Origin of the sequence: Ligilactobacillus agilis (assembly GCF_025311475.1) — a bacterium.
GTDB lineage: Bacteria > Bacillota > Bacilli > Lactobacillales > Lactobacillaceae > Ligilactobacillus > Ligilactobacillus agilis.
Window position 1 is genome coordinate 1,895,001 of record NZ_CP104397.1, and the last position, 115,343, is coordinate 2,010,343.

The 115,343-nt window shown below is 42.4% G+C and carries 98 protein-coding genes, 2 rRNA genes, 2 pseudogenes, 1 CRISPR repeat array and 1 riboswitch (2 of these 104 cut by a window edge); of the genes and pseudogenes, 32 read left to right on the top strand and 70 right to left on the bottom strand.

Annotation, left to right across the window (positions count from 1 at the left end; all coding sequences use genetic code 11):
• From N4597_RS09520 to N4597_RS09535, 4 genes are all read right to left on the bottom strand, one after another.
• Positions 1 to 1,061: ribosomal RNA gene (locus tag N4597_RS09520) — 23S ribosomal RNA — on the bottom strand (it extends 1,857 nt beyond the left edge of the window).
• Between the two features lie 199 nt (positions 1,062 to 1,260).
• A 16S ribosomal RNA gene (locus N4597_RS09525) occupies positions 1,261 to 2,823 on the bottom strand.
• Together the 16S and 23S rRNA genes form the textbook arrangement of a ribosomal RNA operon.
• 455 nt (positions 2,824 to 3,278) lie before the next feature.
• Positions 3,279 to 3,776: a MarR family winged helix-turn-helix transcriptional regulator gene (locus N4597_RS09530; RefSeq protein WP_172578730.1), complete on the bottom strand. Its 498-nt coding sequence runs from the start codon at positions 3,774 to 3,776 to the stop codon at positions 3,279 to 3,281.
• Between the two features lie 75 nt (positions 3,777 to 3,851).
• The gene (locus N4597_RS09535; RefSeq protein ID WP_204774073.1) at positions 3,852 to 5,450 is read right to left on the bottom strand and encodes an APC family permease; all 1,599 of its coding nucleotides are present in this window, start codon (positions 5,448 to 5,450) and stop codon (positions 3,852 to 3,854) included.
• A 146-nt stretch (positions 5,451 to 5,596) separates the two neighbouring features.
• Here N4597_RS09535 and N4597_RS09540 point away from each other — a divergent pair, with 146 nt between their 5' ends.
• From N4597_RS09540 to N4597_RS09555, 4 genes are all read left to right on the top strand, one after another.
• On the top strand, positions 5,597 to 6,241 hold the full coding sequence (locus N4597_RS09540; RefSeq protein WP_260903632.1) for a GntR family transcriptional regulator: 645 nt from the start codon (positions 5,597 to 5,599) through the stop codon (positions 6,239 to 6,241).
• Positions 6,242 to 6,426: 185 nt separating this feature from the next.
• A complete protein-coding gene (locus N4597_RS09545) occupies positions 6,427 to 7,614 on the top strand; it encodes a quaternary amine ABC transporter ATP-binding protein (RefSeq protein WP_260903634.1) in 1,188 nt (395 codons plus the stop codon).
• A 22-nt stretch (positions 7,615 to 7,636) separates the two neighbouring features.
• Complete coding sequence (locus N4597_RS09550; protein WP_260903637.1) at positions 7,637 to 9,361, top strand: ABC transporter permease/substrate binding protein; 1,725 nt, start codon at positions 7,637 to 7,639, stop codon at positions 9,359 to 9,361.
• 120 nt (positions 9,362 to 9,481) lie between these two features.
• Positions 9,482 to 9,832 (top strand): iron-sulfur cluster biosynthesis family protein, encoded by a 351-nt coding sequence (locus tag N4597_RS09555; RefSeq protein ID WP_056976767.1) that lies wholly within the window; start codon positions 9,482 to 9,484, stop codon positions 9,830 to 9,832.
• A gap of 41 nt (positions 9,833 to 9,873) precedes the next feature.
• Here N4597_RS09555 and N4597_RS09560 read toward each other — a convergent pair whose 3' ends face one another.
• The 4 genes and pseudogenes from N4597_RS09560 to N4597_RS09575 form a co-directional block, all read right to left on the bottom strand.
• Complete coding sequence (locus tag N4597_RS09560) at positions 9,874 to 9,996, bottom strand: hypothetical protein (RefSeq protein ID WP_260903641.1); 123 nt, start codon at positions 9,994 to 9,996, stop codon at positions 9,874 to 9,876.
• Between the two features lie 30 nt (positions 9,997 to 10,026).
• On the bottom strand, positions 10,027 to 11,865 hold the full coding sequence (gene glpO / locus N4597_RS09565; protein WP_260903644.1) for a type 1 glycerol-3-phosphate oxidase: 1,839 nt from the start codon (positions 11,863 to 11,865) through the stop codon (positions 10,027 to 10,029).
• A 16-nt stretch (positions 11,866 to 11,881) separates the two neighbouring features.
• Positions 11,882 to 12,109 carry a hypothetical protein gene (locus N4597_RS09570; RefSeq protein ID WP_172584628.1) on the bottom strand — a complete coding sequence of 76 codons (228 nt, stop codon included), beginning with the start codon at positions 12,107 to 12,109 and terminating at the stop codon, positions 11,882 to 11,884.
• A gap of 14 nt (positions 12,110 to 12,123) precedes the next feature.
• Positions 12,124 to 12,330 (bottom strand): annotated as a pseudogene (locus N4597_RS09575) (FGGY family carbohydrate kinase); the annotation flags it as partial.
• Positions 12,331 to 12,799: 469 nt separating this feature from the next.
• On the opposite strand from N4597_RS09575, the pseudogene N4597_RS10765 reads away from it, so the two are divergent.
• Positions 12,800 to 13,222: pseudogene (locus tag N4597_RS10765) on the top strand (transposase); the annotation flags it as partial.
• Positions 13,223 to 13,539: 317 nt separating this feature from the next.
• Here the strand turns inward: N4597_RS10765 and N4597_RS09585 are convergent.
• The 3 genes from N4597_RS09585 to glpK are packed head-to-tail and all read right to left on the bottom strand — an operon-like array spanning position 13,540 to position 17,638.
• Entirely contained in the window at positions 13,540 to 14,247 is a 708-nt protein-coding gene (locus N4597_RS09585) for an MIP/aquaporin family protein (protein ID WP_172573216.1), read from the bottom strand.
• A 35-nt stretch (positions 14,248 to 14,282) separates the two neighbouring features.
• Positions 14,283 to 16,112, bottom strand: a complete 1,830-nt coding sequence (gene glpO / locus N4597_RS09590) for a type 1 glycerol-3-phosphate oxidase (RefSeq protein ID WP_260903648.1) — start codon at positions 16,110 to 16,112, stop codon at positions 14,283 to 14,285.
• Between the two features lie 11 nt (positions 16,113 to 16,123).
• Positions 16,124 to 17,638 (bottom strand): glycerol kinase GlpK, encoded by a 1,515-nt coding sequence (gene glpK, locus N4597_RS09595; RefSeq protein WP_089144208.1) that lies wholly within the window; start codon positions 17,636 to 17,638, stop codon positions 16,124 to 16,126.
• 647 nt (positions 17,639 to 18,285) lie between these two features.
• On the opposite strand from glpK, the gene N4597_RS09600 reads away from it, so the two are divergent.
• On the top strand, positions 18,286 to 19,968 hold the full coding sequence (locus N4597_RS09600) for an aryl-sulfate sulfotransferase (protein WP_260903652.1): 1,683 nt from the start codon (positions 18,286 to 18,288) through the stop codon (positions 19,966 to 19,968).
• Positions 19,969 to 20,011: 43 nt separating this feature from the next.
• On the opposite strand, the gene N4597_RS09605 is transcribed toward N4597_RS09600, so the two are convergent.
• The 11 genes from N4597_RS09605 to N4597_RS09655 all read right to left on the bottom strand — a co-directional run bounded on the left by N4597_RS09605 (position 20,012) and on the right by N4597_RS09655 (position 33,728).
• Positions 20,012 to 20,824: an SPFH domain-containing protein gene (locus tag N4597_RS09605; protein ID WP_050611567.1), complete on the bottom strand. Its 813-nt coding sequence runs from the start codon at positions 20,822 to 20,824 to the stop codon at positions 20,012 to 20,014.
• Between the two features lie 14 nt (positions 20,825 to 20,838).
• Positions 20,839 to 21,201, bottom strand: coding sequence for a hypothetical protein (locus N4597_RS09610; RefSeq protein ID WP_050611568.1), 363 nt, complete (start codon positions 21,199 to 21,201; stop codon positions 20,839 to 20,841).
• 114 nt (positions 21,202 to 21,315) lie between these two features.
• Complete coding sequence (locus tag N4597_RS09615) at positions 21,316 to 21,960, bottom strand: nitroreductase family protein (protein ID WP_050611812.1); 645 nt, start codon at positions 21,958 to 21,960, stop codon at positions 21,316 to 21,318.
• Positions 21,961 to 22,144: 184 nt separating this feature from the next.
• Positions 22,145 to 22,459 carry a heavy metal-binding domain-containing protein gene (locus N4597_RS09620; protein ID WP_056975701.1) on the bottom strand — a complete coding sequence of 105 codons (315 nt, stop codon included), beginning with the start codon at positions 22,457 to 22,459 and terminating at the stop codon, positions 22,145 to 22,147.
• 151 nt (positions 22,460 to 22,610) lie between these two features.
• Positions 22,611 to 23,168, bottom strand: a complete 558-nt coding sequence (gene efp / locus N4597_RS09625) for an elongation factor P (protein ID WP_050611570.1) — start codon at positions 23,166 to 23,168, stop codon at positions 22,611 to 22,613.
• 137 nt (positions 23,169 to 23,305) lie between these two features.
• Positions 23,306 to 24,133: an exodeoxyribonuclease III gene (locus tag N4597_RS09630; RefSeq protein WP_260903657.1), complete on the bottom strand. Its 828-nt coding sequence runs from the start codon at positions 24,131 to 24,133 to the stop codon at positions 23,306 to 23,308.
• Positions 24,134 to 24,209: 76 nt separating this feature from the next.
• Positions 24,210 to 26,491: direct repeats of the CRISPR family, unit length 36 nt; unit sequence GTACTAAACATCATTGATTTAACATACTTCTGAGAC.
• A gap of 27 nt (positions 26,492 to 26,518) precedes the next feature.
• The gene (gene csn2 / locus N4597_RS09635) at positions 26,519 to 27,190 is read right to left on the bottom strand and encodes a type II-A CRISPR-associated protein Csn2 (RefSeq protein WP_056975705.1); all 672 of its coding nucleotides are present in this window, start codon (positions 27,188 to 27,190) and stop codon (positions 26,519 to 26,521) included.
• Positions 27,187 to 27,492 (bottom strand): CRISPR-associated endonuclease Cas2, encoded by a 306-nt coding sequence (gene cas2, locus N4597_RS09640; RefSeq protein ID WP_056975707.1) that lies wholly within the window; start codon positions 27,490 to 27,492, stop codon positions 27,187 to 27,189. The genes csn2 and cas2 overlap by 4 nt, the downstream gene beginning before the upstream one ends.
• On the bottom strand, positions 27,470 to 28,375 hold the full coding sequence (cas1, locus tag N4597_RS09645) for a type II CRISPR-associated endonuclease Cas1 (protein ID WP_172584784.1): 906 nt from the start codon (positions 28,373 to 28,375) through the stop codon (positions 27,470 to 27,472). The genes cas2 and cas1 overlap by 23 nt, the downstream gene beginning before the upstream one ends.
• A gap of 197 nt (positions 28,376 to 28,572) precedes the next feature.
• Positions 28,573 to 32,631 (bottom strand): type II CRISPR RNA-guided endonuclease Cas9, encoded by a 4,059-nt coding sequence (cas9, locus tag N4597_RS09650; RefSeq protein ID WP_260903659.1) that lies wholly within the window; start codon positions 32,629 to 32,631, stop codon positions 28,573 to 28,575.
• Between the two features lie 221 nt (positions 32,632 to 32,852).
• Positions 32,853 to 33,728 carry an ROK family protein gene (locus N4597_RS09655; RefSeq protein WP_260903661.1) on the bottom strand — a complete coding sequence of 292 codons (876 nt, stop codon included), beginning with the start codon at positions 33,726 to 33,728 and terminating at the stop codon, positions 32,853 to 32,855.
• A gap of 163 nt (positions 33,729 to 33,891) precedes the next feature.
• On the opposite strand from N4597_RS09655, the gene N4597_RS09660 reads away from it, so the two are divergent.
• Positions 33,892 to 34,275, top strand: coding sequence for a VOC family protein (locus tag N4597_RS09660; RefSeq protein WP_089144212.1), 384 nt, complete (start codon positions 33,892 to 33,894; stop codon positions 34,273 to 34,275).
• A 69-nt stretch (positions 34,276 to 34,344) separates the two neighbouring features.
• On the opposite strand, the gene icd is transcribed toward N4597_RS09660, so the two are convergent.
• The 9 genes from icd to N4597_RS09705 all read right to left on the bottom strand — a co-directional run bounded on the left by icd (position 34,345) and on the right by N4597_RS09705 (position 46,784).
• A complete protein-coding gene (icd, locus tag N4597_RS09665; RefSeq protein ID WP_260903663.1) occupies positions 34,345 to 35,619 on the bottom strand; it encodes an NADP-dependent isocitrate dehydrogenase in 1,275 nt (424 codons plus the stop codon).
• Positions 35,619 to 36,725, bottom strand: a complete 1,107-nt coding sequence (locus tag N4597_RS09670) for a citrate/2-methylcitrate synthase (RefSeq protein ID WP_260903666.1) — start codon at positions 36,723 to 36,725, stop codon at positions 35,619 to 35,621. The genes icd and N4597_RS09670 overlap by 1 nt, the downstream gene beginning before the upstream one ends.
• 5 nt (positions 36,726 to 36,730) lie before the next feature.
• Positions 36,731 to 39,331 carry an aconitate hydratase AcnA gene (gene acnA / locus N4597_RS09675; protein ID WP_260903668.1) on the bottom strand — a complete coding sequence of 867 codons (2,601 nt, stop codon included), beginning with the start codon at positions 39,329 to 39,331 and terminating at the stop codon, positions 36,731 to 36,733.
• 361 nt (positions 39,332 to 39,692) lie between these two features.
• Positions 39,693 to 41,471 carry an oleate hydratase gene (locus N4597_RS09680; protein ID WP_172576288.1) on the bottom strand — a complete coding sequence of 593 codons (1,779 nt, stop codon included), beginning with the start codon at positions 41,469 to 41,471 and terminating at the stop codon, positions 39,693 to 39,695.
• Between the two features lie 175 nt (positions 41,472 to 41,646).
• A complete protein-coding gene (locus tag N4597_RS09685) occupies positions 41,647 to 42,477 on the bottom strand; it encodes an energy-coupling factor transporter transmembrane component T family protein (RefSeq protein ID WP_089144216.1) in 831 nt (276 codons plus the stop codon).
• Positions 42,470 to 44,182 carry an ABC transporter ATP-binding protein gene (locus N4597_RS09690; RefSeq protein WP_260903673.1) on the bottom strand — a complete coding sequence of 571 codons (1,713 nt, stop codon included), beginning with the start codon at positions 44,180 to 44,182 and terminating at the stop codon, positions 42,470 to 42,472. Before N4597_RS09690 ends, N4597_RS09685 begins: the two co-directional genes overlap by 8 nt.
• Positions 44,183 to 44,185: 3 nt before the next feature.
• Complete coding sequence (locus tag N4597_RS09695) at positions 44,186 to 44,740, bottom strand: ECF-type riboflavin transporter substrate-binding protein (protein ID WP_050611580.1); 555 nt, start codon at positions 44,738 to 44,740, stop codon at positions 44,186 to 44,188.
• A 96-nt stretch (positions 44,741 to 44,836) separates the two neighbouring features.
• Positions 44,837 to 45,325: a hypothetical protein gene (locus tag N4597_RS09700; protein WP_101811872.1), complete on the bottom strand. Its 489-nt coding sequence runs from the start codon at positions 45,323 to 45,325 to the stop codon at positions 44,837 to 44,839.
• A 37-nt stretch (positions 45,326 to 45,362) separates the two neighbouring features.
• A complete protein-coding gene (locus N4597_RS09705; protein WP_260903675.1) occupies positions 45,363 to 46,784 on the bottom strand; it encodes a C69 family dipeptidase in 1,422 nt (473 codons plus the stop codon).
• A gap of 160 nt (positions 46,785 to 46,944) precedes the next feature.
• Here N4597_RS09705 and N4597_RS09710 point away from each other — a divergent pair, with 160 nt between their 5' ends.
• Positions 46,945 to 47,565, top strand: a complete 621-nt coding sequence (locus tag N4597_RS09710; RefSeq protein ID WP_260903676.1) for a L,D-transpeptidase — start codon at positions 46,945 to 46,947, stop codon at positions 47,563 to 47,565.
• Between the two features lie 58 nt (positions 47,566 to 47,623).
• On the opposite strand, the gene N4597_RS09715 is transcribed toward N4597_RS09710, so the two are convergent.
• The 5 genes from N4597_RS09715 to N4597_RS09735 form a co-directional block, all read right to left on the bottom strand.
• Positions 47,624 to 48,361 carry a L,D-transpeptidase gene (locus N4597_RS09715; RefSeq protein ID WP_260903677.1) on the bottom strand — a complete coding sequence of 246 codons (738 nt, stop codon included), beginning with the start codon at positions 48,359 to 48,361 and terminating at the stop codon, positions 47,624 to 47,626.
• Between the two features lie 12 nt (positions 48,362 to 48,373).
• Positions 48,374 to 49,435, bottom strand: coding sequence for a DNA/RNA non-specific endonuclease (locus tag N4597_RS09720; RefSeq protein ID WP_260903679.1), 1,062 nt, complete (start codon positions 49,433 to 49,435; stop codon positions 48,374 to 48,376).
• A 14-nt stretch (positions 49,436 to 49,449) separates the two neighbouring features.
• Positions 49,450 to 50,130, bottom strand: coding sequence for a type 1 glutamine amidotransferase (locus N4597_RS09725; RefSeq protein WP_260903681.1), 681 nt, complete (start codon positions 50,128 to 50,130; stop codon positions 49,450 to 49,452).
• 235 nt (positions 50,131 to 50,365) lie between these two features.
• Positions 50,366 to 50,506: a hypothetical protein gene (locus tag N4597_RS09730; protein WP_167589121.1), complete on the bottom strand. Its 141-nt coding sequence runs from the start codon at positions 50,504 to 50,506 to the stop codon at positions 50,366 to 50,368.
• A gap of 346 nt (positions 50,507 to 50,852) precedes the next feature.
• Positions 50,853 to 51,584 carry a TerC family protein gene (locus N4597_RS09735; protein WP_056975737.1) on the bottom strand — a complete coding sequence of 244 codons (732 nt, stop codon included), beginning with the start codon at positions 51,582 to 51,584 and terminating at the stop codon, positions 50,853 to 50,855.
• Positions 51,585 to 51,778: 194 nt separating this feature from the next.
• Here N4597_RS09735 and N4597_RS09740 point away from each other — a divergent pair, with 194 nt between their 5' ends.
• Positions 51,779 to 52,747 (top strand): LCP family glycopolymer transferase, encoded by a 969-nt coding sequence (locus tag N4597_RS09740; RefSeq protein ID WP_260903685.1) that lies wholly within the window; start codon positions 51,779 to 51,781, stop codon positions 52,745 to 52,747.
• 49 nt (positions 52,748 to 52,796) lie between these two features.
• Here N4597_RS09740 and N4597_RS09745 read toward each other — a convergent pair whose 3' ends face one another.
• The 6 genes from N4597_RS09745 to N4597_RS09770 all read right to left on the bottom strand — a co-directional run bounded on the left by N4597_RS09745 (position 52,797) and on the right by N4597_RS09770 (position 58,385).
• The gene (locus N4597_RS09745; RefSeq protein WP_094051222.1) at positions 52,797 to 53,468 is read right to left on the bottom strand and encodes a hypothetical protein; all 672 of its coding nucleotides are present in this window, start codon (positions 53,466 to 53,468) and stop codon (positions 52,797 to 52,799) included.
• A gap of 1 nt (position 53,469) precedes the next feature.
• Positions 53,470 to 53,913 (bottom strand): LytTR family DNA-binding domain-containing protein, encoded by a 444-nt coding sequence (locus N4597_RS09750; protein WP_094051221.1) that lies wholly within the window; start codon positions 53,911 to 53,913, stop codon positions 53,470 to 53,472.
• Positions 53,914 to 54,058: 145 nt separating this feature from the next.
• Positions 54,059 to 54,463 carry a helix-turn-helix domain-containing protein gene (locus N4597_RS09755; RefSeq protein WP_089144668.1) on the bottom strand — a complete coding sequence of 135 codons (405 nt, stop codon included), beginning with the start codon at positions 54,461 to 54,463 and terminating at the stop codon, positions 54,059 to 54,061.
• A 156-nt stretch (positions 54,464 to 54,619) separates the two neighbouring features.
• A complete protein-coding gene (locus tag N4597_RS09760; RefSeq protein WP_260903686.1) occupies positions 54,620 to 55,888 on the bottom strand; it encodes an oligosaccharide MFS transporter in 1,269 nt (422 codons plus the stop codon).
• A gap of 17 nt (positions 55,889 to 55,905) precedes the next feature.
• Entirely contained in the window at positions 55,906 to 57,258 is a 1,353-nt protein-coding gene (locus N4597_RS09765) for a glycoside hydrolase family 32 protein (RefSeq protein WP_260903687.1), read from the bottom strand.
• A 137-nt stretch (positions 57,259 to 57,395) separates the two neighbouring features.
• On the bottom strand, positions 57,396 to 58,385 hold the full coding sequence (locus N4597_RS09770) for a LacI family DNA-binding transcriptional regulator (RefSeq protein ID WP_089144665.1): 990 nt from the start codon (positions 58,383 to 58,385) through the stop codon (positions 57,396 to 57,398).
• 134 nt (positions 58,386 to 58,519) lie between these two features.
• On the opposite strand from N4597_RS09770, the gene N4597_RS09775 reads away from it, so the two are divergent.
• Positions 58,520 to 59,617: a DUF4767 domain-containing protein gene (locus tag N4597_RS09775; RefSeq protein ID WP_260903688.1), complete on the top strand. Its 1,098-nt coding sequence runs from the start codon at positions 58,520 to 58,522 to the stop codon at positions 59,615 to 59,617.
• A 53-nt stretch (positions 59,618 to 59,670) separates the two neighbouring features.
• Here N4597_RS09775 and N4597_RS09780 read toward each other — a convergent pair whose 3' ends face one another.
• From N4597_RS09780 to N4597_RS09795, 4 genes are all read right to left on the bottom strand, one after another.
• On the bottom strand, positions 59,671 to 60,663 hold the full coding sequence (locus N4597_RS09780; protein WP_089144663.1) for a nucleoid-associated protein: 993 nt from the start codon (positions 60,661 to 60,663) through the stop codon (positions 59,671 to 59,673).
• 90 nt (positions 60,664 to 60,753) lie between these two features.
• A complete protein-coding gene (gene argH / locus N4597_RS09785; RefSeq protein ID WP_260903691.1) occupies positions 60,754 to 62,136 on the bottom strand; it encodes an argininosuccinate lyase in 1,383 nt (460 codons plus the stop codon).
• The gene (locus N4597_RS09790) at positions 62,136 to 63,344 is read right to left on the bottom strand and encodes an argininosuccinate synthase (protein ID WP_260903694.1); all 1,209 of its coding nucleotides are present in this window, start codon (positions 63,342 to 63,344) and stop codon (positions 62,136 to 62,138) included. The genes argH and N4597_RS09790 overlap by 1 nt, the downstream gene beginning before the upstream one ends.
• A gap of 256 nt (positions 63,345 to 63,600) precedes the next feature.
• Positions 63,601 to 64,854 (bottom strand): hypothetical protein, encoded by a 1,254-nt coding sequence (locus N4597_RS09795; protein ID WP_242073062.1) that lies wholly within the window; start codon positions 64,852 to 64,854, stop codon positions 63,601 to 63,603.
• A 240-nt stretch (positions 64,855 to 65,094) separates the two neighbouring features.
• On the opposite strand from N4597_RS09795, the gene N4597_RS09800 reads away from it, so the two are divergent.
• Genes N4597_RS09800 through N4597_RS09815 form a run of 4 tightly spaced genes read left to right on the top strand, consistent with a single transcriptional unit; the run spans position 65,095 to position 68,509 of the window.
• Positions 65,095 to 65,949: an NEAT domain-containing protein gene (locus tag N4597_RS09800; RefSeq protein WP_260903701.1), complete on the top strand. Its 855-nt coding sequence runs from the start codon at positions 65,095 to 65,097 to the stop codon at positions 65,947 to 65,949.
• Positions 65,949 to 66,842, top strand: a complete 894-nt coding sequence (gene isdE, locus N4597_RS09805) for a heme ABC transporter substrate-binding protein IsdE (protein ID WP_260903703.1) — start codon at positions 65,949 to 65,951, stop codon at positions 66,840 to 66,842. The genes N4597_RS09800 and isdE overlap by 1 nt, the downstream gene beginning before the upstream one ends.
• 7 nt (positions 66,843 to 66,849) lie before the next feature.
• Entirely contained in the window at positions 66,850 to 67,764 is a 915-nt protein-coding gene (locus N4597_RS09810; RefSeq protein ID WP_170091025.1) for a FecCD family ABC transporter permease, read from the top strand.
• Positions 67,751 to 68,509, top strand: a complete 759-nt coding sequence (locus tag N4597_RS09815; RefSeq protein WP_170091024.1) for an ABC transporter ATP-binding protein — start codon at positions 67,751 to 67,753, stop codon at positions 68,507 to 68,509. Before N4597_RS09810 ends, N4597_RS09815 begins: the two co-directional genes overlap by 14 nt.
• 45 nt (positions 68,510 to 68,554) lie before the next feature.
• Here N4597_RS09815 and N4597_RS09820 read toward each other — a convergent pair whose 3' ends face one another.
• Positions 68,555 to 69,514 (bottom strand): ribose-phosphate diphosphokinase, encoded by a 960-nt coding sequence (locus N4597_RS09820; protein ID WP_050611601.1) that lies wholly within the window; start codon positions 69,512 to 69,514, stop codon positions 68,555 to 68,557.
• A 338-nt stretch (positions 69,515 to 69,852) separates the two neighbouring features.
• Between N4597_RS09820 and N4597_RS09825 the strand changes: the two genes are divergently transcribed.
• Both N4597_RS09825 and N4597_RS09830 read left to right on the top strand, forming a co-directional pair.
• A complete protein-coding gene (locus N4597_RS09825) occupies positions 69,853 to 71,478 on the top strand; it encodes a malolactic enzyme (RefSeq protein ID WP_260903707.1) in 1,626 nt (541 codons plus the stop codon).
• A gap of 21 nt (positions 71,479 to 71,499) precedes the next feature.
• Entirely contained in the window at positions 71,500 to 72,471 is a 972-nt protein-coding gene (locus tag N4597_RS09830) for an AEC family transporter (protein ID WP_056976739.1), read from the top strand.
• Positions 72,472 to 72,551: 80 nt separating this feature from the next.
• Here the strand turns inward: N4597_RS09830 and N4597_RS09835 are convergent, their stop codons facing one another.
• Together N4597_RS09835 and N4597_RS09840 are read right to left on the bottom strand one after the other, a co-directional pair.
• On the bottom strand, positions 72,552 to 72,833 hold the full coding sequence (locus N4597_RS09835; protein WP_172585717.1) for a HigA family addiction module antitoxin: 282 nt from the start codon (positions 72,831 to 72,833) through the stop codon (positions 72,552 to 72,554).
• A 437-nt stretch (positions 72,834 to 73,270) separates the two neighbouring features.
• The gene (locus N4597_RS09840) at positions 73,271 to 73,624 is read right to left on the bottom strand and encodes a bacteriocin immunity protein (RefSeq protein WP_003692147.1); all 354 of its coding nucleotides are present in this window, start codon (positions 73,622 to 73,624) and stop codon (positions 73,271 to 73,273) included.
• A 725-nt stretch (positions 73,625 to 74,349) separates the two neighbouring features.
• Between N4597_RS09840 and N4597_RS09845 the strand changes: the two genes are divergently transcribed.
• The 5 genes from N4597_RS09845 (at position 74,350) to N4597_RS09865 (ending at position 77,639) form a co-directional block, all read left to right on the top strand.
• Complete coding sequence (locus N4597_RS09845; RefSeq protein ID WP_260903715.1) at positions 74,350 to 75,195, top strand: hypothetical protein; 846 nt, start codon at positions 74,350 to 74,352, stop codon at positions 75,193 to 75,195.
• Positions 75,093 to 75,329: a GHKL domain-containing protein gene (locus tag N4597_RS09850; protein ID WP_260905303.1), complete on the top strand. Its 237-nt coding sequence runs from the start codon at positions 75,093 to 75,095 to the stop codon at positions 75,327 to 75,329. Before N4597_RS09845 ends, N4597_RS09850 begins: the two co-directional genes overlap by 103 nt.
• 190 nt (positions 75,330 to 75,519) lie before the next feature.
• On the top strand, positions 75,520 to 76,665 hold the full coding sequence (locus N4597_RS09855; RefSeq protein WP_260903718.1) for a sensor histidine kinase: 1,146 nt from the start codon (positions 75,520 to 75,522) through the stop codon (positions 76,663 to 76,665).
• Between the two features lies 1 nt (position 76,666).
• A complete protein-coding gene (locus tag N4597_RS09860) occupies positions 76,667 to 77,431 on the top strand; it encodes a LytR/AlgR family response regulator transcription factor (protein ID WP_056976743.1) in 765 nt (254 codons plus the stop codon).
• Positions 77,432 to 77,465: 34 nt separating this feature from the next.
• On the top strand, positions 77,466 to 77,639 hold the full coding sequence (locus N4597_RS09865; RefSeq protein ID WP_156655745.1) for a hypothetical protein: 174 nt from the start codon (positions 77,466 to 77,468) through the stop codon (positions 77,637 to 77,639).
• A 73-nt stretch (positions 77,640 to 77,712) separates the two neighbouring features.
• Here the strand turns inward: N4597_RS09865 and N4597_RS09870 are convergent, their stop codons facing one another.
• The 5 genes from N4597_RS09870 to N4597_RS09890 all read right to left on the bottom strand — a co-directional run bounded on the left by N4597_RS09870 (position 77,713) and on the right by N4597_RS09890 (position 86,671).
• Positions 77,713 to 78,966 carry a glutamate-5-semialdehyde dehydrogenase gene (locus N4597_RS09870; RefSeq protein ID WP_260903723.1) on the bottom strand — a complete coding sequence of 418 codons (1,254 nt, stop codon included), beginning with the start codon at positions 78,964 to 78,966 and terminating at the stop codon, positions 77,713 to 77,715.
• Positions 78,967 to 78,970: 4 nt separating this feature from the next.
• Positions 78,971 to 79,777 (bottom strand): glutamate 5-kinase, encoded by an 807-nt coding sequence (gene proB / locus N4597_RS09875; protein ID WP_260903726.1) that lies wholly within the window; start codon positions 79,775 to 79,777, stop codon positions 78,971 to 78,973.
• Positions 79,778 to 79,958: 181 nt separating this feature from the next.
• Positions 79,959 to 80,867 carry a sensor domain-containing diguanylate cyclase gene (locus N4597_RS09880; protein ID WP_260903728.1) on the bottom strand — a complete coding sequence of 303 codons (909 nt, stop codon included), beginning with the start codon at positions 80,865 to 80,867 and terminating at the stop codon, positions 79,959 to 79,961.
• Positions 80,868 to 80,894: 27 nt separating this feature from the next.
• Entirely contained in the window at positions 80,895 to 83,936 is a 3,042-nt protein-coding gene (locus tag N4597_RS09885) for an EAL domain-containing protein (protein WP_260903730.1), read from the bottom strand.
• A 617-nt stretch (positions 83,937 to 84,553) separates the two neighbouring features.
• Positions 84,554 to 86,671, bottom strand: a complete 2,118-nt coding sequence (locus N4597_RS09890; protein ID WP_260903731.1) for a putative ornithine decarboxylase — start codon at positions 86,669 to 86,671, stop codon at positions 84,554 to 84,556.
• A gap of 222 nt (positions 86,672 to 86,893) precedes the next feature.
• On the opposite strand from N4597_RS09890, the gene N4597_RS09895 reads away from it, so the two are divergent.
• Positions 86,894 to 88,351: an APC family permease gene (locus N4597_RS09895; RefSeq protein WP_094130720.1), complete on the top strand. Its 1,458-nt coding sequence runs from the start codon at positions 86,894 to 86,896 to the stop codon at positions 88,349 to 88,351.
• Between the two features lie 91 nt (positions 88,352 to 88,442).
• Here the strand turns inward: N4597_RS09895 and N4597_RS09900 are convergent, their stop codons facing one another.
• The 9 genes from N4597_RS09900 to N4597_RS09940 form a co-directional block, all read right to left on the bottom strand.
• The gene (locus N4597_RS09900; RefSeq protein WP_260903734.1) at positions 88,443 to 89,156 is read right to left on the bottom strand and encodes a GGDEF domain-containing protein; all 714 of its coding nucleotides are present in this window, start codon (positions 89,154 to 89,156) and stop codon (positions 88,443 to 88,445) included.
• Between the two features lie 927 nt (positions 89,157 to 90,083).
• Complete coding sequence (locus N4597_RS09905; protein ID WP_204783840.1) at positions 90,084 to 90,818, bottom strand: DUF1129 domain-containing protein; 735 nt, start codon at positions 90,816 to 90,818, stop codon at positions 90,084 to 90,086.
• Positions 90,819 to 90,836: 18 nt separating this feature from the next.
• A complete protein-coding gene (gene ychF / locus N4597_RS09910; RefSeq protein ID WP_089144425.1) occupies positions 90,837 to 91,937 on the bottom strand; it encodes a redox-regulated ATPase YchF in 1,101 nt (366 codons plus the stop codon).
• Between the two features lie 18 nt (positions 91,938 to 91,955).
• A complete protein-coding gene (locus N4597_RS09915) occupies positions 91,956 to 92,144 on the bottom strand; it encodes a DUF951 domain-containing protein (RefSeq protein ID WP_050611616.1) in 189 nt (62 codons plus the stop codon).
• Positions 92,145 to 92,156: 12 nt separating this feature from the next.
• Entirely contained in the window at positions 92,157 to 93,020 is an 864-nt protein-coding gene (locus tag N4597_RS09920; RefSeq protein ID WP_260903737.1) for a ParB/RepB/Spo0J family partition protein, read from the bottom strand.
• A gap of 9 nt (positions 93,021 to 93,029) precedes the next feature.
• A complete protein-coding gene (noc, locus tag N4597_RS09925) occupies positions 93,030 to 93,881 on the bottom strand; it encodes a nucleoid occlusion protein (protein ID WP_056976695.1) in 852 nt (283 codons plus the stop codon).
• 12 nt (positions 93,882 to 93,893) lie between these two features.
• Complete coding sequence (rsmG, locus tag N4597_RS09930; RefSeq protein ID WP_170091011.1) at positions 93,894 to 94,625, bottom strand: 16S rRNA (guanine(527)-N(7))-methyltransferase RsmG; 732 nt, start codon at positions 94,623 to 94,625, stop codon at positions 93,894 to 93,896.
• 149 nt (positions 94,626 to 94,774) lie between these two features.
• On the bottom strand, positions 94,775 to 96,208 hold the full coding sequence (locus N4597_RS09935) for a nicotinate phosphoribosyltransferase (RefSeq protein ID WP_260903740.1): 1,434 nt from the start codon (positions 96,206 to 96,208) through the stop codon (positions 94,775 to 94,777).
• Positions 96,209 to 96,325: 117 nt separating this feature from the next.
• On the bottom strand, positions 96,326 to 97,084 hold the full coding sequence (locus tag N4597_RS09940; protein ID WP_172586109.1) for an NUDIX domain-containing protein: 759 nt from the start codon (positions 97,082 to 97,084) through the stop codon (positions 96,326 to 96,328).
• A gap of 113 nt (positions 97,085 to 97,197) precedes the next feature.
• Here N4597_RS09940 and N4597_RS09945 point away from each other — a divergent pair, with 113 nt between their 5' ends.
• From N4597_RS09945 to N4597_RS09970, 6 genes are all read left to right on the top strand, one after another.
• Positions 97,198 to 97,965 (top strand): alpha/beta hydrolase family protein, encoded by a 768-nt coding sequence (locus N4597_RS09945; RefSeq protein ID WP_204773645.1) that lies wholly within the window; start codon positions 97,198 to 97,200, stop codon positions 97,963 to 97,965.
• Between the two features lie 250 nt (positions 97,966 to 98,215).
• Positions 98,216 to 98,875 carry an HD domain-containing protein gene (locus N4597_RS09950; RefSeq protein ID WP_192944921.1) on the top strand — a complete coding sequence of 220 codons (660 nt, stop codon included), beginning with the start codon at positions 98,216 to 98,218 and terminating at the stop codon, positions 98,873 to 98,875.
• 74 nt (positions 98,876 to 98,949) lie between these two features.
• Positions 98,950 to 99,888, top strand: a complete 939-nt coding sequence (locus N4597_RS09955; protein WP_260903748.1) for a LysR family transcriptional regulator — start codon at positions 98,950 to 98,952, stop codon at positions 99,886 to 99,888.
• 161 nt (positions 99,889 to 100,049) lie between these two features.
• Positions 100,050 to 100,928, top strand: coding sequence for a metal ABC transporter solute-binding protein, Zn/Mn family (locus N4597_RS09960; RefSeq protein ID WP_260903750.1), 879 nt, complete (start codon positions 100,050 to 100,052; stop codon positions 100,926 to 100,928).
• Positions 100,929 to 101,041: 113 nt separating this feature from the next.
• On the top strand, positions 101,042 to 101,698 hold the full coding sequence (locus tag N4597_RS09965) for a metal ABC transporter ATP-binding protein (RefSeq protein ID WP_056976703.1): 657 nt from the start codon (positions 101,042 to 101,044) through the stop codon (positions 101,696 to 101,698).
• The gene (locus tag N4597_RS09970; protein ID WP_050611627.1) at positions 101,698 to 102,498 is read left to right on the top strand and encodes a metal ABC transporter permease; all 801 of its coding nucleotides are present in this window, start codon (positions 101,698 to 101,700) and stop codon (positions 102,496 to 102,498) included. Before N4597_RS09965 ends, N4597_RS09970 begins: the two co-directional genes overlap by 1 nt.
• A 54-nt stretch (positions 102,499 to 102,552) precedes the next feature.
• On the opposite strand, the gene N4597_RS09975 is transcribed toward N4597_RS09970, so the two are convergent.
• Positions 102,553 to 104,184 carry a peptide ABC transporter substrate-binding protein gene (locus N4597_RS09975; protein ID WP_390892639.1) on the bottom strand — a complete coding sequence of 544 codons (1,632 nt, stop codon included), beginning with the start codon at positions 104,182 to 104,184 and terminating at the stop codon, positions 102,553 to 102,555.
• Positions 104,185 to 104,857: 673 nt separating this feature from the next.
• A riboswitch (THF riboswitch) is annotated at positions 104,858 to 104,952 on the top strand.
• Positions 104,953 to 104,995: 43 nt separating this feature from the next.
• Here N4597_RS09975 and N4597_RS09980 point away from each other — a divergent pair.
• Positions 104,996 to 105,526, top strand: coding sequence for a folate family ECF transporter S component (locus N4597_RS09980; RefSeq protein ID WP_050611629.1), 531 nt, complete (start codon positions 104,996 to 104,998; stop codon positions 105,524 to 105,526).
• 54 nt (positions 105,527 to 105,580) lie between these two features.
• Here the strand turns inward: N4597_RS09980 and N4597_RS09985 are convergent, their stop codons facing one another.
• From N4597_RS09985 to serC, 3 genes are all read right to left on the bottom strand, one after another.
• Complete coding sequence (locus tag N4597_RS09985; protein ID WP_260903759.1) at positions 105,581 to 106,165, bottom strand: uracil-DNA glycosylase family protein; 585 nt, start codon at positions 106,163 to 106,165, stop codon at positions 105,581 to 105,583.
• Between the two features lie 134 nt (positions 106,166 to 106,299).
• Entirely contained in the window at positions 106,300 to 107,478 is a 1,179-nt protein-coding gene (locus N4597_RS09990) for a phosphoglycerate dehydrogenase (RefSeq protein ID WP_260903761.1), read from the bottom strand.
• 3 nt (positions 107,479 to 107,481) lie between these two features.
• Positions 107,482 to 108,567 (bottom strand): 3-phosphoserine/phosphohydroxythreonine transaminase, encoded by a 1,086-nt coding sequence (serC, locus tag N4597_RS09995; RefSeq protein ID WP_260903763.1) that lies wholly within the window; start codon positions 108,565 to 108,567, stop codon positions 107,482 to 107,484.
• Between the two features lie 555 nt (positions 108,568 to 109,122).
• On the opposite strand from serC, the gene N4597_RS10000 reads away from it, so the two are divergent.
• The gene (locus N4597_RS10000) at positions 109,123 to 110,490 is read left to right on the top strand and encodes a LysM peptidoglycan-binding domain-containing protein (RefSeq protein WP_313958049.1); all 1,368 of its coding nucleotides are present in this window, start codon (positions 109,123 to 109,125) and stop codon (positions 110,488 to 110,490) included.
• Between the two features lie 59 nt (positions 110,491 to 110,549).
• Here the strand turns inward: N4597_RS10000 and N4597_RS10005 are convergent, their stop codons facing one another.
• The 3 genes from N4597_RS10005 to N4597_RS10015 form a co-directional block, all read right to left on the bottom strand.
• Positions 110,550 to 111,053 (bottom strand): hypothetical protein, encoded by a 504-nt coding sequence (locus tag N4597_RS10005; protein ID WP_260903768.1) that lies wholly within the window; start codon positions 111,051 to 111,053, stop codon positions 110,550 to 110,552.
• A 319-nt stretch (positions 111,054 to 111,372) separates the two neighbouring features.
• Positions 111,373 to 111,765 carry a hypothetical protein gene (locus N4597_RS10010; RefSeq protein ID WP_089144442.1) on the bottom strand — a complete coding sequence of 131 codons (393 nt, stop codon included), beginning with the start codon at positions 111,763 to 111,765 and terminating at the stop codon, positions 111,373 to 111,375.
• Between the two features lie 18 nt (positions 111,766 to 111,783).
• Positions 111,784 to 113,562, bottom strand: a complete 1,779-nt coding sequence (locus tag N4597_RS10015) for a glycoside hydrolase family 13 protein (protein WP_260903771.1) — start codon at positions 113,560 to 113,562, stop codon at positions 111,784 to 111,786.
• A 207-nt stretch (positions 113,563 to 113,769) separates the two neighbouring features.
• On the opposite strand from N4597_RS10015, the gene N4597_RS10020 reads away from it, so the two are divergent.
• Positions 113,770 to 115,149, top strand: coding sequence for an NAD-dependent succinate-semialdehyde dehydrogenase (locus N4597_RS10020; RefSeq protein ID WP_260903773.1), 1,380 nt, complete (start codon positions 113,770 to 113,772; stop codon positions 115,147 to 115,149).
• A 134-nt stretch (positions 115,150 to 115,283) separates the two neighbouring features.
• A protein-coding gene (locus tag N4597_RS10025) for a cation-translocating P-type ATPase (protein ID WP_260903775.1) crosses the window boundary here: on the top strand, positions 115,284 to 115,343 show its beginning. It continues 2,565 nt past the right edge of the window; only the first 60 of its 2,625 coding nucleotides appear in the window; the start codon lies at positions 115,284 to 115,286; the stop codon falls past the right edge of the window.

A 115,343-nucleotide genomic window follows, 5' to 3' on the forward strand; every position in this document is an offset into this window, starting at 1 on the left:
ACATATTTAGGGACCTTAATTGGTGGTCTGGGCTGTTTCCCTTTCGACTACGGATCTTATCACTCGCAGTCTGACTCCCGGATATAGATATGTGGCATTCGGAGTTTATCTGAATTCAGTAACCCAAGACGGGCCCCTAGTCCAAACAGTGCTCTACCTCCACTATCCTTTACTCCGAGGCTAGCCCTAAAGCTATTTCGGAGAGAACCAGCTATCTCCAAGTTCGTTTGGAATTTCACCTCTACCCACACCTCATCCCAGCATTTTTCAACATACACGGGTTCGGTCCTCCAGTGCGTTTTACCGCACCTTCAACCTGGACATGGGTAGGTCACCTGGTTTCGGGTTTACGTCAACATACTAAAGCGCCCTATTCAGACTCGCTTTCGCTTCGGCTCCGGGCTTTCCCCCTTAACCTCGCATGCTAACGTAACTCGCCGGTTCATTCTACAAAAGGCACGCTATCACCCATTAACGGGCTCTAACTACTTGTAGGCACATGGTTTCAGGAACTCTTTCACTCCCCTCCCGGGGTGCTTTTCACCTTTCCCTCACGGTACTGGTTCACTATCGGTCACTAGGTAGTATTTAGCCTTGGGAGATGGTCCTCCCGGATTCCGACGGAGTTTCACGTGTTCCGCCGTACTCAGGATCCTGGACAGAGGAGATTTAATTTCGTTTACAGGGCTCTCACCTTCTCTGGCTGATTTTCCCAAATCATTCAACTATCAAATCTCTTGGTAACTCTAAAGTCCAGTCCTACAACCCCGAGAAGCAAGCTTCTCGGTTTGGGCTCTTCCCTCTTCGCTCGCCGCTACTGGGGGAATCGAATTTCTTTCTCTTCCTATGGGTACTTAGATGTTTCAGTTCCCCACGTCTACCTTCAACTAAGCTATGAATTCACTTAGCGATAACAGGCCGTTAGGCCTGCTGGGTTGCCCCATTCGGAAATCTCCGGTTCACAGTTTACTTACAACTCCCCGAAGCATATCGCAGTTAGTCACGTCCTTCATCGGCTCCTAGTGCCAAGGCATCCACCATGCGCCCTTAATAACTTAACCTCGCTTAATAATTTAAGCTATGAGTTTGCGATTAAGAACTAATTCTTGTTTTAACTCTTTAAAACGCGGTGTTTTCTCGGTTTTTCATTAAATAAGAAATAGAATAAATATCTAGTTTTCAAAGAACAAGTTTGAGAGTAGAACTCTCAAAACTAAACAAAGTTTTAAACCCCGTGTAGGTTTCCGTAATTTTCCTTAGAAAGGAGGTGATCCAGCCGCAGGTTCTCCTACGGCTACCTTGTTACGACTTCACCCCAATCATCTGTCCCACCTTAGACGGCTAGCTCCTAAAAGGTTACCCCACCGGCTTTGGGTGTTACAAACTCTCATGGTGTGACGGGCGGTGTGTACAAGGCCCGGGAACGTATTCACCGCGACATGCTGATTCGCGATTACTAGCGATTCCGACTTCATGTAGGCGAGTTGCAGCCTACAATCCGAACTGAGAACGGCTTTAAGAGATTAGCTTGCCCTCGCGAGTTTGCGACTCGTTGTACCGTCCATTGTAGCACGTGTGTAGCCCAGGTCATAAGGGGCATGATGACTTGACGTCGTCCCCACCTTCCTCCGGTTTGTCACCGGCAGTCTCGCCAGAGTGCCCAACTTAATGCTGGCAACTGACAACAAGGGTTGCGCTCGTTGCGGGACTTAACCCAACATCTCACGACACGAGCTGACGACAGCCATGCACCACCTGTCATTTTGTCCCCGAAGGGAAAATCTTATCTCTAAGATGGTCAAAAGATGTCAAGACCTGGTAAGGTTCTTCGCGTTGCTTCGAATTAAACCACATGCTCCACCGCTTGTGCGGGCCCCCGTCAATTCCTTTGAGTTTCAACCTTGCGGTCGTACTCCCCAGGCGGAATGCTTATTGCGTTAGCTGCAGCACTGAAGGGCGGAAACCCTCCAACACTTAGCATTCATCGTTTACGGTGTGGACTACCAGGGTATCTAATCCTGTTTGCTACCCACACTTTCGAACCTCAGCGTCAGTTACAGACCAGAGAGCCGCTTTCGCCACTGGTGTTCTTCCATATATCTACGCATTTCACCGCTACACATGGAGTTCCACTCTCCTCTTCTGCACTCAAGTCCTCCAGTTTCCAATGCAATTCTTCGGTTAAGCCGAAGGCTTTCACATCAGACTTAAAGGACCGCCTGCGTTCCCTTTACGCCCAATAAATCCGGACAACGCTTGCCACCTACGTATTACCGCGGCTGCTGGCACGTAGTTAGCCGTGGCTTTCTGGTTAGATACCGTCAATACAAGAACAGTTACTCTCCTGCATGTTCTTCTCTAACAACAGAGTTTTACGATCCGAAGACCTTCTTCACTCACGCGGCGTTGCTCCATCAGGCTTGCGCCCATTGTGGAAGATTCCCTACTGCTGCCTCCCGTAGGAGTTTGGGCCGTGTCTCAGTCCCAATGTGGCCGATCAACCTCTCAGTTCGGCTACGTATCATTACCTTGGTAGGCCGTTACCCCACCAACAAGTTAATACGCCGCGGGTCCATCCAAAAGTGATAGCCGAAACCATCTTTTACATAATGACCATGCGGTCAATATGGTTATGCGGTATTAGCACCTGTTTCCAAGTGTTATCCCCCTCTTTTGGGCAGGTTACCCACGTGTTACTCACCCGTTCGCCACTCAATTTTCAATCGGTGTAGCAAGCTACGATGATTGAAAAAAGCGTTCGACTTGCATGTATTAGGCACGCCGCCAGCGTTCGTCCTGAGCCAGGATCAAACTCTCATTTTAGAATTTGTGACTCATTTTTATACTAGCGAATTGACTTCGCAAATGTTTTTGCAGTTGTTTCCAACTGACCCTACACATTTGGTTTGTCTAAAACTTTGTTCAGTTTTCAAAGATCTACTCAGACATCATCGCCAATTAACAGTAGCGACAACTCTTAAAATTTTAACAGCTATCATTTTCACTGTCAAGAATTATTTTTAATGATTATTAAAAATAATTTCTAGCGACAACGTTTATATGTTATCAAAATTAAGTTTGTTCGTCAAGCTTAATTTTGATTTCTTTTTAGTTGTAAAAGCTTTGACGGCTTGAAACAACGATATTTATCTTACCGAAAAAACTTTAACCGGTCAAGTAGTTTTTTTATTTTTTTTAATTTAATTTTGGAAATCGTTATCAAGCCTAAAAAAGCCCGGCTATTCAAAACCGGACTTTTTGGTCTTTATGAAATTAAATTATCTCTTGAAAAATTGACTAGGATGGGTAGGTAACTCTCGCATTTTTTCCTTTAGCTGTGCTAACTCACTTTCACTAATGCCAGCTAGGTTAGCCTTAATCTTAGCTAGGTAAGTCAAAAATTGGTCGAGCTCTTCAGAATCGAAGTCTTTGAAGATTTGCTCGGAAATTTCATCATGAATAGCAGCCATCTTGGTAAAGACTTCCTGACCCTTAGCTGTCAATTCAAGCCGGCCTTCCTTTAAGGATAGCAGCCCACTGGCAACTAACTTATCCACCGCACTCTTAACTTCACTAGGAACTAAGTCAAGTACTTCTGCCAAGTGTAAGACATCATTGGCTAAGCCGGATTTGACTTGGCTCAAAATCCTGACCGCAATGTGCCTATGTTCCGTTAACCCTGCGTATAAGCTTTCATGTAATAGGGCCTTCTTTAATAAGTCCAAGTTGACCGTTTCGTTAAGTTTAGACAATACTTCCCGTTTTTTAGCTGACATGCTATCCCTACTTTCCTGTTAAAAAATTTACTTTATGATTAATTTAGCTTGTTTGAAATCGTTTGTCAAAGAAAACTAATCCTCTAATTTCACTTGGTGGTTAACCTTAGCGGCTGCAACCAAATCGGGGCCGTCAATCCGACTAGCTAAGGCCCAGTAATAGAAAACAAGCGAAACAATCACGATAATTAAAAAGTCAAATGGATACTTAAAGTAGTCTTGCCCACCAAAACCTGCGCTTCCAAGGTAAGACATTACGGAGATGAAAACTAAGTAGACTAGTAACCACCCCGCCCCTTTTAGCTGACCTTTTAGACTTAACTGTCCGTAGCGCCAGTCATAGTAACAATAGATAGGCAAGCCCAGCGCAATTACCAGGATAACTTCCACCGTTGTTGGCCACATTGCCCAGTAAATGGCTAAGCTGGTTAAAACAAATGAGAGGGGCGCTAAGACCTTTAACCATTTTGACTTAACCGGACGCTTAAAATCAGGGCGGAGCTTACGCAAGGAGACTGCGGTAACTGGTCCGGTTAAATAAGCAATCAAGGTGGAAGCCGAAATAACGGACGCTAAGGTTGACCAGTCCCTAAAAAGACAAACCAAAATCACTGCCAACCCTAAGTCCGCTAGCAAGGCAAAGCGTGGTACCATGTATCTTCGTTCTAAGCGTCCTAACCAAGCCGGAATGTGGCCACTTTTAGTCATGGACGCTAAGGTCCGAGCGGCAGTGGCGACAAAAGCAACCCCCGTTCCAAAAGGAGAAACAAAGGCGTCAATGTAAAGTAACACCGATAACCAATGTAGTCCCAATAAAATTGCTAAATCCGCAAAGGGGGAAGCAAAGTTAATCCCGGCCCAACCTTTAGCGAGGCTGCTTGGTGCAACCGCACCGATAAAGGCTACTTGTAACAAAATATAAATGACAGCGGTAATACTTAGCGAAATCACAATTCCCCGCAAAATGTTTTTCTGGGGCCGCTCTAGTTCGCCCCCCATATTAATAACCGTTTGAAAAGCATCGTATGAAAAAATGATTCCCGATACGGTCGTGGCTTCAAAAATTGCTCGGCTCCCATAAGGGGCAAAACTCTGCCAACTATGACCAAAGTTACCGGTATGAAAGCCACTAATGATTAGCATAATAATCGTTAAGGTTGGCATCCCAATTTTAAAGATTGAAATCAAGCTGGTAAAGTGGGTTAACACCTTGACCGACCAAAAATTTAGCATGGTAAAAAAGAGCATAAAAAAGAAGACGACCACTATCCCTAAACCCGTCACCTGACCGTGATCCATGAACTGATTAGTCCAGTTAGCCCATTTCCAAGGCCAAGTCGACATGTATTGGACCGACGCAACCGCCTCAATCGGAATCAGGGTAATTAGGGAGATCCAGTTAGCCCAGGCGGCAATAAAGCCTAACAAGGGCCCATGGCTATACTGGGCATAGCGGCTCATCCCCCCACTTTCAGGAAACATCGCTCCTAACTCAATGTAGTTAAAGGCAATCACCATAATAATAACCGCCCCTAAAATCCAGGAAATAATGGCAGCAGGTCCCGCCACCCGCGCGGCTTCCCCTGCACCAAAGAGCCAGCCGGAGCCAATCAGCGACCCCAAAGCTAGCATGACCGCAGAAAACAAGCCGATTTTTGTTGATTTATTCTGCATTTCTCTAACCTCTTATTCAAATTATTATTCAAGTTTAGCACAGATTAGCTTTTTTGTCGCAAGCTGCTTTGGGGTTGACTTTTCATTTCAAAAAAAACGTACTATAATGCGAGTGAATAAAATCTCTAAGAAAGTAGTCGTTAAATATGTCAGGTGATAATAAGAAAAAAATAACTTTTCCCCGCTACCAACAAATCGCGGTTGCATTAGCTGAACGCATCGTAGCCGGTAAGTACCCGGTCGGTAGCAAGCTCCATGCCCGTTCAACTTTAGCTAGCAACTTTAAAGTTTCACCCGAAACGGCACGCAAAGCTATCAATATGCTGGCTGACCTCGATATTATGGAAGTCAAGCATGGCAGTGGCGCTTATATCTCCTCTAAAGAAAAAGCCCAAGAATTTCTAGCTAATTACCAAGAAACAACCTCCCTCGCCAAAATGGAAGCCGGGATTAGCCAGTCTTTAAGCAAGCAAAAAGCCGACCTCGAAGAGTTAGCCCAAATGGTGACTAACCTGGTTGAACGAACTCAGTTAGTCCATAAGAAATTTCCCTTTTCTCCCTTTGAGTTAGTTTTACCAACCACGGCGACTAACCTTGAGCGTTCACTTAATGAATTGAATCTCTGGCATTCAACTGGGGCGACTCTGATTGCGATTAGGCATGCAGACGAGCTCGTGGTTTCACCCGGACCTTACGCTAAGTTAGCCGCTGGCGATACGATTTACTTTGTCGGCTCAGAGCTATCCTACGAACGGGTTTGCAATCTGTTCAATATTCAACTTAATAACTAAACAAGTGCCAACCTTTTTATAAAATTAGGTTGGCACTTTATTTTTTTTTAGATTTTTTTACCGCTACAACCACCTAGAAGTAACCGCTTTTAGAAAATTAAATTTCAAACAACTTATTTGACAAAGTGACCACATTATAGTTACGATAGTATTGTCACTTAAACGAATTTGAAAGGAGTTTTTCTGTGGAACAGTTAGAAGTTCACAACTTAACCAAAATTTTCGGGCGGAAAAGAAAAGCCGCTTTAAACCTAGTTAAACAACATGTAAGTAAAACAGAAATCTTAAAGAAAACCGGCGCCACCGTGGGTGTCTACGATGCCAACTTTAAAGTTAAAGCCGGGGAAATCTTTGTCATCATGGGGCTGTCTGGTTCGGGGAAATCAACTTTAATCCGGATGCTCAACCGCTTAATTAACCCCACCTCAGGTCAAATCTACATTGATGGTAAAGACGTAGCTAAGATGAATGAAGAAGAGCTACGCCAAGTCCGGCGAGAAAAGATTAATATGGTCTTCCAAAATTTCGGCCTCTTTCCTCATAAAACCATTTTAGAAAACACTGAATACGGCCTCGAAGTTAGGGGCGTAGCTAAAGAAAAACGCCGCCAATTGGCTGAAGCCGCCTTAGACAGTGCCAACCTTTTAGCCTTTAAGGACCAATACCCTAACCAATTATCTGGGGGGATGCAGCAGCGGGTTGGTTTAGCCCGGGCTTTAGCCAATGACCCAGATATCCTCTTAATGGACGAGGCCTTTTCTGCGCTTGACCCCTTGATTAGGCGGGACATGCAAGATGAATTGCTAAACTTGCAAGAAGAAAAGCAAAGAACAATTATCTTTATCACCCACGATTTAAACGAAGCCTTACGCATTGGCGATCGCATCGCCATTATGAACGACGGCCAAATTTTACAAATCGGGACTGGGGAAGAGATTTTAACCAACCCACAAAATGACTTCATTAAGGAATTCGTCGAAGACGTCGACCGCTCCAAGGTCTTGACGGCGCAAAATATTATGACGGCTCCGTTTACAACTAACATTGAAAACGATGGTCCTAACGTGGCCCTAAGTCGGATGCGGGTAGAAGAAGTCTCCATGCTGTTGGCTGTCGATAAAAGACGTCAGCTTAAGGGGAGCCTAACTGCCGAAGCCGCCCTTAAAGCTCGCAAAGAAAAGCTACCACTTACGGAAGTTATCGACAAAAACGTCAAAACTGTTAGCCCAGATACCCTAATCACGGATATCTTTGACTTAATTTATGATTCGCCTACCCCCCTTGCAGTGGTCAATGAAAACGGCCGCTTACTGGGAGTAATTATTAAGGGCCGGGTGCTTGAAGCCTTAGCCGTTAATAGTTCGGAAGCTTAATTATCTTGAAAGGATGGAATTTGTGGATATTTTTAGTTACAAACTACCTATTGCACACCTAATTGACCAATTAACTAATTGGTTGACCACCAACTGTGCTGGTTTCTTTAACCTAATCACTAAGGGAGGCTCAGCCTTGATGGACTTCATCACTAACGGGCTCTTGTTCCTACCGCCCTTACTGCTGATTGCCCTCTTAACTATCGCTGCGTACTTTGGCAGCAACCGGCACTTTAAATTGCCAGCTTTAACCTTGCTGGGACTCTTATTTGTCTATAACCAAGGGTTGTGGACTGGATTAATGAACACCTTCACCTTGGTCTTAATCGCCAGTTTAGTCTCCGTCATCATTGGAATTCCTTTGGGGATTTGGATGGCTAAAAATGATAAGGTCCAAGCTGTGGTTAAACCTATTCTGGACTTTATGCAGACAATGCCCGCCTTTGTTTACTTGATTCCGGCGGTAGCCTTCTTTGGCATCGGGATGGTTCCCGGGGTCTTTGCCTCAGTTATATTCGCCTTACCCCCAACAGTTCGTTTTACCAACTTGGCGATTAGACAGATTCCTAAGGAGTTGGTCGAAGCCACTGATGCCTTTGGTTCAACTCCTAAGCAAAAACTCTTCTCCCTGGAATTACCTATGGCTAAACCTACCATCTGGGCGGGGATTAACCAAACCATCATGCTAGCCCTCTCAATGGTAGTTACTTCTTCCATGATTGGGGCGCCTGGGTTAGGAAAAGACGTCCTCTCCGCCCTTCAACACGCTAACATCGGGACGGGGTTTGTGGCCGGATTGGCCTTGGTTATCCTAGCGATTATTATCGACCGCTTCACCCAAAAATTTAACCAACCAATCCAAGCTAAACCTAAATTGACCCCTAAACAAAAGCGCAATCACCGCTTAATCGTCGGGGGAATTTTAGCAGCCATCATCCTTGTTTTGGGGGCCGGTAACTTTAAGTCTTTGACCCAAAAAGCTAAACCCACCATTAATCTAGGCTACGTTGACTGGGATTCCGAAGTTGCTTCGACTAACGTTATCGCCCAAGTTTTACGTGACCAAGGTTTTAAAGTGGAACTCACTAGTTTAGATAACGCCGTCTTATGGAAATCGGTTGCCAACGGCTCAGTTGATGCCGAAGTCGGAGCTTGGTTACCTACAACTCACGGTAATTTATATAAGCAATACCACAATAACTTAGTCGATTTAGGACCTAACCTTAAGGGCGTTAAGCTTGGCTTAGCAGTCCCTGCCTATATGAACGTCAATTCAATCTCAGACTTAAGCAATCAAGCTAATAAAACTATCACTGGGATTGAACCAGGTGCTGGTGTTACCGCAGCCGCTAAGAAAACCCTCAAGGCCTACTCCAATTTAAATGACTGGCAACTTTCTACCTCCTCTTCCGGTGCGATGACTGTTGCCTTAGATAAGGCCATCAAGCAACACCAAGAAATTGTAATTACGGGTTGGTCTCCTCACTGGATGTTTGCCAAGTATAAACTCAAATACTTAGCGGATTCTAAGCATACAATGGGACGGAGCGAAAATATCCATACCATTGTTAAAAAGAATCTCAAGACAGATAACCCTAAAGCCTACCGGATTTTGAACAAGTTTACGTGGACAAAGGAAGATATGGAAAGCGTCATGCTTGATATCAATAATGGGATGAGCCCTCAAAAAGCTGCCCAAAAGTGGATTAAAGCTCACCCTAAGCAAGTCAAAGCTTGGGTAGACTAATCAAAAAAAGCAGGTCTAAATTATAGGCCTGCTTTTTAATTAATATTGTGAGCAATATATTTCTCTTTTAACAACTTATTAGTTATAATAGATACAGATAGAAAGAAAGAAGTGAGTGCTATGTATCTAACAGTTACAACTGAAGCTAAAGAAAAGCTAGCTCCCTTTGCAGATTTTGATCTCCTTTTAGACTATGACGACGGGGTTGGTCCTCTATCCAAGACCGGCTCATGTACCCTTGACGGTGGTTTTAGGATTATCGCCGTTAAGCCCGGTACCTACGCCAAGGATTACTCTGAAACTCTAGACTCCGATTTAGGTCCGGTACGCTACAAGGACTATACGGATATGTTCATGGATAACAACATGAAACTCCAGATTAATCCCGTTAACAAATTGCTCAAACTTAGCGGTAATAGTTCCGGTGAATTAACCGCTTCTGTTGCGATTGTTGACGCTACTAATAACTAGCTAAAAAGCCTTCCGCCCCAAAACTTGGGCGGAGGGCTTTTTTAATGCCAACCTGTTATTTGGTGTAACCAGGCTTCTAGTCCAGGACAGAAATTAAGTAACAAGCCTGCGATTAAGCCCAGTACTAACATTCCACCAAATAATGGTAAGATTTTCTTGCTCATTGGTAACCTCACTTATTTTATGATTCGTCGCTAACGTTTCTGCTTTAAATAAGTCAGCTGCGCCTGCTCAAGCGTTTGTTTTAACTCGGCTTGTTTAGCCACCGTCTCTTCTTTAGACCAGCCCAGCACCCGTGCCATTTCGTCAACAAAGGCCTCCTGCTTAAAACTAAGCTCATCGGCGTGGAAGAAGATATTATTGGTACGCCGAAGGAGGTAATCAACTGGACTTAAGACCATTTCTTCATCAATAGCGTAATGTAAACTGAGAGTATCTGCTAAGCTTAGGCCTGGGGCAGCTTTAACGAAATTAGCGTAGGAAATGACCCGGCCGGTGTTGGAACCATAAAGGTTGGCCAAGTAAACAGCGTCTGCAGCCGGAATCCCCTTGTCCATCGCAATTTTTTGGTAAAACTTCATCGTAGCTTCAATATTGGTTGGGTCAAAGTGACCGCCCGAAACCTGTAGACTCTTAGAGTCAATTTCCTTAGCCACAATTTTGAACTGCGTCCGTAACAGTTTTCTGATTAAAGTCAATGCCCCGGCTGCCATCTTACGATAATCGGTAATCTTCCCGCCTGAAAGGGTAATTAACCCATCGTCACCCAAATCGAGGGAAGAACCACGTGAAACTTGAGTCGGACTTAAAACTCGCTCTGAACGAGCTGTTTTTAAATTGCTAATCGCTTGCTCAACCTCCAAGCGCGAAGCTGCCTTTTTGGTATAATCAGTAACTGTTGTAACTAATTTTTCAAAGCTTTCTTCAGAAACCTTTCCCCTGTTGGCGCCACCTCCGTTATAATCGGAACTCCCATTAGCTTCAATCAAAGGCCGAATTCCAGCCCAACTGGACTCAATGTCATTCAGTGTCAATCCAGCCTGAGGGTAGCGGTTATTGACCGCAGCTAGGAGGTAATCAACGTCTGCTTGTTCTACCTGAGGACGACTGTAATCACCGTTAAAGTCTGTGTCAGTCGTTCCAAAGTAGGTTTTACCCTCCCGGGGAATCACAAAAATCATCCGACCATCGCCGGCGCCAGAGTCAAAGTAAGTTGGTTGGGGGACGCTTAACCGAGACTGGTCGACCACTAAGTGAACCCCTTTGGTTGGTCGCATTACCTGTCCTTGACCATTTTTAGGATCTAACTCTAAGAAGCGAGAAACCCATGGACCCGTAGTATTAATGACTAACTTGGCTTTAATCGGAAATTCTTCTCCGGTCAACTCGTCTCGTGCAATAATGCCACTTATCCGTTGCTTTTCGTTGTGGCTAACATCCACCGCCTTAACCCGATTAACCAGCAATCCCCCTAATTCAGCAGCTTCTTTAATATTTTCAATCACCAAGCGGGCGTCATTATTAACATAATCCAGGTAAACTCCTGCTCCCAGTAAACCATCTGCTTTTAAACCCGGTTCCCGTTGCAAGACTTCCTCCCGGTCGATGGTGTAATTAGCATACTGAGTCCCCTTTATTCCTGCTAATTTATCATAAAGGTCCATAGCAATTTTAATGCTAAACATATCAAAGGTTGAATTAGGGTCGTCATAAATTGGAAGCAACATCGGGAACGGCCGGGGAATGTGGGGGGCAATTCTTTGAATTACCGCCCGTTCCTGAACCGTGTCGGCTACTACTCCCACATCAAAGGTCTTGAGGTAGCGAATCCCTCCGTGCACTAACTTGGTAGACCGAGAGCTCGTTCCCTCAGCAAAATCTTGCATCTCAACTAACCCGGTCTTAATTCCCGATGCGACCGCCTGTAAAGCCACCCCAGCTCCAGTAATTCCACCCCCAACAATTAGGAGGTCTAGTTCCTCATTTTTTAACCTAGCTAACGTTTCTTTTCTAATCTGATATGAAAAAGTCATACTCATCCCTCCCCAACTAATCCTTTTGTGCAAAAATCCGGGTAGCCTTAACTGCTCGTTGCCACCCTGCATATAAGCGGCTACTTTCTACCGGCGCCATCTGCACTTCAAACCGCTGGCCCTTAGCAAAAAGTTGCTTTAGCTCCGCAGTATCTTGCCAGTAGCCAACCGCTAACCCAGCTAGAAAAGCCGCTCCCAATGCGGTCGTTTCTAAATTAGCCGCCCGCTCAAGTGGCTTTTGCAAAATCGCTGGTTAGTAATTCCAGAGGAAATAAATGAATTGGTAATCGTAGCTAGCACGGCATTCCAATTCTCGTTAGCATTATGTTCCACCCAACCGGGCTTAGGAAAATACTGGGGAAATTCTTGCTAGGCATCAGCTACCTTATTGCCGGCGTGATCAAAAATAATGGCCCGGGTGCTAGTCGTTCCTTCGTCAATCGCCATCACATAGGACTCCGCCATAGTAAACCTCCTAACAAACTTATGTAAACGCTTATATCAGTTTTATGTGATAAGTATAGCGCCTGAAGCTAATTTTAGCAATGTTCGTTGCGTGAAATCTATATTTTTAAAGGATTTTTCTCTTAATTTTTTAGCGTCCCAAGCCCTTTCACTAAATTGTCACTTTTCCTTGCTGACTTGTTCAAATTCTATTCACATTTAGCCTGCATACTAAACTTATCAATACATAAATTAAAGGATGATGAACTTGCAACTCAAAAGAAAACTTTTCCTACTAGTCTTTGGCTTGGCAGTAGTCACCTTGACTACTAGCTTAATTCTTCGTTAAGCAAAAGGCCAGTTCTAACACTACTTCTTCTGACACATTTTTACCAGTCGCAAATGGATAGACAGTCACCACCTTAGATTACTCCGACTTAAACATTAAAAGTGTTAGCGACATTTATCAAACTGCCACTCAAACTAAAACTTAGTTCTTGCAACTACTAAAGTATCTCTTCGTCCAGCTGAAATTATTCAACTGTATGGTAGAAGATGGCAGATAGAGACGTACTTCAAGGCTGCTAAACAGTATTTGCGCTTTGATAAGACTCAAGTTCAAAATTATGACGGTCTTTGTGGTCACTTAGCTATTGTGATGATGACCTATGATTTGTTAGCTTGGCAAGAACGCCAAGAAAAAGATGAACGTACTATCGGAGACCTGTTCTATATCATGGGTGAAGCAATGCCTGATTTGAGTCTGACTGATGTATTGGTATGATTTATAAAACTACTAAATCAGCTTGTAGAAAGTGAACCAGTGGCACCAATAAAACAACTTAATGAGACAGTTGATAAATTTATCAGCAGCCTACCACAAAGCATAGCTTTCCAGCTTCAAAAGGCGTGAAAAAAACTAATTTAATACAGTGATATCCCGCTTATATCAAGAGAATAGGGAATTTTTATGCTCTTTTTTTGCTTTCAAGTTTCAGTAACTTTTTGGAAAGTCTCACAAAGCCTTAGGTACAAGTGATTTTACATGCAATTGTGAAACTCTTTTTAAAAAAACGATCTATAGCAAAAATTCTCAGAACTCAAAGTTAATAACAAAGGATTCTAGGAAAGTAACGTTACTTTCTTAGAATCCTTTGAAAATATGCACCCAGAGACTCTTATTTTTAAGATTAGTTTGTCCTCAGTCTCTTCTGAAATATTATTTACTTATCACATCAAGAAATATTGAACACAAGTTGCGATTAAACCACCTGTTAATGGGCCAAACATCGGCACCCAAGCGTAACTCCAGTTTGAGTCACCTTTATTAGGTACTGGTAATACTGAGTAAGCAAATCTTGGAGCCCAGTCACGAGCTGGATTCAAAGCAAATCCTGTTGTTCCACCTAAAGCTTGGCCAACTACCATGATTAATAAGCCAACAATCAGTGGCTTCAACCCCTTTGTGAAGTCTCCTAAGTTCAATAATGTTAGGATGAATACAAAAGTTGCAATTGTTTCACTTAAAAAATTATATACACTATTGTTAATAGCAGGACCTGTTGCAAAAATCCCTACTACATTACCGTCACTAACATCCTTTGCATTCTTAAATTGTGCTCCGTATTGGATAATAACTAAAACTGCACCAACAAAAGCTCCTAAGAATTGGCCTAATAAGTATGGCAATACTTGATCCCATGGGAAGAATCCAAAGATTGCGAATGGGATTGTAACTGCAGGATTTAAATGTCCTTGAGAACCAAAGCTACCAGCTACATAAACACCAAATGTTACAGCCATACCCCAAGCAATTGTGATGAATAGCCAACCTGAATTACGTGCATATGATGTTTTGAGGTTGACACCAGCACCCGTGCCCACACCTAATACGATTAGGATCATCGTCCCAAAAAATTCTCCTAAAAATCCATTCACACAAATCACCTCTATTATCTAGTTTTATCAGCAGTTTACTTTAAATATGCTAAGCTTGATTCTGCAATAGTTTCATCTAATTGCTTAGCTGCAGCTACTTTTTCTTTTTCATCCCATTCCATAATGCGTGCCATTTCATCAACGAAAGCATCTTTTTTCATCATTAATTCATCTTTATGGAAGAGAACATAGTTTGTACGACGTAATAAGAAGTCTACCAAATTCAAAGTCATTTCTTCATTCACAGAGTAATGCAAACTTAATGTATCAGCTAAAGTTAAACCTGGAGCTGCTTCTACATCGTCTGCGTAAGAAATTACACGACTTGTGTTTGAACCAAAGCGATTTGCTAAGTCAGCAGCATCTGCAGCTGGCATACCTTTGTCCATCGCAATCTTTTGGTAGAATTTCATTGTTTCATCAACGTTTGTAGGATCGAAGTGTCCACCTGAAACTTGTAATTTTTTGGAATCAACTTCGCGTACATCTTTATTAAATAATTCTTTGAATAACTTACGGATTAATTCCATTGCTCCAGCTGCCATCTTACGATAGTCAGTAATCTTACCACCTGAAAGTGTGATTAAACCATCATCACCTACTTTAAGTGAGGAACCTCGAGATACTTGTGATGGGCTTAGAGTCTTTTCTGCTGAAGCTATCTTCAAGCTGCTGATTGATTTTTCAACTTCGCCACGACTTGCTTCATCTTTACTGTATGCTACAGCTGTCTTAATTAAGTTTTCGAAACTTTCATCTGATACTTTACCAGTGTTAGATCCACCACCGTTGTAGTCTGAACTTCCATTACCAGATAGAAGTGGTCTTAAACCTGCCCAGCTTGCTTCGATATCATTAATTGTAATTTCAGCTTCTGGGTATCTGTTGTTGATAGCTTTTAATAAGTAATCTACATCAGCTTGTTCAACTCTTGGATGCTTGTAATCACCAGTGTAGTCTGTGTCTGTTGTACCAAAGTATGTTTTGTTTTCACGTGGAACAACGAAAATCATACGACCGTCACCAATTCCGGAATCAAAGTATGTTGGTTGAGGAACTCTTAGACGTGAGCTATCTACAACTAAATGCACACCTTTAGTTGGACGAATTACTTCACCTTCGCCATTCTTGTCATCTAAGCCTAGTGTCTTAGTTACCCATGGACCTGTAGTATTAATTACCATCTTAGCTTTGATTTCAAATTCTTCATCTGTTAATAAATCTTTAGCTTTTACGCCATTGATACGGCCATTATCATCATGAAGAACACCTACAACCTTAACGTGACTAGCCATTAAGCCACCTAATTCATCAGCTTCTTTAATGTTTTCAATAACTAGACGAGCATCATTGTTTACATAATCAAGGTAAACACCTGCACCTAATAACTTATCGCTCTTCAAGTTTGGTTCGCGTTGTAATACTTCTTCACGAGAAATTGTGTAGTTAGCATATTGTGTGCCTGTTACTCCAGCTAAGCGGTCATATAAATCCATCGCAATCTTAACACTGAACATGTCGAATGTTGAACTTGGATCGTCATAAATAGGTAATAACATTGGGAAAGGTCTTGGAATATGTGGAGCAATTCCTTGAACAACTGCACGTTCTTGTACAGTATCTGCAACAACACCTACATCAAATGTCTTTAGGTATCTGATACCACCATGAACTAATTTTGTAGAACGAGAACTTGTTCCTTCAGCAAAGTCTTGCATTTCAACTAAACCAGTCTTCAAACCGGAAGCTGTAGCTTGGAGGGCAACACCTGCACCAGTAATTCCCCCACCAATTACTAACAAATCTAATTCTTCATTCTCTAATCTATCAACTGTATTTTTACGTGTTTTAATTGAAAATGTCATTGTATTTCCTCCTACAGATTTTCGTTTATTTTATGTTTGAATATACGTGTTGCTTCTACTGCATTCTTCCATCCAGCATATAGATATTCTCTAGCATCATCGGACATTTCTGGTTCAAATCTACGACCAACTGTAAATAATTCTTTCAATTCATCTGTGTCTTTCCAGAAACCAACTGCCAATCCAGCTAAGAAAGCTACACCTAGAGCTGTTGTTTCTAAGTTTCCAGCTCTTTCAACTGACTTATTAAGCAAATCAGATTGGAATTGTAACAAGTAGTTATTCATAGCAGCCCCACCATCAACACGAAGGACTGGAATCTTAATACCTGTATCTTTTTCCATCGTATCTAATACATCTCTTGTTTGGTAAGCAAGTGATTGTAAAGTAGCTTTAATAAAGTCATTCTTGGTTGTACCACGTGTTAATCCGAACACTGCCCCACGAGCATCACTATCCCAGTAAGGAGCACCTAAACCTGTAAAGGCTGGAACAACGTAAACTTCATTATGGTTAGTTGATTCATTAGCTGCTCTTTCTGATTCAGGAGCTGATTCAATAATTTCCATACTATCTCTTAGCCATTGAAGTGCTGAACCAGATACAAATACTGAACCTTCTAAAGCAAAATTAATCTTGCCATTAATAGAATATCCAATAGTCGTTAGTAAGTTGTTTTTAGAAAGAACTGGTTTATTACCAGTATTCATTACAATAAACGAACCTGTACCATAAGTATTTTTAACTGTTCCATCTTCTAAAGCTAGTTGACCGAATAAAGCAGATTGTTGGTCACCAGCCATACCAGAAATCGGAACTTGACTACCAAAGAAGTGGTATGCTGCAGTTTGACCATAAATTTCAGAATTTCCTTTAACTTCTGGTAATAAAGTTTCAGGAATATTCAATAATTCTAAGATTTCCTTGTCCCACTTCAAATCATGAATGTTGAACAACATTGTACGACTGGCATTAGAGTAATCTGTTACATGAACTTTACCACCTGTCAACTTCCATGTAAGCCATGTATCAATCGTACCGAATAACAATTCACCTTTTTCGGCACGTTCTTGGGCACCTTCTACATGATCTAAAATCCAACGAATCTTCGTTGCTGAAAAATAGGCATCAATGATTAAACCTGTTTTTTCATGAATAGTATCAGAATAACCTTCATCAATTAATTTTTGTGCAATGTCACTTGTTTGTCTTGATTGCCAAACAATGGCATTATAAATTGGTAATCCTGTTTCTTTATCCCAAATAATAGTTGTTTCACGTTGGTTAGTAATACCAATACCTGCAATTTGTTTTGGTTGTATCCCAGAACTAATGAAAGAATTAGCTAATGTTGCCAATACTGAATTCCAAATTTCATTAGCGTCATGCTCTACCCAACCTGGTTGAGGAAAATATTGACGAAATTCTTTTTGTCCTTCAGCAATTTTATTTCCCTTTTTGTCGAAGATTATCGCACGTGTACTTGTAGTACCTTCGTCGATAGCCATAATATATTTATCTGACATCATTAGACCTCCTTATGTACTTCTTTAATAATGAATATTAAATAACATTGTTCTCGAAGCATTTAAGTAATCTGTTACATAGACCTTTACTCCAGTCGGCTTCAAAATCAGTAATTATTCACGTTTTTGTGTGCCAAACAAAAGCATTATAAATAAGAGAATCCGTTTTTCTATCTCAAATAATCGTCGTTTCACAGTAATTTCAAAAAAGAACAAAATGGTAATAGTTGCTAAAGCTGCATACCAAATCTTATTAGCATTATGTTCCACCCTACCAAGTTGCGAAAAATATTAGATGAGTTCTTTTTGAACGTCTACACGCTCAAAAATAGTAACCCGTGTCCTAGTTATTCATTCACCAATCGCCATAATATAGGGCTTTATCATGATAAAAACTCCCAATGTCCTAAAGTATGTAAGCGCTTTAAAATAACACATTAAGTATAGTACTAATTATAGAAAATGTAAATATTTATTGTGCAAAATATTTTTTAAAACATTTTTAGCGATATCTAATTTATTAAGTTAGTAACATCATTAATTTATCACTTTTCCTTGCCAGCTTGTTCATAGTCTAGTCACATTTACTATGCATACTGGACTTATCAATATATAAATACCAATACATAAATTAAAGGATGATGAATTTGCAACTCAAAAGAAAACTTTTCCTACTAGCCCTTGGCTCGATAGTAGTCACCCTAACTGCTAGCTTAATCTTCGTTAAGCAAAAGGCTAGTTCTAACGCTACTTCTTCTGAGACAATTTTGCCAGTCGCAAACGGACAGACCATCACCACCTTAGATTACTCCGACTTAAACATTAAGAGTGTTAGCGACATTTATCAAACCGCCACTCAAACTAAAATTGCCCAAAAGATCAAGCAACTAGAGACTAACAAAACTTATTCTTTCGATAAAATGCTGGTGTTAGCTAACCCCTACCTAACTAACACCACCGGCCTGTACCTACACTTTTCAACCACGAAAGCAACTAAGATTTCCTATACGGTTAAAAGTAAAGGGACTAGCACCTTTAGCCAAACACTCTATAACCCCAACGGAACCTACGCTAAGAATCACACCTACCAGCTAATTGGTTTAATTGCCGGCCAGGAAAATACCATTACCATTACCGCCACGGACCAAACTGGCCAAAAAGAAACTAAGACCTTCACTTACACCCCTAACAAGCTACGGGGAAGTAAGCAAAACCAACTTAAGGTTACTAAGGGCACTAGCAAAACCAAGCTTTCCTCCGGCCTTTACGCCGTAATTGGTGATAAAAGTCTAAAGACCCGCAACACTTACTTGGTCGATAATGACGGCTACATCCGTGCCGAAATTCCAACCATCAACTACAATTCCTTGCGCCTAGTTCAAACTGATAACAAGCTTTACCTAGCAGTTGACGACGACCAGCTAGTTACGTTAGACCGGTTAGGTCAAGTGGTGCAGTCTTACTCGCTTAAAGACACTAACTTTAAACTCCACCATGACTTTGCCGTAGACAGTCAGGGGAATATCATCGCCCTCGCAACTGATACTAAGCTTAAAGCCAGTGAAAAACGAGTTGAAGACCAAATTATTAAGATTGATGGTACTTCCGGCCAAGTTAGTCGCCTCTTAGACTTCAAGGACTTGTTGGGTGACCTTTACAAAACCGCCACCGGGATTGAAACCTTAACTAATAATAAGGGCTACCGTGACGTTATCCACGCCAACAGCATCCAATTAACTAAAGACGACCAAGTCATCATTAGTTCCCGGGAAACTTCGACCATTATGAAGATTTCTAGCCTTACTAGTTATCCCAAGTTAGATTACTTTATTTCTGATCCGTCGGTTTGGCAAGGGGTCGGCACATACTCTAACTTGTTGTTGAATAAAGTTGGCAACTTTACTTCCCAAGCTGGGCAACACTCTGTAACCTATATTCCAACTGAGACAGCCGGGGTTTACTATTTGGAAATGTTTAACAACAACTCCGCAATTATGAACTCCCGAACTAACTTTAGTTGGGCTAATTATCCTAACAGCGGGGGCGCAACAGCTTCCAACGACTATCAATCTAGTTACTATAAGTACCTCGTCAACGAAAACACCGGTAGTTACCAACTAGTCAAAAAAATTAGTCTACCTTACTCGCCATTTATCTCTAGCGTTCAGACTAAAGATAATAACGTCGTAACTGATTCGGGAATGACCGCCACCTTTGCCGAATATGATGCGGATGGTAAATTAATCCAGTCCTTTGAAACCACTGGTAGCACTAAGTTTATCTACCGGGTCTATAAATACGACTTTAATAATTTTTACTTTGCTAACTAAAACAAGCCCCCTAACACCAAGGCCGTGTTAGGGGGCTGTTTAGCTATTTCTTCATATCCAACATTTTATCAATTACAGGAATATTACCTAAATCGGTAATTTCATCCTTGGACATTACCACCAAGTTAGTATCCGACTGAGCTAGCTTAGTAAAGGCGGCAATACTTTGGTCCCTAAAGTAATTGTCCGAAACTGACTCTAGGGCCGCACGAATCTTTTCAATCCGGTAACTTTCTGCGTCGGCCCGCATTCGGGTTGCTTCCGCTTCTGCTTGAGCCGTTTCCACCAAAGCTTGATTTTTGGCATCGGTGGTTAGCTTGATATTGCGAGCTTCCCCTTCAGCCTTAGCAATCACGGCCACCCTTTCACGGTCAGCCGTTAGCTGCTTATCCATCGCCTTTTGAATCTCAACGGATGGGGTTAACTCATCAATGTTCACCCGGTCGACGTTAATTCCATAAATATTAGTCAAATCACCGATGGCGGCTGCGAGTTCCGCGTTAATCTTAGAAGTTGAGCCTAAAGCCGCGTTTAAATCCATCCGGCCAATGATATCACGTAAGTGGCCCCGCACTAGCTGAGCCATGGATTCTACTGAATCGGTATTTTCATAGGTATACTTCTTAGCATCCGTTACGTGATAGTTTAAGGTCACACTAGCTTCGATGTCAGCATTATCTTGAGTAATGACTGAGTACTTTTGCAACTTCAACGGGTGCATGGCTAGTTCTACCGACTCAATTCTCTGGATGAAGGGAATGTAAAAATGCAAACCTGCTTCCACGCTGTGACTGTATTTTCCTAAGGTCTCTACTAACCCCTGACAATTCTGTCTAATAATTTTAATTCCTAACATGCTAAATTACCCCTTTACTCACCAACAAGCGGCCTTAACGTGATAATATTTCCTACGGCTTCAATTACAATATAATCTGCCTGCTTATCAACTGGCCGGTTGCCCTCGATTAGATAACGATAATAAATCCCCTTAACTTCGACTAAACCATTAGCTTGGTCGATTTTTTGCCCGGCTATTTTCTGGCCGAGAAAGTTTCTCTTCTCAAACGAACCTGCTTCCACCTGCTGAGGCGGATCTTTCAAGGTTAGGGAGACAATTTCTTGCAAAGTTGCATTTACACTCTTATTTTCAGATTGAGCTTTACTCTCTAACCGCCTTTTTAAGTTTTTAGGCAGGCGAAAGAGAAAAGAAGTCATCTCTTCATCTCTTGCCATCTCCGCCACCTTCTTTCTTGATATCATTATGATATCACATTTTATATCAACCAACAACTTTTAGGTAAATAAAAAAGCCACGACTAAGCGTGACTTACAATTAATATTTAGTTACTAAGCAAAATCCATTACATCTTTAACCGGATAGCGACTAGAAGTAACCTTGTCTACCCCTTCATCAACCGGCTTTCCAATCGCAATTGCCATCACCGGTACATAACGTTCTGGGTCCAAATCAAAAGCAGGAGCCGCTTTCTTAGCATCGTAACCTGCAATTGGGTTTGACTCGTAACCATGGGCCCGGGCCGTTAACATCAGCTGCATCGCCGCCAAGCTGCAGTCAACCATGCTATCATTAATTAACATTGACTTAGGCGCACTTTCATACAGTGGCAGGAAGGTTTTAAGAACTTCATCGCGCTTCGCAGCCGTAATCTGGCCATTTTCATAGGCCTTATTCCACAAATCCCGGTATGATTCAAAGGCTAGCGTATCCCCGAAAATCATGACCACCGCCGAAGCCGTTTCCAGTTGGGGCAGGTTAAAGCGCATGAAAAACGACCGTAACTTATCCTTGCCCGCAGGACTATCAACCACCACGAACCGCCAAGCTTGTAAGTTGCAAGCCGATGGGGCAGTGATTGCCTCTGCAATCATTTCTGTTAGCTCGGAACGTTCAATCTTTACCTGCTCATCAAATTTCCTAACCGAGTGCCGATTTAACATTACATCGCGAAAATCGTTATTTACAACTGCCATTTCACTCACTCCTTGCTCAATAATTAACATGACTATACATCTTTATTATAAAAGCTTTGCTATAAAATGTAAACGTTAACTTTGCTCCGTCACCATAGGAAATTAAAATCTCAATCTAATTTCTTAGCACCTAACAAAAAATCCCAAGAAAGCTTCTTTCTTAGGATTTATATCTCAAATTTTATTAATCGACAAAACGTACGGCGGTGCCGTAAGCTACCACTGACTGCATGTCGCCGCCAATTGAACCAGAATCAAAGCGCATCATGACAACCGCATCTGCGCCCTTGTCCTTAGCCTCAGCAATCATCCGACTTACAGCCTTTTCCCGTGAAGTTTGTAGCATCTTAGTATAACCTTTGATTTCCCCGCCAACAATATTCTTGATGCCGGCTCCAAAATCACTGACAACATTACGGGATTGAGTGGTTACTCCGAAGACTTCCCCTAATACTTCGTAATTTTTCCCTGGAATTTGTTCAGTTGTTGTTACTAACATTAAAATCTCCCCTTCGTTATAAATTCTACTCCTCTATCATAACAAATAATTTACCTACAGGAGTTAACTTTTTATAAACAATCATTAACTAAAAAGGTCCCTAAGAAAGTTTGCTTTCCTAGAAACCTTATCTTCTTAATTCCTAATCAATTTAGGCCCGTTGTTTATAGGTACCGTTAGCGGTATTAATCACTAACTTTTCACCGGTTTGGATGAAATCAGGCACCGTTACAACTAAGCCCGTTTCCATTGTGGCTGGCTTACCACCACTAGCGGCAGTTGCACCCTTAATGGTTGGTTCTGTTTCTGTAACCGTCAACTCAACCGTTCCTGGGAGTTGAATTCCAATTAGTTCCCCGTTACAGAAATCAAGTTGGACTTGGAGGTTTTCGATTAAGTAAGGCAACTCGTTTTCTAACAAGCTAGCTGCCAACTCGTATTGCTCGTAAGTTTCAAGGTCCATAAAACAAAGTAGGTCGTCTTGGCGGTAAAGGTATTGCGCCTGCTTTTTATCAACCATTGCCAATTCAACCTTTTCGGAAGGCCGCATCGTGGTTTGCACGATTGAGCCTGCCCGTACATCCGCTAACTTCATCTGCATCACCGTGTTACCTTTACCAGGCTTGTGATGATTAGCTTCTAAAACCTTAATCAACTTACCATCCTTTTCGAAAACCATACCACTTCTCAAATTAATTGCTTCAACCATTTTTCTTCTCCATTTCTATTTTTAGTCTGCTGTAACTAAAAAAGACTTGGTGGTGCAAGTGAGAGGGCAAATTCTCGATCAGTCAAGAATATCACCATCTTTCAGTTAGAATAACCCTATTCTAGCATGTTTCAAAATTAGAGGTCAATTTCTAGCATAATTGGCGTATGATCGCGCCGGTCACCCGAATCAAGCATTTCTGCCTTTACGATTTTATCTGCAATCCGGTTGCTGGTCAGCCAGTAATCAATTCTCCAACCCGAATTATTAATCTTGCTAGTCTTGCTTCGTTGCGCCCACCAAGAATAAACCCCTTCAACTTGACCGTGGACATGGCGGAAACTATCGGTAAACCCAGCCTTTAATAAGTTAGTAAAACCTGCCCGCTCTTCATCCGTAAACCCTGCTGATTGGTGATTATTCTTAGGGTGAGCCAAGTCGATTTCCTCGTGGGCCACATTATAGTCCCCCGAAGCCAAAACGGGTTTAGTTTTATCCAGCTCTACCAAGTAAGCTGCATACTTTTGATCCCAAACCTGCCGTTCGGCCAAGCGCTTAAGTCCATCCCCTGCATTCGGTGTATAAACCTGGCTAACATAAAATTTAGGAAACTCCAAGGTAATAATCCGGCCTTCTTGATCCATCGGACTAGGCGCCCCGATTTCAGGATAGGTTACCTTAGGGGTTAAACTCTTACGGTATAAAAAGAGCGTCCCCGCATAGCCTTTCCGAGCCGGTTCCACCGAACTGCGCCAAACAAAATCATAGTCCGCAAACCACTTAGCTAACGCTTCAACGTGCTTCTTGTTGGGACCACCAGCCGGCAACTTGGTTTCTTGAATGGCCACAATATCCGGTGCTTGGGCTTGAATGGTGTCAAGCACCGCCCGGCTTTGCTCTGCCCGCTCTGATTGACCGGTCAACGCCGCATTCAACGAATCAATATTCCAGGAAATAAGTTTCACAAGATCACAACCTTCACTTAGTCTTGCCCCCATTTTACCACAGGGCTAAGTTGGCAAGCTATTCAGATACTTTATACTACTAAACATTATTGATTTAACATACTTCTGAGACTCCATTTTCGTTGTAATCATCACTTAATTTGTACTAAACATCATTGATTTAACATACTTCTGAGACCATATTTTTATAAATTTGTTTTTTTATGGTAGTACTAAACATCATTGATTTAACATACTTCTGAGACTGTAGTTGGTATTATTTTAATAAAGAAAAAGTACTAAACATCATTGATTTAACATACTTCTGAGACTCATAGTTGAGCTTATCTTCACTCGTAAGCGTACTAAACATCATTGATTTAACATACTTCTGAGACTCCAGAGAGTGCGCCTCAGAATTGGCGTGAGTACTAAACATCATTGATTTAACATACTTCTGAGACCTTAGTTAAACAATTCTATGAAATGAGAGAGTACTAAACATCATTGATTTAACATACTTCTGAGACATTGCCCGTTGATAATACTGAGCGCGATAGGTACTAAACATCATTGATTTAACATACTTCTGAGACTGTCCCATGCTTGATTACCTCCAGAAGTCTGTACTAAACATCATTGATTTAACATACTTCTGAGACTTATAAAAATGGTATTACGAATGGTCTAAAGTACTAAACATCATTGATTTAACATACTTCTGAGACTGTTTGTCTGTCATTTTAGCTAGAGTGCCAGTACTAAACATCATTGATTTAACATACTTCTGAGACGCCTATTGTCCGTGTGATGCTCCGGGCTTTGGTACTAAACATCATTGATTTAACATACTTCTGAGACAGGCTGTGGCGAAGTTTTAGAATTTAAAAAGTACTAAACATCATTGATTTAACATACTTCTGAGACGATTAATTTCATTTTAGATTACCACCTTTAGTACTAAACATCATTGATTTAACATACTTCTGAGACCAAGTCGGCGACAGATTGTAAAAAAGACGTGTACTAAACATCATTGATTTAACATACTTCTGAGACTTCCATGGGTCGCTAGCAAATTCCAGCGGAGTACTAAACATCATTGATTTAACATACTTCTGAGACCTTTACAAGGTTTCACTGAAGGTTCATATAGTACTAAACATCATTGATTTAACATACTTCTGAGACACCCTTTCCGTCAGTATAATGCTTATTAACGTACTAAACATCATTGATTTAACATACTTCTGAGACGATAGCCGACATTAATTTCGGCAATGCTCAGTACTAAACATCATTGATTTAACATACTTCTGAGACGTGTAAAAATCAATCAGCATATCTGCTACTGTACTAAACATCATTGATTTAACATACTTCTGAGACCATCTAATCATCTCTCTTTCTAAAGTAATCGTACTAAACATCATTGATTTAACATACTTCTGAGACAGTGAACGCTCAAATATTGGCGCATAAAGGGTACTAAACATCATTGATTTAACATACTTCTGAGACGGTGGGACTTTATCAACTAAGAACCGCTTCGTACTAAACATCATTGATTTAACATACTTCTGAGACTGTCAACTTCTAGCGTTTGATAGTCTGTTGGTACTAAACATCATTGATTTAACATACTTCTGAGACGTGCTTTAGCCCCATGCCGAATCAACCAGTGTACTAAACATCATTGATTTAACATACTTCTGAGACTAATCTTCATTGCAATCTCTCCTTTTGATTGTACTAAACATCATTGATTTAACATACTTCTGAGACTGAGCCTAGCAGCTTGCTCATCAATTCAGTGTACTAAACATCATTGATTTAACATACTTCTGAGACGTTCATACGGTCGACGTATTCCAAATTTTCGTACTAAACATCATTGATTTAACATACTTCTGAGACATGATACTACCTTGACGGATTATCAGATTGGTACTAAACATCATTGATTTAACATACTTCTGAGACTCTAAGTCGTCCTTGATACCAGCAACATTCGTACTAAACATCATTGATTTAACATACTTCTGAGACTGTGGCAATTCATTAATATCATCATGGTTTGTACTAAACATCATTGATTTAACATACTTCTGAGACGATGTAGTTTGTCTTAAACGCGAAGCTTGTGTACTAAACATCATTGATTTAACATACTTCTGAGACCTTTTGTTTCCTCACTTGTGCGGAAAGTAGGTACTAAACATCATTGATTTAACATACTTCTGAGACCCAACACGGGCGCGCCAAGCCCCTTTAGCCGTACTAAACATCATTGATTTAACATACTTCTGAGACGGCGAGTGGGTATAAAAGACCCTGGAAAGAGTACTAAACATCATTGATTTAACATACTTCTGAGACCGATATTTATTAATCAATATCTAATCTTTAAAAGTACCAACCAACGAAGTCAGCATCAATATAGTAATAATTACAGTTTTTATAATAATCCTTCTTATCCAAATCTGAAAATTCAATTAGAAGGACTTTCGTTCCAATTTCATTATTAACATACTGAAGTTCACGAAATTGTTCTTGCGTCATATAACTAGCTAGGTTATTGAACACAATACACGATTTATCATCACACTCAATATGAAGTTTTAAATCACTTTCAATTATACCATAAGCATCATTAGATATAGAAGGATGTAAGTGAATGTTAGCGTATTTAAGTAGCCGTTTAACATCCCCATCAAAACTAACTTCTAAAGGAATATCTGTCATAAACAAACTTTCCTGCAAGAGTGTAAATAATTCGCGCGCCTTCTTTTCAATACTTGTCCTCACGTGCGGAGCCAAGCCCTCGGTAATCTTATTAACTAACTCTAGCTTGTAACGTTTATCTAAGTCATGATTAATCAAAGCGTCGCCGTCAAAATCAAAAGCTAAATTATTGTTAATAAGGCTAAAATCATCGCTGTACGCTTTTACCTTGTCATTGTAATCTTTTACACCTAAAATCAAATCTTTGTAAACTGTAGGATTATTAGTTGCTATTACCGTTATCTTACCTTCATCAATTTGTACTTCATCGTATCCTTGGTAGCTAAGTTTCATAAAATTATCGTCCTTTGTGCTGAATTTCTAATATCTTTTTTCTTTTCACCTAGCAAAAAGTGCATATCATTGTACTGCTTTTCAGTTAACATCAAGGTCTGAATTGTCCCATTTTCAGGTAAATAAACACTGACCCTTTTTTCTAAGAACTCTGCTGACTGCCTTGTTACGCAAACCCTGACATAAACAGAGTACTGTATCATAATAAAACCTTCTCTAATTAATGCCTTTCGAAATTTTCGATACTCTCTTCTATCTTTGCTAGTTTCCGTTGGTAAATCAAACATGATCATTAAGCGCATTGTACGATACCTCATTTGGTAGAGTCACCTCAATTTTTATATTGTCTTTCTTGCCGTTTAGATAATTTAAGCAATCGCTAACATATTTTGTTATCGCATTTCTCAATAGTGTATTTTTACCATTATATTTAATCTCTAAATTTAACATATCCACTAATCCGTACTTCACATCAGGTGTAAAATCAAGAAAATTTTGCCCATTTACCCAATAATCTACTATTGGTCTAAACGGTTCTATTAGGTCACACCCAAAATTAAATTGATTTTCATTACTATGATGATGAATTCCTAAATAAGTCAAAAAGCCATTTTGTACTATCTCTCTATTTATCTTTGATAGAATAACCGCATATCCATAGTCTAGAGCCTTATTTATTACTGACCCTGTCCTTCTTGAAAAATCTTTAGTAAATAATGTTTGAAAATATTTTTTTGCAACTACAGCTTCGCGGTTAGTAACATCATTTACCTCTAAAACATCCAACTCATCTTCTAGTTCTTTGGTTTGTTGTCCGTTTAATCTTAAAACTTGAATTTGATTTTCAATTTTACCAATTATAATATTGGTCCATAAAAGCTCCATTCTTTCTTGGGGCCAATTGTATTGTAGATTGATATTTTCTAACGCTAAATTATTAGGATAATATCCCACTGTTTCACAAACAGGCTCATGTTGTCTATCTGTAAAAATTACCTTAGTTCCGTTCTTAGTTAGAGCTCCAATTAAACTCGAAGTAATAACCGCCTGAGTTGTTTCAATCACCAATAACTCTATATCTTCGACGGGAATCTGATTTATTCCCTCGTTATTCTGCACCACCATCATCCGCGAACTATATGATAACTTTGAATGTTGCGTTATAATTACTGATCTCCATCCCATGAAAACACTTCCTCTTGACAAAAAAATTAAGTTTCTTGTATAATACAGACGTTGGGTAGCTCCCAACATCTAAACATTATTGATTTAACATACTGTGTTGAGATCAAACGGAGCTTTTTAGCGATGTTTATCCTTTTGAGCCATTATATGGCCGTACATATTATAAAAAGTGCCCCTAAAAGGGCACTTTTTCTTTACTATAAATCTCTCAAATAAACAACTCTTTCAAAAATACCAGTTGGTGATTGATAAATTAACTTAGCGTTCTCAGTCAACACTATTCCTGACGGACGTTGTAAAAATCCGAATGGACTCCCGCTGATAATTTTCAATTTTTTAACAACAGGATTAGCATGTAACCCATCCAAAATATCTAGCAATTCCGTTACTTTATCTGCTGTATTTAATTCTACAAATTTATCTTTGCTACTTGTTAATTTATTTCTAAACTGTCGTGCATCATACAACGTAAATTTATCATTCACTACGTTCAATATTTCCTCATAAACAGCTACTAACTCCCTATCACTAGCATCTTTATTAGCTAAAGATTCGATGCTTTTCACACTTAAAACTAATTGTTTTGCATTATATGGGTACGCAGCACTACCCAACATAAATTTACCGCTATCATCTTCTACAAGTTGCTTAAAATGAACCTTTGGAAGGATAATTCTAAAAGTCTTTTTCTTACCTGAACTATTTATCTGCTCGTCAATAATCTCATTTAATCGTTGCATATATCTATTGTGGTCCTCTTTGGCAAGATTATCTAACTCCAACTTGTTTCTCATCGGAATTCCTACCACCCTAAATTTGATACCTTTCTTATCTTCCAATCGTACTATGGAAAGGTAAGCATCGTAGTTATTAGAATATCCCCCATAAATATCAACCGGCTTATCGTTTTTCTTTTGAATTAATTTCTGTTTTGGATTTACTGGGTAGATGGTCTCCTTAAACATAGCTCCACTGTTTGTATAGGTTTCTTGCGATACTAGCATATATTTATATTCATATGCTTTTTTCAGTTGATTAATTGCGTCTTGACGATTCATGAATACCTTATGTTCGACATTATCAACTATTTGGTCGGTCTTCCCTTCTTCTAAATCATATAAGAAATTGTATGATTTTAGGTAATTACGGTCTTTTTTGGCATCAAATTTATTGTAATCGCCATAAACGAAATAACCACGTAACTTAGGATATCGTTGATATAAGTATCGTCCACTAAACGCCGTTAAATAAGCATCAAAAGCGTGGTGATAATCGTTGAGTTGTCTAATCTTCACAAAATTGAAATGTTCACGTAGTTCATGTGTATACTTTTGACGAACTTCTATGATTTTTGTATCTTGATACAATGTCTGCAGTATTTCAGCAGACAATTTAATAACTTGCGAAGTTTCCACTAATTGTCTCCGAATAAAGCCATTAGCCTTATATGGGCCAATCTCGTCCGGATCAGTAAGCAAGTTAGCCAGTTTTTGTTTACTAATTAGTCCGTTATCATATAAATCATTCCAGAAATCCTTCATTTTAGCACCATATTCACAAACAGGTACCGTATCTGATTTCTCATTATTAACCGCACGTTTTGTCAATACTCGGTTGTCTAAAGAATCATCCTTAATAAAAGACCGTGGTAAGATATGATCGCCATCACTATATAAACTCAACTGGTCAATATTAAGCGGTTCCCCCGTGTACATATCTCGACCTAATTGAGTGAAATATAGATAATACTTATTCGTTAGTTTCTTCTTACTTGCTTGAAAATCTTTAAACTCAGCTAGCAAAGCTTGGTCCGTCATTTCTTCAGAAAGACTCATCAAAGTTTTTTGAAGTTGTGTCATTCGTGAATTAGTCAATTCTGAGCGCCCATCGCTTCTTGTAAATTCGATGGAAATGGATGTAGGTTTAGCTCCCATAGCCTTCTCTACATCTTGGACAACCTTAATAACCTTACGAATTGCTTTTTTATTTTGTGGAGATGTATATGCTTCACCAAGAATCTGTTCAATATCTCCTTGCTCTAATTTATCACTATTATATTCGACGATGGCTTTTTGAAAATCTGGTTGAGACTGAATTTGCATAAAATTATTAGTAGTGTCCCACAACCAATCCATAATTCTTTGACCATTACTATCACAAATTCCAGTTAATAATCTTCTTGAAAGTCTTCCCCAACCATTATAATTAAGCCGGGTTAGTTGTGTAATATTTTCTTCCGTCAGCCACTCAATCTCTTTCAGTTTAATTCTTAAGATTTTCTTATCTTCAAAAATTGTAAGCCACTCTATAATCTGTTCAAAATCTTTTTGTCTGCCAGCATCATCTACTGCCTTACCAAATATCTTCTTTAAATCATGATAAGTGGATAAATTATTATCAAACTTAGTCCCATTACTTAGGCCCTCTAATTTAAGGGAATTCAAGTTTTTCAGTTTAACGTTCAACCAATTTTTAAAACATTTAGCTGAAACTGTTTTACTATCTCCGTTTTCAAATAAAGCAACATATGCTTCTCGTTTTAATTCAACTGGTAGTCGTCTTCCATTAACCTTGATATTATTAAGCTCGTTAAGAACTTTATATCGTTGATACAGTAAGCTATTAGCTGGTAAAACATCCTCACCAACCAGATAAGTATCCTTGGCGGTCATTCGCTTGATGAAGTCATTTGCAGATGCAATTGTATCAACCTTTTCTTCAAAGTTCCAAGGAGTTATCTCTCCCTCTTGTTTTCTAACCATCCAAGCAAAATTACTATTAGAGGTTTGTTGCTGTTTTTTACTAGTCACCATAGGCCCTACATAGTAAGGGACTCTAAAGGTTAACAGTTCATCTAATTTATACGGTGCCCGCTTCTGATGACTTTCCACTGGATTCTTCTCAGCTAACCAAGGGTAGTATTTGGACTGCATTTCAATAATCTTATCCAATTCCACTTGGTGTAATTGATTAGGAATAACCCCATTCATTGCTGTTCTTTGTTTAGGTAAGAATTGTCCCATTTCAATTAAACCAAGTAACTTTTCAGCCCGTGAATCGTCTAACTCAACTAAGACTTTCTTTAGCTCTTTATAAAAATCAGCCCTATTTTGGTGTGCACGCTTATCTACTTTCTTAGCTTTTGGATCCTTCCCATCAATATACAAACTATATGCTTTCTTTATAGCTTTGATTTGCTTAGCATCCATCTTTTCGTACAAAGCTTTTAATACTTGTAATTGCTCCCTATGCGCCTCATATTTATCTACCATTGATTGCGAAATACTCTTCCCGTCTGGAACAATTTCATTTAGAATAATTTGATCATGAATTGTCTTTATTGCATCAAACAATTCAGCTTGTTTTTCATTGACTAATTCTAACAATCCACTGACATTTTCTTCGGCATTAGTATCCAATAGCGAAAAGTTTTTCTTATTTTTGTCTATTTCTAAATCATCAGCTAACAATAAATTAGCAAACTGGGCTTTCATGCCTAAGATAGCATTACTTAATTCCTTAGCAAGTGAAGCATTCAGTTTATTAATTTCCTTACGATCACTTGAAACTGTTAGTAACTTTTTAAGTGCTCCAGCCTTATCGCGCCTACTTTTATTCTTATCAACTATAATATCTTGAATAGTTTCGACATCACTCACATTAATTTTGACATCCGTATTTAATTCGTCGTATAGCTCTGCCACTCGTTTTAATTGTCTATCTAGTTGTTCTTTTAATTCTAAGCCTTCTTGCTTAAAACTATCTACCGATAATGGGCTAAGAAAATTACCACGATACTTCATGATATGATGAATTGCCAAAAATATTGCCCTTACATCAAATTTCCTATCTTCTTCCATTAAAGCCTTTCGCAAATGATAAATTGTTGGATATTTTCTATAAAAATTAGCATCCTTTTCATTTGGAAAAAGTAAGGAGCCCCAAAAGCGTTTATTTTCATCCTTAGGCGAAATATCAGCTTCATGGAGACGTGCTAAGAAGTTCTCGTCTACTTCAAAAATGTGAGGATCAAAAAAAACTTCTAAAAGTTTTAACCTTCTCTTACGACGTTTTAAACGTCTTCGTGTCGTTCGATATCCTCTCCGCTCTGCTGCCGTGTTTCCCTCTCTAAATAAACTTGTACCAATTAATGTTTTACCCTTAGCTCTCATTAAATGATAATTGCAATCCATCACTGCATAACCTATACTGTTAGTCCCAATATCAAGACCTAAATGGTACTCTTTTTCAGACATACTCTCGTTCCCCGCTTCCTAAGTATTTTATAAAAATAATTATATAAGCGTTTTCTTTGATAGTAAATAGAATTTTAAAGCTACTCTGATTTTCCCTGTTGGTTCAAAAATAATTATCAAAATAATTTCACAAGCAAAAAATCGCTAGATACAATGCATTCAAACATTGTTTCTAGCGATTTTTGAATTCTGAGTTTTTTTCTTAACCTCTATTACTTTACTTAGTTCTTAGCGGCTTCTTCTTGGGCTAGTAAGAGGCAACCAGTAATACCGGCATCGTCGCCAAGGGCAACGTGGACGATGTAATCGTCTAAATCAGGTGTCTTGAGGTAGCCGTTCATTTGTTCTGCAAAGGACTTGCGAATCATTGGGAAGAGTTGATCTTGCTTGGAAACACCACCGCCAAAGATAATCTTTTCTGGCGAAAGGATGACCGTGTAATCTACGCAGGCTTGGGCCAAGTAGTAGGCTTCGATTTCCCAATCCTTAGCGTCCTTCGGAATATCGAAGGCTTTGCTTCCGCCGGCCCGACCTTCAACGGCTGGTCCAGCACAGAGCCCTTCTAGACAGTCATGGTGGTATGGGCAGTTACCTTGGTAGGTGTCTTCCGGATGACGACGCATGATGATGTGGCCCATTTCTGGGTGGCCAAAACCTTCAAGGAGTTGGCCGTTGACAACGCCACCTCCACCAACACCAGTCCCAACTGTGAGGTAAACACAGCTGTTCTTGCCTTGGGCGGATCCTTTCTTCAATTCCCCGTAAGCGGCAACGTTAACGTCAGTTGTCCAAACATAAGGAATGTCATAGTGGGCCTTCATATCGCCTAAGAAGTTGTAGTTAGCCCATCCCTTCTTAGGTGTCGTGGTGATATAGCCGTATGTATCTGATGAGCGGTTGACATCAATCGGGCCAAAGGAGCCAATTCCCATTGCTACCACGGGGTTTTCGTCAAAGAATTTGAAAACTTCAGCCATCGTTTCAGCTGGCACGGTAGTTGGAATCTTAACGCGTTTCAAAATGTTTAAATTTTCGTCACTGACTGCACAGACGAACTTTGTCCCGCCGGCTTCAATTGCTCCGTATAGTTTAGTCATGATAAATCCTCCTTTAGAGTAACCGTTTTCTTTATTTTACCTTATTCAAGTAGGAATTTAAAGTCCTTTTCTGAAATTTATGCTAAACGTTTGACATGTTTTTTAATTTACAAAAATTAGGTATAATAAAAGCAACTTTAAACTATAAAAGAGGGATTTATCTGTGAAAATCAAACGTATCGACCATATCGTTTTAACAGTTACTAACCTGGCTTCAGCTAGCCGCTTTTACCACGAAGTGTTTGACATGCCGGTCTTGGCTGAAACAGCTGAAAGCCACACTTTAAGGTGTGGTCACCAATTGATTGTCTTGCAAAAAGTCGACGCCAAAGCGGACTTAAAAGCAAGCCACCCAACTAGTGGCAGCGCCGATTTATGTATCGTTGCCGGCGACAAGATGGACGACATTGTTAACCACTTGAAGAGTTACTTCGTTAACATTGTGGCTGGCCCAAGCCAAACTAGCGGTTCCGAAGGTAAGATGACCTCCGTATTTGTCCGCGATTACGACAACAATTTAATCGAAGTAGCTACCTACAAGGGCTAACTTTTACACAAAGACCCCGAGCAAAAAAGCTCGGGGTCTTTCTTATTTTTATGGATATTGGCCTAGATGCTAGCTATTTTTTTGCAAAATTAACTCTGCTAAATACTGACCAAACTCGCTAGTGCTTAGCGTTGTGGCCTCTTTGAGCTTAGCAGCAAAATCAACTGTGACATGGTGACTAGCAATTGCTTCTGCTAGGGCCGATTCAATCAAGTCAGCTGCCTGGCTCCAACCTAGGTAGTCAAACATCAGCTTGCCGGACAAGATTAACGAAGTTGGATTTAGCTTGTTTTGGCCTGCAAATTGGGGGGCCGTCCCGTGAGTTGCTTCAAAGATAGCTTGACCCGTCTGGTAATTGATATTGGCTCCCGGGGCAATCCCGATGCCCCCAACTTGGGCAGCTAGGGCATCCGAAATGTAGTCCCCATTCAGGTTTAAGGTCGCAATGACATCAAAGTCGCTGGGCCTTAGTAAGGCTTGTTGGAAGAAGTTATCACAGATCAGGTCGTTAACAATTACCCTGCCAACTGCTTGAGCTTGATTTAGGGCTTGCTTAGCCTGGGCTAGTCCTTTAGCTTCCTTGATTTTGTTATATTCCATCTGACTAAAGATTTTATCCCCAAACTCCTCGGCGGCTTGGTAGCCCCAATTTCTAAAGGAGCCCTCCGTTTGCTTCATAATGTTGCCCTTATGGACCAAGGTTACTGTCTTTAAATTATGAGCTAAGGCGTAATTAATGGCCGCCTTAACCAAACGCTTGGTTCCCTGGCTAGAAACTGGTTTGATTGCAAACGAACTACTTTCAGGAAAGCGGACCTTAGCTAGTTGTCCCTGTTCCTTTAAAAAGGCCAATAATTTCTCAGTTCCTTTTGTATGGCTTGCAAACTCGATACCGGCATAGATGTCTTCCGTATTCTCCCGGAAAACCACCATGTTAACTTGTTCCGGAGCTACTACTGGACTAGGCGTGCCTTGGTAATATGTCACCGGCCGTAAACAGGTATATAAATCTAGTTCCTGGCGCAAGGTAACATTTAAAGACCGGTGTCCTTCTCCGACCGGAGTTTCTAGTGGCCCTTTAATTGCTACCAAGTGTTTTTTTAGCGCCGTGAGAGTTTCAGCAGGTAACCAACTACCGGTTTGCTGGTAGGCGCTCTTTCCCGCTAACAACTTGTGCCAACTAACTTTTCTTTGACCCCCGTAAGCCTTTAGCACGGCGGCATCAAAAACTGTTTGGGCGGCCGCAAAGATTTCTGGGCCAATCCCATCCCCACTAATATAGGGAATAGTAGGGTTAGCAGGTACCTCCAACTTCCCAGCTACCATTTTAATTGCTTCTGCCATTAAAACTCACTTCCAATCTGATAATGATCCTTAGCGTACTTGCGACCTTTAGGGCCAATATACTCAGACGAGGGCCGAATCAAGCGCCCCGTTCGTTTTTGCTCCATGATATGAGCCAACCACCCCGCCGTCCGGCAAGCCGCAAAGATAACGGTAAAGAGATCCTTTTCTAACCCCAGGCAGTGGTAAATCAACGCGGTATAGTAGTCAACGTTAGGATGTAATCCCTTAGTCTTTAGTAAATAATCGGCAAGCGTTACTTGCAAATCGTAGTAAGACTCATTGCCCGTCTTTTGTGCTAACTTCCTAGCTAGTCCCTGTAAAATCTTAGCCCGGGGATCCCCATCCTTATAGATGCGGTGCCCAAAGCCCATTACCTTCTTGCCAGCCGCCAACCGCTGTTTGACGTAGGTAATAGGATCTAAGTGCGAGCACTTAATTTCTTCTAGCATTGCAAAAACCTGCTCGTTAGCTCCACCATGAAGCGGTCCTTTCAAAGCACATACCGCCGCCGTCAGACAAGAATAATAGTCAGCCGCCGTTGAGGCTACCACCCGGGCACTAAAGGTCGAGGCGTTAAATTCGTGGTCGGCGTGCAAAACCATCACGGTGTTAAATAACCGGCTCAAAAATTCATCCGGTTTCTTGCCAGTTAGCATGTATAAGAAATTATCTGCCAACCCCAACTTAAAATCAGGTTCAATCAGTGGTTCGTCTTGCCGAATCCTGACAATCGAGGCAATCACCGTTAGCATCTTGGCAAGAATTTTCGGTGGTTCGTCAAAAATCACGTCGTTGGTAGTCCCTAGTAAGGAGGTAGCCGTCCGCAAGATGCTCATCGGATGTTGTGGTTCCTTAGCAATGTAAAGCAAAAGCCGGATTGATTCTGCCGGCAAGACCATCTCTGAAACTAACTGCTTGCTAAAAGCCGCAAGTTCGCCCTTTTGCGGTAGGCGCGTGTGCCATAACAAAAAGACTACCTCTTCATAAGAAGCCTGGGCCAACTCTTCAATTTCATAACCAGCGTAAACTAACTTGCCACCCGCAGTTGAACTAATTTCCGTTTGATCAACCACTACTCCAGCTAAACCTTTTGGTAAGTCCATTTCAATCACCCCTTTGCCATCTTAGTCGCCACTACCAATGGTAAGATTCCATCCGCGGCGTAATATTTCTTATCAATCGGCGCGTCAAAACGCACTTTCACCTCAAACTCGACCCGCTTTTGCTCACCAGTTGCCACTACGCGGGCCAGTTTGTCGGCTAGCTTAATTTCAAAGGTTTCGCTGCCATCTAACCCTAGTGTTGCTGCCGTTTGGCCAGGAAGATATTCCAGGGGTAAAATTCCCATCATCACTAAGTTAGCCCGGTGAATCCGCTCAAAACTTTCCGCAATGACGGCCTTGACCCCCAGTAACTTAACTCCTTTTGCAGCCCAATCCCTGGAAGAGCCCATTCCATAATCCTTGCCGGCCAAGATAATTGTCCCAATTTTCTTGGCTTGGTATGCCATCGCAGCTTGGTAAATGGTGGTCTCTTCTCCGGTCAACCAGGACTTGGTAAACCCTCCTTGCTTAGTTGCCAACTGATTTTGCAAGCGAATGTTAGCTAAGGTCCCACGAACCATCACCTCGTGATGCCCCCGTCTAGCCCCATAAGAATTAAAGTCAGCTGGGGCCACTCCGTTAGCTAACAAATACTGACCAGCCGGAGTCTGTTGACCAATGAAGCCCGCCGGAGAAATATGGTCGGTAGTTACCGTGTCTCCTAACTTAGCTAGAACCCGCAAGCCAGTTAGCTCTTTAGTTCCCGTCCCCGCAATCACAAACGGAGGTTGGGCAATGTAGGTTGAAGTCGCATCAAAATCATAGGTTTCACTAGCCTGTGCGTCTAATTCATTCCAAGCTTCATTTTGCTTGAAAATATCGCGGTAATTAGTAGAAAATAGGGCCGGTTTTACGTAGGCCTGGATTAAGGCAGTGATTTCGCTAGCAGCTGGCCACAAATCTTGCAAGTAGACCGCTTGACCATTAGGGGTAGTACCAACTGGCTCCTTAGTTAGGTCAATGTCCATCGTTCCCGCTAAGGCATAGGCCACCACTAAGGGTGGAGAGGCTAGGTAAACATCCTTAACTAAAGGATTAACCCGGCCTTCGAAATTACGATTCCCACTTTCAACCGCACTAACAGGGTAAGGTCTTGCTTCCAAAGCTGCCTGCAAATCTGCTTGCAACTTACCTGAGTTTCCAATGCAGGTTGTACACCCATAACCAACCACATTAAAGCCTAGTTGATCTAGATAAGTCTGAAGCCCGGTCGTCTTCAAATAAGCTGTCACTACCCGTGAACCAGGCGCTAGTGACGTTTTCACATAAGCTGGCACCTTCAAACCTAACTCACAAGCCCGTTTAGCTAGCAAGCCCGCTGCCACTAACACTTCGGGGTTAGAGGTGTTAGTACAGCTGGTAATCGCCGCTAAGGCTAAGGCACCAGGCCGTAATTTAACTGGATTTGCTTCTAGTTCCAGCTGATAATCTGCTAAGTCATCGTATTGGCGGAAATTAGTACTTACTTGGTCTAAGCCAACCAAATCTTGGGGACGTTTTGGTCCCGCTAGACTTGGCTTAACGGTCGCCAAATCTAGCTCAACTAGCTCCGAGTAAGTTGGGGTGGCATCCGCCTGATAAAAGAGGTGGTTAGCTTTAGCATAATCTTCCACTAACTTAACTTGAGTCGCAGTTCGGTCAGTGAGCTTAAGGTAGGCTAAAGTCTGATCGTCAATCGGGAAAAAGCCACAGGTTGCCCCGTATTCGGGCGCCATGTTAGCAATCGTTGCCCGGTTGGCTAACGGCAAGCTCGCTAGGCCGGGACCAAAAAATTCAACAAATTTTCCGACCACGTTATGGGTCCGCAACAACTTGGTAATGGTTAAGGCCAAATCGGTTGCCGTCGCAAATTCAGCCAGTTTTCCTGTGAGTTTTACTCCCACTACTTTAGGCATTGGGAAGTAAGATTCCTGCCCCAGCATACTTGCTTCGGCTTCAATCCCACCAACACCCCAGCCTAATACCCCTAAAGCGTTGACCATGGTCGTATGCGAGTCGGTTCCAACCAAGGTATCAGGAAAAGCCAGACCGGCGGTGTTAGTTCTAATGACATCGGCCAAATATTCAATGTTGACCTGGTGGATAATCCCGGTGTCAGGTGGAATGATGGTTAAATTTTCAAATGACTTTTGTGCCCACTTCAAAAAGTGATAGCGCTCTTGATTACGTTCAAACTCTTTTTTGATATTATAGGCTAAGGCTTGGTCGTTTCCTGCCATATCAACCTGAACGGAGTGGTCCACCACTAGGTGAACGGGGACATCTGGATTAATCAAGCTTGGATTACCTTTCTGGCGCTTGACCTCTGCCCGCATCGCTGCTAAATCCACTAAGGCTGGAACGCCCGTTAAGTCTTGGAGAATGACCCGTTCTGGCTTGTAAGCAATGTCTTGGTCGTGCTTTTGGTCCCAGTCACAAAAATACTTTAAAAACGGAGCTAATTCTGGCTTACGCGCACTCTGACGTAAAGTTAATTCTAATAAGACTCGCAGTGAGTAGGGAAGATTTGCAACAGTTTGCCCCTGCTCTTTTAAATACGCCCCAATGTCATAGTAACTATACTCCGCTTTGTTTGAGTTAAACCTGCGCAAATACTTCCCGCTCATAAAAACATCCTCCTTTGTGATTTCTTCTTATTTTTTAATCATTCTATCATGTTATAAAAAATTACACTAATCACATTTGTGAATTTAATCACGGCAAGCTAACATTATTCTTGTTACTTTGTCTCATTCTAAATCCCCGGCCAACCTCCCAATATATCAATAATTATCTAAGCTTTTTTCAATTTAATAAGTTAACATACCTGCGGAAATAAATTTCGCACAATTTAGTAACTCTTTTAGGCGTCAAGCTAATCGAATTATAATTTAAAGTCAAAAAATTGCTTGACACCCGGTGTTTTTTCAAAAAAAATTCCGCAAGCACGCGTCTTAACCGTGCTTGCGGAATTATTAGCCTCTCAACTTAAAGTAAATGTTCTTGGCGCATAAGCTCGCCTAACCAAGTCTTTTCTAATTTCTTTAGCAAGGCCTTCTTAACCGGCTTAGGCACCGGCAAGGCTAGGTCCATTTCTGCTAGGCCTTGCTTGTCGTTCATATAGTACATTGCCCGCATCAACTCACGAATATCATAGATTGAATTGAAGACTTCCGGCACACCCCGGTCAACATTTAGCAAGCTGTAAACTGCCTCCATCGCCGTTCTGACAGAATATTCAGTCGTAAAGACCGTATCCCGGCTTGGAGACTCAGCAAAGTTCCCAATAAAGGCCAGGTTAGCAGATCCTTCTGGAACAACTGCCGGCCGGTCGCCTTTCTTTCTAAGCATGAAGTAGCTGGTAATAAATGGCATGTAAACGGGAACGGTTTGGATTGACTCTTCCTTGGCGTAGCTAGCAATTAGACTTTCTGGTACCCCTAAATGATAGAGCCACTCTTCTGTAATCTCTTTTCCAGAACACTCGGTGATTTTCTTATTAATATAGTTTCCCTTAGTGTCTGAATACAACCCGTAAATCCAAACGACAATCTCATTTTCCTTTTGGCCCTTAAAATGTGGTTGGCGGTGGATTGTCCAAGACAGCATCCAGTTAGAGTCCGTGACCGTGATAATTCCCCCAGTGTTAACCTTATGGGCATGGAGGTCGCGTTTGGTTAGCCGTTCAATGTAAGGCTCAATTTGTGGATTCCTAATTGTAGCCGTGGCAGAAACAAACCAGCTTCTCTCTGGTAGGTTTTGACAGAAGACATCTGGATTACCAAAGTCAGGGGATTGCTTAGCTAAGTTTTGCCATAAGCGCCAGGAACCACCTAACTCATGGGTTGGTGGAGCAGGAGTCTCATGGCTCCCATAAGTTGAGCTTTCTGTAATTGACCCATTGGTTACAAAGACAATGTCATCGTCGGTTAAACTAATCGTTTCACTCTTCCCGGCCTTGGTTAGCTGCAGCTCCTTGGCGTGTTTTTGTCCTTCGGCTGTATCAACCACAACATTATCCACCTGGCAATCATAGTCAAACTGAACTTTATGGTCCTTAAGGTAGGCCAAAAGTGGCTTAGTCATTGATTCGTATTGGTTATACTTGTTGAACTTTAAGGCAGTAAAGTCTGGCAAACCATCGATATGGTGGATAAAACGCATCATATAGCGCCGCATTTCAATCAAGGAGTGCCACTTTTCAAAGGCAAACATGGTTGCCCAGTAAGTCCAAAAGTTAGTTTCAAAGAAGTCAGCAGAAAACCAGTCTTCAATAGTCTTTCCTTCTAAATCATCTTCCGGAGTCAAGACTAGCTTTACTAACTCATTGGATAGCTTACCTAATTGATACTGACCGTCACTTGGAACTTGGTTACCCCGGTTGTAAATTAAGCGACAGTTAGAACTGTTAGGGTCGTCTTTATCTAACCAATAATATTCATCTAAGTAGGAAGCACCAGGGATTTCTAGCGACGGAATGGAACTATACATATCCCACATACATTCAAAGTGATCTTCCATTTCACGACCACCTCGGACAACGTAACCTAAGCCCGGCTTCAAGGCCCCGTCTAAGGAGCCACCGGCCACCGGCAATTCTTCCAAAATGTGAATATTTTCTCCAGGCATCTGTGCATCCCGCACCAAAAAGACGGCTGCAGACAAACCGGCTAAGCCCCCGCCGACAATGTAGGCCCGCTTTTTCTCTACTCCTGCTGGTTTCTTAGGGCGTGCATGACCCTCGTAATTACCATTTGAATAATACATAAGAAAGTCCCCTTCCTAAACAACTATCTAATGCGACAGTCGTTTCATAATCTACCTCCATTCTAGTGTTAGCGCTTACGTTAGTCAATTTAAATTCACTAATTTACAACAGTCTTAAACTTTTGACCGATTTTAAAAAAGCTAGCCCGCAAAAAGCCAGGCTAGCTTATCATCATTATTTAAAGGGGTTATAAAAGCGCCCCCCGTTAATTTTAAAGAGAATCAAACTGATTATGAATAAAACTAGGCCACTAACTACTAATAAATAGTCCCGCGTCCTAAACGGTTCAGCCACATACCAGGTCCGTTTCTTTTTAGCCCCAAAACGCCTTAATTCCATGGCGGTACTAATTGTTTCGATGCGCTCTAAGCTTGAAAAGACTAGGGGCAAGACAATTTGTAAGGCCCCTTTCACCCTGTTAAAGAACTTACCCTTCTTAGACATTTCAAAGCCCCGGGCCTGTTGGGCTTGTGAGATGGCAAAGTAGTCCGCTTGAATATCAGGAATATAGCGCAAGGCTAGCGAAACGGCGTAGCTAACCTTATAGCTCACCTTTAACTTAGATAAGCTAGCTGCAAAGGCACTAGGATTAGTTGTCAAAATAAAGCCTAAGGTCAAGGGAATCGTGCAAAAGTACTTCAAGGCCACGTTAGCTAGGTAAAACAGCTCCTGGCTAGTCAAAGTAAAATAACCGGCTGAAATTAAAACCTGCTTAGCCCCATAAAGTTCTTGGCCATAGGTTGGCTGAAAAACAAAGACCGCTAAAATGTTTAGGACCGAAAAAAAGCAGACGAACTTAATCACAAAGGAAATCTGATTCCACTTAAGATCAGCTAACTTAAAGATAAAAGTTGAACAGATTCCCACTACCAATAAAAAGCGGGTATCATAAGTAGTCATACATGCAAAGGAAACGGCTAAGACAAAGAATAACTTGGCCGTCGCATTAAAACTATGAATAACGGTTTGCTTCGGAATGTATCCTAAAATTTGATGCTCATTCATCACGTCGCTTCCTTTCTTCATAGTTAATGAAATTAGCCACAAAATCAGTCTCAGCTGGTAACCCAGCTAGTTTAGCTAGTTGATACAAGCTCGTTTCCTTTAAGGCAGCCTGCTTAATCAAGGACTGGTTAGTCAAAAGTTCTGCCGGACTTAGATCCGCTAATAACTGCCCTTCGCTAAAGACTAGGGCCCGCTTGGCATACTCTAGCATCAAGTGCATGTCGTGAGTAATCATTACGATTGTTTGACCGGCTTGATTTAAGGCGGTAATAAACTTCATCATCTCAGTATAATTGCGAAAATCTTGGCCAGCCGTAGGTTCATCTAAAATTAACAGTTCGGGCTCTAAGACTAAGATGGAAGCAATCGACACCCGTTTTTTTTGCCCGAAGCTCAAAGCGGCTACCGGCCAGTTGCGAAATTCATATAGGCCGCAGACTTTCAAAACAGCCAGCACTCGCCTTTTAACCTCTGCTTCTTCCACCTGCCGTAACCGTAATCCTAAAGCCACTTCATCAAAAATCATCGTCTTAGAAATCATTTGGTTAGGACTTTGCATAACATAGCCAATCTTATCAGCCCGCTCCTTAATAGACTCAGCTTGCAGGTCCTGCCCCCGCCAACTAATGCGGCCGCTTGGGGTAATAAAGCCACACAAGGCCTTAAATAAGGTCGACTTGCCGGCTCCATTGCGACCCACCACCGCTAGCATTTCCCCCTGCTTAATTTGGGCGGAAATTTCCTTTAAGGCCGGTGGATTTTGGGGCAGATATTGATAAGAAAGGTCGGCCACTTCTAGTAGCGGTTGGGCTTGCTTTTGAGTAGTCTCAGCTGGCTGCTGGGCTTGCCAGTCAGCCAACTGTTGGGCTTGCTCATCCGTCAAGCAAAGACTAGCCATTGACTCTATGCCCTTAACCTCATTCAAATCAACGCCAGCGTATTTGAGCGCGGTCACGTAAAGAGGCTCCCTAATACCACTATTCATCAGCAAGTCAGACCGTAATAACTCTGCCGGCGGCAAATCAGCTACAATTTGCCCATCGTTAATCACAATTACCCGGTCAACTGGCTTAGTCAAAACTTCCTCTAAGCGGTGCTCTACGATTACAACCGTTACGTCTTCCTGACGGTGCAAGTCATCGATTAAATCAATCGTCGCTTGGCCACTGGCTGGATCCAAATTGGCGAGGGGTTCATCAAACAAAAGTAAGGGACTTTCATCAATTAACACCCCAGCTAAAGACACCCGTTGTTTTTGACCCCCTGACAATTCTTGGGGCCGGTAGTTAAGGTGACTAGCTAAGTTGACCCGCTTAGCCCACTTAGCTACTCGTTTTTGCATCTCGCTTTTAGCTACCCCATCATTTTCCAGAGCAAAAGCAATGTCTTCTGCCACGGTCAAGCCAATAAACTGACTGTCAGTATCTTGCAAAACCGTGCCCGTTTCAAAGGAGAGGTCAAACATGGTCGTCTTAGTAATATCCTTTCCCGCTACTAATGCCTGCCCCTTGATTTCACCTTCATACTGGTTGGGAATTAGACCGTTTAAGCATTGCAGTAGGGTTGACTTACCACTCCCAGACGGACCACAGATACAAATTTTTTCGCCAGGATAAATCTGCAAATTAATCTTTTTTAAAGTTGGGTTGGCTTGACTTTCATAGCGGAAAGAGAAGTCTTTAAAGTCAATAATTGCATCTGTCATAGCTTAGTCTTTTCTTAGTGATCCTTTCTTAGTCCGAGTGGCTGCATAAGCTTTGAGCAAGAGGGTTCCTAAAATCGCAACGGAAATAGCGTTGGCAGTCGCAGACACAATCCCTTGCAGATAAACTTTATTAGCTGGTTCAGAGTAAATCAAGATATCAAGCGATGGAGCAACTAGGGCCCATACTAGGTAGTTGGCCACTACTTGAACCAAGTTAAAACTTAAAATTTGCTTTAACTTAAATTCACCGTGCTTGAGGTCAAACCTTGAACCCACTAGCCCAAAGATTAAACCGATGATGCCAGAACAAATAACCCATGACCACCATGGACTCCCATACGCAGTCGCATCCTTAATCGTATGTCCGATTAACCCAATCAAAAAACCGGCAACCGGCCCATATAAGGAGGCCATCAAGGCTAAAAAGGGATAGGTTGTTTCGATACTTGTGTTAGCTACTCCGGTTGGAATCGACACGAACCGCCCTAAAATCACAAACACGGCCGCCCCAATTCCAATCGCAACTACTGTTTTCACAGAAAAACCATTCTTTTTCATAAAAAAACTCCTCTCTTAGCATTAGTCTTCCTTCATTTTGCAAAAAATCAACTAAAAAAGCAAGCGGGACTACTTAATAAATCCGCTTGCTTTTCACTAATTTTCATTTTCCGTTGTGTTTTCTTGCTCACTAGCAGCTAGCATTGCCAGGTAACTTTCAAACTGAGCCACCACTAGGTCTAAAAACTTAGCCGGTTTAGCTTGGGCGCTGGCCAAGTCCGTAATTTCATCAATCCGGTAACCAGACGCATTCAAGCCCGGCGCTTCAAAACTTAGATACACGTTGAGGGGAACTTCTGCCTCCTCATCACTAAAGAAATTATCCACCCGCTTAATATCTCTAAAAGCCAAGTTGATAATGCCGGTTTCTAAAAATAACTTGAAGTCACTATCACCCTTAATAGTTAAACTCACCTGGGCTAAGTTTTGGGGATGGTCAGCCACTTCTTCCAAAAAGGCCGTAACCACTTGCCCTAAGGCCTGTTTTAGGTCAGCTTGAACTTGCTTTAAGTCAGCACTAAATTCTTGGCTAGCAAAAGTCTGCGCCTCTCCAGCTGCTAAAAAATCTTTAACTCTTATCTTCAATATGTCCACATCCTTCTGTCAGCCATTTTACACGAAATTAAAGGTTGATGTCCATATTGAAAGTGAGCTTAGACAAGGTTAGCCCCTCAGTGATGCAACTAGCAATCTGTTCTTCCGTCCGTTTCCTCATATCCGCTACTAACTTATAGTTTTGCTTGGTCAAATAATCGGTCAAAGCTTGGCCCTCTAGTTTCTTAGCCGCCTTATCAGTTGCTTCTAGGTGAGCCAGTTGCGCTTGGCGGGCAGCCGTTAGGTAATCGCGGTTGGCTTGGATAAAGTTTGAGTAGTGCGATTCGGTTAACATCGAGAGAGCCCGGTACATCCAGTAAGCACTAGTCATATCGAATTTGAGTGGGGTGTTAGCCCAAGATGGGTCGGTATCATTAGCGTTGGTATAAAATGGCAGGTAAGGTGTAAACGTTGGTACCCCAAAGCAAATCCACATTAAAGCCGCTTGTTTTTCAGGCACATCGTTTCTAATTTGTAACACATGGGAGTTTTGCGTCCGGTTTAAAGAAATCGGCCGGTATCTCCGCTTATCCTCCTCGCTTCCATGACCTAACGGATCAAAGGGCGTTTCATTGTAATGTGAACTTAAAACCGCCTGCAGATCTGCAACGCTCAAAAGCCGGTTGGCCTTTCGCAAAAATGGTAGGTCACTTGACTCGGGCTCTTGGCTAACTTCCGGGTTAAATAACTTTTGCCCATACCACACGCGGGGCGTATTGTAATGCCGGTCCTTTTCGTTATCTGTTCCAAATATTTTCCTAAAGTTAAACTTACCATGAGGATTAGGATTTAGGTGGTACTTAGCAACAAATTCTTCTAGCCCATCTGACCACAAATAATTTTTAGAGTCCTTAAAATCAATGTAGTCTTGCGCAACCTGGTTAGCACAGATAGCGTAGGAATCGTCAGGAATCCTGGTAGCAGCCCAGTGGTGGCCGGTAACAATTTCCATGTACCACACTTCATCTTTATCGCTAAATAAGACCCCGTTACCTTCGGGAGAACCGTACTGCTTGATTAACTTTCCTAAATACTTAACCCCGTCTCGGGCCGAATCAATGTAGGGTGCAACCAAGTCTTGGATTGAGTCTTCTGCTAGTCCATTTTCTACCCACGGATCGTGAGCTAGCGCAGCCGGGTTACCATAAACAGATTCCGTCGCCGACATAGCCACGTTTTTTTCATTGATTGAGCTTTCACCAAAGACCCCGTTTTTAGCCACATCGGCATTAGGTGTCATCGTGGTCCGGTAGCCTTTAGCAGGCAAAGGTGCGCTAAAGCCATTTTTATTTGAAACCCAAGTTTCCTTACGGTTCTTCACAGCAGGTTGCATAATAAACCTTTGTGGTGTCAGGGGTAAAAAGGTATCGTCATTGCGCGCAATCATCGTTGAGCCATCAATCGTCGCCTTCTTGCCGACTAAAATTGTTGTACATGCTTGTTCCATCATCATGGACGCCCCCAATATCTTTTATAAATACAATTTTATTGTACTCTCATCTTTCAACAAGACAAGTTAATTAAGATTGTGTAAGACTTAAGTCGCAAAGCTTGCACCTACCAGGTTAACTTCCTATAATAAAGGCAAATCAAGCATTAGAGGGACTTTTATGCGTAAATTTTTTAAATTAATCTTACTAGTATTGCTCTTCATAGGAGGAGCTACTTACTACTACCATCATCAGGTCAAGCTAAATCAGGCAACTACCTTATCTAGCCGCGCCCAGTCTAAGGTTAACCCTAAAAAAACGGTTATGCGGACTCCGATTAACTGGCGCTTACCTTCTGAAACCGTGGCCTACCCCGATTTAAAGCAACTGAATGATTTTTGGATTAAGGTGGTTATTTCCAAAAACCGGGTCTACCTAATGGATGGCAAAAAGGTGGTCTACACCATGTATGCTTCCGCCGGTGAATACGAACGGCAAGCCGACGGCAAAAAGAAGTCTACCACCCCAGCCGGGACTTACTACATTCAAGCCGAACGCGGGGATAGCTTTTATAATCCCAACCTCAACGAGGGGGCTAACTACTGGACTTCCTGGTTAAACCACGGCGAGTACCTCTTCCACACGGTTCCCACCGATGCCAACGGAAACTACAAGGTGACAGAAGCCAAAAAGCTGGGTAAAAAACCGGCTTCCCACGGCTGCATTAGGCTCTCAGTTGCCGATGCTAAGTGGATTAATCAAAATGTCCCCCAGGGTACTAAGGTCGTTATTACCGATTAAAAAAGCTAAGCTATTGAAAGTACAAATTACCTTTCAATAGCTTAGCCTTTTTTATAGCCTACTCTTCGTAATCATCTGGAAAATGATTCTTAGGGTCTTGGTGGATAAAGATTGGCGTTTTGGCCGGCATGTTTTCGGCAAACCACTGGGCATCAGCTAACGACAAACGGATTGACCCGTAAGCCTTAACATTGTGCTTTTTAGTTACCTTTTGACCTAGTTGCTTAGCACTTGCTTTAATTACCTGGCCGTCCTTATTGACAGGTACTGACTCGAAGCGGTGCAAGCCCCCGTCATTAAAACTGACCCAACTCTTAGCTCCATAACCCCTGGTAGCGTCGAAGTAAGCTGGCCCCCGGTTCTTATCGAGCTTAAATAAACCTAACGGTGTTTTTTGATACTCTTTTTGACCCTTGTCATAGTTCTTCGCAGCCGAAGCATTCATTGTATAAAGTGTGTAGCGCCCAGACTTAATGTAGACACGTTGCTTAGCTAAGGAGACTTCAACCCATAACCTGTAAGGGTGTTTTTTAGTATTATGGTACTGCTTAGCCCTAACGTTAGGGTAAGGCATCGTCAGCGACGAGAGCTCGTAACTAAGCGGTTTGCGTTCGTGGCGCTTAATCTTTTTTAATAATTGTTTCTCCCGTTTAGCGGCCTTTTTATCCAGTTTGGCTTGCTTAGCCATTTTAATAGCATTCTTCTGGTTAGCATGGTGGACATGAACCGCGGTGTAAGCCGTCACTAACACTAGGCATACTGCCACCACCCACTGAATTAGGTTTCCTTTTTTCATCACTTACCTCACTTAATCTGCCGGAGTCATTGTCCCGGTAGCGTAGTTAATCTTAAAGCCTGGTTCAACGTTAGGCACGATGACATTTAGCTTAAATTTGCCATCCCGACTCCGGGCTTGAATATGGTAGCAACGCGGAATAACCTCCCCGCTACTATGGTAAAGGGGTTCTACTTGGTAGCGGACATTGTCATGGCTCTTGACTGCCTCTAAAACTTCCTTTTCAATCTCAGCTTGCAATACCCCGTTAGACCACTGGGTTTGAGGAGTTAGGTTTGTCCGCTTAGTATTTTTAGTCTTGAATACCCGGTCATCGAATAGACTCCGCGCAATCAAGTGTCCCCGGGTAAAGCCTTCAGCAAAGCCAACCGGATCAGTTTTAATTGCTTCTTTATTGCTTAACCTTGGCAAGTTAGCCTTAACAATCCACATGCTTGCCTTGGTAGGACGACCCCGGCCATCGACCCTTAACGTCGGAATCTTTTGCGTCCGTGGTTGCGTAAAGCCTAAGCGAGTCTTGTTATCATTAACTACAAAGACGTTTCGTTCCGTGTCAAATTCCAAGCTGGCCGTGGCTAGTTTATAGCTCTTTTGAATGCCCTCGGTTAAAGAATTCCGGGCCCGGTTAATATCATCGGTCGGAATATTTTCGTATAAAGCTTCGTCTAAGTTAGTGACCGTCCGCGCGTTAGGCGTAGGATTTTCCACCTTCTTAGGGGCATTTAAGCGTAATACCTGGTTGGAATTAGCTTGTTGGAAGCGATTCTTAGCCTTATTTTCGCGAATCACATAGTTGCCGGTTTGACCTTCTTGCCGCCGGTTGCTTTCTGCCTTCTTCTTAGTTGCTAGCAACTGACTCAATTTATCCGTAACTTTGGTGACATCGGCTGGTTGCTTTAAATCCGTTGGCTTAAAGCCTAACAAATTCAGCACTTCCTTACGTAATAAGGCATCTATCGCCGCTTGCTTTTGGCGTTCATTTTCGATTAATTGTTTTTGTAAGGCATCTATTTGTGCCTGTAATTTCTTTTCTTCTTCTAATAGCTGGTCAAAAGAATCATCCTTGATTCCCACATAAACCATCCTTTCTACTTATGCGTAATAAAATCCAACAGTTTAAATAACGTTTGCTTATTGGCAGGCGGAACCGGGTAGGCCATCACTTCGTCTGGATACTGCTTAAATTCTGAACCCCGAAGGTAATCCTTATCATTGATGACAATTTCTCTGACATTATCCGCCAAGGTTTCGAAGTGAAACTGCAAGCCAATCACATTATCCCCCACCAAAATCCCTTGGTTTTCAGTGTACTCACTGCTAAATAAGGTCGTTATTTCCCGGGCGATGTAAGGCGGAAAATGACATTGCTCAGCATGCCAGTGAAGCGCCGTCAGAGCCACGGGAATTTCTGGAATGACGTTGCTGGTCTTTTCCACCATCCCCCAACCAACTTCTTTAGGCCCACTGGACACTTCGCCCCCAATCGTAATGGCGATTTGTTGCATCCCAAAACAAACACCAAAGACCGGTTTATGAACTTCCATCATCTTAGCGATTAAGGCTCGTTCTTCTAAAATCCACTCATCCTTGTCGTTGACACTCATTGGTCCACCTAAAATAACCAAAAGGTCGGTTTCGGCCGCAGTGGGTAAGCCACAGTCAAAATGAACGGGGTGGTAAATATAGAGCTGATGCCCGTGTTCGTGGGCCCAATCAGCAATCGCTCCCGGTCCCTCGTTAGGAGTATGTTGAATTACATTAATCCGCATAATTAAATTACCTTCCTTTCAAGGCATTTTACTTAATTATACCCTAGAAAGGCTGGATAAGTTAGTGCTAGCCAACTTTTAAGCAAAAATAAATCCACATGTGCACCAAAGCGGGCCCATGTGGAGCTATTTAATCTTCAATTAATTGAACAAGTCCCTAGCTTTAACTACTTACTCGAGTTAAGCAGCTCACCTAAACTAGAGTCGAGCTCCACGTGGCTAGCACGCTTTGCCCTTATTTAGCTTCTTTTTCAGCTTCTTCGCGTTCCTTCAAGAAGTTTAAAACAGCTTGGTGTTGAGCGCGACGCTTCTTAATGTTCTTGGAGTTAACAGGACGACGATCGTTAGCTACCCCAACGTGTGTGTTTTGTGACATGTGTTAAACCTCCCTTCGTCTATCCATGCATCTTCTCATTTTATACAATTTTCCAAGCTTTTTCAAGGTTTTTCTGTAAATTAGCCTGTTTAAACAAAAAAGGCCCGTAATCAGAGCGGACCAACGTTAACTTTTTTCTAAAATAACCAGTATAATTGAACGACGCTAACAACTAACACCGTCCATGCTAGGGCTGAAAACAACAATCCCCAAACTAAACCCTTTAAAAATTCCATTTTCTTTACCTCGTTTACTTTCAAGTCCTCTAAATTATACCCAATTAATTGGCAATTAGTAGTCCTTTTAAGATAACTTGATAAAAAAACAAACTTTCTTTAAATTTCGTTTACTTTTGGTGTCTGAACTGGTGCACTACTACCGTTGCGACTAGAGAAATTAACACCAACGCCCCAAAGATAGCCGCCGGAATTTCAATCTCAATCATCGGAATTGTTAAGAAGAGTTTGATGGCAATTAAGGCAATTAAGAAGTAAGCCGTCACTTCTAATTCAGGCACAATATCCATCAACTTCATGATTACCTCCGCAATCCCCCGCATCGCTAAAATCCCAATTAGGCCCCCGATTAAAACAATCACCGGGTTAGTTGAAATTGCCAGGGAGGCTAAGATTGAATCGATTGAAAAGACAATGTCCATCGCCTCAATCGAAACAACTACCGACCAAAAGAGGGGTAAAATTCGCTTCTTTTCCTTCTTCTTTTTCTGCTTAGCGACTGGGTGCGCCATATGGTAGAAGTGACTTAGTGCCAGATACATCAAGTACCCTGCCCCAATCACCTTAATTTCCCAAAAGTGAATCAAATAGGTCCCTACCCCGATTAAAAGGAAGCGGAAGATATAGGCGCCCCACAAACCGTAAAACAAGGATTTTTCCTGTTGGACCTTGTCAGGTAGCTTTTGGGTTTGAGCGGCTAAGACAATCGCATTATCAACCGAAAGCAAGCACTCGATTAAAACTAAGGACAGGATAATCATCCAGTCTTGGCCCGAAGTAATAACCGTTTTCCAATTTTCCAATTCAAAAAATGGTCCGTATAAATTTTGTAAAAGTGACAATTAACTTATCTGCTCCTTCAAATTGAATTTTTCCCTCTTAATTCTAGCATACTCGCATTATAAAAATAAAATTTCTACTACTTAAAATTTTAGAAAAGATAGCCGATTCTTAATATGTAGCGCATACATTCCTACTGTGAATGTGCTATACTATTACTTGTGTTTACACGATTTAATTATAGGAGTTGTTTTTTATGAAACATGACACAGATGAGTTGCGGACGCATAAGCACCATCACCACCACAGAAACAAGAAGCGTCGCCGATTCATGAAATGGGTATTAGGGATTTTAGCTTTTGTCATCATCATTGGGGCAGCCGGTGCCATCAAGATTTACACCGATACTAAATCAGCCATTCAAAGTACATATAAACAAGTTAAACATAAAGATATCCGCAAGGGAGCAGCCGCTGATGTGACTGCCGGCGATCCTTTCTCCGTCTTAATCCTCGGGGTCGATACCGGTGAATACGGGCGGACTTACCAAGGACGTTCTGATACCATCATGGTAGCTGCCGTTTCTAAAGATAAGACCAGCTTGGTTTCCATTCCCCGTGATACCAAGGTTGCTATCTCCGGTCACGGTGAAAACAATAAGATTAACGCCGCTTACGCTTACGGTGGCGTCTCTGGGGCAATTAATACCTTGCAAAGTTACCTTGATGTCCCTATCGACCACTATATTAAACTTAACATGCGGGGCTTAGTTCAGTTATCAGAAGCCGTTGGTCCAATTACCGTTGACAACGACCTCGACTTCACCAACCTTGGTTACCACTTCAAGAAGGGTAAGGTTACGATTGATAAGAACAACATCTTGGCGTATACCCGGATGCGGTATGAAGATCCCCGGGGTGATTATGGTCGGCAATTACGGCAACGAATTGTTACCATCGCCTTGGTTCATAAGTTGGCCACTATAGGTAACTTATCTAAGTACAAGCAAATCTTAAATGCCGTCTCAGCTAACATGACAACTGATTTAACCTTTAGCGAAATTAAGTCATTAGTAACTGAATATAAAGGCGCTGATGATAACATCCAACAAGTCCAACTCCAAGGGACGGGCAAGATGATTGACGGTGTTTCTTACGAAGTGGTTTCCCAAGCTAGTCTAAACAAAGTTCAAACGGAACTTAAGGACGCTTTAAAAATCAAATAATAATTAAATAGGCAGTGACTTCTCACAATGAAAGTCACTGCCTTATTTGTTAGACTTGTTTAACGATAATTGAACCCATCACCACATCGCCTTTGATGATTAAGTCTGGCTGGGCAGCATAGTCGGTCATTTCCACCGGAATTTTCGTAGCCCCCATAATATTGGCTGTTTGCGTAGCCACCTGCCAGCTAGCAGGTACATAAACCGTTACGTTACCCATAATCACATCTAGGTTTAAGGTAATCGGCTTGTTGGCATTTTCATCCACATACAAATTGAGGTTGCCCATAACCACGTCTGCGTTAACATTTTTATCATTTTGATGAAGGTAATGGTTGCTAGAACTCATGATTACGTCAAAGTCAGTTACCGCTTGGTTTGAAGCATACCTTGTTTGCTTAGCAGACCATTCATAAACTGGCCGCTTAGCAAAAAGCAAGTGGCAGCCTAACCCCAAAAAGACTCCAACTAAAAACAAGCTCCCGTCTCCAAGGGGAATTAAGTCCAACCAACGGTTACTTGCCCCTGCTACTAACCCCAGGCCTGTAAAGGTGACCAAAATGCTGCGGTTAACCAATCCATATAACGCAACCACTAAGGCAAAAACTAAATAACAAATATCTGCCAGGTTCCAACTAACGGGGATAAAAGCCTTAAGAACCATTGCGGCTGCTAACAAAATTAGCACTATCCCCCAAAAAATCCGATTTTTATTAGCCATCTCAATCAATCCTTTCCTGTAAATAATCCCTAAGTGTTTGATAATAGTGGCGAGAAACATACACTTTCTTCTCGCTATCAGCAAATTTAATCTCACACCCAGCTAAGTTTTTCGTCAGCGCATAGATTTGCTTGGTATTAAGAATGACCCCTTTAGAACAGCGCTGAAAATCACGGGGTAAGCGTTCTTCTAGTTCCTTTAAACTAGCTTTAACCTGGTAAAGTTGGGTGCTGGTATGGGCCCAGGTCCTTCGGTCACTCACCTCAAAAAATAAAATTCTTTCTAAAGCTAGGTAATACTCCGTTTCCCCCTGGTAAAAAATTAACTGCCTGCTTTTTAGTTGTAAACTTTGAACTAGCTCATTCACTTCTGGGGTTAACTGCGGAGCTTTGATAATTATTTCAGGCTCTGTTAAGCTCGGATCTAACTCCAGTTTTACCTTCATTTTATTTGCCACCTTTCATTGTCATTGTAGCTACTTTTTAGCTGTAAAGACAGGTCTTTTAAGTAAGTGGTCAGTTTTTTTGCTTAAGTGGTCAATTCCGCTTCCTAAACTAAAAAAAGTGCCTGACATAATCAGACACTTTTCCTTACAAGTCTAAACTCAATTCTTCATCCACCCGGTCGACCTGTGTTTTTTTCTGCGGGTGCCGCCCATTAAGGTAACCCTTGATTAACTGGTACACTTCCGTTCGCTCTTCACTGCTTAAAATATGGCCCGCTAGCTTTAAGTCGGCCGTGGATACGAATAAATCATCCAGTTCAATCGACTCATAGCCCTGTGCTAATAAATAATCGAGGGACACCTGAAAGAAGGCGGCCAATTTTTTGACCTCTAGGTAAGAAGGCTTGGTCTTGCCCAGTTCCCACTTACCGATTTGCCCCGCAGTGTTAGGCCGCTCGCCCTCACTAAGGGTCTGATTTAACGCCTCTGCCAACTGCTTTTGGGATAACTTCCTACCTACTCGTAATGCCCGTAACCTTTGTGGAAACATCAGCCTCACCGTCCTTTTAACTTTATCACCTTACCTTAATTTTACCATAAGACGGTCTCACTAACTAAAATCAGAGCTGACAAAAAAGGCCTAGCCCCTATTAAAATTTCATAAAAAAAACACACCCCTAAAAATGGGATGTGCTGTGTAACATAGTTAATCTCCTAATGGCTGACCTAAAACATCTTCATCATCCTTTTTAAGGATAAAGAAAGCATAAATTGCGGAAACACAGACAATACCAGCAACCACTAGGAAAGTATTTTGATATCCTATCTTATCGTGTAAGGCCCCAAATGGTGTGGAGAAAATAATTTGTCCGACTTGTGCAGCAATTTGAAAGCCGACCATGTAAACTGTGGCAGAAATTCGTGTATCAAAGTGTAGCGTAAAATAACGAAACATTGCTAAAATAAAAATAGCTGTCTCAGGTGCGTGCAATAACTTAATTACTGAAACTCCTAGTGGATTTGTTACTAAGCCACAACCACCAATCCGGATAATCATGATGGCTAATCCAATCAATAGTGTTTTTCTTACCCCTGTTTTGCGCATCATCATTGGAATTAAGCCCATCATAATGGATTCCAAGAATACTTCTGCAGAGTTCAAAATACTGTAAGCTGCAGCTCCAGAGCTTGCTGTTCCAAAAAACTTAGTAAAGAATTCAGGAAACATTTGTTGATCAAAAACCGTATAAAAGGTCCAGCTCAAAATAATGAAAATAATAATTTTCCACAGCTCAACTAACTTGAAGACTCCGAGAATATCCTTGAAAGACGGTTTTTCTTCTTCCTTAGCTTCTTCCTCTTTTACTTCATATTTGTCCAAAGACACTTGCTTATTTTCTGGTTTAAAAAAGAGCATAATTAATAATAATAAGAGAGCGAAAAAGGAACCAACCCAAAAAATCAAATAAGGGTTAATATTAAATAAAAAACCGGCTGCTAAAGCAGCAATCGCATAACCGAAAGACCCCCAAGCCCGCGATTGTCCATATTCGAAGGAAAAGCGCCGACTCATTCTTTCTGCTAAAGCCTCAAAAGTTGGCGAAACGGCTAAATAAGCTACTGATAAGTAAATAGAACCGATAAAGGCTCCTAAATAGAAATTACTCTTTAACATTGGAACGTAGACCCAAGTAAAGAATGGCCCTAATAAAAGCTCCAAGAAAACACAGAGATTTAACAATGTCTTTTTTATACCCAATTTATCTTGAATAGATCCGTAAACAAACATTAAGACCAGTGTTAAGGCTGAATCAAAAGAGTAAATTGTACCGACTTGTGCACCGGAAAAACCTTGTTTAGTGGTGAGCCAGATTTGAAAGAAGGACCACCATATTCCCCACCCAAAGAAGAAGAGAATAAATGTTAATGAACTTTCTAAATAAAATGGATTCTGTAAACTTTTCTTTTTTTCCATAATCTTATCTCCCCAAATCAATATCGGTTAACATTTTCTTCGAGCCGATAAATTTCTAGTTGACTGCCAGCTTGTACGGTTAAAGTTGGAGCCTTTTGCCAGTACATACGTTCTGTAAAAGTCACTTGACCATCATTGACAAAAATTTCAACAGAAGATGCATCAACAAAAACCTGCAATTTTGTTACAGGGTCTGTAATATGAGCAGATCTTTGCCCATCCTTAGTATTTCTTTCTAGAACCAACTTTTCATCTTCCCTGGTAATTGTTAAAGTATGTTCACCATCACTTAATTTAAATAATTGTCCTAAAGCCATAGTTTCTAAACTAAATTCTGTAGCTCTACTTAATTGATAATTCCCACTTGCCTCTTCTTTTACAATTCTTTCTTGACGTAGACTCGCCATTTCTCCGACAGGTTGTTGGTAAAGCTTACCATCTTTAACAATTAATTCTCGTGGAATAGTTAAAGCTCCAGCCCAACCATCTTCTTTTTCATACATTGGTGAATCCCAAGCATTCATCCAGGCCACCATAACCCGGCGTCCATCAGGAGTCAAAGTAGTTTGCGTTGCATAAAAATCATGACCTTTGTCAATTTCTTCAAAACTACCGCGCTTTAACTCGTAAGTTTTACGATTTAATTGTCCCAACAAGTAACCCGTTTGATTCAAGTTACGATAAAGCTCACCACGAGCTTCCAAACCTTGAGGAGACATCAACAGGATATCTTGACCGTTAATCCTAAAGAAGTCTGGACATTCCCACATATAGCCTTCATCTTTTAAATTTTTTGCTTTGGCTAAAATTGATACACGCCGCCATTCCTTTAAATCTTGTGATTGGTACAATAAAGCCCTACCAAGTTCATCATCTCCTTGACTCCCTAAAACCATGTAGAATTCATCGTTTTCTTGCCAAACTTTTGGGTCACGAAAGTGTTTTGTATTATCAGTAGGTCCCTTTAAAACTGGGTTGCCAGCATACTTTTCAAAGTGTATCCCGTCTTTAGAAAAAGCTAAGTTTTGGTCCTCGTAAAAAAGGTCCTTTTTCTCGTCAATATAGTGATGACCAGTATAAATCAACCATAATTTATTATCGTAGACCACTGCACTCCCTGAGAAACAACCATCATCTTTTTCGTCTGGAAACAGGGCTATAGGTAGAGTTTCCCAATGAATCATATCTTTACTACGTGCATGTCCCCAATGCATCGGGCCCCATTCAGAATCATAAGGATAGTACTGATAGAACATATGATAATATCCCTTAAAGTAAGAAAATCCATTAGGGTCATTAATCCAACCAGCTTTAGCCATCAAATGATAATCAAGTCGGAAACGATTATTAGTAACTTTAATTTCTTCCATCTTCCTTTAAAACCTCACTTAAATTAATGTCAACCGGTTAACATATTTATTACACTATTAATATAACGCTTTCATTTTTGTGTGTCAACCGGTTGATATAAATTAATAAAAAAAAGAGCTAACAATTATGAAAGCTCTTACGAGGTCAATCCCCTGATAAATTTGACTTGCAGCGGCTTGGGACTGCTTGGCTTTTTACCAGAAATTTTTTCTTCCAGCAAATCTACCGCCACTTGCGCTAACCCATCAATTGGTTGTTGGATAGTAGAAAGGTGCGGTAACATCAACCGTGTCATATCTGCACCGTCATAGCCAATAATTTTTAAATCATGTGGAACTCTTTTATTATAAAGTGGTGCTAAAGAAAGAATCGTTGCTGCATCAGTATCATTAGAAGTTACAATCCCATCTACTTGGGGATAATCTTCAAAAATCTTCCGAAAAATCTTAATTTTTTCCGCGGTAGAAATATTAAAGTCCAAGTTATACGTTACCGGTTGACGTCCATTTTTGCGCATCACATCTTCATAAGCTTGTTGTCGCTTACTAGTATTACTCTCTAAATTTTCCGGTCCGTCAGTATGAATAATTGTCTGACAACCCGCAGCAATCAAGGCTTCCGTTGCCAGCTTCCCCCCTTGATAGTTGTCTGAGGAGACCACCGGAATATCATCATTCATAATTCGATCGATGGATACCACTGGTAAATTTGCATGCTGGTACTCCTTCAATCCTCGATTATGGGCACCGACAATTAGGCCATCAACTTGGTGGTTCAATAGTTGATTTAGATAATCTTCTTCTTTCTGAGGATTATTTTGCGAATTCCCAATTAAAACTTTGTAACCATGCTCATAAAGAATCTGCTCAAGTCTAGCCACTAATTGTCCAAAAAAAGGATTGTTAACCGTGGGAAAAATTAAGCCTACCATGTTAGTTTTTTGTTTAAAAAGTTGCCGCGCAATCGTATTGGGCTGATAATTTAACTCTTTCATAGCCGCATAAACTTTAGCAATAGTTGCTTCACTAAGGTAACCACGTTTATTTAAAACCCGTGAAACAGTCGTCTTTGATACCCCCGCTAGTTTAGCTACATCTTCAAGTTTTGTTCTTTTTGGCTTTTCCATCTACACCCTCCTTGCTAAATTCCTAACTTTTATTCTAGCATATCCAACTTAACTTTTTTACATAAAGGCCCTGACAAAAAAAGGCCTAGCCCCTATAATTAAACATGGATATTCAACTACGAAGGGAAATATTTATGAAAAAGTTTTATTTATTAGCCGCTGGGCTAACTCTTAGTCTAACCCTTAGCGCTTGCGCTAACCATCAGTCCAAAACCGCTACAAGTTCAACTACTAGCCAGAGCCAACGCAGTTCTCAAGGTAAGAAAGCCAACCAAGCTTCAGCTCCCAAAGCGCAAACTCAAGCTAAGGCCAGCCATACTCAAACTACTAAGGCTACTTGGAACGAGACTAAGTCTAAGCAACTAGCAACCTTTATGACTAATTGGGGCGCAAGCATGAACCAAAGCTACGATGCTTACACACCAGACAAGCCCGGTGATTTTTATGGTGCTAGCATCCCTAATGCCACCTACAACGGACAGATGCCACTAGCCATCGATTCTGTAGACAACCAGGTCAAGGTTGCCTGGGCTCCCAACGGAAATGGACCTAAGGACACCTACTTATTATTAGCCTGCTATTCAGACACTGCTCACGCTCGCTACTTAGGTAAACACGTCTACTTATTTGCTAGCTATAACAACCAGCCACAGGTACTCGTTTCCCAACAAAATCAAGGTAACGAGCGCAATAGTTTTGTGTTTAAACAAACAGCCAACCAAGATTTGGCTAAGGGGTTCGCCCAAATTTTTGCCGGCAAAAACATCCCAGCTAAGTTTGCCAAAAGTTCCGCCAACAACTCTAACAAGCAAGGTTTGGCGGTCTCAGATGAAGAGGCTTTAAAACTCTTCTACACCGTTCAAACTTCCGCCGGCGATAATGCTGAATTCAGTCAGCGATTGGCTAACGATGCAGATAGCTACTTATTCACAGATATTAGCGGCCAAAATGTTACTTTTGGTATGGGTAAAGACGTAACCCGCACCTTTCCAACTAACACCTACCAAGTCCTAGGTAGCCCTAGCTATCTTGGTAGCACAGTTTTCCAAAAAATCGGCCCCAACAAGTATTTGGTCTACCAGGTTCCAACCCACTTCGACCTCCAATTCCAAGAAGACGCTAGCTTTGCCAAGCAAAAATCTGATCAGTACATGGATCACCCACAAGAAGTAACGGTCGGTACCGTCGACGAACAGGTTTTAGCCCAAATGAAAGCTAAGCTGACCCACTAACTATTGCTAAATTCAAAAAGTCCTGAGTCAAAATCTGACCCAGGGCTTTTTACTTAGAAGTTATTCTTGATGCTTTCAATCTTTTTTAAGATAACAGATAGCGAACCATCATCGTTGGTGACAAATTCAATGTAGTCCTTATTTTTCAAGAGTTCGGCTGGCACCACAATTTCGATGCCGTTATCCAACTTTAACTTTTGCTTCTGGTACTTACGCTCAAAGACCGGGGTATTGGCCTCTAAAGCAATCTCCCTTTGGATACCCTTTTGGTCGAGCTCCTCTAGAAATTCCTGCTTAGCCTGGTGGTTATCACCAAAGACTTGCTCGGCCACCCGTTCACTACTTAGGCTGGCCTCTTCATCAATTGAATCATATAAAGCCTTTTGCGCCCCCATTACCGCCTCGTACTGCTCAATATCGTACTTTTTACTTACCGTCTTGAGCGCCTTTTTGACCTGGGCGACTTCTTCGGAAATTTTGGGCTTCTTTTCGGTCACTTCTAAGATGCGTTCTAAAAATGACCACTTCCCCTGAATTCCTTGGTAAACCTTGTTATGGATAAAGCAGGTTTGATCTTTAACAATAATTCCACAAGAAACGCCCTGGCCCGGGTTAGGGAGGATGGTTTTATTTTGACTAATCTTGTTGGTAACTAAGTTGTCATCGTCATAATCAATCAAGTGAATATACTTAGCACTAAAATCGAGCTTGACCATCCCCGTGTAGGTTTTGCCGTAGCCATCTTCAACCCGAAAGAAGAGTAAGTCCCCTTCCGGAATCTCTTCCCAGGTTTTGATAGCCTCAAAGTAAAATTGGGTTAACTTTTCGGCTACTTCGATAAAGTCCTCGCTTTGACCTACCAAATATTGAGCCGGCTCACTAGCTGCCAAATCCAGGGTCAAACACTCACTGTTTAGAAATTTTTTGACTAACTTTTCGATATATTCTTGAACGATTTGGTCACGCCCATCTAGTTCCTTTTGCGAAAAAACTGCACTATTGATTTCACGGTTCATTACGTTAATGACTGCATTTTTGATTTCCAAGCTGTTCACCTCACAGCTATTTTACCTAGGCCTAAGCAAAAAAGCAAAGCCCAAGCTGGACTTTGCTTTTACTCATTATGACAAAGAAACTTACTTGGCTAAATCCTGCTTGGCCAAGTAAATTTGGCGTTTAACCTGGTCAAAGCCAGTCCCGCCATAGGAGTGACGGCGTTTTACGGCCACATAAGCCTTTAAATCCTCGTAAACATCAGCCCCAATCTTAGGGTCGATTTCTTGATAACGGGCTAGCGGAATAGCCTGTAAACTCGTATTTGTCTTAAGCCCCTCTAAGACTAACTGACCAACGATTGCATGCGCCTGTCTAAAGGGAATCCCCTTAGTGGCCAAGTAATCTGCTAGCTCAGTTGCATTAGAAAAATCATTTTCCGTAGCAGCCAGCATCTTTTCCTTATTTACCTTGGCTGTTGCTAACATCCCACTAAAGACCTTTAGACTCGGAATAATCGTCTTAACCGCGTCAAAGACACCTTCCTTATCTTCTTGCATATCCTTATTGTAAGCCAGAGGCAAGCCCTTCATGGTCGTCAATAACCCCATTAAATCTCCAAAGACCCGGCCAGATTTGCCCCGAATCAATTCAGCCATATCGGGATTTTTCTTTTGGGGCATGATTGATGAGCCGGTTGCATATTGGTCGGCTAGTTCCAAGTAGCCGAATTCGTAAGAGCACCAGGAAATAATCTCTTCACAAAAACGAGAAAGGTGCATCATCAAGATTGAGGCGTTGCTTAAGAATTCTAAGACGAAGTCCCGGTCGGAAACGGCGTCCAAAGAATTTTCATAGACTGCGCTAAAGCCTAGTTCCTTGGCGCTAAAGTGACGGTCGATGGGAAAGGTTGTCCCCGCCAAAGCAGCCGCCCCTAAAGGGGAAATATCGGTGTGTAACTTATTGAACTCAAAACGTTCTAAGTCCCGCTTAAACATTTGGTAATAGGCCATCAAGTAGTGCCCGTAAGAAATCGGTTGGGCGTGTTGGAGGTGGGTATAACCCGGCATAATTGTCTCCACGTTTGCGCTCGCCTTGGCCACAATTACTTCCTGTAAATGCTTCAATTCGCTGATGACGGTTTCTAACCGGTATTTCAAATAGAGGTGTAAGTCGGTTGCGACCTGATCGTTTCTGCTCCGGGCCGTGTGTAATTTACCGGCTACCGGTCCAATTTCTTCGGTCAACAAGACTTCCATGTTCATATGAATATCTTCGTTAGCCACACTAAATTCAAGCTCCCCGGCGGCTAACTTTTGTTGGAGCGTTTCTAGGCCGGCAATGATTTGATCCGCCTCTTTAGCACTTAAAATTTGGGTATGCTTTAACATCTTGACGTGGGCTAAAGATCCTTCTAAATCTTCATAGGCCATCAGCTGGTCAAAGCCAATCGAGGCCCCGAATTCATCGACCCACTGCGCGCCAGCCGCCTCAAAGCGACCACCCCACATTTTTTTAATTGCCATTAGTCTTTCCCCGCAATCTTTTGGTGGACTTGTGCATAAACTTGTTGTGGTAAGCCGTAGAGTTTGATAAAACCAGCAGCTGCTTCTTGGTCAAATTCATCGGCGGAAGTATAGGTTGCTAATTTTTCATCGTAAAGTGAGTTAGGTGACTTTCTTCCTTCACAAATCACGTTCCCCTTAAATAATTTCACCCTAACGACCCCGTTAACATCCTTTTGGCTTTCCTTTAAGAATGCTTGCAAGGCCTTCATCAATGGTGAGAACCATAGGGCGTTATAAATCATGTCTGCAATTTGCTTTTCAATTAATGGCTTGAAGTGAGCCATTTCTCTTTCCAAGGTAATATCTTCAATATCCTTGTGGGCCTTCATTAAAACCGTTGCCGCTGGACATTCATACACTTCCCGTGACTTAATCCCAACTAACCGGTTTTCAACGTGGTCAATCCGCCCAATTCCATGCTTGCCGGCAATTTTATCTAGTTTCATGATTAATTGAGCTAGCGGTAATTCTTCACCATCCAACTTAGTTGGTACCCCTTGTTCAAAGGTGATTTCAATCACATCAGCTTCATTCGGAGTATCTTCTAAGGCGTTGGTTCTAGCGTAAGCATCCGCTGGTGCTGCTTGCCAAGGATCTTCCAAAATCCCACATTCGTTAGCCCGACCCCAAAGATTTTCGTCGATTGAGTAAGGGCTCTTCTTGTTGATAGGAACTGGAATCCCGTTTTTCTTAGCATAGTCAATCTCTTCTTCCCGTGACCAGTGAACCTCTCTGATTGGATCTTCAATCTTCATTTCCGGTGCTAAAGCGTGAATCCCTACTTCAAAGCGCACTTGGTCATTTCCCTTACCGGTACAGCCATGGGCGATTGCGGTCGCACCGTATTCCTTAGCGATTGCCACTAAGTGTTTTACGATTAAAGGCCGTGAAAGAGCTGAAACCACTGGGTACTTATTTTCATAGTAAGCGTGTCCTTGCAAAGCCGTTAAGCAGTATTCACTCGCAAATTCTTCCTTAGCATCAATCACGATTGATTCAACCGCTCCGACCGCCAAACCCTTTTGTTTAATGGCTTCTAGGTCCTTGCCTTCACCCACGTCAACGCAACAAGCAATTACGTCATAACCTTTGTTTTTTAACCACGCAATTTCAACGGAAGTATCCAATCCACCTGAATAAGCTAACACTACTTTTTCCTTTGTCATAATGAGTTCCTCCTATATATTCTTCTTTGTCAATGACTATATCCTAATACTTCATGCAATAAAATGCAAGAAAAATAATTAATATTCATAAAATAACTGAATATAGGTAGATTTTATACAAAATTGATGTATATGAACTTTGCATACTTGTATTTACTAAAAAAATAATTAAATATACACTTAAAGAGAATATCTATACAAAAAGGACCTACCCTTCTTTCGAAGAGTAGGTCCTTTAATCTATTTAAAGCTAGCTCTAATCTGCTTGCCGCTTCTTACCTAAAACGAAAGCCAAACCAGCAGCCACTACTGAGCCCAAGCCTGCTAAAGTCAAACCAGCCGTCTTAGCGGAGTTATCACCAGTTTGTGGTAAGACCGCTTGCTTAGTTTGGTTAGCTACGGGCACTTGACTTGCCCCATTGTTGCTTGAGGTTGGTAAAGTTGGAGCTTGAGTTGAGCCTGGGAGCTCACTTAAAGCCGGAGCAGGATTGTTAGACTTAGTGAACTTGGCTTGGCCCGCCTTTAAAGCACCTAAGACTACGTCCGCACTTGGAGAGTAAGGACCTTGGCCAAAATCGATGGTAAAGTTAATTACCCCTTTACCTTCCTTGTAAGCTGAACCAGCAAAGGTAGCTGTCCCTGAACCATCCTTATCAACAGCGACTGTTCCTTTGACCCCGTTTAAGCTGATTGCCTTAACCATGCTTGCGTTTTGGCTAATTCCAAGCACTAACTTAGTCACCTTGCCATTGGCGTCAACTTCGGCGTTAACGTTAGGGGCAAAGAAGTTAGCAGCCACTGACTTTTCAGTTGTGCCTGTCTTATAAAAGGCGATTGTAGCAGTTTCTTCTTGACTAGTTTTATCGGCACCAGTCTGTGTGCCACTTACGTTGTTATTATTAGTAGGCTGTGCAGCAGGTTTTGCATTTGAAGTTTGACTTGAACTTGAAGCTGAAGAACTAGTTGCTTGGCTTGCACTCGAAGATGCGGCACTAGTTGCCGGTTGGGCTGGCTTAGTCGGCGTAACCGGTTCAGTTGGAAGCTCGTTTGTGTGTAGGAACATGTCGGCTTCTTCATGCATTGAGCCTATTGGGGTAGCTAAATCAAAAGCAATTGTCCCCTGACCTTCCTTATAAGCGGCGGCCCCAAAGACGTAGTTTACCGAACCGTCGGCATTCTTTTGGACTTGGCCGGTTTGACCATTGACCGTAACTGTCTTAATCATGCCGGCAGTAGTTGCGTTTACGTTAGGAATTACCAACTGGCTTACCTGGCGGTTAGTAACTGTCACCGCAACATCGTTCCCTAAAAATTTGCCCGCTTCAGATGGTGTTTCTTCCCCAGTCTTCTTATATGTAACCCCAATCGTTTGTGTACCGTCTTTTAATTGTGTTTGCGTCACCTGAGTTGCGGTACTTTCCGCAGCTAATACAGGTGCAGCCAACGGTGCAAAGGTCGTCAAAGCGGTAGCCACCGATAAGGTAGCTAAAACTGTCTTAGTCTTTTTCATAGCTTGTGTTCCCCCACTTAGTTTAGAATAATTAAAAAAATTCAAATTTTGTAAAATGAATTCGCCACCATTATCCTACACATGTCAGTGAATTGCAAGCCCTAAGCCCTAAATAAGTGTCATTTTTCACTTACCACCTCGCTTGTATTCCTTGTTTTTTAGCATTATAATCGGTTTTGTACAAGGTAAATACAGATATTTTTCACATTAGTATCAATTTTTTTAGGGAGGAAATTTTTTATGAAGAAGTTATTACAAAGTCTTTTGGGTATCCTAGCCGTAAGTTGCTTTCTCCTGCTTGGCGTTAACAAAGCCCAGGCAGTCGCAGTTAACTATAACGCCCTGAAGTACGGTACGAGCGAAACCTCAATGGCCTCTGGCTACTATGCTCGGCCAGCCCAAGTTAACGTGGTTAACGGCGCTTACGTGGTGACCATGACAATCATGACCAACAAGTCACTGTCACCCTGGCCGGTAGTCGTCAATAGTATTGACGGGCAAGCCCCCCAAAATGTCAGCAAGACCCAGTCCGGCGACTACTACCTTTACAGTTATTCCTTTACCACGAATAATTTAAATCGGACTATCTCTAGTAACATCAACGTTAGCATCCCTAACGTGTACACGGCTAACCACAACATTAGCTTCACCTTCGACACCAGTAGCTTACCTAGCCTAACGCAAGCACAAGCAGCACCTGCTAGCCAGGCTAATAACCAAAATCAAAGCCAAGCTAGTGCAACTGCCGGCAGTCAGGCTAATAGCCAAAGTCAAAGTCAAAGTCAAGCCAATAGCCAAGCAAGTTCGGCCTCAAGCTCAACTTCAAGCAGCAGTAGTTTAGCTTCAAGCTCCCAGGCAAGTGCTAGTTCCTCTTCGGTAAAAGCTAAGGCAAACCACCAAAAAGCCAGCGCTAAAAAGGCAAACCATAAGAAGGCAAGTAAAAAGGCTTCCCACCAAGCTACTTCACACAAAGAAAAAGTTAACGTTCAATCTAGTCGCAAACACGCCTTGCGTAATGGCATCATTATCATCGTAGTTATCGCCGCCATCGCCGGCTATGTTTTATACCGGGCTAAACACAAAGAGGAAAAATAATGAAGACTAACAAACTACCGCTGGTCGCTTTATTACTCCTATTAGCCTTAATTTGCGGGCTAGCTTTAGGGGCCCGACACTTCGTCGAACAAAAACAAGCGGCTAGCCTTAAAAATCAGCGGATTGTGGTAACAACTACTGCCTTAGCCGAGATTTTCGATAAGCTAGAAATCCCCCTAGTCGGGGTTCCTAAAACTGCTAATAAACTGCCAGCCCGTTACCAAAAGGTGACCACGGTTGGCGGGGCCATGAGTCCTAGCGTCGAAAAAATCGCTTCTTTAAAGCCGACCGAGGTTTACGCAGTTTCAACCCTTAAAGATCAATATGACCAAGCTTTTAAGAAGCAAAAGTTTAACCTAACCTACCTAGACTTAGATTCGGTTTCCCAACTAAAGACCTCGCTAACTACTTTAGGGACCAAGTACCACCGCCAAAAGCAAGCGCAAGCAGCGGTAGCGGAAATTAACCGCGCAATCAGCCGGGCTAAAAAGAAGGCACACGGTAAAAAGCATCCTAAGGTCTTAATCTTGATGGGACTGCCTGGGGCCGGGTACATGATTTTAACTAATAAATCTTACCTGGGTAACCTCGTCCAACTGGCAGGGGGCAAGAACCTCTACCAGTCACGCAGTCAAATTTACCTTGACCCTAGTAACGAACAGCTAGCTAACCAAAACCCCGACGTGATTTTACGACTAGCCCATGCCTTACCTAACATTACCGTGCCCCAATTTGAAGCCGAATTTAAACAAAATCCCGTTTGGCAACACATGGATGCCGTTATAAATAAACGGGTCTACGACCTAGAACAACCAACTTTCAATGCCTCATCTAACCTTGAGGTTCCACAAGCTTTGGCTAAACTAGGTCAGTACTTCTATCCTGGAAACTAGGTGAGTTATGCTTACTAAAAAAACTACTGCTTATCTTATTTTAACGTTACTACTAGCCATAACCATTGCTTGGGCTCTGACTAGTGGGGCCAGTTCTAGGGGCTTAGCCGACTTGAACATTTTATTTAACATCCGCTTGCCCCGCATTATTTCCGCCCTCTTAGGGGGCGCGGCCCTAGCTGTTAGCGGCGCCTTCTTCCAAGCGGCGCTTAGAAATCCCATTGCCGAACCGGCTTTGCTGGGGATTTCTTCAGCGGCTAATCTGTTTGCCCTTATTGGGGGGGTGTTATTACCAGCCTTATTCAGCGCTAAAATTATCGCGGCCATCCTGGGAGGCTGCTTGGCCTTTTTGACCCTAGCTTCCCTTCAAAAAAATCTCGACCCCTACCGCCTAATTCTAGTTGGGGTAGCTTTAAATGCCGTCTTTACTGCTTTAGGTAACTTGCTGAACCCTAATCAAAACGCCTTTAGCCTGGCTACCAGTACCTGGACCACCACCCTGTTTTTGGCGGTCATCACCCTGTTAGGCCTGGCTGTGGCTTTGGTAATCAGCCCCTTTGCCAACTACTTGAAGGTTGGTGACCGCCAGTTACAAACCTTAGGCCTATCACCTAAGCAACTTAGGATTAGCCTCCTAAGTTTGGCTACCTTGTTAGCCGCTAGTAGCACCGCTTGTATCGGAATTTTAGCCTTTATCGGCATTATCGTTCCCCACCACGCCCGCTTTTTACTCGGGCATGATTACCGCCAGCTAGTTCCCTTTTGTGCTTTAGGGGGGGCAGAGTTACTTCTCTTGACCGATACCATTGGTCGCTTGGTGATTGCTCCCAATGAAATCAGCGCCAACATCATCTTGGCTATCATCGGGGGCCCATTTCTAATTTACATTTTGCTCGGGAGGAAAAAAGATGCTCACAGTTAAAAACCTAAGCTTCGCCTACCCTAAACAAAAACCCCTGCTAACAAATGTTAGCTTTGAACTTGCACCCCACAAAATTACGACCATTATGGGGGCAAATGGCTCGGGTAAGTCCACCTTGCTAAACCTTTTAACTAAGGGGCTTAGTCCTACCGCGGGCCATATTTACTACCAAGGCCAAGATATTAGCCGCCTTACTAAAAAAGACTACGCCCAAAGAGTAGCCCTGGTCCAACAACAACATCAACTCTACGACCACATCCAGGTTAGGGATTTGGTCAGCTTGGGGCGCCTGCCTTATCAAGGCCTGTTAGCGGATACCCCGACTGATGCTAAGGTCTTTGAGCTGCTGGACTACCTTGAATTAACCGCCTTAGCTGAACGCGATGTCCTTAGCCTTTCTGGCGGACAACAACAACGAGTCTGGCTAGCATTAGCCTTAGCCCAAAATCCCGCCTTACTCTTACTAGATGAACCCACGACCTACTTGGACCTTCACTTCCAGTACCAATTTCTAGAGTTGTTACAAAGGCTGAAACAGGACCAAAATTTAACCATCTGCATGGTTTTACACGATTTAAACCACGCTCTTCGTTTTAGTGATGAGTTGCTCTTGTTAAAAGACGGACAGCTTGTAGCCCAGGGAGGGCCTAAAGAAGTTCTAACTTCTGAGCGAATCAAGCAAGTTTTCGGTTTAGATAGTCAGTTAAGTCAAACTGTAGCCGGTGATTTTATTAACGTTTATTAGTGCAAAAAAATAAGCTCCTGGAAACAGGAGCTTATTTTCTACTTTCTAAAAGTCGCGGCGAAAGAGGCTGTCGACTGATTGGTTGTTGTAAATTAAGGAAATTGCCTTCGCGAAGACAGGTGCAATCGAAAGCACCTTCAAGTTAGCGAATTGCTTTTCTTCTGGAATCGTAATCGTATCCGTAACCACCACTTCTTTGTATGGTGAGTCTTTTAATTCTTCAACTGCATTACCAGAGAAGATGGGGTGGGTTGCGCAAGCATAGATGTCGGTTGCACCAGCTGCCTTTAAGGCTTCGGCAGCGTCGGCCATCTTCCCACCAGTATCGATCATATCGTCAAACACAATGCACTTGTGTCCCTTAACGTCGCCAATAACGGTTGCTTCTTCCGGACGTTCTAGCCGGTTAGCGTCCCGCTTGTCTACAATCGCAATTGGGGCCTTTAAGAATTGGGCCAAGTTGCGGGCCATCTTAACCCCGTTATGGTCGGGAGCAACAACCACTACATCTTCATCAATCTTGTTGTCGATGAAGTATTGCGCTTGGGTGAAAATGGCTTGTAAGTGGTCAACTGGAATGTTGAAAAAGCCTTGTAACTGACCTGCGTGTAAGTCCAAAGCCACTACCCGGTCAGCACCAGCTAATTGAATAAAGTTAGCGATTAACTTGGCGGTGATTGGTTCACGAGAACGGGCCTTGCGGTCAGAACGAGCATAACCATAGTAAGGGATAACTGCGTTAACTGAACCAGCTGATGACCGCCGTAAGGCATCCATCATGACCATTAATTCCATAAAGTTTTCGTTAACCGGATCAGAAATTGATTGAATGATGAAAACATCATCCCCCCGCACACTTTCATTAATGTTGATTTGGATTTCACCATCACTAAAGTGTTTTACCGAAGCATCACAAAGTTTTACGCCCATTTCTGCAGCAATTTTTTGCGCTAATTCTGGGTTGGAATTGAGTGCAAAAAGCTTGATTCCAGCATTTCCTTGCATTTTTTCTTCATCCTCCATGCATTGTTTGACTTGTAACTTCTTTTATTATAATAAATTCTTTTCTAAAATACTATGCCTTTGGCCCTGAAAATCGTTTAACTCTTTCAAAAAAAGTTACAAGCGCTTTTAAGTTCACCAGATTTTTTCTTTTCTTTTTAGACTTTAATAATCCAATTAGCTTAAATTCCATACTAGCAAAGCTTATTATATCAGCTCTAGAAAAAACAAGCATAATTAATAGTTATATCAAGTTCAACTTTTGACTATATCAATTTCTAGCTTTTATACTGACAGGGTAATGAGAGTTAGATTGATTAGAAGCTTAGGAGGACATATTCATGACAAAAGCTACTGATATTTTAAATAACCCCTTCTTAAATAAAGGGACAGCATTTACTAAAGAAGAAAGACAAGCACTAGGCTTAACCGGGACTTTACCAAGCAAGGTTCAAACCATCGAAGAACAAGCTACCCAAGCCTACGGTCAATACCAAAGCAAACCATCCCGGCTTGAAAAGCGGATTTTCTTAATGAACCTCTTCAACACTAACCGGACTTTATTCTACCACTTAATGGACCAACACTTGGTTGAATTCATGCCGGTAGTCTATGATCCAGTCGTAGCCGAATCTATCGAAAACTACAACGAACTCTTCTTAAAACCTCAAGACGCAGCCTTCATCTCGATTGACGATATGGATAACATCGAGGCGAGCCTTAAAAACGCCGCTGATGGCCGGGACATCAAGCTCTTGGTTATCACAGACGCTGAAGGAATCCTAGGTATCGGTGACTGGGGTGTTAACGGGGTAGATATTTCCATCGGAAAGCTGATGGTTTACACCGCCGCTGCGGGTATCAACCCTGCACAAGTTTTACCCGTTTCCATCGACGCCGGAACTAACAACGAAGCCCTACTCAACAACGACCTCTACCTTGGCAATAAGCACAAACGTGTCTACGGTGAAAAGTACCACCAATTAATCGATAAGTTTGTCGCAGCTGCTACTAAGCTGTTCCCAGAAAGTCTCTTACACTTTGAAGACTTTGGCCGTTCTAACGCCGACGTTATCTTAAAGAAGTACCAAGACAAGATTTTGACTTTCAACGACGACATCCAAGGAACAGGGATTATCGCTTTAGCCGGGGTCTTAGGGGCTATGAACATCTCTAAAGAAAAGATTACCGACCAAACCTTCTTAACCTTCGGGGCAGGAACTGCCGGGTGCGGAATTGCCAAGATGCTCTTTGACGAATTAGTTCGCCAAGGTTTAAGCCCACAAGAAGCTAAACAACACTTCTACTTAGTCGATAAGCAAGGCTTGCTCTTTGAAGACACTGAAGACTTAACTGACGGCCAAAAGCAATTCACCCGCTCACGCTCTGAATTTGCTAACGCGGACGAATTAACTAATTTAGAAGCCATTGTTAAGGCAGTGCACCCAACGGTAATGATTGGAACATCCACTCAGCCTGGAGCCTTCACTGAAAGCATCGTTAAGGAAATGGCTGCCCACACAAGCCGGCCAGTTATTTTCGCACTCTCTAACCCAACTAAGCTACTAGAAGCTAGTGCTGAAGACCTTATTAAGTGGACAGACGGTCGGGCCCTAGTCGCAACCGGAGTGCCTTCTGATGACGTTGTTTATAACGGGGTAACTTACACCATCGGTCAAGCTAACAACGCCTTAGTTTACCCTGGGGTTGGTTTTGGGGCAATTGCTGCTCGCGCTAAAATCATTAACGAAGAAATGCTTTCCGCTGCTAGCCACGCTTTAGGCGGAATCGTTGACCCAACTAAGCCAGGGGCAGCCGTGCTCCCACCAGTTGCTAAATTAACTGACTTCTCCCAAAAAGTGGCTGAAGTCGTAGCTCAATCAGCTATTGACCAAGGCTTAAGCAAAGAAAATATTACTGATGCCACCCAAGCGGTTGCCGCACTTAAGTGGGAACCAAAATACTAATAAAATAAAGGGGGACTTGCCGTGGCAGTCTTTTTAACTTCCGTTTCTAGCGTCTTAGTTATCGTGTTAATCATGGCCCTTGGTTACATCTTACGGGCTAATGGCTGGTTTGCCGATAGCTTCGCCGGTAACATTTCCAACTTAATTACTAAAATCGCCTTACCTGCTTCAATCTTTACGGCGGTAATGAAATTTCTAACCCGGGATAAGTTAGTTTCCCTATCCCAAGGGATTTTATTCCCAGCCCTAGGTGTCATTATTGGTTACCTAATCGCCTGGTTAGTCGTTAAGGTCTTAAAAATCAAGCCTGGTCGCCGGGGCATCTTCATGAATGCCATCGTTAACGCCAACACGATTTTTATCGGGATGCCGTTAAATAACGCCCTTTTTGGCGAAAAGGCTATGTCCTACTTCTTGATTTACTACATTATCAACACGGTTTCCACCTGGGCCTTCGGGATTTTCTTGATTTCAAACGACGATCCTACCGTTGATAAAAGTAAGCAAACTAACAAGCAAAAGATTAACTGGAAAAAAGTCTTACCAATGCCTTTAGTCGGCTTTATCGTCGCTATTATCTGGATGCTACTAGGAATTCCAGTTCCAACCTTCTTAGGTAACACCCTTAATTACGTTGGGGCTTTGGTAACGCCACTTTCTCTAATCTACATTGGGATTGTCCTTCGCGATGCTGGCTTGAACAACTTCAAGTTTGAGCGCGATTCAATCCTGGCCTTATTAGGCCGCTTCGTCTTATCACCAGTCATCCTCATCTTGCTCATCAAGTTTGGGTTGCACACTGGTTTTGATCTCCCCGCCCTAATGCGCCAAACATTAGTCGTCCAATCAGCTACCCCAATGTTAGCTGTGCTCCCCATCCTCGCAGATGAAGCCCACGGCGACGTTGAATACGCCACTAACGTAGTTGTAATGAGTACTGTTCTCTTCATCATCGTTGTGCCAGTCTTAATGGCTATCCTCCAATTTATTTAATTTAAAAGCATCAAAAAAGCCGTTGCGAACGCAACGGCTTTTTTGTACGTGCAACCTTTACAAAGATAACTGTGCTTGACTTAACGGCACGATACTATTGAAAATATTTTGTTTTTTTCTTCTTCTCTACGTAGCGAAATCTCAACTTGAATATTTAGGAAATATCTATCAGAGACTCCAAAATACCTTCCCAAACGAATAGAAGTATCTGGGGTTATCTGACGCCTACCGTGTAAAATATCTTGTACTCTTGAAGTAGGGACTTTTATTTCCTTGGCTAATTTATACGCACTTATTCCCATAGGTTCCATAAACTCTTCTTTTAGGATTTCACTAACTGTTGGTAATTCTATCACTTTAATCACCCCTAATCATGATACATGCTTTTCACGTATATCGAAATAATTTAGCCCGACTATACAAAAAAATTCAAACCATTGTACAACGGTTTGAATTACTGGTAACTAGCTAATTATACAAATGTCCCCTTATTTTTTCACAACCTTGACTAGCCGGTAAATTTTAAACAAATAAACGATTATACTAACTAAAAAGCTTATCTTTAAACATCACGAACAGTATGCAACCAAGTCCTAAGACTAAACATGCCTTACCTATTATTCCGTAGTAAGGGATGTTATTAAACATTGGAAACAATCTCGGCAAAAAATTAATAATTAAAAATCCTAACCCAATTTTCATCAGGGGATTACTTAACCACACAGACCGCAATATTACATCCTTCTTTCTTCTACAGTACGAAAAAAACGCCAGAGCTACCCCCTAGCGCTTTTACAAATTAATGACGTGGAATTTCTTCAAAAATGCTGTAAAATTGGGATTTATCGGAGAAGTCTGCCATGTAAACTCCGTTTAAACCGGCTCTTTGCCCTAGAACACCAAGATCAATGATAAGTGCTTCTTCCTTCTTAGGAAAGTGAATGCGCCCAGCCAAAGCGACGCTACGAATATAGTTCACTAAGCGGTTAAGCACTGCTTCAGGATTCTTAGCTTCTGGCAACTTCCGATAAACCTGTGCCAAAACATCAAGAATATCTAGCAGTTCAGTTGATTGATTTTCGAAATGATTGAGCAAGCCCAATAATTCCTTAATATCAGCTTGAGCTTGATTAATAAGTTTTGTTTTTTCCATAAATCTTCGCCTCGTTTTTAGTGACTTAGCAAGTACAGTAATAATTAATGCTAACCTCACTCTAGATTTTGGGGTAGTCTGTCACACATGTATATACATTAAATTAAACTTAATATCATGGTCGTCTATCTAGGCTACCTTTTTCTTTTCGAAGTTATTATACACCCAAATTTTAAGCCCGCATACTTTTTTCGTAAGTGGTTACTTTTTCTTCCTAAACGGTCACTTCTCCCAAAATTTTAATTAAATCCTACTATTTCCATCATCTATTCTGTAAAACGGAAAATAACCGCAGCTTCATAATTTACTGGTTCAGCCGTCATATTTAACCGGATTTGTCCCTAAAGCACCCGAATTGTTTGTGAAGACTAAGCTTAACTCACTTTTGTGGTATATTATTATCGTAATTTATTTTAAAAAGTCACTGGAGGAAAAGAGTGGGAACTCCCAGTCAACGTGATTAAAACATGTTAGATATTTTTATTGCTGTAGGAGTATTAATCAATTTGTTTTTTGATTTTTACGTTTCAGGAAAGTTAACCAATATTAATTTATGGTCTAAAAGAACTAAAGTATTACTCATTTTTCTTGTTAATTTAGTAATTCTTAGCATTACTAACAGTCAATTAATTGCTATAACAATTGAACTTTTCTCGCTATATTACTTATTAAAATCTAAAAACATTAAGTTTGACTATGCAGTTTTAGGTAGCATTCTTAGTACAATGACTGTTAGCTATGTAGGTTCTTTTATTTTTGACTTCTTTGATTTAAAATTAGTTACTCAGTATAAAAGTTACGTTTTACTCTTTTTGCCATTAGAAATAATTCTCTACTTCATTGGCTACAAACTATTAAAAAAAGTTAACCTCTATCGCCGGCTTAGCGGTCCAGATGGTTTTGTCATTTTTGTACTAATTTGTTATACCTACATAGTAATAATTACACTAGATAATATAACGTACCTAGTTTCACAATGGGTAAGCATCATTGTCCCAATCCTATTTATCATTCAACTTGTATTTGCAGGTTTGATTTTGGAAATTAGTCGGCAAATCAGAAAAGCCAGTGTTGATAAAAAGACTACCGAGACTTTGCTCTTTTACACCAAGCAACTGGAGGAAAGTCAGCGCAGCCTCCGCCAGTTTAAGCACGATTACCAAAATATACTAATTAGTATGGAAGCCGAGCTAAAAGATAACGATAATTTTAAGGGATTGCTGGCTTATTCGGCTTCGCACTTAGAGAAAAGTAAGGCCTGGCGCTTTAATGACCTGGATAACGTTAGTGATCCCGAAATCAAAAGCATTGTCATCTCTAAGCTAGATAATTGTTTTACTAACTCGCTACCAGTTAGCTTTGAGTGTCGCCAACCTTTGCGCGAAATACAAGGAATTAATAAGTTCGACTTGCTTCAATTGCCTTTGATAACGCAATTGAAGCAAGTGAAAACTTCACTGCGCCGGAAATTAAAGTCTTATTACTTAATACTGACGTTGGCTTTGAATTTGAAATCAGAAATAAAGTTGCTGGCACCTTTGATACCACCAAGCTTCAACAAGCGGGGGTAACTACTAAGGAGGGCCACGCTGGCCTGGGGCTAGCCAGCGCCCAAGCTATCATTAGCAACTACAACAACGTCTTTCTAGCCCACGCAATTAAGGATAATTGGTTTACCTTTACACTATCCGTTAATAAGGCATGATTAATTGCTAAACTAGTCGAAATATTTTAATAAAATTTCCTTTGAAAGGTAGGCGATAATCTATTTTATGTTCTTAGCCTGGACTACTTTACTAAGCTTTATATTCTTATGTTGTTGTAATGTATTTTTCGAATTCTATACACTTTCAAAATTACTTAATAAAAAAAGTATGTTACTTATATTTTGGGGAATGCTTGATGTAATTAATAACCTACTGTCTAGTTACTATAATCCCGTTATCTTTTTAATAACCGAGTTAGTCTTGCTCTATCTAGTATTTAAGCAAAAGAAAAGAGACTACCAGACTATGGGTGTGGTTATGGTGATTTCGTTGCTGAGCTATATTCCAACGGCAGTCTTAACAATTTTTACTACTTTTGTAGAAAAAAAGCATCTTTTTGATTATGAAATCCAAGTAATTCTTCCTGCTATCCTAGTGGTGACAACTGCATACATAATTTTTTATAAATTTCTTATGAAACATGACATCAAAAAATTTTTCTATCCACCTGATGGTTTAGTTAACCTCTTTTTGGTGACATATACTTACGGGGTAATTATCAGTTTTGACTATATTCATTTTGTATCGTATAAATCGGCTGTATTTATTATTCCTATCGTTTACTTAATTCAACTATTGTTTGCTTTTTTCATCTCCATGGTTAGTCATAGAATCAGAAAAGCCAGTGTTGATAAAAAGACCACCGAGACTTTGCTCTTTTACACCAAGCAACTGGAGGAAAGTCAGCGCAGTCTCCGCCAGTTTAAGCACGATTATCAAAATATTTTAATCAGTATGGAGGCTGAGCTAAAGGATAACGATAATTTTAAGGAATTGCTGGCTTATTCGGCTTCGCACTTAGAGAAAAGTAAGGCCTGGCGCTTTAATGACTTGGATAACGTTAGTGATCCCGAAATCAAAAGCATTGTCATCTCTAAGCTAGATAATTGTTTTACTAACTCGCTACCGGTTAGCTTTGAATGTCGCCAACCTTTGCGCGAAATACAAGGAATCAATAAGTTCGACTTGATTCGCCTACTTGGGATTGCCTTTGATAACGCAATTGAAGCGAGCGAAAACTTCACTGCGCCGGAAATTAAAGTTTTATTACTTAATACTGACGCTGGCTTTGAATTTGAAATCAGAAATAAGGTTGCTGGCACCTTTGATACCACCAAGCTTCAACAAGCGGGGGTAACTACCAAGGAGGGACATGATGGTTTGGGGCTAGCTAGCGCCCAAGCTATCATTAGTAATTACAACAACGTCTTTCTAGCCCACGCAATTAAGGATAATTGGTTTACCTTTACACTATCCGTTAATAAGGAGGAGTAGCATGTTACACCCAATTTTAGTTTGTGATGACAACGTTACACAAGCAAATAAACTAACAATGGCTGCTAGCCATGGAGCGATTATTACCAAGGAAGACAATAATGGTTTCGAACTAGCATTAACTGCTTACGGTTACAAGCAAGCACTTGACTGGGTTATTACCAACCAACCTAAAGCAGGAATTTACTTTTTAGACGTCGAATTAGAAGGGGGTACCAAAAAGCACACTGGACTTGACTTAGCGCTCAAGATAAAAGAAGTCGATCAAGAGGCCATGATTGTCTTTGTTACGACCCACGAAGAAATGGCGATTCTAACCTTTGAGCGCCAAATCGGTCCCCTCGACTATATCACTAAGTCAACAAATGACGAGCAGTTCCAGCAACGAGTTACTAACTGTATGTACACTGCTTTACAAAGATACGAAAATGAGCAAGCAACTAGCGGATTAAAGTTTCGTTACCGGGTTGGCAGCAGAGAACACATTGAAAATTTCAATAATATTATTTGCATCGAAACTACTAGCAGGCCCCACGTCTTAGAGCTGATTACCACTACCGGTATCATGCAGTTTCCTGGAACAATTAAGGAACTCGCTAAGGCTTACCCTCAGTTCTGTAAACTCTCGCAATCATGCTTGGCTAACCTTGATAACATCAAGAGCGCCGACTTTAAGTTACGCCAAGTAACCTTTATCAACAATTCAGTGGAACCATTTTCTAGACGGCAAACCAAGGCCATTAAGAAAGCTCTTAATATCCTTTAGGAGTTTAACTCTGACCAAAGAAAGGAAGTCTCAAATGGAATTTTTACAAACAGTTATTAACACTTTAAAAAATAAGCTAACTGCAACAGCTGCTATCTGCATCCTCGTTTTCTTATTAGTTGTTCACCCTTCTTTTTGGGATTTGTTATTCACGGCCATTATCATGGTGCCGATTACCTTGATTTTGAACAGCAAGAAGGAAAAATAAGACCTTCACCCGTAAGCAAAATAAAGCGTCTGATTATTTTGACGAGCTTCAAAATAATCAGACGCTTTGTTATTTATTTCCTAACCTGGCCGGTACCACGAATTACATACTTCGTGCTAGTGAGCTCCCGCAAGCCCATTGGCCCCCGCGCATGGAGCTTTTGGGTAGAGATTCCAATTTCGGCCCCAAAGCCAAATTCGCCCCCATCGGTAAAGCGGGTTGAGGCGTTAACGTAAACAGCTGCGGCATCAATCCTATCCAAAAAGGCCTGGCTGTTATTGTAATCGTTGGTGATAATCGCCTCGGAGTGCTTGGTGTTATGGGCATTAATATGGTCGATTGCTTGATCTAAGGAAGAAACGACCTTAATTGCCAAAATGTAGTCGTTGTACTCTGTATCCCAGTCTGCGGCTGTAGCAGCCTTACAACTTGACCCTAAAATTTGACAAGCTTGCTCATCGCCCCGAAGTTCGACCGAAGCTTGGGCTAACTTAGCCGCAAGCAAAGGTAAAAATTCGGCGGCTACGTTCTGGTGAACCAATAGCTTTTCGGTTGCGTTGCAAACTGATGGCCGCTGAACCTTGGCATTATAAACAATCGCAGCAGCCATCTCTAAATCGGCGGCAGCGTCAACGTAAATGTGGCAGTTGCCGGCCCCGGTTTCGATTACTGGCACCTTAGCATTGGCAACCACCGCCTTAATTAGGCGGGCAGAGCCACGGGGGATTAAAACATCCAAGTAACCGGTTAAGGCCATGAATTCGTTGGCCAATTCGTGCGAGGTCTCAGTCAAAATTTGAACTGCATCCGGGTTAATCCCCAGCTTAGTTAGGACACTGCGCAAAATTTCAACCAACTTAATGTTAGTCCGCAAGGCCTCTTTGCCCCCCCGTAACATGACGGCGTTACCGGCTTTAAAGCAGAGGCCAGTTGCATCTACGGTTACGTTAGGCCGGGCTTCATAAATAATACCAATTACCCCTAAAGGTACCCGCCGTTGACTAATTTCTAAGCCAGCGTAATTGACCCAGGCCCTATCAACCTGCCCGATTGGGTCTTCTAAACCAGCAATTTGCCGCAATCCAGCTGCCATCCCTTCAATCCGACCTTCGTCAAGGACCAGCCGGTCGACAAAACTAGCTTTTAAGTCAGCCTTTTTAGCCTGGTCTAAATCTAAGGCATTGGCTTCCATAATCTCTGCTGCCTTATCCTGCAAAGCCTCTGCCATCTTAAGTAAAGCCTGGTTCTTTTCGTTGGTGCTTAGTTGGCCTAATTCATAGGCAGCCTTCTTAGCAGCTTGCCCCATTTTAACTAAATCAACAGTCATGTTTTTACCCCTTTCTAAATAAGGTTCCGATTGCATCGCCATTTAAAATTCGAAAAACAATTGACGGGTTGGCCCCGTTGGCCAGAATGGTTAACTTGTCAGCCTTCATCATGCGTTGAGCCGCCTTTAGCTTAGTCGTCATCCCCCCGGTACCAAACTTGCTACCCTTACCACCAGCGTGTTGGTAGGTCTGCTCATTAATCTCGGTAATTTCGGGGATGAGCTTAGCGTCAGCGTATTTTTTAGGATTCTTATCAAAGAAACCATCGATATCCGAAAGCATAATCAAGAGGTCCGCGTTAATAATGGTTGCGACAATGGCGGATAATTGGTCATTATCACCAAACTTGGTCTTATGATCTAATTCGTCAGTCGCAACCGTATCGTTTTCGTTAACAATAGGAATAATGCCCCAAGCTAGCATCTTGTTGATGGCATTATTAACATTTTCCTTGCTTTGTGGATAATCCAGTACATCGTGCGTTAGCAGGACCTGGCTAATTTTTTGCCCATAGGTAGCAAACCGTTGTTGGTAAATCGTCATCAACATGCTTTGGCCTAAAGCTGCTAGCGCCTGCTGAGCGGGAATGTCTGTGGGTCGTTCTTGGAGGTTTAGCTGTCCCATCCCTACTCCAATCGCACCTGATGAAACCAAGACTACCTGTTTACCTTCATTCACTAACCCACTCAAGGTATAGCTCAATTGGTCAATTGCTTGTAAATTCATCTTGCCATTGGGGTGGGTCAAGCTACTGGTCCCCACCTTAACCACAATTCGTTTAATCTTGTCAAATTGGCGTTTATTAGCCATAAAAATTTCCTCCAGACATTCCCTAAGTTAATTACCATTTTACTATATTCTATTAGAATTCGGCTAGCTTTTTAAACGTAATTTAAGTAAGGGGCAGTTGTTTCGTGCCAGGCCATTGCCCTAACAAAAAAGGATTCCTAGAAACACTAAGTCCCTAAGAATCCTATAACAAGCTGTAAGCCTACCTACGTTTTTGTTTGTTAAGATACATCCGCTGGTCGGCAAACCTTAACAGTTCTTCCCGGTCGTTAACCTCGGAATAGACTGCCCGGCCCATTGCCAACTCCAACTTGCAGGAGCGCTTTTGAATAAATTCAATCTCGGCAACTGCCTGGTGTAACTTATTTTCAGCGTCCTTGATATAGTTTTGGTTCCGGTCTTGGTGGATAATGACAAACTCATCGCCCCCGATGCGACAAGCGACCCCGGTATTCCCAGTCACCCGTCTGATGCAGGCAGCCACGCGTCGTAAGACTTCGTCACCAAAGCTGTGGCCGTACGTATCGTTATACTTTTTAAAGCCGTTAATGTCGATAAATAGCAAGGAAAAGTCAATCCGGTTGCGCTCGTACTCATCCTCGTAACGAGCAATCGTCCTCACAAAGGCCCGACGATTATACAGCCCCGTCAACGAGTCCGTGTAAGCTAAAGTCTCTAGGTAATGTTGCTCGCGTCCTTCTTGGGTAATGTCCTTGAAGTAACCCAACAAACCTACGATTTTGTCTTCAACGTAGATTGGTTTTTCGTTAACCACAATCTTGCGCCACTGTCCCTTAGCGTAGATTGACTTTTTATAGTTATGAACCGCAATTCCATCTGTCAGTAAGGCATTTTCAACCGCGATTTCTTCGCCTGAGCCTAAGCGCCAGTCAAATTCTTGGTCGGCCTTCCCACAAATCTCCTCAACCTCAGTTAAACCAAAATAGTGGAGAAAAGCTTGATTACAGCCCAAATAACGTCGCTGTTTATTCTTCCAAAAAATACATAAATCGGCCATTTCAATCAAGTTATCTAGGAGAATCTCGTCAGAGATAACGGGATCAAGCCCGGTCTTTAATTCCCCAGGTTGTTCATTTTTTTGACACCGCATCTCGCCTTCCCCCTTTCTCACACCAACTTAAACTTCAAACATCTTGGTTAACCGACTGTGTCCATGCTTATCCATCTGCATCTTACGGTCGGCTTTTCTGAGCAATTGTTGGGTATTGTCCACTTCTGAGAAGAGGGCGGTCCCAACTGAAGCAGATACCTGGCAAGGTTTGTTACCAATTTGATGAATATCTGCCACCGTTGCCCGGATTAGTGCTTGTAACTGACTAGCATCGCCTAAATCCTTAACCCGCTTTAAGAGTACAAACTCATCGCTGCCAATTCGGCCAATAACACAGGACTTACCTAGGCGATTTCTAAGTACGTAGGCAACCTCTGATAGCAGGCGGTCACCATAGCTGCGCCCGTTCTTATCGTTGAAGTCAGTAAAGTTATCAACGTCTACGTAAGCAATCACAAAGTCGGCCTTACGCTTAAGGTACATTTGCTCATACTCTAAGAGGGCATCCATTAAGCCCCGCCGGTTTAAGATTCCGGTTAAAAGATCGGTGAAGGCTAGGTTTAATAAGCCCTTGCTATCCCGACTCTCCATGGTAATGTCGATAATGTAACCCATCAAGCCGATAATCTTGCCCTCGGTATCATAGATTGGACTCTTAGAGGTAGCAATATTTCGCAGACTCCCATCAACAATCATGGTGCCTTCGCGGTTAACGACTTGTTCACCTTCGGTTAACACCTTTTCGTCTTCATCAATTCTAAAGTCAGGGTTTAATTCCCAACCTAGTTCTTCTTCCCGCTTACCAATTAATTCCTGCTCAGACTTTAGTGAGTTATAACTGAGGTAGGTTTGGTTAGCCCCGATAAAGCGCCGGTCGGTATCCTTCCAGTAAACTCCAAATTGAGACATAGCTAGTAAGTTAGCCCATAAGATTGCGTGGGAAATCTTACCGTCACTATCGCTTAGGACGTCTTTTTTAATAGCCATTTGCCCAATTAACTTCAAACTCTTCTTAGCATCAACATCAAAGACACAGGACAAAAGCATCCGGTTATTGTTAAGCGGGAATGGCACTATACAGTAAAGTTTCCAACAGTAGTGACCATTTTCATCCTTAGTCCGCAAATACTCGGTGATATACTTCTTGCCCCCCTCTGCCTTAATCCGTTCTTCCATGGTATTTTCATCATAAAATTTTCTGAACTTGGCAATATCGTCAGGGTGAATGTTTTCTTGGGCGTAGTTGTCAACTACCTCTTTAACCGCACCGCCCCGTAAAATTGAGGAAGTGTGCATGTTATTGCGGTAGAGGTTTTCAACCGTTCCTTCGCTTAGGTTAATTAACTCAACCCGATCAAAGAGTGAGTAGATAAAGCGCATGGCCTCTTCGCGTTTCTTACTGCGAGCCAGGTTCCTATTTTGGGAGAGGTTAGCGACTTCCAATAAGAAGGCAGTCGAATTAGCATCTTGGTCGATGTAACGCACGCTGATATTAGCGTAGTTACCATTCATCACAAAGTCGATTTCAGAAACTTCCCCCGTCTGGGTGGAATTTTCCAGCAAGCGATTAATCTGCTTATTAATGTTTGAGTTAGTGTCGTTAAAGAGCTCTTCACATTCCTTAATAGATTTAACGCCTAAAGTCCGAATTAGTTTAACAAACCCAGGGGTTGCCTTTAAGAAGCGGTAGCTACCATTACGCAGCTCGGCGATAGCTAACGGCAAGCCTTGGTCTAACTGCTTTCTACGTTCGTAAGAGAATGGATTGCTCCCCTTTAGGTCAATTCTGTCAATCGCATCGTAATAACTCCTGTTAGTGAGTTCTTCGTTGCCCCGCCGCTTAGCGGTCATACTCTCCCAGATTTGTTCTAAAGGAGCCGGCCGGTTAAAGAAGTAACCTTGACCCATGTCACAGCCGATACTCTTCAAAAATTCCCACTGTTCTTTGGTTTCGACTCCTTCAGTGACAGTCCGAATCCCAAGTTTTTTAGCCATCGACACGATTGAGGCAATGATAATATGGGCATTTTCATTCTTTTCAAAATCAGCCAAGAATTTCACATCTAGTTTCAAGACGTCAAAATCATAATCCTTTAAGACGTTAAAGGAAGAATACCCACTCCCAAAGTCATCTATCCAGACTTGGTAGCCATTTTCTTGAAACTTAATAATTCCGTCCCGTAAGAAGTTGCCCTCTTCATTTAAACCTGTTTCAGTAACTTCGATATGCAACATATCCTTAGGAACGTCATACTTTTTAATTAAGCGTTCAACTTCTTCATAAATATCACATAAGCTAAAATCAAGCCGGGATAAGTTAACCGAAACCGGCACCGTTGCCAGGTTAGAATCTGCCAAGGAGTACTTGTAAGCCCGGCAAACTTCTTCAATCACAAAAATATCTAGCTTATGAACCAAGTGGGCTTGTTCTAAGACCGGAACAAATTGGCCCGGTGAAATAAAGCCATAGTCAGGGTCATTCCAACGCACTAACGCTTCTAGGCCACAAACATCATCAGTTAAGGCCCGAACGATTGGTTGGAAGTTCACCTTGATGTGCCCACTAGCTAAAGCGGTCGGGAATTGGTCGGTAATAAACCGGCGCAACCATAAATCCCGTCCCATCTCGTTAGTGTAAAAGCAGTAACTAGCATCATACTTATGCTTAATGCTGTCACAGGCAATCTTAGCTCGGTCACAGCAAACACTAATATCAATATCATCATCTGGTTGCAAGGTGTAAATGCCGGCTTTGACGTTGACACTCATCTGGCCAAACTTGGCATTTAAAGTTGCAACAATTGTTTTTGTTTTAACCAACGCTTCGCTATTACGCGCTAAAATTACAAAGTGATCGGAGCCAAAATAAGCCACATGGCGGTTATTAAACTCGTCGTCAATCGTTTTAGCCATGAACTGTAAAACTTCATCGCCAGCACTAAAACCCATGATTTCATTGTAATTTTTGAAATTTTCAATATCTAAGTAGATAAAAGAAACCCCTTGCGCCCGTAAATCAGTGTTCTCTAAGGTTTGGTGCGCCACTTCGCGAAAGCGTGAAATCGTTAATAATCCCGTTAACTCGTTAGTTTGATTATTCTTTGTCATATTAACACTTCCCATCAACACTTAAACTGTACACTTACAAAACAGTTTATCACTAAATTTATGATACTATACTTCTTTTCTCTTTTCAGCCTTAAGCCCTTGGTAAGGGATTTGCCTCATACCTAATAATTTCTGAAAAAGCATCTTTCCGAGAAATAACGTTCATTAAACTCAAAGCCAAATTGCGTCTAGAAGTAGTTCTTATCTTCCAGCGAGCGAATCAGGCTACGACCATGTTAGTCACAGCAACTGTTAATATTCTTCAATTTCGCGCTCAGAACCTAATTCGATAATTTCAAAAAACTCGTTCACCCCAATTCAGACTAGGATTCAGCCTAAATTGAGTAATCTTTAAGTACTAACTTTATTATAGCAAATTGAAAGCGATTTGCTAGCGAAAATCTTGCTTTCAGAAAAAATTATCCAACTAACAACATTAGAAACAAATAAAATAGTAGAGCTATTACTCTGCCCCTAATTTTAAACTTTGAGCTGGTAAATACAAGTTGCAAACAACTTTATTTTAAAAGCGTCATTTTATAAAAAAGGCTGTCTAGCTAGATTTTTCCTAACTAAACAGCCTCTTTTTTAAGACCAGTGCTAATTATTAAATTTTTCTAATCATCATCTAAAGCAAAGCCTTCAACTGCTAGGTGATTATCAGCCTGCTTGGTAATGTAAACACCTTGAATCTCTGGATCAAAACCGGCAAATTGCTCCATCGCTCCCACCAAAGCTTTGAAATAATCAATGTCTAACTGCTGCCAGCGTTCGCCCGGTGCGACAATAAAGACCCCTGGTGGATAAGGAAGGGCCCCTTCCAAGGCGACCTTTCCCTTCAAATCATCTAAGGAAAAGAGGCGCCCCTCATTTTTCATGAACAGGGCATCTGCTTTTTGGGGCTTAGCGACAAATCCTGTTAAATCAGGCTTTAAAAAGAGGGCTTGTTGCAGGCGGTTAATCTTTAACTTCGCGTAATATTCGTGCATCTCTTGGCAAAGCTGGCGCAACCCATAGCCTTGGTACCTACCATTAGTTTGTTCAACCAAACGGGGCAGCACTTTTTCCAAAGGCGCATCCTCCAGGTAGAATTTTTCAAATTGAAGGTAAGCTTCTAACAGGGTCTGCATATTCAAGCGGCTCTCCCCTGGGGTTAACAAGAAGAGGTTAGAGTATAAGTCAGATTTGCCCGCAATTATCCGCCGCTCAGTTAGGTAGGCCCCAACAACCGGTCCGGGAATACCACTAGCCTCGTATTCACCCGTAGCCAGGTTAACCCCCGGCGTTTGGATTGTTAACTTCAAGGGACTCAAAATTGCTTCACCTAACGCAGCCTTATTAAACCCGTGCCAACTTTCCTTAGGATCTAACTGCCAGTACTTGCGGTCGCTTGCCAATACTTCGGTGGGAATCTCACTCCACTTTTGCCCTGCTACCTGCTCAGGCACCAGTGGCTTAAAGAGCTTAGAGCGTTTAAGTAGCTGCTTTCTAAATTCAATGCCTAAGCGCAAGGTTTCTTCCCACCAGGCCTTATTTGCTTGGCCGTCAGCAAGGTAGGCATTCACCGTCAGGGAAGCATAAATTGGGTAAGAGTAACTAGTGGTTACATATTTAAGGTAAGCATTATTGAAATGTTTATGGTCCACATACCGCTTTTGTCCCCTAAGGTGGTGGTCCTTCTTTAAAATTTGGGAGGTCTGGGCTAGGCCGGCCTGTTGCTTATGAATTGACTGGGTGACCAAAATTCCCGGTGCGTCCGGGCCATATTCATAATTTAGGGGAGAGAGGTCCGCCATCAAGTCGACAAATTGTTCATAGCCACCCCAGGCACAGTCAAAGAGGACGTAATCACACAGCGACCCCAACTTTTCTAACAACCAGCGGGCATTATAAAAGACCCCGTCATAGGTTTCCAACTGCAAAACCGCCAAGCGAAATGGCCGGGGGTCCTTAGCTTTTTTGGGCGCCACCTTGGCAATTTGAGCGCGAATCTTGGCCTCATCCAAATCAGCCGCCACCAAGGGGCCAATCAAGCCTAAGGGGTTGCGGTCCGCGCGTAAGTAAACCGGGGTCGCACCCGTCATGACTAAGGCACTATTATAGAGGGACTTGTGGTTATTGCGATCAAATAAAACCAAGTCGTCTTCTGCTAATAAAGCACTGGCACAGATAGTGTTAGCACTTGTAGTACCGTTAGTACAAAAATAAACCTTGTCAGCGTGAAAAACTTGGGCGGCCTTTTGTTCCGCAGTTAGCGGAGTCCCCCCGTGAGTTAAGGTATCCCCCAGTTCAGGAACGGTGTCGCTAACATCGGCGGTTAACATCTTGTACCCAAAGAAACGTTTAAAGACCATGCCGGCCGGGTGGCGGTCATAGAATTGCCCGTTGTGGTGGCCTGGCGTGGTAAAACTGGTTGGCTTTTCGTCCGCAAAGTTAATTAAGTCGGTTAAGAAAGCTGGTACCATTTCATTTTCATAAGCCTGGGCTTGCCTTAAAACTTCCTTAGCTAAAGTTACTGCCGAAGTCTGCTTGTCTCCATAGATTACCGGGATATCCAAGTGTGCTTGTTGTTTAAGAAGTTTTGCTTGCGCCCGGGCCACCAAATCACTGGCCTCTACTACGATAGCGGCTAGGCCCGCCGGTGCCGTCACCGCTTCAAGCGCTACTCTTTTGTAAGGAGCCAAATCTAGCTGGCTAAAGTCGGCGCTAACTGCTATTTCTAAGTATTTTTCCATTGCCATCTACCTTTTTACATTTTTTCTTTATTCTAGCACACTTCTTTCTGAAAAAAATCCTAGTTTTTCACTAGCAATTTTCAGGCAAATCGTCTAAACTTAAAAAGTTGTTAACAATTTTAAGTTTTTCTTTAGGAGGGTCGGCCTTGTATTCGAATAAGCATCCTGGTCACATGGTTAACTACTAGCTTAAAAAGTTAACTATGAAAGGGATTTATTAAAGTGAATAATTTAAACGCAAACTCATTAGAGCCACAAAGAAAATATACACCTTGGCTCATCATTGCCCTCTTAGATTTTGTAACGATTATCAGTTTTGAAAACATCTTCTACCCGTTCCAAAATCAAGGGTTATCTGTTGTTGTTTCTTGGATCTTTATGTTCTTCGCCTACGTTATTCCCTACGAACTGATTACTAGTCAGTTAGGATTAACCTTCTCCAACCAAGAAGGGGGACTGGCCTCGTGGATTCGCCGGGGAACTAAAAGTGACCTCTTGGGTTACGTTACCTCATGGATGTACTGGGTGCAAACCATCCCCTACTTAGTGGACGTTTCTAACTCGGTCATCGTCTCCATCAGTTGGATTATCTTAGGGGATGCTTCCTTGGGCAAGCACATGTCAACTACAACTTTCGGCCTGTTAACCTTCGTCATTATTTTAGCCTTTATTCTGTTAGAAAATGCCTTTAGAAACTCACTTGAGATTCTGTCTCTTATCGGTGGGGGGGCAATGTTTATTATGTCCATGCTCTTTGTTTTAATGACGGGTTACGCCTTGACTCACGGTGCACACATCGCTACCCAACCGTTCAACCTTTCAGCTTTCAAGCCTAACTTTAGCTTGCACTACTTCTCTACCACCGGTTTATTGATTTTCGCCATGTCTGGAGCAGAGTTGGCAGCGCCATACATCATTCGCTTGAAGAATCCTAAGGTGGAATTTCCTAAGGCAATGTGGGCTTTAGCTATTATGACCGGGTGCATGACCATCTTCGGGACACTAGCTTTAGCGGTCTTCTTTGACGCTAACCACATTCCTCACGACTTTAAGATGAACGGTCCTTACTATGCCTTCAAGTTATTAGGCCAAGAACTAGGCTGGGGTAACGTCTTAATGTATGTCTTCGCCGTTGTTCAAGCCTTCTTCATGCTAGCTCAGTTGGCCATCTTAATCGATGCCGCTAGCCGGGTCTTTGCCGGAGATGTTCACGAAAAGTACATGCCAAGCTGGTTGCTTAAGAAAAACAAGCACGGCCGTCCAATTCACTCCTACACTTTGACAGCCGGAATTAGTTTGGTCCTCTTGCTTTTAAGTGGCACCTTGCCAAATATCAATTCCATTTACAACTGGTTATTAAACCTTAATGGGATTGTTTCTCCATATAAGACTTGTTGGGTCTTCGTTGCCTTCCTTGCTATCCGTTGGCAACAAAACTCCTTTAAGTCAGATTACATCTTCATTAAGAATAGAAGTTTTGCCTTGGCAGTTGGTTTCTGGTGCTTCCTCTTTACCTTTGTCTGCGCCACAATGGGCTTCATCCCTCAAGACTCAGCCGTAGGTTCAAAACAATTTGACCATGAATTGATGATGAACTTCTTCTTTGTCTTCTTACTCTTCGGAATGGGCTTTATCATGCCACTTCTTCGTAAGTTAGAAGATAAGAAAAAGCAAGCTTAATATAGCGTTAGCCCCTGCTTTGACGTAGGGGCTAATTTTTTAGCCAAAAATAGGCTGCGGCCTGAAGTCAACTAACTTCAAGTCACAGCCTTTAATTTTCATAACTAACTTCAATCCGGGCCCGGCCTAAGTTCTTAGCTTGGTAAAGGGCGTTATCAGCTTTTTTCATGGCACTGGAAATTCCAGCTAACTTACCTGTCGAGGCAATCCCACCAGAAAAGGTTAGCTCTACGGACCGTCCATCTTCTGTTTGATAGCGGGCCTTTTTTAATTCTGCTTGGAAGTTTAAAAAATACTCTTTAACTCGTTCCTGCTTCATCTTAGGCATAATCACACAGAACTCCTCACCACCAAAGCGGTAAACCAAGGCGCTATCATCAACCTTGGTGTGGGTATAGTCCTCTAGACAAGTACCAAAGTATTGCAACACTCCGTTACCTTCCAAGTGACCGTAGGTATCATTAATCTGCTTAAAGTGATCGATGTCAAACATGATTACGTTGTAGTCTTGGCTTGAACCACTTAAGCGTTTAATTTCTTTCCCATAAGCTTCGTAGTTGTATAAACCAGTTAAAGCGTCATGTTCTTCGTTGTAACGGGCCCGTTCAAAGTCCCGAGCTTGTTTTTCCTTAACCGACGAGTAGGTTGTCACCAAAAACTGCATCAGTAAGGAACCCATAGTCACAAATAAAATGTAGTTGTTTGTAATCGTTTGAATCATGAAGTAGCCGTAAAGCCAAATCCCCATCACGTTTACAATCACCGCAATAATGGTATAGCGGAGAAATTCATTGATTCTGCCCACTCTAACAAACTGTCAATCACAAATTGACCCACGGTGATTAGACAAGTTATAATCACCATTAAACTGAAGTTGGTTACCGCAAAATCTGCTAGCCCGTTCGCATAGTAGTACAAAAAGTACACTAACGGCGTGGCCACACTCGTCGCCAAACTTAGTTTCCGGTTAATATAATAGTTGGTCATCGGCATCGAAAAGATGTAAAAACACGCACTTCCAATCGCGCTCTGGCCAAGCATCACTAAAATATACTGGAAGATTAACGATAATAAAAACGATACGCTAAACCTTGTTACCGGTCGCGTTCGTAATCCCACAATGTCTGTTAAGATTACAAATTCCGTATACACGAAACTGATCACTGCAACAGGCAATAGGAACACGATAATCATAAAATCATGCACAACAAACCCTGCCCCTTCCTACTTTTATCGCAAAGCATCTCTATATATTGATTATGCTTAAAAAAGCACCCTAAACAAAACAAGACGGTTTTTTAAGGCTTATGGCTAGCTAAGCCACCTTAAAAACAGACTAAAAACCAATAATCAAGATTACTCTGGGGCCCTATCAATCCCTCGCTGCCTACAGCTTTTCCAAGTAATTTTTCTCATATTCCTATATATACATTTTAGCATAAAGTATAGTGCAAAACCAAAAATAACTAAACTATTTCTGAAAACAACCTATAAGTTCCATCAACTTATATATACAAGTGTATAATTATAAGAAACTTTATCTTAGTCGCATAGTTCTAACTATCTTTTGAACTTGTCTAACATGTATATACATTTTAAGCTAAAATATATTATACACTATTTTCATTATTTTACACAACCCTTTTTTGTTTTTTTAATCGCACTCCCATAAAAAAATCCGTTTTGCGGATAAATCATTACCCGCAAAACGGACGCTTAAGTTTGTTAATTATTACCGAAAGACGCGTTGGAAACCAAGCTTGCCCTTTAAGTAGTAACGAACCCCAAAACCAACTACCGCTAAGATAGCGTAGATAATTGGGCTCAAGACCACGTTAATTGAAGCTGGAATTAAGGCGACTAAGTAGAAGACAACCATCCAAACTGCGATTAAGGCTATTGTAGATAAAATCATATGCACCCACTTGTGCTTATGCTTGTTGAGGTTTTCCGGTAACATAGCCGTGTAGAAGTAGGCTAACCCCACCCCGGCAATTACTGAAGTGGTTAATAGGGTGATCCACCCGCCACTTGCTTGGGTTTGAGCGTTGCCCCCGAAGAAGCCCATGAGTGAGTACATTGCACAGAAGAGGATAAACATAATTAAGCCGTTATCCAAGGCCACCACCCAAAACTTTTGATTTTGCGCTGGGGCTGCTTCTTTCTTAGCCGGACCGTCGACTAATTCCTTAGCCTTTTCTTGAACCGGACCGTATAACTTGGTAGCCGTATACCCTTGTTTTTGAACCTTCTTTAATTCTTGATACATAGTCTCTAGGATGTCATTTTTCTTTTCGTAATCCATTCCCCGTTCATCCAAGGCCTTATCTAAATGAAAGAGGTAGTCTTCATTTCGCTTGGTCAAGCCATCGAACTTACCGCCCCTGACAGTTACTTCTTGTTCCCGCACTTGGGCTTGTTGTTGGCTGGCCGCTTGATTTTTTTCACGATTTGTTTGCTCTGCCACAATGGTTTCCTCCCTTACTTAGACGTTAAATCTAAATTCAATAATATCGCCATCTTGAACCTGGTATTCTTTTCCTTCAGACCGCAACCGACCGGCTTCACGGACCGCCTGCATACTACCGTATTTATCTAAGTCTTCAAAGGAAACTGTTTCTGCCCGGATAAAGCCTCGTTCAAAGTCTGAGTGAATTATCCCTGCCACTTGAGGAGCCTTCATCCCTTGCTTGAAGGTCCAAGCCCGGGTTTCTTTGCCACCGGCAGTAAAGAAGGTAGCTAACCCTAAGAGCTTGTATGAGGCCTTGATTAAGCGATCTAAACCTGATTCCTTAACCCCTAAGTCTTCCAAGAAGAATTGACGTTCATCTTCATCTAATTCGGCAATTTCTTCTTCCGTCCGGGCAGAAATAGCTAAGGCCTGTGCCCCTTCAGCTTCAGCAAATTGCTTTACTTCTTGGTAATACTTGCTTTCCTCTGGATTAGCAATATAGTCATCAGAGATGTTTGCCACGTATAAAACTGGCTTAGAAGTCAATAAGAAGAGACCCTTAACAATCTTTTTTTCTTCATCATTGAATTCGATTGACCGCACGGCTTTACCTGCTTCTAGGACGGGCTTAATCTTCTTAAGTACTTCAAACTCAGCCACAGCGGCCTTATCTTTAGTCCGCGCAACCTTTTCCACCCGCGCATACCGCTTGTTGATGGAATCAAGGTCGGCTAAAACCAATTCTAAGTTGATGGTGTCGATATCTTCTAGGGGCGCCACCTTATTAGCAACGTGGGTAATGTTATCATCATCAAAGGCCCGTACAACGTGCACGATAGCATCAACCTGCCGAATGTTTTCTAAGAACTTATTTCCTAGTCCTTCACCCTTACTTGCACCCTTAACAATCCCCGCAATATCGGTAAATTCAAAGGTGGTGTGAATAATCTTAGCGGCTGGAATTAATTCATCGATGCGTGCCAACCGTTCGTCAGGAACTTCCACCATCCCCACATTAGGTTCAATTGTCGCAAAGGGATAGTTAGCCATTTCGGCCCCTGCCTTAGTAATCGCGTTAAATAAAGTTGACTTACCCACGTTAGGTAAGCCGACAATTCCTGCAGTTAATGCCATCTTTTCTGTCACTCTTTCTTAATTATTTTCTGCTGTCTCTAGCACTTTCTTCATTTTCTTTTCAAATTCCCGCCGGGGCAGCATGATGAGGCGGCCACAACCTGTGCACTTAATCTTAATGTCGGCCCCTAATCTGATAATTTCCCAGCGATTAAGGCCACACGGATGTGGTTTCTTCATTTCAACGATATCATGTAAATTATACATTAAAAAGCCCCCTTAATCTAAACTTATCTGCAAAATCTCTAAAATTCGGTTAAAATCCTCGGTGGAATAATAGTCTATCTCAATTTTACCCTGAGCTTTTTTCCCCTGGGGCTTAACCTCTACCTTGGTCCCTAATTTCTCCGCTAACAGCTGAGCTGTTTCTTGATAATAAAGCGCGTATTGATTAGTTGCTTTAACTGGCTTAGGCTTTACCTTGTTAGTCCCGTTAAGCTTAGCCACTAGCTCCGTTAGCTGCCGGACCGTCAAGCCTTCACTCACCGTTTTTTGGGCCAGTTGCGCTAACTTGCTCTTATCGTTTAAAGATAAGAGGGTCCGGGCCTGGGCCATCGAGAGCTCACCGGCTCGCAGGGATTGTTTTACCTTGGGGGGTAAGCCTAACAAGCGGAGGTAATTAGCGATATAGGGTCTTGACTTTCCCAAACGCTTGGCTAGCTGGGTCTGGTTTAAGTGTAATTTTTCCATTAAAGTCGCGTATGCTTGTGCTTCTTCTAAAGGATTCAAATCTTCGCGTTGCAAGTTTTCCACGACCGCAATCTCCATCATTTCTTCATCACTGATGGTGCGGATAATAGCAGGAATCTGTTTTTGGCCGGCCATTATCGAGGCACGAAAACGTCGTTCACCCGCAATTAGCTCGTAGCCCTTTACCTTGGAGGGCCTAACAATCACCGGTTGAAAAACCCCCGTCTTCTTAATTGAATTAGCCAGTTCCTCTAAAGTGCCTTGGTCAAATACTTTTCTAGGTTGATAGGGGTTAGGCCGCAAATCGTCAAGGCTTAGCTTAACGACTTGATCATCCTTACCATTGGCCAGTTGGGCTAGCCACTTACTATTGAGTGCTTGTTGCTCTACCACTTTGACCACCTACTTTTGGTCGGAGCCATCCAGGGGAATTTCAATGATAATCCGGTGAACCCCTGGAGCATCTTCTTCACTGGTCGTTACCTTTAAGCCCGTGTCAGTTACCATTTTAACCGACTGCCTAATGGTATTAAGGGCAATCTTGACGTCCTTAGAACTTCCCTTAGTCCTAGCCTTAGCCTTCTTTTTAGGTTGAGCCTTGACCTTAGGCGCAGTTATCTTGGCAACCAAAGCCTCTGTTTCCTTGACGGTTAAGTGGCCTTCTTCAATCTGCTTTAACAGCTCGACTTGTTGCTTATCGTCTAAACTCACCAAGGCCCGGCCGTGGCGTTCTGTCAATTTCCGGTTTAAAATTGCCCGTTGCACCCCCATGTTAAGCTTGAGCAAGCGCAACTTGTTAGCCACAAATGATTGACTCTTCCCGATTTCACGGGCTAGTTGTAACTGGGTTAATTGGTTTAACTCCATCAACTTTTGGTAGGACTGGGCCTCTTCGATGGCAGACAAACCTTCCCGTTGTAAGTTTTCGATTACCGCCATGGAGGCTGCCTGAGTATCATCCATCTTCTTGATTAAGGCCGGAATCTTTTCCCACTTAAGCCGGTTAACCGCCCGAAACCGCCGTTCACCCGCGATAATTTCATACTTCCCGGCTTCGTATTCGCGAACCACGATTGGTTGCAATAAGCCGTGCTCCGCAATGGTTGTAGCTAATTCGGCGATACTTTCATCGCTAAAGAGCTTGCGGGGCTGGTAGCGATTAGGAATAATCTTTTGGACCTCTAACTCGACAACGTCATTAACCCCTGGTTTAGCACTGACCTCTTTTTTCGATTTAAAAAATGAAAAAGCCATCCTAACTCCCCCTTACTTTGCTACTAATGGCTGCTTAGCAGGCGTACCTGCCTTACGTGGATATTTCTTAGGTGTTTCCTTTTTCTTAGTAATCACGATAATATGCCGCTCATCCCCTAACTTAGGAAGGGTTAGCTCAATATCTTGACTGAACTTTCCTCCGAGCGTGGCGATGGCATAGGTTGCTTCTGCAAGCTCACTTTCGGCCTTTTGGGCTTTAAGGGCTACAAAGCGTCCGCCTTTTTTAACTAAAGGTAAGCACAATTCGGACAAGACCGTCATTCGCGCAACTGCCCGCGCCGTCACAATGTCAAAGCTTTCCCGGTAAGGACTCTTTTTGCCGGCAAATTCCTCTGCCCGGGCATGGAAGAAGGCCACCCCCGTTAAATCCAGCTTAGCAGCTAACTCATTCAAAAAGTTAATCCGCTTGTTTAGTGAGTCAACAATCGTTACTTTAAGCTGGGGGAAAGCAATCTTTAGCGGAATGGATGGAAAGCCGGCACCTGCCCCCACATCACACAGACTTAACTCCTCTTTTCTGAGGTCTGTCACCGCAATCCCTGCTAGAATCGAATCATAAAAATGCTTTAGGTAAACTTCCTTTTCTTCCGTAATGGCAGTCAAATTTAAGTGCTGGTTAGTTTCAACCAAGAATTGATAGTAAATGGCAAACTGTTCTAATTGCCTTGCTGTCAACTCAATTCCTTGAGCGGCCAATGCTTGGCGGAATTCTTCTGGCGTCATAATTTTCCTCCGTAATTTTGTGAAACAAAATACGTTTCACAGGCTAGTTCTAGTGTAAGTGATTTAGCCGGTAAAAACAAGCTCTTAGCGCAAGCAAAAACGGTAGCACCCGCATAGACGCTACCGTTTTCTCAATTTTTTCTAGCTTATTAGTGCTTAGCCAGCATTTCCTTTTGCAAGGTGTTTAACTTACTTGTAACGTAGACTGGGAAAATAGCCGGGTTCATCAAGCGCTTAGTTTCAGCTGGTAATTCTTTTAAGGCAGCCTGGCTATTTGCTTGAATCTTAAAGACGTCACCTTCAAGTTCCTCTACCCGCTTCGTTCCCCTAAGCACCGGCCGTAATAATGGCTTAGCAATAAAGTCTTGCAGTACATGTTCTTTTTTGGTTGCCAGTGGGTCGGCCTTAACTACCGATAATGAGTGCCCCAACTTTTCGTCACGAAGGGCAATCACATCGGCAAAGGCTTGGCCAGAGGTATTATATAGCCGGTAAACTTGCTTAATCCCTGGCAGAGTCACCTTGGTCTTACTTGCGCTGACCTTAATCTTAGGTTCCACCTGCCCATCTTCATGCTTAACCGCACAAAGCTTGTAGACCCCACTTAACACGGGGGAGGTAGAAGAAGTAATCATCTTTTCACCCACCCCAAAGTTATCAACCTGGGCCCCTTCGTCAAGAATGGATTCGATAATGTATTCATCTAGGGCATTAGAAATCGTAATCTTAGCTTCGGTAAAGCCGGCTTGATCTAACATCTTTCTAGCCTTCTTGGTTAATTCGGTCACATCTCCAGAATCAATTCTAATTCCAATGTTAGCGTCCACACCCTTAGTCTTTAGTTGTTCAAAGACCTTGATGGCATTAGGGATCCCCGAGTTCAAGACGTCATAGGTATCGACTAATAAAGAACAGTTGTGGGGATTTTGCCGGGCCCAGGCTTCAAAGGCTGCTAGTTCGGTTGGGAAAGACTCAATCCAACTGTGAGCCATTGTCCCGGCCACCGGAATATTAAATTTCTTTCCGGCTAAGAGGTTAGAAGTCAACTTCGCCCCCCCAATAATCGTTGCCCGCGCCCCGTAAATCGAGGCATCTGGCCCTTGTGCCCGGCGGGCCCCAAATTCCATCACGGCCCGGCCCTTGGCTGAAGCCACGATCCGGCGAGCCTTAGATGCAATTAAGGTTTGGTGGTTAATCAAGTTAAGCAACATTGTTTCATATAATTGGGCTTGGATTAATGGACCTTGCACCGTAACCACGGATTCACCAGAAAAGACCGGCGTCCCTTCTTCAATCGTCCAAACCTCACATTGATTTTGAAAATCCGCTAAGTACGCTAAAAACTCTTCACTAAATAAGTCTAACTCCCGTAGGTAATCTAACTCACTAGCAGACAAGTGGAATTTTTCAACGGCTTCGACCGCTTGTTTCACCCCGGCAAGAACCACAAAGCTGCCGTTGTCAGGCAGGTTTCTAAAGAAGATGTCAAATACACCCTCTTCTTTTGGCAACTCTTGGTAAAAGGCATTTGCCATTGTAAATTCGTATAAGTCTGTAAGTAAAGCCAGTTTCTCTGGATTCATAAAAATTCTCCTCGGTTTCGATTAAAAGTAAAAATTACTTTTTTGAAAATAACCTGTTAATTTAATATATTGCTATTACCATAACAAAAAAACGCCTGCTTGACAAGCGTTTTCTTGCTATTCTAATTTTAAGCGGTACAAGCGCGGAGGCCGCCCCGGCCGACCAGCCGTGGCTATGCCGACGTCTTTTAGGAGGTGGCCGTGGGTCTTTTTGAAGTTAGAGTTATCAATTTGCTTGAGGGTCGTCATCAAAAAGGGGGCGTAGACGCTTCTGGCTTCCTTTAGGGTAAAGGTATTGCCCAGGATTAATAAGATATTGGGCTGATAGTCCAGCTTATTTTTTATCCGGGTAGCTGCTACCTGAAAAATCCACTCGTGATCAAAGGCTAGGTGGACTTGCCCACTAGCTAGTGGTTGGTCGTAGTAAGCCTGCTCCGTTTGTGCCTGGCTAGCCCAAAACAGCTTTTGGCCGCTGACTAGGCAGTATTTTTCTGCCTGGTAGCCAAACCGAAACCACCGGACTTCACTTGCGCCATAGCCAGCTCTAAGGGTTGGCATTTCCGGTAAAAAGGTCATGTAGGCCAAGGAAATAGCCCGTTCTTTTTTAGTCCGCTTAGGGTTGGTAAAGGTCGCCAACTGCTCCGTATGAAACGAGGCCAACTCTAGGCCGATTTTTTCCTTCACTAACCGCAAGGCCGCCTGGTCTGCACTCTCCTTGGTCCGCATAAAGGTTTCTGGCAGCGCCCACCGGTTCTTATAAGGAGCGCTAGCACGTTTGACCAATAGCAGGTAAACTTGTTCGCTAGCCCGGTCAAAACTCCAAATTAGGTTAACAATGTTGATTAAGGGCCGTTCTAATAATTCTACTCCTGCCATCGAATTTTCCTTCCTAACTTAAATTCTTACTTTAAGTATAACACAAGCTAACTTTAACCTAACTAATGCTATAATTAAGAACATACTACCCTGATTAAGAAAGGATCAACTTTATGCCTAGTTTTACTTTAAATGAACCAACCTTACTCCAAAACCCCCGCCTCCACTTAAACCTCCCCTACGCCTTCAAAAGCGAACGGGCCTTACGCTTACACCTCATCGAACCAGCAACTAGCAAGGGCCACTACCCACTAATTATCTTCTCTGCGGGGACAAACTTTACTAATGACGACTTGAGTCACTACTTTTATCCGCTCATGCAACTAGCCCAACAAGGTTTTGTCATCGCCTTAGTGGAAGTGCGCCCTAAAGACGTGGCCCCCTTTCCGGCCCAAACTAGCGACCTTTTCAGCGCTAGCCGTTACCTTCTTGGCCACGCCTACCAGTATCAAATTGACCCTTACCGCTACTTTTTGTGGGGTCACGGTGCTAGCGCTAGCTACTCTAGCCTTTTAGCTAGTCTAACCGCCACCAACCAAGCCTTCAATGATGAAGATTGCCGCATGCAGGCTTTAAACTACCAAGCTTGCATCTGCTTTGGCTTAACTAGCCTTAAACCCACCAGTTCTTACTTTGCTAACCAGTCAGCTGACTTATTTTCTTACTGGGGGAAAAGGGACCTCAAAGATAACTTATATATACAAGTAGGTTCAGAAGCTGACAACTTATTTTTAAATTTAGGTTTACTAGCTCACCCCAGTCAAAAAAAGAGTCTAGTTTACTATACCCCAGCTAAAAAAGCCCTTGATGACAGCTTTTTTAGTCCTTACCTAATAAATATTGTTCAAAACTTTCTTAAACAAAAAGTTAAGAAAAAATAACTTTTCGTTATTTTTCATATTTTGTTCACAAAAAATTCATATTTTCTTCACAACTTTATTTTATTGTATATACATACCTAATAACAAACAACAAACAAACTTTTCATTTACTCCCCCTAAACAGTAAGTGAACCCATCAAATCAGACATCCTAAACTGATTTGATACATATTCCTTTTTCTCCATGGCTTCCCGGTCATGGAGTTTTTTTGTGCTATAATTTTGGATAAGATTAACCAAGGGGGCTTTCCATGAACTCACAAGCACAATTAACCACCATCAAAACCTTCGCTAAAAGTAAGTTAGCGGCTGATAAAACCGGCCATAATTTTGACCACATCCAGCGGGTAGTTAAGCTAGCCAACCGCTTAGCTAAAGCGCAGACCAAACCAGTAGATCTAACCGTAATTTTAGCGGCCGCTTACCTCCATGACACAATTGACGACAAGCTAGTCGCTAGCCCCAAGCAGGCTGTCAGTGAAGTTAGAAAATTACTCGCCTCCCTAGCATTTAGTTCCGCCCAAAGTGACGAGATTATTCATATCATTACCCACATGTCCTATGCTAGCAACCTGAGCGCAAAACAAACCTTATCTTTAGAGGGGCAAATCGTCCAGGATGCCGACTGGCTAGATGCAATCGGAGCCATCGGCATTACCCGGGCCATCTACTACGGTGGAGCTCACGGTGAAAAGATCTACGACCCAGAAATTTTACCCCGAACCCAGTTAGACAAGGCGAGCTACCGGAATTTAGCTGACGAGACCATCATCAACCATTTTTACGAAAAGCTCTTTAAACTGGCTGACATGTTAAACACCCCGCAAGCACGCGCCCTCGCTGCTAGCCGCCAACAAGTAATGAGGGACTTCGTGGCTACCTTTAAGGCAGAGTGGGACGCTGAGGCCTAGGGCAATAACCTTGCCTATTTATTCCTACAAGTGCATAATGTAATTAGTTATTTTACAAGAAAGGGGCCAGCCTTATGCGCTCGTTTGAAAATGATCAACAATTTATCAAAATTATCGAAACCATCATCGAGTACGGTAGTGTCAGCAAAGCAGCCGACTACCTTTTTATTTCCCAACCTTCTTTAAGTAAGAAGTTAAAACAATTAGAGCGTGACTTAGGTGTAACCTTGATTGACCGTAAGCATCACCCCCTTCGCTTAACCGAGGCCGGTGAATTCTATCTGACCAACCTCAAACGATTAACTAGCCAATACGAAGCCGTCTACCACGATTTAACCCGGATGGCTAGCTCTAACCACGGCCAGTTAACCTTAGGGGTCACCCAATCGTTAGGACAAAAGATTTTGCCCCTCATTTTGCCCCAGTACCACAAAGTTTATAACGACGTTAACATTCAGATAGTGGAAGATACCTCTGAACACAATGAAGAGCGATTGATTCACGCTAAAATCGACCTCTACTTGGGAATTTTGCCGATTTTCCGCTCTGATGTCCACTACGAACAACTGGCAAGCGAGCCGGCTTACCTCCTGGTACCGCAAAGCCATCCCCGCTACGTTGCCGACCAACCTAAGCAAAAGCTCGCCTCAGTCAAGGACATTCTCCCGTTTGTAACTGATTTTCCTTACATCAGCGCTTCTGAAAACGTCGGTTTCCAGCGGCTGATTACCAATACTTTAGCCGAAAACGGCATTACCCTCAAACACTTCTTACGTTGTAGCAACCTGTTGACGATTGCTCAATTAGCGGTTAGAAACCTTGGCTGTACAATTGTCCCTAAATCAGTTGCCAATAAGGTTAAAAATATTCAACCAGCTAACTATTACGAGCTGCCGGTTGACGATTTAAGCTATAAGTTAGTCATCGCTCATAAAGAAAACGAAGAGCTTACTGCTCAGATGACCGCCTTCATCAAGATGGCTAAAGGCTTAGGTGACCGCTTATTAGCCTAATTTTTTTAAATAGTAATCGGGACACTCCTAGCGCTTAGTTAGTGACCTTTGCCAAACTAGCTAAATCGTAATCGCCTGTCAGGCCTACTCTTTAAGGCTTGACAGGCTTTTTGGTCTCCGTTACCATCTAAAGAGTAATCATTACACATAAGGAGAAAACAATGTCTATTTCAAAAATCTTCAAAGCATTCTTAGCCAGCCTCACTCTCTGCCTAATCTTGGGCTTAAGTGCCTGTGCTAAGAATCAAACCCAAACAAAAGCTGACCAACTAAAGGTTGTAACTACCACTGACTTTTACGGTGAAGTCGCTCAAGCGGTACTTGGCTCACACGGCAAGGTCACCCCGATTATCACTAGCCCTAGCGTTGACCCCCACGACTACGAGCCAACTACCAAAACGGCCAAACTGGTTGCTAAGGCTGATTTAGCCATCTATAACGGGCTTGAATATGATTCCTGGATTAAAAAACTTGGTGCTAAAAAATACCTGACCGTCGCTTCGGTTACCGGGGCAAAAATTGGGCAAAATGAACACTTATGGTACCAACCGCAAACCATGTCCAAACTAGCCTTAGCTTTGGCCAAAGAGTACGGGCGCTTAGACCCTAAGCACAAGCAAGATTACCTAGCTAACGCTAAAAAATACCAGGCTAAATTAGCTCCCTTAACTAAAATGGTCGCCCAAATCAAGACTAAATCCCAGGGGCAAAAAGTGGCTGTTAGTGAACCTGTCTTTGACTACTCTTTAGAGGCGATGGGCTATCATATCACTAATAAGCACTTTGCTATGGCCGCCGAAGAAGAAACCGATCCTTCTTATACCGATATTAAGAAGCTGCAAACGGCCATTAAAAATAAGGAGATTGCCTTCTTTGTACTTAACACTCAGTCTGATAGCAAGGTGATTACTAACATGGTCAAATTATGCCAGGAGTACAAGATTCCGGTGGTGAAGGTGACTGAGACCCTCCCTGCCCACCAAAATTATGTTTCCTGGATGAAGAAGCAATACCAACAAGTTCTTACTTTACAAAAATAGTTTTTAAGCCAAAAGTCACCCACTTTTGGCTTTCACTTTTGCCTGCCTAACCAAGCTAGGCTATAATTAATAATATTATTTGGAAGAAAGGACAGGCGTTTAGCCCGATAATTATGGATTCGATTTTAACAGTAACCAATTTAGACTTAGATATTCCCAAGCGCCGGCTGTTTAATCACCTTAGCTTTGAGCTACCAGCCCATAAGCTAACCTGTATCACCGGCGAAAACGGGGTGGGAAAAACTACCCTAGTTAAGCACCTCCTGGACGATTTAGCCCGCAAAAATCAAAATCACGTCAGCTTTCAAATCACCAGGGAACAAGTCCAATACGTGCCTCAGTTAAGAAACATTGACGATGAATACCCCCTTAGCATTTACGACTTCGTGGCCCTGGGATTTAAAAAGCGCATCCTACCTTGGAACTCACCCAAGATGAAAGCTACCTTAAATCAGATTTTGGCCGAAACCAACCTCACTAAAATCAAGTACCAGCCCTTGGGCCGCGCATCCGGTGGCGAAAAACAGCGGGCCTACTTAGCTCAAGCTTTGTGTGCTAACCCCGAGTTGTTGATTTTAGATGAAGCTACCGCCAGCTTAGACGTTGTCAGCAAGCACGAGTTGTTGAAACTACTAACCAACATCATGAAGAAGCGGGGCTTAACCATCCTCTTCATTACCCATGACCCAGAGCTAATTGAGCAATACGCTGACTACGAATTACACTTGGCCAATCAAACCGGTCACTTAATTAAAAGGGGGCAAGCTTAATGTTTTACTATGCTTTTATGCGTTATGCCTTCACGGCGGGGATTTTTATCGCCTTAATCTGTGCCTTCATGGGGGTCTTTGTCGTTGCCCGGCAAACCTCCTTTTTCACCCACACCCTCTCCGAAATCGGCTTTTCTGGCGCTTCCTTTGGAGTCTTCATGGGAATTTCACCCCTGTTGGGGATGTTAACCTTTACCTGCGCTAGTGCGATTTTGATTGGCTTTTCCGGGGAAAAATTAGGCCGGCGGGAAGCGTCAATCAGCGTATTTTCTGGACTGTTCTTAGGGTTAGGAATTTTATTTTTATCCCTGTCAGACCAGCAATCCAGTTACGCCACCAGCATCCTCTTTGGAAGCATCGTTGGGATTGACGCCCATAACCTCCACACCCTAATCGGCTTGAGTTTAGTCCTACTGGTGACAATCTTTTTCATGTTCAGACGCCTGGCCTATAACTCATTTGACGGGCAAGGGGCCGAATATAATCAGCGCTACAACCAGTTGGTTTCCATTGTGTTCTTAGTGCTCTTGGCCCTAACTATCAGTGTCACCGCCCAAATTGTCGGTTCACTTCTAATCTTTGTCTTACTAACGATTCCGGCTTCGGCAGCTAAATATTTCGCCCACTCGCTTAAAAAGATGATTGGGCTCACCTTCATCTTTGCCCTAACCGGCATTTGGCTGGGCCTTTACCTTAGTTACCTTACTGATTGGCCGGTCAGCTTCTTCATTACCGCCATCGAGGCCATCATTTACGGGGGCGCTATTTTTAAAGAACAGCTAGCCACTGCCCATAAATAAGCACTAAAAAAGAGTTTATTGCGAAAATTTCTTCGTAATAAACTCTTTTTTTGCTTATTTCAAGTAGGCACCCTTCCAGTTAAATTGGACCCCGGCCGTGTTATAAACCACGCCCTTAACATTCGTTTTAACTAGCGAAGCTTGGGCCAATTGGTAAAGTGGAGCCACCCCTTGGTCATTGTTCAAAAGGCGGCTAGCCTTAACTAAGTCATTCATCCGCGCCGACTTGTCAGTAGCATCCTTGCCCTTAGCATCAGCGATTAATTGGTCATATTCCTTGTTTGACCACTTTCCGTTGTTGTAGCTAGCATCCGTGGTAAACATGTCTAAGAAGCTAACTGGGTCTGAGTAATCAGCGGCCCAACCGGATAAGACGAGGTCAAAGTCGCCACTTTCTGACTTAGCAATCCGGGTCTTCTTAGGAACATTATTAACCGTTACCGTCAAGCCCTTTAAGTGTTGTTCAAGTTGGCTTTGTAAGTATTCCGTTACGTTCTTGCTTACCCCGTCATCATCGCCCAACAAGTTCAAAGACACTTTAGACACGCCTGCTTCTTTGAGTCCTTCTTGCCAGAGTTTCTTTGCCTTAGCTAAATTATAGTTAGCACCGGTCTTAGTATCTTGTAAAACTGAGAAGTCCTTACCATCAAATTGGGTCAAGCCTTTAGAAACAATCCCGGTTACGGTCAAAGAACCATTGCCTAAGACCTTATTGACCAGTTGTTTTCTATCAACGGCATAGGATAAAGCTTGGCGGACCTTGGTATTTTGGAGTACCTTCTTAGTTTGGTTAAATTCGAGGTAGTTAGTCCGCGCTTGTTTGTAAGAGACAAAGTCCGGTTTGCCCTTCAATTCCCGGGCTTGGGTTGCATCCAAATAAGTTTGGTCTAACTTGCCACTTTGATAGAGATTGTAAGAAGTGTTGGTGCTCTTGGTTACTTGGAAGGTCATCTCTTGTAGTTTAACGTCTTTTTTATCCCAGTAAGTTGGGTTCTTGACTAACTTCCAACTTAAGTTAGACCCGCTCCAACCAGTCATCTTAAACGGTCCGTTATAAACCATGTATTTCGACGCGGTCCCGTACTTCTTACCGTATTTTTCAACCGCATGTTGGTTTTGAGGATAAAAGACCGTAAACCCAAGCAGAAGTTTAAAGTAAGGCACCTTTTTATCCAAGGTTACGACCAACTTGTGCTTGCCTACCGCCTTGACACCCAAAGTCTTGTATGACTTCTTATTAGCGGCGATGTCGCTAGCATTTTTCACACCCTCAAACAAGTAAGCGTAGGCCGAAGCTGTTTTAGGATTGACAGTGCGCCGCCAAGAATAAACAAAGTCTTGGGCGGTTACCGGGTCACCATTTGACCACTTGGCATCCTTCCGCAAGGTAAAAGTGTACTTCAACCCACCGTCAGATACCTTAGTTGAAGTGGCTAAGGCATTTTCAACCTTCGAGTTTTTCCCTAACCGGTACAAACCTTCGTTACTGTTAGCAATCACGTCCGAGCTAACCTGATCTTGAACCAAGGATGGGTCTAAGGTTTGCATTTCAGCCGGTTCACTCCAGCGGAGGGTCTGCTTGTTAGCGGCCTTGACCCCAGTCGTTGGAAAACAGGTTGCTAAACTTAACGCCCCCATCAATACTACACTTGTCTTTTTCAACTTCTTTTTCATCTCTGTTTGCATTCGAAATCCCTCATTTCCCGAACGCCTCATAACATTAAGCGTTCGTAGTTAATACTTGTGCTTGAATGTTAATAATGCCACTAGCTGACATTGTAACCACCTCGAATCCGCCTAAATTAAGCTAAACAAACAAAAAAGACGCCCCTTAACCGAAGTTAAAGGACGTCATCAACGTGGTACCACCTTTATTTACAGAAAAAATATCCTGCCTCAAGTAAGCAGCCCTAATACTTTAGGGCGATTTACCGGTGCGATAACGGGCACTGCCAACCTTGGTGATTTGCGACTGATTTCAACGTCTATATTCGGCTAACTTTCACCAACCGTTAGCTCTCTTAACCCTAGTCCACGTCTACTTGTTCCGCTCAAAGCTTTAATTGATTTAATTTGATGCTTATATCCTAACGCGCTTAAATTAAAATTTCAAGTGGTTTTTTTAATTTAATTAACCATTTCTAAATACATCAGCAAAATAAGCCCGCCAAATCAATGATTTAGGCCGGCTTACTTTGTCTATATTTTAGGGGAATCTCTAAGTCTTTAGAGAAAAAGTTATGAAAAGTAGGTTTTGTTATTGGGTATGCTTATACTATAACGGGCAGATATGAAAAAAGTTTGAAAATTTTTTGAGTCTTCTCTTTCATTTTCATGATAATATGGTAAACTTAAGGCCTAAGGGGTAGGCCTGGTTGCGTTACGGGCCAAGGGAACGGAATGTGGACCTTGGCAGAAAGGCAACGCCGACGTTTCTAGGCCGCATTCACCATTTTTGGTGCTTGTTTTCCCAAAAATTTTAGGGAGATGTTTTAGCATGTTAAAACTCACATGGCACAGTCCAAAATTAGCAACTAAGATTTTGACACTAACTGCAATCTTAGTCGCTATTCATGTCGTCTTAGGTAAGATTTCCGTTGGTTCCGATAGTCTCTTCAAGATTAGCCTGGGCTTTATAGGTACTGCTCTAATTGGTTATTTTCTTGGTCCTTGGCTAGGAGGCTTAGCGATGGTTTTAAGCGATTTAATCGCCAATACCATCCTCGCAAGCAACGGGAACTTTTTTATTGGCTTCACATTTAGCGCCTTTTTATCAGGGGTTATTGCTGGTAGCCTGCTCCACAAGCAAGATTTAACTTGGTATCGGTTGGCCTTTTATGAATTTTGCCAACTAGTAATCACCAACGTCTTTTTCACCACCTTGTGGATTCATATCTTATATACGACGCCGTTTAAGACCTTATTACTGGCTCGTTTACCTAAGGAGATTATTTTTTGGCCGATTGAAACAATCGTTTTGATTGTTCTTTTCAAAGCCTTGTCCAAGCACAAACTTAACTTAGATTAATCAAAAATCAAAGCAGGATCTAACCATGTTGCCAGTTAGATCCTGCTCTTAATTTTAGGATAAAATTTTCCTCACCCTAGCTTGTAAGTCGGGAATCACCTCAGCTTCAAACCAAGGATTTTTCTTGAGCCAAATTTGATTACGGGGGGAAGGGTGTACCAAGGGAAAGTAAGTCGGTAAGTATTCCTGGTAGTTCTTAACGACCGTAGTCAACTTCGTGCTCGCCTTCAAATTGAGGTAATGCTTAGTCGCGTAAGCCCCCACTAAAATCGTTAACTGTATGTTAGGCATCGCCGCCAGTAAGCAGGGGTGCCATTTTTGTGCAAAGCCCTTACGAGGTGGTAAGTCCCCGCTTTTGCCACTGCCCGGAAAGTAAAAATCCATCGGTAACACGGCTACTTGCCCGGATTCGTAAAAAGTCTGCCGGTCAACAGCTAGCCAGCTACGGAGCCGGTCTCCGCTAGGATCATTCCAAACAACCCGACTGTCCTGGGCTTTCTTACCCGGAGCCTGCCCGATAATCAGTAATTTTGCTTGCGGGTTAGCATAATAAAGCGGCTCTATCCCCGCTTGAGTGTAAGTTTCGTTTTGGGGATCAGCCATAATTTCAGCAAATATCTTCGTTAAGTTTTCAACCATTCTACTTCACCTCACTAATCTCAGTCTACCGCTAGTTTAACCAAAAAGTAATTCCATTTTGGTCATAAAAAAAAGAGTCGCCGGTAAGCGACCCTTTTGGGCAAATGCCCCTGCCAAGGTAATTACAGTTTAGCTCATGCCCGCGGATTTTTCAAAAAGCGGACCCGGATTACCTCGGGAATGTGGAGCAATTCTTTAGTCAGTTCGGCTTGTTGCTTTGCGCTGACAGTTGCCATATCAATTACCGTGTAAGCAATTTTTTCCCGTGACCGGTTAATCATGTTATCAATGTTTAAATTATAGTTAGCCAAAATGGTGGTAATCCGCCCCACCATGTTAGGCACATTTTGGTGGATTAAAGTTAGGCGCAATGGCGCTTCAAAGGCCATTTCCACCGTCGGAAAGTTAACTGAATTGACAATATTGCCCGTTTCTAGATACTTACGTAAAGTCCTAGCTGCCATCTTAGCCCCGTTAACCTCGGCCTCAGCAGTTGTACCGCCTAAATGGGGGGTCACAATTACTTTTTTGTGGCTAGCCAAAGCAGGGGTGCCAAAGTCACTGATAAATAACCGTAACTTGCCGGCGTCTAAAGCCGCTAAAACAGCCGCGTCGTCTACAATTCCACTCCGGGAATAGTTTAATAACACCGCGTCTTGCTTCATGGCCTCCACCTGTTCTTTGCCAAGCAAGTGGCGGTTCTTCTCGGTATAAGGAACGTGGACGGTCACAAAGTCGCTGGCGGCTAATAAATCCTCTAAACTTTCCGCCCGGGGAATGTCATTTGATAGTTGCCAAGCGTGTTCCACCGAAATATAGGGATCATAACCGATGACCTTCATGCCAAGGTCGCTGGCCGCCTTAGCCACCCGGGACCCAACGGCTCCAAGCCCGATTACCCCAATAGACTTACCCAGTAGCTCATTACCCGCAAAGTGATTCTTGCCGGCCTCGGTTTGTAAGGAAACATCCGCGCCCCCCAACTTATGCGCCCAGGGGATTGCATCAAGTACCGGCCGTGATGCCAATAATAACATGGTCAAGACCAGTTCTTTAACCGCGTTAGCGTTAGAGCCTGGAGTGTTAAAAACGACTGTCCCTGCCGAAGTAGCTTGAACCAAGGGAATATTATTAACCCCTGCCCCCGCCCGCGCAATCGCTAAAACGTTAGTGCCAAATGGGGTCTTATGCATATCTTGACTCCGGATTAGGAGGGCCTGAGGCTTTTGGCTTTGGTTAACAGTATATAAATCGGTTGGAAATTCGGCCAACCCTTCCTTGGCAATCACATTGTAAGTTTTAATATCCATCATAATTTATTTCTCCCCTACTGTCTTGGCAAATTTTCCCATAAAAGCAACTAAAGCTTCGACCCCTTCATAAGGAAAGGCGTTGTACAGACTAGCTCGCATCCCCCCGACCAAGCGGTGACCCTTCAAGTTAAGCAAGCCTTGGGCAGTAGCTTCTTTGATAAAGCGTGCATCCAAAGCCTCATCCCCAGTCATAAAGGGCACGTTAGTGGTGGACCGATCACTAACCTTGGTTACGGCTGGCTTAAAGAGGGTCGAATTATCCAAATAGTCATAAAGTAAGGCAGCCTTTTTTTCGTTGCGCTTTTGCATCGCAGCTACGCCCCCTAAATCTAATAGCCACTTAAAGACTAACCCAGCTGCATAAATTGCAAAGACGGGCGGCGTATTTAGAGCGGAGTCTTTCTTAGCTTGCTTGGTATAGTCAAGCATAGCTGGTAAAGCCTGAGCTTGGCCTAGCAAATCCTTTTTAACAATCACAATAGTTAAGCCCGCGGGGCCAATATTTTTTTGCGCCCCCGCATAGATTAAACCAAAGTCGTTAACATCATAGCTTTGGCCCAAAATATTTGAGGACATATCACCTACCAACAGGTTTCCTTCAGTTGCTGGTAACTGGCGGTACATAGTTCCTTCAATCGTGTTATTGGTTGTAATGTGAAGGTAATCATAAGCCCCGGTTAAATTCAACTGGTAAGGAAGTTCGGTGTAGCCACTGGCCTGCCCACTAGCAACCGGGTCAACTTCTACGCCCACAAGCTGCGCTTCTTGCCCGGCCCGCTGTGACCAGTGGCCACTATCAATCAGTCCGATTCGTTTCTGTTTAGTTGCTAAGTTCAAAGCCGTAGCCGTAAATTGTAAGGTCGCTCCTCCTTGTTGGAATAAGATTTCATAAGTATCCGGAATTTTCATTAACTTCCGTAAGTCTGACTTTGCTTGGTGAAACATTTCTTCGTAAAGAGAGGAGCGGTGACTAATCTCCAATATACTCATGCCACTGTCTTTAAAAGAAGGCAGTTCGGCTTGCATTTGCTTGATGACTGAAACTGGCAACACCGCCGGCCCAGCCGAAAAATTATAAACTTCTGTCACATTATCCACTTCTTTCTTTAAAAATTAATTTTCCAAGCTTATTTTTCTCATTTTAAGTTCTAAGCTTCACTTTAAATATAGCTTATTTAGTCATAGAGGGCAACTAATAAAATTAAAAACAGCTAATAACAAGTCTTATCTTTAACTAGTTTATGCACCGCTAAACAAGGTTAGCTGCTTGTAATCTTTAACTGACGCCTCTTAATCTTTTTGTAACATAAACGTCAAACTAAATTTTAAGTTCTCAGAACATTACCCCACCTAAGCCGGCTAATTCCTAGCTAGTAGGCCTTAAATCTTTCGTAACTTTTTTGTAACATTTATGTTGAGATAAGAATTACAAGTCAACTTGCCCTTCAGAAAAAATGGCTCAACCACGGGCTTTCTTTGCTTAAGAATTACTTAACAAATTCTTACAAAAGTTAACAATCCCTTTATAATTAGCTTTTATCGGACTTTTGTTACAAAAAAATTAAGTTTTGTAACCTTTTTTGTACCCTAATGCAATATTAAAAGATTAAAATAGAATCACAGTCGTAAAATTAATATCCGGGAGTGAAAGATTTGAACAATACTACTAAGAAAATTTTATTCGGTACTGTTGGAGCAGCCGGTTTATTCCTAGCTTCCTCAGCTAGCGTTAACGCTGATACAACCCACCACGTTGTTAAGAACGATACCGTTTGGGATTTATCACAAAAATACGGCGTTTCAATTCAATCAATCGAACAATTAAACAAAATTAACACTGACACCCACTTAATTCGCGAAGGGCAAACTTTAACAATTCCTACTACTGGTAAGACTGCAGCTAAGACTGCTACTAAGACCAGCCAAGTAACTGTTAAAGCCGGCGATACTTTATGGGCTTTAGCTCAAAAATACGGGACAACCGTTGAAAAGTTACGCCAACTAAATGGCCTTGCTAGCGACGCTTACTTAATTCATGTTGGCGACGTTATTAAGGTTGACGGTCAAGTAACGACAACAACTACAACCAATGCCCAAGCTACTTCAACTGTAAGTTCTGAAGCTAGCCAAACTAGTCAAGCTGCTGCAACCGCAAGTTCTGAAGCTAACCAAACTAGTCAAGCTACTTCAACTGCAAGCTCTGAAGCTAGCCAAGCTGCAAGTACTAGCCAAGCAGCTACTCCATACGTAGCCGCTAACCACGTAACTTATACGGTTCAAGCCGGGGACTCACTTTACACTATCGCTCAAAAGTACGGTGTAACTGTTGACTCCTTACGTCAAGCTAATACTTTAGGGGCTACTTTACAAGTTGGTCAAAGCTTAACAGTTAACGACCCAACTAAGAACCCTCAAGCTAGCGTAGCTGCTAGTCAAGCTGAACAAACTCCAGCTCAAACTACAACCACTAGCCAAGCTACTCAAGCAACCCAAACAACTCAAGCTGCAACGACAACTAACCAAGTTGCCCAAACAACTAGTCAAACTACTAGCCAACCAGCAGCTCAAACTCAAACTCAAACTAGCCAAGCTAGTCAAACAACCCAAACTAGTCAACAAACTCAAGCTAGCCAAGCTCAAGTTGCTACACCATCATCATACTCAGTTAGTGCGTTACTTTCATACGCACAAACATTCACTGGGGTACCTTATGTCTTAGGTGGAACAACTCCAGCTGGCTTTGACTGCTCCGGCTTTACCCAATATGTCTTCAACCACTTCGGCAAGAACATTGGTCGGACTACTTACCAACAACAATACGCTGGTACTAAGCTTGCAGTATCAAGTGCTCAACCAGGTGACTTACTCTTCTGGGGTGCATACGGTTCAGCTTACCACGTAGGTATCTACCTTGGTGGTTCTTCTTACATCGCTGCTCCAGAACCAGGTGAATCAGTAAGTGTTAAGAGCTTTACTTACTACCAACCATCATTTGCAGTTCACGTGAACTAAGCATTGATTTTAAACTAAAAGCACAGCTTCAAAAAATTGAGGCTGTGCTTTTTTTATGCTTATTTAACTAATTGGTAAATCGATCCAGCTGACAGCAAGATTGCAAAGACAATGTTTACAATCAAATTTTGCTTCTTGCTTAACCGACCATCTAGGTAAACGTACATGATGGCCTGACTGAAAATTACCATTAAAATATTGGCATAGTTACTAAAATCAGTGCTAATTAATTGTTTCTTGACTAAAGCGTAGCCAACTTCAACTAAGGAATAAAAAATTACTGGGTAGCGGCTAATTAAATAGGTAACGTAAGCATCCTTAAAGGACATCGACTCCCCTGTCAACCGCACTACTCCTTTAAGAATTAAAACCATCAGCAAACACCCAAGAATCGTTGCAATCACAGCAGTTACCGTCCCTGCTACTTGCGCCGTTTTTAGTGCTTGAGCTGGCATCTTCATCTTACTGTGGGCTAAGGCTATGTTCCCAACAATTGCGGTTAATACAGCCATTATCACTAAGTTAACGTGACTTAACCATAAGAGCTTTTTATCTGTTGCCATCAAATCTCCCCTTTCACTTGCATTAAACACCCCTTAATTGTAACACTAACTAGCGACTTGCGGAGTGATTTGTCCTAAGTGGTCACTTTTTCGTCTTAAGCGTTTATGCTTGCAACAATTCAAAAAATCCTCTCACCTTTTTGAGAGGATTTCGATTTGCTACTCAAATCGCCAGTTTAGCCCGTAGTCATGGGCTTTACGTATGCTCCTATTCACCTCATTTCCACTCTTCTTCTCACTTCTTTTGCAACAATTCAAAAAATCCTCTCACTTTTTTGAGAGGATTTCGATTTGCTGCTCAAAAGGATGATTAGCAAAATTATTTACTTAAATCTAGCAACTGGCGGTACTGCTTTTTCGTCAACTTAACTTTTACCTTCAGCAACTTGACTTTGATAAGCGCTTCACGATTGCTGTAAATCTTAGCTTTTGAACGCTTTCCATTTTGCAACAAGACATAGGTTGCCTTTAACTTGGCGTGACGCGGGCGCTTAAATAAGAAGTTATCCTTTCCTTCTGCTTTGCCACCAGCATCCCCCAAAATATCACTCACTAATTCAACTTGCCGTGGCTGCTTTTTGTAGCCATAGACCTTAATAAGCTTTCCCTGGGGATTATAGACTTTCACCTTAGAATTATTGCTGGCCCAAACACTGCCAACCATCCCCAAAAAGACTAGGCAACTAACCCAAAATAAAACTACTTTTTTCATTAAATTAACCTCCTTTAATTACGCTTCAATAATCACAAAGCCGTACTGGCCTAAGCGCGAATCGGTTTCGATTAGGTTTTGGCTCATAATGAGCTTAGCATTGGCCGGGAGCACAAACTTGATGCTGGAATAGCCGAGGTTAAAGAGGGCAAAAATCCGCTGTTTGCCCAAGCGGCGGGTAAAACTGAGGTAATCGTACTTGCTACTATACTGCCCCCATTCATAGCTTCCCTTCGTGATTAGGGGGTTGTAGGCCTTCCGAAAATCGGCTAGGACCTTGATAAAGCGTAGCATGGTTTCATCTTGTTCGTCTTCTTTCCACTTCATGCAGGCCCGGTTGGCGGGAACGCTGGCGCCGGTTAGGCCAAGCTCCGTCCCGTAAAAGAGGACGGGACTGCCAATTTGGAGGAAACTGTAGGCTAACAAGGCCCGCATTAGTTGCTTGTCTTGGTGACAGAGGTCTAGTAGGCGGGGACTATTAGGCCCATCTAGACTTAAAAGCATCCCCTGTAAGGTCGGGTTGGCATGGCGCATCAACTGGGTGTTGGTGGCTTCAATCAACCAACCCACCGCTGCTTTTTCGTCTAAGAAATAGTCCTTCATAATCTCAACTAAGGGGTAGTTAACTCCCCCATTAAAGAGGGGCCGCCCCTCGGTATTTATCCCCGTATCGTTATTTTCCCCCACGAGGTAGAAGTTAGGTTTAATCTTGTTAAGGTGGGCAACCAGCCGCCGGCTAAAACTAGGTGGAAATTCATCCGCAGTCCCAATCCGCCAGGCATCAATATCAAATTGTTGAACCCAGTAAGTTAACACCTCTAACAAATAATCTTGCACGGCCTTTTCATGTAGGTTTAACTTAGGTAGGTGGGGATTATTAGCGAACATGGCGTAACTCGCATCCGGAGCGTAATTAGGATCTGCGCTGAGGGTATAACGAACCGGAAAGGCTTTGACCTTAAACCACTTGGCAAAGCGGGATTTAGCCCCGAGCTTGTGAACGTCTTGCCATTGTAGTGAAAAATCACTGAGGTGGTCAAAAGTTCCCTCAAGCATGACTTTCATCTGGCGTCTGTGGGCCTCATCGACTAAGCGCTTGAGGTCTTCCTTATTGCCAAAGGCAGGGTCAACGCTCCAAAAGTCGGCCGTGTCGTATTTATGGTTGGAATAGGCGGTAAAAATCGGCGTCAAATCAAGCCCGTTGACCCCCAACTCCTGCAAATAATCAAGCTTATCAATAATGCCGGCCAAGTCACCTCCAAAAAAGTTGGTGGCGCTAGCTTCTTCGCTATCCCAGGCCACGGTGCCTTCCTTATCGTTAGTGGGTTGGCCGTTAGCAAACCGATCCGGCATTAACTGGTACCAAATTGTTTTCGCCACCCAGGCTGGCAGGCCAGTGATTTCGGCCGGATCCAGGTAAGGGGTCCGGAAAGCGACCAGGTCATGAAGACTAGTCTCGCTAAAGGGCGCTAACTTGCGGTCATCGTACAAAAACTGTTCGCTTTCTTGGCCGTAAATCCTAAAGGCATAGGCCAAGCGCCGACTGGCGGGAATACTTAGCTTTACTTGCCAGTAATCGGCACTTACCCCCCGCAAATTTTTCACCAGTTCCTTAACTTGATAATTCCATTTGCTAGTATTGGCTTCGGTCAAGGTTTTATCGTAGGGGTCTCCGTATAAAATTTCTACTTTACTTAAATCATTATGTTTAGCCCGTAAGTTAATTACAAATTCGTCTGGAGTTGACATGTAGGCCCACTCACTATTAGGGCGATGATAGATAGCAGCTAGTTCCATGGCTACCAACTTCCCTTCTAAATTCAAGTTCTTAATTTAAGCCTATTCACTTTTAACTAAATTAGCAAGCCTTTTCTCTTTAATTTTTGTGTAAGTCATCACAAAGTGGTGAGGTCCAATTTTTTAAAAACTCGAGTCCATTTCTTGTAATCGTTTTCTAAGAGGATTATAATAACTATGTAAAAGTAAGTTTAGGAGGAATTTATTATGGCTTATAAAACAACTTATCCATACACTGATGAAGTTTTACACGAATTTCCTAACGCTACTGACGCTCAAGTCGAAGCTACACTAGCCAAGGCCCACGCTTTATATAAAAAGTGGCGCAAGGAAGGGCTCGTCAAACGCCAAGCCACCCTTCACAAGGTAGCTGACCTCCTCCGAGCCGATAAAGATAAATACGCTGAAATTATGACTAAGGATATGGGGAAACTCTTTACTGAAGCCCAGGGTGAAGTAGAACTCTGTGCCGACATTGCCGACTACTATGCAGATAAGGCAGAAGAGTTCATGAAACCAACTCCGCTTGAAACACAAGCAGGGACGGCTTACTACCTCAAACAAGCTACCGGTGTCATCATGGCAGTTGAACCATGGAACTTCCCCTTCTACCAAATTATGCGGGTCTTTGCCCCTAACTTTATGGTCGGTAACCCAATGATTTTAAAGCACGCTTCCATTTGCCCTGCGTCTGCCCAAGCCTTCGACGAACTAGTTAAAGAAGCCGGCGGAGAAGAAGGAGCTTTCACCAACCTCTTTATCTCCTATGACCAAGTCTCCAAGATTATCGCAGATAAGCGTGTCAGCGGGGTCTGCTTGACTGGTTCTGAACGCGGTGGTGCAAGTGTGGCTGAAGAAGCCGGAAAGAACTTAAAGAAGTCTTCCCTAGAACTCGGGGGTAACGATGCCTTCATCATCTTAGACGACGCTAACTGGGACCAACTAGCCAAGACCATTTTCTTTGCCCGCCTCTACAATGCCGGCCAGGTCTGCACATCTTCCAAGCGCTTCATCGTCATGGCAGATAAGTATGACGAATTTGTAGCCCTCGTTAAAGATGCCTTTGCCAAGGCTAAGTGGGGGGACCCAATGGATCCAGCTACTACCCTGGCTCCCCTTTCATCCAAGCAGGCTAAGAAAGACGTCTTAGCCCAAATCGATTTAGCCGTTAAAAATGGGGCTAAGGTTGTTTATGGTAACGAACCAATCGACCACCCAGGCTACTTCGTCATGCCAACCATCTTGACTGACATTACGAAGGACAACCCAATCTACAACCAAGAAATCTTCGGTCCAGTTGCTTCCATCTACAAGGTTGATAGCGAAGAAGAAGCGATTGAACTAGCTAATGACTCCTCATACGGACTCGGTGGGACTGTCTTTAGTAGCGACCCTGAACACGCTGCCCGGGTAGCAGCCCAGATTGAAACTGGGATGTCCTTCATTAACTCTGGCTGGACCTCTTTGCCAGAGCTTCCATTCGGTGGGATTAAGAACTCTGGCTACGGCCGGGAATTGAGCCCACTTGGCTTTAATGCCTTCGTCAATGAACACCTAGTCTTTACCCCGAAAGGGTTAGAACACTAATTACTCGTCTAATTAAGCTGGGATAGTTAAGCTAAAAAGCTAACTACCCCAGCTTTTTTAGCTCCCTTCATTTTTTGAAATCCTTTACATAAACATGTTAGAATATAGATAAATAACATGAAGGGGGAATTTACATGGCACTAAAGTATTATCAGCTAGATGCAGTCCAGGTTTTGGCCCAGTTACACACCCAA

What these genes read in the sequence shown, in the direction of transcription:
- N4597_RS09915 (WP_050611616.1), bottom strand. Translation starts at nt 92,144, where the DNA reads ATGTATAATTTACATGATATCGTTGAAATGAAGAAACCACATCCGTGT.
- N4597_RS09730 (WP_167589121.1), bottom strand. Translation starts at nt 50,506, where the DNA reads ATGTCACAAAACACACACGTTGGGGTAGCTAACGATCGTCGTCCTGTT.
- N4597_RS09755 (WP_089144668.1), bottom strand. Translation starts at nt 54,463, where the DNA reads ATGTTTCCACAAAGGTTACGGGCATTACGAGTAGGTAGGAAGTTATCC.
- N4597_RS09555 (WP_056976767.1), top strand. Translation starts at nt 9,482, where the DNA reads ATGTATCTAACAGTTACAACTGAAGCTAAAGAAAAGCTAGCTCCCTTT.
- N4597_RS10010 (WP_089144442.1), bottom strand. Translation starts at nt 111,765, where the DNA reads ATGAAAAAAGTAGTTTTATTTTGGGTTAGTTGCCTAGTCTTTTTGGGG.
- N4597_RS09975 (WP_390892639.1), bottom strand. Translation starts at nt 104,184, where the DNA reads ATGCAAACAGAGATGAAAAAGAAGTTGAAAAAGACAAGTGTAGTATTG.
- N4597_RS09690 (WP_260903673.1), bottom strand. Translation starts at nt 44,182, where the DNA reads ATGACAGATGCAATTATTGACTTTAAAGACTTCTCTTTCCGCTATGAA.
- N4597_RS09655 (WP_260903661.1), bottom strand. Translation starts at nt 33,728, where the DNA reads ATGACTAAACTATACGGAGCAATTGAAGCCGGCGGGACAAAGTTCGTC.
- N4597_RS09980 (WP_050611629.1), top strand. Translation starts at nt 104,996, where the DNA reads ATGTTAAAACTCACATGGCACAGTCCAAAATTAGCAACTAAGATTTTG.
- N4597_RS09800 (WP_260903701.1), top strand. Translation starts at nt 65,095, where the DNA reads ATGAAGAAGTTATTACAAAGTCTTTTGGGTATCCTAGCCGTAAGTTGC.
- N4597_RS09825 (WP_260903707.1), top strand. Translation starts at nt 69,853, where the DNA reads ATGACAAAAGCTACTGATATTTTAAATAACCCCTTCTTAAATAAAGGG.
- N4597_RS09840 (WP_003692147.1), bottom strand. Translation starts at nt 73,624, where the DNA reads ATGGAAAAAACAAAACTTATTAATCAAGCTCAAGCTGATATTAAGGAA.
- N4597_RS09870 (WP_260903723.1), bottom strand. Translation starts at nt 78,966, where the DNA reads ATGACTGTTGATTTAGTTAAAATGGGGCAAGCTGCTAAGAAGGCTGCC.
- N4597_RS09990 (WP_260903761.1), bottom strand. Translation starts at nt 107,478, where the DNA reads ATGATGGATATTAAAACTTACAATGTGATTGCCAAGGAAGGGTTGGCC.
- cas1 (WP_172584784.1), bottom strand. Translation starts at nt 28,375, where the DNA reads ATGGGATGGAGATCAGTAATTATAACGCAACATTCAAAGTTATCATAT.
- argH (WP_260903691.1), bottom strand. Translation starts at nt 62,136, where the DNA reads ATGGCAATTAAAAAAATGTGGGGTGGTCGCTTTGAGGCGGCTGGCGCG.
- N4597_RS09845 (WP_260903715.1), top strand. Translation starts at nt 74,350, where the DNA reads ATGACTGTTAGCTATGTAGGTTCTTTTATTTTTGACTTCTTTGATTTA.
- N4597_RS09605 (WP_050611567.1), bottom strand. Translation starts at nt 20,824, where the DNA reads ATGTTAGGAATTAAAATTATTAGACAGAATTGTCAGGGGTTAGTAGAG.
- glpO (WP_260903644.1), bottom strand. Translation starts at nt 11,865, where the DNA reads ATGACTTTTTCATATCAGATTAGAAAAGAAACGTTAGCTAGGTTAAAA.
- N4597_RS10005 (WP_260903768.1), bottom strand. Translation starts at nt 111,053, where the DNA reads ATGGCAACAGATAAAAAGCTCTTATGGTTAAGTCACGTTAACTTAGTG.
- N4597_RS09695 (WP_050611580.1), bottom strand. Translation starts at nt 44,740, where the DNA reads ATGAAAAAGAATGGTTTTTCTGTGAAAACAGTAGTTGCGATTGGAATT.
- N4597_RS09955 (WP_260903748.1), top strand. Translation starts at nt 98,950, where the DNA reads ATGCGCTCGTTTGAAAATGATCAACAATTTATCAAAATTATCGAAACC.
- N4597_RS09740 (WP_260903685.1), top strand. Translation starts at nt 51,779, where the DNA reads ATGAAACATGACACAGATGAGTTGCGGACGCATAAGCACCATCACCAC.
- N4597_RS09880 (WP_260903728.1), bottom strand. Translation starts at nt 80,867, where the DNA reads ATGCGGTGTCAAAAAAATGAACAACCTGGGGAATTAAAGACCGGGCTT.
- N4597_RS09890 (WP_260903731.1), bottom strand. Translation starts at nt 86,671, where the DNA reads ATGGAAAAATACTTAGAAATAGCAGTTAGCGCCGACTTTAGCCAGCTA.
- glpO (WP_260903648.1), bottom strand. Translation starts at nt 16,112, where the DNA reads ATGACATTTTCAATTAAAACACGTAAAAATACAGTTGATAGATTAGAG.
- N4597_RS09760 (WP_260903686.1), bottom strand. Translation starts at nt 55,888, where the DNA reads ATGGAAAAAAAGAAAAGTTTACAGAATCCATTTTATTTAGAAAGTTCA.
- cas9 (WP_260903659.1), bottom strand. Translation starts at nt 32,631, where the DNA reads ATGTCTGAAAAAGAGTACCATTTAGGTCTTGATATTGGGACTAACAGT.
- N4597_RS09965 (WP_056976703.1), top strand. Translation starts at nt 101,042, where the DNA reads ATGGATTCGATTTTAACAGTAACCAATTTAGACTTAGATATTCCCAAG.
- N4597_RS09940 (WP_172586109.1), bottom strand. Translation starts at nt 97,084, where the DNA reads ATGGCAGGAGTAGAATTATTAGAACGGCCCTTAATCAACATTGTTAAC.
- efp (WP_050611570.1), bottom strand. Translation starts at nt 23,168, where the DNA reads ATGGTTGAAGCAATTAATTTGAGAAGTGGTATGGTTTTCGAAAAGGAT.
- N4597_RS09865 (WP_156655745.1), top strand. Translation starts at nt 77,466, where the DNA reads ATGGAATTTTTACAAACAGTTATTAACACTTTAAAAAATAAGCTAACT.
- N4597_RS09685 (WP_089144216.1), bottom strand. Translation starts at nt 42,477, where the DNA reads ATGAATGAGCATCAAATTTTAGGATACATTCCGAAGCAAACCGTTATT.
- N4597_RS09795 (WP_242073062.1), bottom strand. Translation starts at nt 64,854, where the DNA reads ATGAAAAAGACTAAGACAGTTTTAGCTACCTTATCGGTGGCTACCGCT.
- ychF (WP_089144425.1), bottom strand. Translation starts at nt 91,937, where the DNA reads ATGGCATTAACTGCAGGAATTGTCGGCTTACCTAACGTGGGTAAGTCA.
- N4597_RS09705 (WP_260903675.1), bottom strand. Translation starts at nt 46,784, where the DNA reads ATGATGGAACAAGCATGTACAACAATTTTAGTCGGCAAGAAGGCGACG.
- cas2 (WP_056975707.1), bottom strand. Translation starts at nt 27,492, where the DNA reads ATGCGCTTAATGATCATGTTTGATTTACCAACGGAAACTAGCAAAGAT.
- N4597_RS09530 (WP_172578730.1), bottom strand. Translation starts at nt 3,776, where the DNA reads ATGTCAGCTAAAAAACGGGAAGTATTGTCTAAACTTAACGAAACGGTC.
- icd (WP_260903663.1), bottom strand. Translation starts at nt 35,619, where the DNA reads ATGGCAGAAGCAATTAAAATGGTAGCTGGGAAGTTGGAGGTACCTGCT.
- N4597_RS09745 (WP_094051222.1), bottom strand. Translation starts at nt 53,468, where the DNA reads ATGGCTAATAAAAATCGGATTTTTTGGGGGATAGTGCTAATTTTGTTA.
- noc (WP_056976695.1), bottom strand. Translation starts at nt 93,881, where the DNA reads ATGGCTTTTTCATTTTTTAAATCGAAAAAAGAGGTCAGTGCTAAACCA.
- N4597_RS09885 (WP_260903730.1), bottom strand. Translation starts at nt 83,936, where the DNA reads ATGACAAAGAATAATCAAACTAACGAGTTAACGGGATTATTAACGATT.
- isdE (WP_260903703.1), top strand. Translation starts at nt 65,949, where the DNA reads ATGAAGACTAACAAACTACCGCTGGTCGCTTTATTACTCCTATTAGCC.
- N4597_RS09610 (WP_050611568.1), bottom strand. Translation starts at nt 21,201, where the DNA reads ATGGCAAGAGATGAAGAGATGACTTCTTTTCTCTTTCGCCTGCCTAAA.
- N4597_RS09945 (WP_204773645.1), top strand. Translation starts at nt 97,198, where the DNA reads ATGCCTAGTTTTACTTTAAATGAACCAACCTTACTCCAAAACCCCCGC.
- N4597_RS09860 (WP_056976743.1), top strand. Translation starts at nt 76,667, where the DNA reads ATGTTACACCCAATTTTAGTTTGTGATGACAACGTTACACAAGCAAAT.
- N4597_RS09935 (WP_260903740.1), bottom strand. Translation starts at nt 96,208, where the DNA reads ATGAATCCAGAGAAACTGGCTTTACTTACAGACTTATACGAATTTACA.
- csn2 (WP_056975705.1), bottom strand. Translation starts at nt 27,190, where the DNA reads ATGAAACTTAGCTACCAAGGATACGATGAAGTACAAATTGATGAAGGT.
- rsmG (WP_170091011.1), bottom strand. Translation starts at nt 94,625, where the DNA reads ATGACGCCAGAAGAATTCCGCCAAGCATTGGCCGCTCAAGGAATTGAG.
- N4597_RS09770 (WP_089144665.1), bottom strand. Translation starts at nt 58,385, where the DNA reads ATGGAAAAGCCAAAAAGAACAAAACTTGAAGATGTAGCTAAACTAGCG.
- glpK (WP_089144208.1), bottom strand. Translation starts at nt 17,638, where the DNA reads ATGTCAGATAAATATATTATGGCTATCGACGAAGGTACTACAAGTACA.
- N4597_RS09615 (WP_050611812.1), bottom strand. Translation starts at nt 21,960, where the DNA reads ATGGCAGTTGTAAATAACGATTTTCGCGATGTAATGTTAAATCGGCAC.
- N4597_RS09620 (WP_056975701.1), bottom strand. Translation starts at nt 22,459, where the DNA reads ATGTTAGTAACAACAACTGAACAAATTCCAGGGAAAAATTACGAAGTA.
- N4597_RS10020 (WP_260903773.1), top strand. Translation starts at nt 113,770, where the DNA reads ATGGCTTATAAAACAACTTATCCATACACTGATGAAGTTTTACACGAA.
- N4597_RS09535 (WP_204774073.1), bottom strand. Translation starts at nt 5,450, where the DNA reads ATGCAGAATAAATCAACAAAAATCGGCTTGTTTTCTGCGGTCATGCTA.
- N4597_RS09960 (WP_260903750.1), top strand. Translation starts at nt 100,050, where the DNA reads ATGTCTATTTCAAAAATCTTCAAAGCATTCTTAGCCAGCCTCACTCTC.
- N4597_RS09670 (WP_260903666.1), bottom strand. Translation starts at nt 36,725, where the DNA reads ATGGACTTACCAAAAGGTTTAGCTGGAGTAGTGGTTGATCAAACGGAA.
- N4597_RS09715 (WP_260903677.1), bottom strand. Translation starts at nt 48,361, where the DNA reads ATGAAAAAAGGAAACCTAATTCAGTGGGTGGTGGCAGTATGCCTAGTG.
- N4597_RS09810 (WP_170091025.1), top strand. Translation starts at nt 66,850, where the DNA reads ATGCTTACTAAAAAAACTACTGCTTATCTTATTTTAACGTTACTACTA.
- N4597_RS09790 (WP_260903694.1), bottom strand. Translation starts at nt 63,344, where the DNA reads ATGACAAAGGAAAAAGTAGTGTTAGCTTATTCAGGTGGATTGGATACT.
- N4597_RS09725 (WP_260903681.1), bottom strand. Translation starts at nt 50,130, where the DNA reads ATGCGGATTAATGTAATTCAACATACTCCTAACGAGGGACCGGGAGCG.
- N4597_RS09750 (WP_094051221.1), bottom strand. Translation starts at nt 53,913, where the DNA reads ATGAAGGTAAAACTGGAGTTAGATCCGAGCTTAACAGAGCCTGAAATA.
- acnA (WP_260903668.1), bottom strand. Translation starts at nt 39,331, where the DNA reads ATGAGCGGGAAGTATTTGCGCAGGTTTAACTCAAACAAAGCGGAGTAT.
- N4597_RS09950 (WP_192944921.1), top strand. Translation starts at nt 98,216, where the DNA reads ATGAACTCACAAGCACAATTAACCACCATCAAAACCTTCGCTAAAAGT.
- N4597_RS09560 (WP_260903641.1), bottom strand. Translation starts at nt 9,996, where the DNA reads ATGAGCAAGAAAATCTTACCATTATTTGGTGGAATGTTAGTACTGGGC.
- N4597_RS09710 (WP_260903676.1), top strand. Translation starts at nt 46,945, where the DNA reads ATGCGTAAATTTTTTAAATTAATCTTACTAGTATTGCTCTTCATAGGA.
- N4597_RS09765 (WP_260903687.1), bottom strand. Translation starts at nt 57,258, where the DNA reads ATGGAAGAAATTAAAGTTACTAATAATCGTTTCCGACTTGATTATCAT.
- N4597_RS09775 (WP_260903688.1), top strand. Translation starts at nt 58,520, where the DNA reads ATGAAAAAGTTTTATTTATTAGCCGCTGGGCTAACTCTTAGTCTAACC.
- N4597_RS09540 (WP_260903632.1), top strand. Translation starts at nt 5,597, where the DNA reads ATGTCAGGTGATAATAAGAAAAAAATAACTTTTCCCCGCTACCAACAA.
- proB (WP_260903726.1), bottom strand. Translation starts at nt 79,777, where the DNA reads ATGGCTAATAAACGCCAATTTGACAAGATTAAACGAATTGTGGTTAAG.
- N4597_RS09985 (WP_260903759.1), bottom strand. Translation starts at nt 106,165, where the DNA reads ATGGTTGAAAACTTAACGAAGATATTTGCTGAAATTATGGCTGATCCC.
- N4597_RS10015 (WP_260903771.1), bottom strand. Translation starts at nt 113,562, where the DNA reads ATGGAACTAGCTGCTATCTATCATCGCCCTAATAGTGAGTGGGCCTAC.
- N4597_RS09815 (WP_170091024.1), top strand. Translation starts at nt 67,751, where the DNA reads ATGCTCACAGTTAAAAACCTAAGCTTCGCCTACCCTAAACAAAAACCC.
- N4597_RS09680 (WP_172576288.1), bottom strand. Translation starts at nt 41,471, where the DNA reads ATGTATTATTCAAATGGTAATTACGAGGGTCATGCACGCCCTAAGAAA.
- N4597_RS09970 (WP_050611627.1), top strand. Translation starts at nt 101,698, where the DNA reads ATGTTTTACTATGCTTTTATGCGTTATGCCTTCACGGCGGGGATTTTT.
- N4597_RS09855 (WP_260903718.1), top strand. Translation starts at nt 75,520, where the DNA reads ATGCTTGATGTAATTAATAACCTACTGTCTAGTTACTATAATCCCGTT.
- N4597_RS09820 (WP_050611601.1), bottom strand. Translation starts at nt 69,514, where the DNA reads ATGCAAGGAAATGCTGGAATCAAGCTTTTTGCACTCAATTCCAACCCA.